General features: G+C 55.5%; 93 protein-coding genes and 1 pseudogene (1 of these 94 running past the window's edge). 49 read left to right on the top strand and 45 right to left on the bottom strand.

The annotated features are described in order from the left end of the window. Positions 1-993, bottom strand: partial view of a formate--tetrahydrofolate ligase gene (locus tag RDV48_06160; protein MDQ7822361.1) — the 5' portion only. It extends 723 nt beyond the left edge of the window; only the first 993 of its 1,716 coding nucleotides appear in the window; its start codon is at positions 991-993; its stop codon lies beyond the left edge, outside the window. Positions 994-1,016: 23 nt separating this feature from the next. Next, positions 1,017-1,586 (bottom strand): folate family ECF transporter S component, encoded by a 570-nt coding sequence (locus RDV48_06155; protein ID MDQ7822360.1) that lies wholly within the window; start codon positions 1,584-1,586, stop codon positions 1,017-1,019. Positions 1,587-1,781: 195 nt separating this feature from the next. On the opposite strand from RDV48_06155, the gene RDV48_06150 reads away from it, so the two are divergent. Next, complete coding sequence (locus RDV48_06150; protein MDQ7822359.1) at positions 1,782-2,684, top strand: YiiX/YebB-like N1pC/P60 family cysteine hydrolase; 903 nt, start codon at positions 1,782-1,784, stop codon at positions 2,682-2,684. Positions 2,685-2,931: 247 nt separating this feature from the next. Then, positions 2,932-4,035 (top strand): histidine kinase dimerization/phosphoacceptor domain -containing protein, encoded by a 1,104-nt coding sequence (locus RDV48_06145; GenBank protein ID MDQ7822358.1) that lies wholly within the window; start codon positions 2,932-2,934, stop codon positions 4,033-4,035. Between the two features lie 7 nt (positions 4,036-4,042). Here the strand turns inward: RDV48_06145 and RDV48_06140 are convergent, their stop codons facing one another. The 3 genes from RDV48_06140 to RDV48_06130 all read right to left on the bottom strand — a co-directional run bounded on the left by RDV48_06140 (position 4,043) and on the right by RDV48_06130 (position 6,298). Beyond that, positions 4,043-5,011 carry a protein kinase gene (locus RDV48_06140; GenBank protein MDQ7822357.1) on the bottom strand — a complete coding sequence of 323 codons (969 nt, stop codon included), beginning with the start codon at positions 5,009-5,011 and terminating at the stop codon, positions 4,043-4,045. A gap of 11 nt (positions 5,012-5,022) precedes the next feature. After that, positions 5,023-5,418 carry an HIT family protein gene (locus RDV48_06135; protein MDQ7822356.1) on the bottom strand — a complete coding sequence of 132 codons (396 nt, stop codon included), beginning with the start codon at positions 5,416-5,418 and terminating at the stop codon, positions 5,023-5,025. Positions 5,419-5,497: 79 nt separating this feature from the next. Further along, positions 5,498-6,298, bottom strand: a complete 801-nt coding sequence (locus RDV48_06130) for a hypothetical protein (protein ID MDQ7822355.1) — start codon at positions 6,296-6,298, stop codon at positions 5,498-5,500. A gap of 153 nt (positions 6,299-6,451) precedes the next feature. On the opposite strand from RDV48_06130, the gene RDV48_06125 reads away from it, so the two are divergent. The 6 genes from RDV48_06125 to RDV48_06100 all read left to right on the top strand — a co-directional run bounded on the left by RDV48_06125 (position 6,452) and on the right by RDV48_06100 (position 13,083). Continuing rightward, positions 6,452-7,972 (top strand): protein kinase, encoded by a 1,521-nt coding sequence (locus RDV48_06125; GenBank protein ID MDQ7822354.1) that lies wholly within the window; start codon positions 6,452-6,454, stop codon positions 7,970-7,972. Between the two features lie 252 nt (positions 7,973-8,224). After that, a complete protein-coding gene (groES, locus tag RDV48_06120) occupies positions 8,225-8,512 on the top strand; it encodes a co-chaperone GroES (GenBank protein MDQ7822353.1) in 288 nt (95 codons plus the stop codon). Between the two features lie 35 nt (positions 8,513-8,547). Further along, the gene (gene groL, locus RDV48_06115; GenBank protein MDQ7822352.1) at positions 8,548-10,200 is read left to right on the top strand and encodes a chaperonin GroEL; all 1,653 of its coding nucleotides are present in this window, start codon (positions 8,548-8,550) and stop codon (positions 10,198-10,200) included. Between the two features lie 100 nt (positions 10,201-10,300). Continuing rightward, positions 10,301-12,148 carry a bifunctional serine/threonine-protein kinase/formylglycine-generating enzyme family protein gene (locus RDV48_06110; GenBank protein MDQ7822351.1) on the top strand — a complete coding sequence of 616 codons (1,848 nt, stop codon included), beginning with the start codon at positions 10,301-10,303 and terminating at the stop codon, positions 12,146-12,148. Between the two features lie 38 nt (positions 12,149-12,186). Next, on the top strand, positions 12,187-12,525 hold the full coding sequence (locus RDV48_06105; protein ID MDQ7822350.1) for a hypothetical protein: 339 nt from the start codon (positions 12,187-12,189) through the stop codon (positions 12,523-12,525). 216 nt (positions 12,526-12,741) lie between these two features. After that, positions 12,742-13,083: a hypothetical protein gene (locus RDV48_06100; GenBank protein ID MDQ7822349.1), complete on the top strand. Its 342-nt coding sequence runs from the start codon at positions 12,742-12,744 to the stop codon at positions 13,081-13,083. 3 nt (positions 13,084-13,086) lie between these two features. Here the strand turns inward: RDV48_06100 and RDV48_06095 are convergent, their stop codons facing one another. Continuing rightward, complete coding sequence (locus RDV48_06095) at positions 13,087-13,707, bottom strand: hypothetical protein (GenBank protein ID MDQ7822348.1); 621 nt, start codon at positions 13,705-13,707, stop codon at positions 13,087-13,089. A gap of 21 nt (positions 13,708-13,728) precedes the next feature. Next, entirely contained in the window at positions 13,729-14,394 is a 666-nt protein-coding gene (locus RDV48_06090) for a Crp/Fnr family transcriptional regulator (GenBank protein ID MDQ7822347.1), read from the bottom strand. Between the two features lie 211 nt (positions 14,395-14,605). Between RDV48_06090 and RDV48_06085 the strand changes: the two genes are divergently transcribed. From RDV48_06085 to RDV48_06055, 7 genes are all read left to right on the top strand, one after another. Next, a complete protein-coding gene (locus RDV48_06085) occupies positions 14,606-15,904 on the top strand; it encodes a clostripain-related cysteine peptidase (GenBank protein ID MDQ7822346.1) in 1,299 nt (432 codons plus the stop codon). Positions 15,905-16,110: 206 nt separating this feature from the next. Continuing rightward, positions 16,111-17,058 carry an RNA polymerase sigma factor RpoD/SigA gene (locus tag RDV48_06080; protein ID MDQ7822345.1) on the top strand — a complete coding sequence of 316 codons (948 nt, stop codon included), beginning with the start codon at positions 16,111-16,113 and terminating at the stop codon, positions 17,056-17,058. 147 nt (positions 17,059-17,205) lie between these two features. Beyond that, positions 17,206-20,874, top strand: a complete 3,669-nt coding sequence (locus RDV48_06075) for a protein kinase (protein ID MDQ7822344.1) — start codon at positions 17,206-17,208, stop codon at positions 20,872-20,874. A 204-nt stretch (positions 20,875-21,078) separates the two neighbouring features. Continuing rightward, positions 21,079-22,266 (top strand): DUF4032 domain-containing protein, encoded by a 1,188-nt coding sequence (locus tag RDV48_06070; GenBank protein ID MDQ7822343.1) that lies wholly within the window; start codon positions 21,079-21,081, stop codon positions 22,264-22,266. Between the two features lie 108 nt (positions 22,267-22,374). Beyond that, a complete protein-coding gene (locus RDV48_06065; GenBank protein MDQ7822342.1) occupies positions 22,375-23,178 on the top strand; it encodes an XdhC/CoxI family protein in 804 nt (267 codons plus the stop codon). A gap of 28 nt (positions 23,179-23,206) precedes the next feature. Further along, complete coding sequence (locus tag RDV48_06060; GenBank protein ID MDQ7822341.1) at positions 23,207-24,436, top strand: SpoIIE family protein phosphatase; 1,230 nt, start codon at positions 23,207-23,209, stop codon at positions 24,434-24,436. A gap of 12 nt (positions 24,437-24,448) precedes the next feature. Beyond that, positions 24,449-24,985, top strand: a complete 537-nt coding sequence (locus tag RDV48_06055; protein ID MDQ7822340.1) for a hypothetical protein — start codon at positions 24,449-24,451, stop codon at positions 24,983-24,985. Here RDV48_06055 and RDV48_06050 read toward each other — a convergent pair. Beyond that, positions 24,982-25,812: a metallophosphoesterase gene (locus RDV48_06050; protein MDQ7822339.1), complete on the bottom strand. Its 831-nt coding sequence runs from the start codon at positions 25,810-25,812 to the stop codon at positions 24,982-24,984. The two genes, RDV48_06055 and RDV48_06050, sit on opposite strands and share 4 nt — an antisense overlap. Before the next feature lie 187 nt (positions 25,813-25,999). Between RDV48_06050 and RDV48_06045 the strand changes: the two genes are divergently transcribed. Next, the gene (locus RDV48_06045; protein ID MDQ7822338.1) at positions 26,000-28,234 is read left to right on the top strand and encodes a hypothetical protein; all 2,235 of its coding nucleotides are present in this window, start codon (positions 26,000-26,002) and stop codon (positions 28,232-28,234) included. Here RDV48_06045 and RDV48_06040 read toward each other — a convergent pair. From RDV48_06040 to RDV48_06020, 5 genes are all read right to left on the bottom strand, one after another. Then, positions 28,231-28,854, bottom strand: coding sequence for a hypothetical protein (locus RDV48_06040; GenBank protein MDQ7822337.1), 624 nt, complete (start codon positions 28,852-28,854; stop codon positions 28,231-28,233). The genes RDV48_06045 and RDV48_06040 overlap by 4 nt on opposite strands. Positions 28,855-28,868: 14 nt before the next feature. Beyond that, the gene (locus RDV48_06035) at positions 28,869-29,348 is read right to left on the bottom strand and encodes a prepilin-type N-terminal cleavage/methylation domain-containing protein (protein ID MDQ7822336.1); all 480 of its coding nucleotides are present in this window, start codon (positions 29,346-29,348) and stop codon (positions 28,869-28,871) included. 43 nt (positions 29,349-29,391) lie between these two features. Next, on the bottom strand, positions 29,392-30,684 hold the full coding sequence (locus RDV48_06030; GenBank protein ID MDQ7822335.1) for a hypothetical protein: 1,293 nt from the start codon (positions 30,682-30,684) through the stop codon (positions 29,392-29,394). Beyond that, positions 30,671-30,859: a hypothetical protein gene (locus tag RDV48_06025; GenBank protein ID MDQ7822334.1), complete on the bottom strand. Its 189-nt coding sequence runs from the start codon at positions 30,857-30,859 to the stop codon at positions 30,671-30,673. The genes RDV48_06030 and RDV48_06025 overlap by 14 nt, the downstream gene beginning before the upstream one ends. 85 nt (positions 30,860-30,944) lie before the next feature. Next, positions 30,945-32,252: a hypothetical protein gene (locus RDV48_06020; GenBank protein ID MDQ7822333.1), complete on the bottom strand. Its 1,308-nt coding sequence runs from the start codon at positions 32,250-32,252 to the stop codon at positions 30,945-30,947. A gap of 218 nt (positions 32,253-32,470) precedes the next feature. Here RDV48_06020 and RDV48_06015 point away from each other — a divergent pair, with 218 nt between their 5' ends. Then, complete coding sequence (locus RDV48_06015) at positions 32,471-34,318, top strand: protein kinase (GenBank protein MDQ7822332.1); 1,848 nt, start codon at positions 32,471-32,473, stop codon at positions 34,316-34,318. On the opposite strand, the gene RDV48_06010 is transcribed toward RDV48_06015, so the two are convergent. After that, positions 34,311-36,356: an SUMF1/EgtB/PvdO family nonheme iron enzyme gene (locus RDV48_06010; protein ID MDQ7822331.1), complete on the bottom strand. Its 2,046-nt coding sequence runs from the start codon at positions 36,354-36,356 to the stop codon at positions 34,311-34,313. The two genes, RDV48_06015 and RDV48_06010, sit on opposite strands and share 8 nt — an antisense overlap. A 167-nt stretch (positions 36,357-36,523) precedes the next feature. Here RDV48_06010 and RDV48_06005 point away from each other — a divergent pair, with 167 nt between their 5' ends. Beyond that, entirely contained in the window at positions 36,524-39,805 is a 3,282-nt protein-coding gene (locus RDV48_06005) for a DUF2339 domain-containing protein (protein ID MDQ7822330.1), read from the top strand. A gap of 57 nt (positions 39,806-39,862) precedes the next feature. On the opposite strand, the gene RDV48_06000 is transcribed toward RDV48_06005, so the two are convergent. Together RDV48_06000 and RDV48_05995 are read right to left on the bottom strand one after the other, a co-directional pair. Continuing rightward, positions 39,863-40,897: a GDSL-type esterase/lipase family protein gene (locus tag RDV48_06000; GenBank protein ID MDQ7822329.1), complete on the bottom strand. Its 1,035-nt coding sequence runs from the start codon at positions 40,895-40,897 to the stop codon at positions 39,863-39,865. A 90-nt stretch (positions 40,898-40,987) separates the two neighbouring features. Then, positions 40,988-41,362, bottom strand: coding sequence for a response regulator (locus tag RDV48_05995; GenBank protein MDQ7822328.1), 375 nt, complete (start codon positions 41,360-41,362; stop codon positions 40,988-40,990). A gap of 161 nt (positions 41,363-41,523) precedes the next feature. Between RDV48_05995 and RDV48_05990 the strand changes: the two genes are divergently transcribed. Then, on the top strand, positions 41,524-41,886 hold the full coding sequence (locus RDV48_05990; GenBank protein ID MDQ7822327.1) for a zf-TFIIB domain-containing protein: 363 nt from the start codon (positions 41,524-41,526) through the stop codon (positions 41,884-41,886). A gap of 17 nt (positions 41,887-41,903) precedes the next feature. Here the strand turns inward: RDV48_05990 and RDV48_05985 are convergent, their stop codons facing one another. Further along, the gene (locus RDV48_05985; protein ID MDQ7822326.1) at positions 41,904-42,386 is read right to left on the bottom strand and encodes a metallophosphoesterase; all 483 of its coding nucleotides are present in this window, start codon (positions 42,384-42,386) and stop codon (positions 41,904-41,906) included. 30 nt (positions 42,387-42,416) lie between these two features. Further along, positions 42,417-42,863, bottom strand: coding sequence for a hypothetical protein (locus tag RDV48_05980; protein MDQ7822325.1), 447 nt, complete (start codon positions 42,861-42,863; stop codon positions 42,417-42,419). 220 nt (positions 42,864-43,083) lie between these two features. Between RDV48_05980 and RDV48_05975 the strand changes: the two genes are divergently transcribed. From RDV48_05975 to RDV48_05960, 4 genes are all read left to right on the top strand, one after another. Continuing rightward, positions 43,084-44,058: an ABC transporter ATP-binding protein gene (locus RDV48_05975; protein ID MDQ7822324.1), complete on the top strand. Its 975-nt coding sequence runs from the start codon at positions 43,084-43,086 to the stop codon at positions 44,056-44,058. Further along, complete coding sequence (locus RDV48_05970) at positions 44,055-44,888, top strand: ABC transporter permease (protein MDQ7822323.1); 834 nt, start codon at positions 44,055-44,057, stop codon at positions 44,886-44,888. The genes RDV48_05975 and RDV48_05970 overlap by 4 nt, the downstream gene beginning before the upstream one ends. Then, positions 44,879-45,730 (top strand): ABC transporter permease, encoded by an 852-nt coding sequence (locus RDV48_05965; GenBank protein ID MDQ7822322.1) that lies wholly within the window; start codon positions 44,879-44,881, stop codon positions 45,728-45,730. Before RDV48_05970 ends, RDV48_05965 begins: the two co-directional genes overlap by 10 nt. Positions 45,731-45,892: 162 nt before the next feature. After that, positions 45,893-46,321: a hypothetical protein gene (locus RDV48_05960; protein MDQ7822321.1), complete on the top strand. Its 429-nt coding sequence runs from the start codon at positions 45,893-45,895 to the stop codon at positions 46,319-46,321. 8 nt (positions 46,322-46,329) lie between these two features. Here RDV48_05960 and RDV48_05955 read toward each other — a convergent pair whose 3' ends face one another. From RDV48_05955 to nuoE, 6 genes are read right to left on the bottom strand one after another with little or no spacing between them, the layout of a single operon-like run. Then, on the bottom strand, positions 46,330-46,929 hold the full coding sequence (locus RDV48_05955; GenBank protein MDQ7822320.1) for a hypothetical protein: 600 nt from the start codon (positions 46,927-46,929) through the stop codon (positions 46,330-46,332). A 2-nt stretch (positions 46,930-46,931) separates the two neighbouring features. Then, entirely contained in the window at positions 46,932-48,320 is a 1,389-nt protein-coding gene (gene gatD, locus RDV48_05950) for a Glu-tRNA(Gln) amidotransferase subunit GatD (protein ID MDQ7822319.1), read from the bottom strand. After that, on the bottom strand, positions 48,317-50,293 hold the full coding sequence (gene gatE, locus RDV48_05945; GenBank protein MDQ7822318.1) for a Glu-tRNA(Gln) amidotransferase subunit GatE: 1,977 nt from the start codon (positions 50,291-50,293) through the stop codon (positions 48,317-48,319). The genes gatD and gatE overlap by 4 nt, the downstream gene beginning before the upstream one ends. Positions 50,294-50,309: 16 nt before the next feature. Beyond that, positions 50,310-51,080 (bottom strand): DUF4349 domain-containing protein, encoded by a 771-nt coding sequence (locus tag RDV48_05940; GenBank protein ID MDQ7822317.1) that lies wholly within the window; start codon positions 51,078-51,080, stop codon positions 50,310-50,312. Between the two features lie 56 nt (positions 51,081-51,136). Next, positions 51,137-52,366, bottom strand: a complete 1,230-nt coding sequence (gene nuoF / locus RDV48_05935; GenBank protein ID MDQ7822316.1) for an NADH-quinone oxidoreductase subunit NuoF — start codon at positions 52,364-52,366, stop codon at positions 51,137-51,139. Beyond that, positions 52,359-52,844: an NADH-quinone oxidoreductase subunit NuoE gene (nuoE, locus tag RDV48_05930; GenBank protein MDQ7822315.1), complete on the bottom strand. Its 486-nt coding sequence runs from the start codon at positions 52,842-52,844 to the stop codon at positions 52,359-52,361. Before nuoE ends, nuoF begins: the two co-directional genes overlap by 8 nt. A gap of 337 nt (positions 52,845-53,181) precedes the next feature. Between nuoE and RDV48_05925 the strand changes: the two genes are divergently transcribed. Then, complete coding sequence (locus RDV48_05925; GenBank protein MDQ7822314.1) at positions 53,182-55,176, top strand: PQQ-binding-like beta-propeller repeat protein; 1,995 nt, start codon at positions 53,182-53,184, stop codon at positions 55,174-55,176. Here RDV48_05925 and fdhF read toward each other — a convergent pair. From fdhF to RDV48_05895, 6 genes are all read right to left on the bottom strand, one after another. Then, positions 55,173-57,872 carry a formate dehydrogenase subunit alpha gene (gene fdhF, locus RDV48_05920; GenBank protein ID MDQ7822313.1) on the bottom strand — a complete coding sequence of 900 codons (2,700 nt, stop codon included), beginning with the start codon at positions 57,870-57,872 and terminating at the stop codon, positions 55,173-55,175. The genes RDV48_05925 and fdhF overlap by 4 nt on opposite strands. A 22-nt stretch (positions 57,873-57,894) precedes the next feature. Continuing rightward, positions 57,895-59,394 carry a serine/threonine-protein kinase gene (locus tag RDV48_05915; protein MDQ7822312.1) on the bottom strand — a complete coding sequence of 500 codons (1,500 nt, stop codon included), beginning with the start codon at positions 59,392-59,394 and terminating at the stop codon, positions 57,895-57,897. Then, positions 59,391-60,839: a serine/threonine-protein kinase gene (locus RDV48_05910; GenBank protein MDQ7822311.1), complete on the bottom strand. Its 1,449-nt coding sequence runs from the start codon at positions 60,837-60,839 to the stop codon at positions 59,391-59,393. Before RDV48_05910 ends, RDV48_05915 begins: the two co-directional genes overlap by 4 nt. Positions 60,840-60,887: 48 nt before the next feature. Continuing rightward, entirely contained in the window at positions 60,888-61,991 is a 1,104-nt protein-coding gene (locus tag RDV48_05905; GenBank protein MDQ7822310.1) for a two-component system response regulator, read from the bottom strand. 1 nt (position 61,992) lies between these two features. Next, complete coding sequence (locus RDV48_05900) at positions 61,993-65,955, bottom strand: response regulator (protein MDQ7822309.1); 3,963 nt, start codon at positions 65,953-65,955, stop codon at positions 61,993-61,995. A 190-nt stretch (positions 65,956-66,145) separates the two neighbouring features. Further along, the gene (locus RDV48_05895) at positions 66,146-67,018 is read right to left on the bottom strand and encodes an NlpC/P60 family protein (GenBank protein ID MDQ7822308.1); all 873 of its coding nucleotides are present in this window, start codon (positions 67,016-67,018) and stop codon (positions 66,146-66,148) included. A 254-nt stretch (positions 67,019-67,272) separates the two neighbouring features. Here RDV48_05895 and RDV48_05890 point away from each other — a divergent pair, with 254 nt between their 5' ends. From RDV48_05890 to RDV48_05880, 3 genes are read left to right on the top strand one after another with little or no spacing between them, the layout of a single operon-like run. Then, positions 67,273-68,292 carry an alcohol dehydrogenase catalytic domain-containing protein gene (locus RDV48_05890; protein MDQ7822307.1) on the top strand — a complete coding sequence of 340 codons (1,020 nt, stop codon included), beginning with the start codon at positions 67,273-67,275 and terminating at the stop codon, positions 68,290-68,292. Between the two features lie 4 nt (positions 68,293-68,296). Further along, positions 68,297-69,781: an FGGY-family carbohydrate kinase gene (locus tag RDV48_05885; protein ID MDQ7822306.1), complete on the top strand. Its 1,485-nt coding sequence runs from the start codon at positions 68,297-68,299 to the stop codon at positions 69,779-69,781. After that, positions 69,756-70,556 carry a 2-amino-3,7-dideoxy-D-threo-hept-6-ulosonate synthase gene (locus RDV48_05880; GenBank protein ID MDQ7822305.1) on the top strand — a complete coding sequence of 267 codons (801 nt, stop codon included), beginning with the start codon at positions 69,756-69,758 and terminating at the stop codon, positions 70,554-70,556. The genes RDV48_05885 and RDV48_05880 overlap by 26 nt, the downstream gene beginning before the upstream one ends. Here the strand turns inward: RDV48_05880 and RDV48_05875 are convergent. Together RDV48_05875 and RDV48_05870 are read right to left on the bottom strand one after the other, a co-directional pair. After that, positions 70,553-71,650, bottom strand: a complete 1,098-nt coding sequence (locus RDV48_05875) for a family 10 glycosylhydrolase (GenBank protein ID MDQ7822304.1) — start codon at positions 71,648-71,650, stop codon at positions 70,553-70,555. The genes RDV48_05880 and RDV48_05875 overlap by 4 nt on opposite strands. A 158-nt stretch (positions 71,651-71,808) precedes the next feature. Continuing rightward, on the bottom strand, positions 71,809-72,324 hold the full coding sequence (locus tag RDV48_05870; protein MDQ7822303.1) for a DUF1269 domain-containing protein: 516 nt from the start codon (positions 72,322-72,324) through the stop codon (positions 71,809-71,811). A gap of 276 nt (positions 72,325-72,600) precedes the next feature. Here RDV48_05870 and RDV48_05865 point away from each other — a divergent pair, with 276 nt between their 5' ends. The 4 genes from RDV48_05865 (at position 72,601) to RDV48_05850 (ending at position 76,224) form a co-directional block, all read left to right on the top strand. After that, on the top strand, positions 72,601-73,374 hold the full coding sequence (locus RDV48_05865) for a DUF169 domain-containing protein (GenBank protein MDQ7822302.1): 774 nt from the start codon (positions 72,601-72,603) through the stop codon (positions 73,372-73,374). Then, positions 73,371-74,372, top strand: a complete 1,002-nt coding sequence (locus RDV48_05860) for an alcohol dehydrogenase catalytic domain-containing protein (GenBank protein ID MDQ7822301.1) — start codon at positions 73,371-73,373, stop codon at positions 74,370-74,372. The genes RDV48_05865 and RDV48_05860 overlap by 4 nt, the downstream gene beginning before the upstream one ends. A gap of 135 nt (positions 74,373-74,507) precedes the next feature. Then, positions 74,508-75,257 (top strand): tyrosine-protein phosphatase, encoded by a 750-nt coding sequence (locus RDV48_05855; protein ID MDQ7822300.1) that lies wholly within the window; start codon positions 74,508-74,510, stop codon positions 75,255-75,257. Positions 75,258-75,405: 148 nt separating this feature from the next. Then, positions 75,406-76,224 (top strand): alpha/beta fold hydrolase, encoded by an 819-nt coding sequence (locus RDV48_05850; GenBank protein ID MDQ7822299.1) that lies wholly within the window; start codon positions 75,406-75,408, stop codon positions 76,222-76,224. A 9-nt stretch (positions 76,225-76,233) separates the two neighbouring features. Here the strand turns inward: RDV48_05850 and RDV48_05845 are convergent, their stop codons facing one another. From RDV48_05845 to RDV48_05830, 4 genes are all read right to left on the bottom strand, one after another. Further along, complete coding sequence (locus RDV48_05845; protein ID MDQ7822298.1) at positions 76,234-77,445, bottom strand: AMP-binding protein; 1,212 nt, start codon at positions 77,443-77,445, stop codon at positions 76,234-76,236. Positions 77,446-77,449: 4 nt separating this feature from the next. After that, entirely contained in the window at positions 77,450-78,970 is a 1,521-nt protein-coding gene (locus tag RDV48_05840; GenBank protein MDQ7822297.1) for a PQQ-binding-like beta-propeller repeat protein, read from the bottom strand. A gap of 317 nt (positions 78,971-79,287) precedes the next feature. Further along, positions 79,288-79,932 (bottom strand): hypothetical protein, encoded by a 645-nt coding sequence (locus RDV48_05835; protein ID MDQ7822296.1) that lies wholly within the window; start codon positions 79,930-79,932, stop codon positions 79,288-79,290. Between the two features lie 87 nt (positions 79,933-80,019). Beyond that, positions 80,020-81,582, bottom strand: coding sequence for a hypothetical protein (locus RDV48_05830; GenBank protein ID MDQ7822295.1), 1,563 nt, complete (start codon positions 81,580-81,582; stop codon positions 80,020-80,022). 174 nt (positions 81,583-81,756) lie between these two features. Between RDV48_05830 and RDV48_05825 the strand changes: the two genes are divergently transcribed. Further along, positions 81,757-83,436 carry a thiamine pyrophosphate-binding protein gene (locus RDV48_05825; protein ID MDQ7822294.1) on the top strand — a complete coding sequence of 560 codons (1,680 nt, stop codon included), beginning with the start codon at positions 81,757-81,759 and terminating at the stop codon, positions 83,434-83,436. A 396-nt stretch (positions 83,437-83,832) separates the two neighbouring features. On the opposite strand, the gene RDV48_05820 is transcribed toward RDV48_05825, so the two are convergent. Next, positions 83,833-85,026: an ATP-binding protein gene (locus RDV48_05820; protein ID MDQ7822293.1), complete on the bottom strand. Its 1,194-nt coding sequence runs from the start codon at positions 85,024-85,026 to the stop codon at positions 83,833-83,835. Between the two features lie 178 nt (positions 85,027-85,204). After that, positions 85,205-85,576 (bottom strand): hypothetical protein, encoded by a 372-nt coding sequence (locus tag RDV48_05815; protein ID MDQ7822292.1) that lies wholly within the window; start codon positions 85,574-85,576, stop codon positions 85,205-85,207. A gap of 433 nt (positions 85,577-86,009) precedes the next feature. Here RDV48_05815 and RDV48_05810 point away from each other — a divergent pair, with 433 nt between their 5' ends. The 7 genes and pseudogenes from RDV48_05810 (at position 86,010) to RDV48_05780 (ending at position 90,308) form a co-directional block, all read left to right on the top strand. Continuing rightward, the gene (locus RDV48_05810) at positions 86,010-86,693 is read left to right on the top strand and encodes a DUF2490 domain-containing protein (GenBank protein MDQ7822291.1); all 684 of its coding nucleotides are present in this window, start codon (positions 86,010-86,012) and stop codon (positions 86,691-86,693) included. A 192-nt stretch (positions 86,694-86,885) separates the two neighbouring features. Next, complete coding sequence (locus RDV48_05805; protein MDQ7822290.1) at positions 86,886-87,512, top strand: response regulator; 627 nt, start codon at positions 86,886-86,888, stop codon at positions 87,510-87,512. A 65-nt stretch (positions 87,513-87,577) separates the two neighbouring features. Then, the gene (locus RDV48_05800; protein ID MDQ7822289.1) at positions 87,578-87,967 is read left to right on the top strand and encodes a response regulator; all 390 of its coding nucleotides are present in this window, start codon (positions 87,578-87,580) and stop codon (positions 87,965-87,967) included. Further along, positions 87,963-88,217 (top strand): annotated as a pseudogene (locus RDV48_05795) (hypothetical protein). The gene RDV48_05800 and the pseudogene RDV48_05795 overlap by 5 nt, the downstream one beginning before the upstream one ends. After that, positions 88,210-88,884 carry a hypothetical protein gene (locus RDV48_05790; GenBank protein ID MDQ7822288.1) on the top strand — a complete coding sequence of 225 codons (675 nt, stop codon included), beginning with the start codon at positions 88,210-88,212 and terminating at the stop codon, positions 88,882-88,884. Before RDV48_05795 ends, RDV48_05790 begins: the two are co-directional and overlap by 8 nt. Positions 88,885-89,234: 350 nt before the next feature. Continuing rightward, on the top strand, positions 89,235-89,870 hold the full coding sequence (locus tag RDV48_05785; GenBank protein ID MDQ7822287.1) for a cyclase family protein: 636 nt from the start codon (positions 89,235-89,237) through the stop codon (positions 89,868-89,870). A gap of 183 nt (positions 89,871-90,053) precedes the next feature. Beyond that, a complete protein-coding gene (locus RDV48_05780; GenBank protein MDQ7822286.1) occupies positions 90,054-90,308 on the top strand; it encodes a hypothetical protein in 255 nt (84 codons plus the stop codon). 52 nt (positions 90,309-90,360) lie between these two features. Here RDV48_05780 and RDV48_05775 read toward each other — a convergent pair whose 3' ends face one another. Then, positions 90,361-90,711 carry a CopG family antitoxin gene (locus tag RDV48_05775; GenBank protein MDQ7822285.1) on the bottom strand — a complete coding sequence of 117 codons (351 nt, stop codon included), beginning with the start codon at positions 90,709-90,711 and terminating at the stop codon, positions 90,361-90,363. Positions 90,712-90,715: 4 nt separating this feature from the next. Next, positions 90,716-91,018 (bottom strand): BrnT family toxin, encoded by a 303-nt coding sequence (locus RDV48_05770; protein ID MDQ7822284.1) that lies wholly within the window; start codon positions 91,016-91,018, stop codon positions 90,716-90,718. A 138-nt stretch (positions 91,019-91,156) separates the two neighbouring features. Between RDV48_05770 and RDV48_05765 the strand changes: the two genes are divergently transcribed. Continuing rightward, positions 91,157-91,453 (top strand): hypothetical protein, encoded by a 297-nt coding sequence (locus RDV48_05765; protein ID MDQ7822283.1) that lies wholly within the window; start codon positions 91,157-91,159, stop codon positions 91,451-91,453. A gap of 106 nt (positions 91,454-91,559) precedes the next feature. Here RDV48_05765 and RDV48_05760 read toward each other — a convergent pair whose 3' ends face one another. Next, a complete protein-coding gene (locus RDV48_05760; GenBank protein MDQ7822282.1) occupies positions 91,560-91,859 on the bottom strand; it encodes a hypothetical protein in 300 nt (99 codons plus the stop codon). Positions 91,860-92,217: 358 nt separating this feature from the next. Here RDV48_05760 and RDV48_05755 point away from each other — a divergent pair, with 358 nt between their 5' ends. Beyond that, entirely contained in the window at positions 92,218-92,361 is a 144-nt protein-coding gene (locus RDV48_05755; protein MDQ7822281.1) for a hypothetical protein, read from the top strand. A gap of 88 nt (positions 92,362-92,449) precedes the next feature. Here the strand turns inward: RDV48_05755 and RDV48_05750 are convergent, their stop codons facing one another. Beyond that, complete coding sequence (locus RDV48_05750) at positions 92,450-94,582, bottom strand: hypothetical protein (GenBank protein MDQ7822280.1); 2,133 nt, start codon at positions 94,580-94,582, stop codon at positions 92,450-92,452. A 558-nt stretch (positions 94,583-95,140) separates the two neighbouring features. Between RDV48_05750 and RDV48_05745 the strand changes: the two genes are divergently transcribed. The 5 genes from RDV48_05745 to RDV48_05725 all read left to right on the top strand — a co-directional run bounded on the left by RDV48_05745 (position 95,141) and on the right by RDV48_05725 (position 105,742). Continuing rightward, positions 95,141-97,540: an HNH endonuclease signature motif containing protein gene (locus RDV48_05745; protein MDQ7822279.1), complete on the top strand. Its 2,400-nt coding sequence runs from the start codon at positions 95,141-95,143 to the stop codon at positions 97,538-97,540. A gap of 214 nt (positions 97,541-97,754) precedes the next feature. Then, complete coding sequence (locus RDV48_05740) at positions 97,755-99,638, top strand: hypothetical protein (protein MDQ7822278.1); 1,884 nt, start codon at positions 97,755-97,757, stop codon at positions 99,636-99,638. A gap of 170 nt (positions 99,639-99,808) precedes the next feature. Beyond that, complete coding sequence (locus tag RDV48_05735) at positions 99,809-101,602, top strand: hypothetical protein (protein MDQ7822277.1); 1,794 nt, start codon at positions 99,809-99,811, stop codon at positions 101,600-101,602. A 226-nt stretch (positions 101,603-101,828) separates the two neighbouring features. Beyond that, positions 101,829-103,250, top strand: a complete 1,422-nt coding sequence (locus RDV48_05730) for a hypothetical protein (GenBank protein ID MDQ7822276.1) — start codon at positions 101,829-101,831, stop codon at positions 103,248-103,250. A 320-nt stretch (positions 103,251-103,570) separates the two neighbouring features. Beyond that, positions 103,571-105,742 (top strand): cation:dicarboxylase symporter family transporter, encoded by a 2,172-nt coding sequence (locus tag RDV48_05725; protein MDQ7822275.1) that lies wholly within the window; start codon positions 103,571-103,573, stop codon positions 105,740-105,742. A gap of 20 nt (positions 105,743-105,762) precedes the next feature. Here RDV48_05725 and RDV48_05720 read toward each other — a convergent pair whose 3' ends face one another. Then, positions 105,763-106,557, bottom strand: coding sequence for a hypothetical protein (locus RDV48_05720; protein ID MDQ7822274.1), 795 nt, complete (start codon positions 106,555-106,557; stop codon positions 105,763-105,765). 244 nt (positions 106,558-106,801) lie between these two features. Between RDV48_05720 and RDV48_05715 the strand changes: the two genes are divergently transcribed. Continuing rightward, the gene (locus tag RDV48_05715; GenBank protein ID MDQ7822273.1) at positions 106,802-107,569 is read left to right on the top strand and encodes a PilZ domain-containing protein; all 768 of its coding nucleotides are present in this window, start codon (positions 106,802-106,804) and stop codon (positions 107,567-107,569) included. A 58-nt stretch (positions 107,570-107,627) separates the two neighbouring features. Here RDV48_05715 and RDV48_05710 read toward each other — a convergent pair whose 3' ends face one another. Next, positions 107,628-109,541 carry a glycoside hydrolase family 18 protein gene (locus tag RDV48_05710; protein MDQ7822272.1) on the bottom strand — a complete coding sequence of 638 codons (1,914 nt, stop codon included), beginning with the start codon at positions 109,539-109,541 and terminating at the stop codon, positions 107,628-107,630. 444 nt (positions 109,542-109,985) lie between these two features. Between RDV48_05710 and RDV48_05705 the strand changes: the two genes are divergently transcribed. After that, positions 109,986-111,674, top strand: a complete 1,689-nt coding sequence (locus tag RDV48_05705) for an FAD-binding protein (protein MDQ7822271.1) — start codon at positions 109,986-109,988, stop codon at positions 111,672-111,674. A 286-nt stretch (positions 111,675-111,960) separates the two neighbouring features. Next, positions 111,961-113,172, top strand: coding sequence for a hypothetical protein (locus RDV48_05700; protein MDQ7822270.1), 1,212 nt, complete (start codon positions 111,961-111,963; stop codon positions 113,170-113,172). Positions 113,173-113,213: 41 nt separating this feature from the next. On the opposite strand, the gene RDV48_05695 is transcribed toward RDV48_05700, so the two are convergent. Beyond that, positions 113,214-115,037 carry a phosphatidylserine/phosphatidylglycerophosphate/cardiolipin synthase family protein gene (locus RDV48_05695; protein MDQ7822269.1) on the bottom strand — a complete coding sequence of 608 codons (1,824 nt, stop codon included), beginning with the start codon at positions 115,035-115,037 and terminating at the stop codon, positions 113,214-113,216. Positions 115,038-115,343 lie beyond the last annotated feature (306 nt).

Genomic DNA, 115,343 nt, shown 5'->3' with positions numbered 1-115,343 from the left:
CGCGTCAGGCACGAGGCCGCTTACCCTGCACTTGATGTCCATGAACTTCTCGGCGCCGCAGTCGGCACCGAAACCGCTCTCCGTCACGAGGTACCCGGCGCTCTTGATAGCGATGAGATCGGCCACAATGGAGCTGTTCCCGTGGGCGATATTCGCGAAGGGACCTGCATGGACAAAGCAGGGAGTGTGCTCGATGGTCTGGATGAGGTTGGGCTTAAGGGCGTCACGGAGGAGCACCGCCATGGCGCCGGCGCATTTCAGGTCCTCGGCGGTTACAGGTTTCTTGTCTTTCGTAAAGCCGACCACCACCCTGCCGAGGCGGCTCCGGAGATCCTTCAGATTCTTCGCAAGGGCGAGAATCGCCATCACTTCTGAAGCCACGGTGATGTCAAAGCCTGTCTCGCGGGGGGAGCCGTTCTCCTTGCCCCCGAGCCCCACAATTATCTGCCTGAGGGCCCTGTCGCTCACGTCCACGACCCGGGGCCAGAGGATAGAGTGAGGATCAATGCCGAGCGGGTTCCCGTGGAGGAGCGAGGCGTCGATGAATGCCGAGAGCAGGTTGTGGGCAAGGCCTACGGCATGGACATCGCCGGTGAAATGGAGGTTAAAGTCCTCCATGGGGAGGACCTGTGAATAGCCGCCTCCTGCGGCGCCACCCTTGATCCCGAAAACGGGCCCCAGCGAGGGCTGTCGTATCGCGGTACAGACCTTTTTCCCTATCCTGGCCAGCCCCATGGAGAGCCCTATGGTGGTAACGGTTTTCCCCTCGCCAAGGGGAGTGGGAGTGATGGCCGTGATGACCACGTATTTCCCTGAAGGCCTGTCTTTCAACCTTGCGATGAGATCGAGGGAGACCTTGGCCTTGTATCTGCCGTAAAGCTCAATATCATCGCAAGGGATACCCAGCTTTTCCGCTATCTTTTCGATAGGCTCCATTTTTGACGACTGGGCGATTTCCAGGTCAGAGGGCACATGCAACGATGCTCCAGACATATGTATCTCCTTTCTTTTCCCCTTCAGGGCAGCTTTGCGCAGCCTATCGAGCCTGTGGCGGGAAACTCCTTTGCCGCGGTGCGCTCAGGCCCGCTCATCGCTCCGTACAGCATGAGGACTGGCTGGGCAAGCATGGCATAGAGCGGCGTATGGATGATCTCCACAGCGAAGTTCGCTGCTGCCTTCAGGACAAAGGGCACGCCAAAGTAAACTGAAAAAATATAAGGCACCAGCAGGACCTTGGTGATGCACTGGCCGGTAAAAATTGCCAGGATGAGAAGCCACAGGGGGATCTGCCCCCTGATGCCTGAAAATTTAACTGTTAAAGCCGGGATTATGCCTGTAAGGGCCGAAGTGAGGGTGAAAAAAGGCAGATAGGGCCCCTCGGGGAAAAGGGGGTAGCCGAGGATATCGCTGATGGCTCCCACGAGGCCTCCTTCAAGGGGGCCGAAGAGAAACCCCGCCAGGATTATGGGAAAGCCTGCAAAGTTGACAATTCCAACGGGAAGGTGGATCGTGAGAATCCGCCTCAGCAGGATGGAAATGGCAATAAAGAGCGCCATCATTACGAGAGTTCTTGGCTTGTACCTCATTGGGCTCAATCCTGTATGGTTATTTGATGAGGCTTTCTATCCAGAATTCTTCACCGGCGCTCTTATACCTCCTGGAGGCGAAGATCTTGCCTTTCCTGAAGATTCAGTATATAATGTCATTAGGCTGCCGCGGGCAGCCAATCAAAGCCTTCACAGGCGTGCAGGTTTCCGCCTGGCGGCAAAAGGAGATGGCCCATGCAGATTGGTGATCGCTCATCGTTCATCCCCCCCGAAAAACCTCTGGCTCCCCGTGAGGAGACCCCCAGAAACCAGGAAGCCGTGGACAGTTTCACGCACCAGGTTCCTTCCGATACTCCCCTCGCAATGAAGCAACAGGAGGGAAAGAGCGGCGCAGGGAACTGGTTCACCAAGATCCTTGATATCCGGGTGCCCACCACGACACCTTCCATCACCGACGAGCGCCGGGAGGAGATATTGAAGCTCATTGAGCCCGGTGACGTCATCCTGGAGACCAATAATGCCTACCCCGGCTGGCAGCGCTTTGAAAAGCTCACGATGAATTCGGATTACACCCACGCGGCAATGTATGTCGGCGACGGGAAGTTCATAGAGGCCACCACGGGCGATCCCAGCGGCAAGGGCGTCGTGGAGAATGACCTGCGTGAATACCTCGAAGGGCGCATTCTGGTGGAGATCATCCGCCCTCCCTACAAGACACCGGAAGATCGGGAAGCTGCCGTCACCTACTGCAGGAGCCAGCTTGGAAAGCCTTATGACTCCGATTTCAGCCTGAAGGACGACAAGTCAATCTACTGCGCAGAGCTGGTGCAGCGAGCTCTCCAGAGCGTCCCGAACAAGATTGACACCCCCCTGATCAACGTGTTCGGCAAGCAGGCTGTGGCGCCCGACAGCTTCGAGGGAATCAAGGATGCCAAGGTTGTCTATACAGATCACAGCAATTTCTGGAAGAACATGGCATCCCATTACCCTGTAGCCCTCGGAGCAGCGGCCACAGCCGCGGCGACAGGTGCGGTGCTGGGGCCTCTTGGCGCGATGGGAGGCTTCGTGGGAGGCCTGCTCCTCTCCATTCTGGTGGGAAACAAAATGCAGACCGGCCAGTTCGGCCTGGGCTGGTAGGGAGCTTCAATCCTCTGATCATGACGCCGTCCTCTGCCCCGCAGGCAGGGTGCGGCGTTTTTGTTACCTGAAAGTCCCGATGTGGAGAATCCTTGCCGCAGATGACCTGCAGTCACTAAGACTATTGACCTATTCACTTTTAGCCTATCGACCTATTCATTTTTAGCCAATCGACCTATTGCCATTTAACGCAAATGACCGATATACCATAGGCCTTTCAGCTGTTATACTAGAGAAGGCCGCTCTTTTGTTCCGGGAGGTGGTTCTTATTCTCAAGGCACGCGTTGCCATAGTTGATGATGATGATGAGTTTGTGGATATGCTCACTATCATGCTCTCAACGCTGGGACACGAGGTGGTTTTCAGCGTTTCAAATGGCAAGGAAGCCCTTGACAAGATGCTTGATCACAACCCTGACATCGTGCTGATGGACATCGTGCTCTCCAACTCCCTCGACGGCATTGAGACGGCAGGCCTCATCAATTCCATCTACAAGATCCCGGTCATTTACATGACAGGGCACACGGAAGATAAATTCCTGGAAAAGGCCAAGCTGACGGAGCCCTTCGGCTATATGCTGAAGCCAATCCGCTCGAATGACCTCAAGCATGCCCTGGAAATGGGCCTCTACCGCTCAAAGGTTGAGAAGGAGCTCAAGAAATACCGGGAGCACCTGGAAGACCTGGTGAATCTCCGGACCCACGAGCTCCAGGAGGCCAACGAAAAGCTCGTGCTTGCCCTTGAGGAGAAGCACCTGCTTCTGCGCGAGCTCAACCACCGTGTAAAAAATAATATGCAGGCCATCTCGGGCCTTCTCAGAATCCAGGCGGCATCGTCGGGGAACAAGGAAGTGGCGCAGGTTCTCCTGGATTTTGAGAAGCGCATCCAGGCCATTGGCCTCATTCACGGGAAGCTCCAGGATTCAGGGGACTATATGAAGGTGCGCCTCAAGCCCTACCTCACCGATCTCGCGAAGAACATCGTCAGTACTTTTGAGAATTGGGCCGAGGTGACTCTGAACATTGATATAAGCGAAGTGCAGATATGTTCAGAGAAGGCAATGACGTGCGGTCTTGTGTTGAACGAGCTTATCTCAAACTCCCTGAAGCACGCTTTCAACGGTACGAAGAAAGGCACCATCACCATCACCGTCAAAGCGAACAGCGACATAAAAATTATCTTCAGCGACAACGGGAAGGGCCTCCCCGGTGATTTCTCTCTTGACATGCTGAAGACCACGGGGCTTCACCTTGTAAAGCTCTTTGTGGAAGATCAGCTCCATGGGACCCTGAAGATGGAGTCAAAAAAGGGCCTCACCTGCACCATCGCCTTTCCGCCCGAGGAATCCTGACAGGCCCTCAGGCCCGGGCGCCGCACCTGTTGCAGAAACGGCTTTTCGCCCTTATCTGAGCCCCGCACTTGTCGCAGTATTTCACCGCCTCTTTTGGTGAGGACCGTTCTATCATATACGATGTCTTGTCCGTGGATGTGGAAGAAGGAGCGGCCATGGCGATGGCCGGGCGCCTCCTGTCAGGGGAGATGCCGCAGGCTTTTTCCAGGGCAATCCTCATCTCCTTTGCAGAGGAGAAGCGGTCATCAGGGTCAAGGTCCGTTGCTTTCCTGAGGATTGCCGCAATGTCGGGCGAGAGGTCCCGCAGGTGCGGAAATTGGAAAAGAGGCGACTGTCCCGTTGCCAGGTGATAGAGCGTTGCACCGAGGGCGTAAATATCAGTCCTGCCGTCGCTCTGGCGGTTTTCCAGATACTGCTCGGGAGCCGCATAGCCCTCAGTGCCCATATGGAAAGTGTCGCCCCGCTTATGGGCCTTGAATATGCGGGCAATGCCGAAGTCAACGAGCACCAGGGTCCCCCGGGCGGAGAGAATGATGTTGCTGGGCTTGAGATCTCTGAAAATGACGGGCGGCTTCTGGATGTGCAGGTAGAACAGGACCCTGCACAGCTCAATGCCCCACTGCATGATGGTTTTCTCGGGAAAGGGGGCACCCCTCTCTTTGAGAAGCTTGTCCAGGTCCTTGCCCTCGATGAAGTCCATGACCATGAAATAGCTTGCTTGATGGGAAAAGTAATCGGTGACTCTCGGGATGTTTGGATGGGAGAGGCCCAAGAGCAGGGTGATCTCCCCTCTGAACTGCGTAATGGCGCATGCCCTCAGCTCCTCGTCCTGGAAGCTGTCTTCCATCTCCTTGATGGCACAGCGCCGTGCTGACGAGAGATCCTGCGCTTCATATACCCGGGCCATTCCTCCCTCGCCAAGGACTCTCATCACCTGGTAGCGCCCGTTCAATACCGAACCTGGTTGTACTGCCATAACCTGTGACCTTACTTATGATGGGTGCAATTCTCTGGATATTCAACAAGATTGTGCTTTAATTTCCTCACGCCCCCTCTCGGGTCGTCAATATCCCCGCGGTAACGGGGGATAAGATGAATATGCATGTGCATGACAGTCTGCCCTGCTGCCCCGCCGCAGTTTATGCCGATGTTGTACCCGTCGGGGCTGAATTTTTCGTTGATTAAGGACTGCACTCTCAGGAGCAGGGCGTGCATATCGCCCACCTCGTCAGCGAGGGCGTCAAAATAACTGGAAAAATGCCTTGAGGGGATAATCAGGGCATGGCCTTTGTTGACGGGATAGAGGTCATACAGGGCGAAGCAGAGTCCGCTCCTTGCTATGATCCGGCTCTCGTCAGGCGAGCAGAAGGGGCATTCATGCATGGTGTAACCTGCCTCATGGCCTGTATCCCTGAGAAGGAATTATGCAGGATCAATCAAGTCTCCTGCAGCGGCGGGATTCTTATTTTACCCTGGAAGGGGCTGTTTCCGAGGTGATAAGGTTCCCATCCTGATCTCTCCCCGTCCATACTATCGAAACAGAGCCCTGGGCGCCGGACTTCTTTGATTTCAGCAGAAGATCGCCTATCTCGCTGTCAAAGGAGACCTTTTTCTCCACGGTCTTGTTGGCGGGGACAAGGATCCTCTCCTTGAGAGCCCTCTCCAGGTTTCTCACATTCGAAGCACCGCCTGAAGAGGCAGAATCGTCCTGGTAGGCGATGGTGATAAAGTAGGAAACTATCTCTACATCCCTGCCTCCCAGCTCTGCAAAAGTGCACTGGGCAGAGATGCCGCCGATGCCTCCCAGCATGTTCCGGGAGATATCGATGATGAATGATGATTTCATCATCGTCTTTGAGGGAGATGCCTCCATGGACTCAGAGGGCTGAGGCGCCGCAGGGGGTGTCTCCTCAGGTGCCGGGCTGGCCGTGGGAGCGGGCTGAGGCTGTGCTTCAGGGGTGATGACGGGACTGCTGGCGGTCGGGGGCGGCGACGGGTTGGGAGGCGCCGCTGCCGTCGTCATTATGATGACGGTGTGGGGGACCTGGGGTGTCATTGCCGGCAGCTTTACCCTGAGCGAATCGGGAATACGGGGCTTGATAACCTGAAGGAAAGCGAAAAAAACCGCAAGGGCCACCACAAGCAGAACAGCTATCTTGAGGTTCCTGGAATCCTGCCCCCGGGCATGGGCAATTATCTGGACCAGGGTCCAGAAGATGGCAAGCGCCCCTGCGAGGACCGTCACTATTTCAGTTATGCTCATAAAGTCTCGCCTTCTTTCCTTTGCGGCCTTTCCGGCTCATTATTATAGCACAAGAGGCAGGCAAGATCAATTTTTCATGGGGGATCTACCGGTTCACTTCATCAATATCAGGTTCCCGCGGAGGATTCATCCCTTTCCTGATGAACATGCTCAGTGGGGAAGATCTCTGAGGGAAGGGAATGCGAGAGCATGGAGCTTGATGCCGGCACAGTGGTATCGGAAAGATACCGAATTGTCAGTGTTCTTGGGAAAGGTGCGATGAGCACTGTCTATCTGGTGGACGATCTGGCGCAGCCTGGCGCGCGGTGGGCCCTCAAGGAGATTCTCAGCACCCTCCTGGATCCCGCGGAGCAGCACGATGCCCTTGCCATGTTTGAGCAGGAGTGCGGGATACTGAAATCTCTCAACCATCCCGGGCTTCCCAAGGTGATTGACCATTTCGCCACTGACCGCGGACACTGTCTGGTCATGGAATATGTGGAGGGCGAAAGCCTCCAGGCCCGTCTTGTAAAAAGGGGGAGGCCCTTTGAGGTTGATGAGGTCCTCCCCTGGATCATTCAGATCAACGATATCCTGCAGTACCTCCACTCCCAGATCCCGCCGGTGATATTCAGGGATCTCAAGCCCTCAAATATAATGATCACCACCAGGGGCAGGGCCAAGCTCATTGATTTCGGGATCGCGAGGCACTTCGCCCCCGAAAAGGTGCGTGATACCTTCGTGATGGGGACACCAGGATTTTCAGCTCCAGAGCAGTATGGGAAGAAGCAGACTGACAGCAGGAGCGATCTTTACTCCCTGGGGGCGACGGCCTATTTCCTCGTGACAGGCGAGGATCTCGAGCAGTTCGTCTTTAACGTGCCGCCCGTCAACGCCTATGCCGCCGGAGCTCCCCCCTGGTTTGCCGGCCTTCTCTCGCGCCTGCTGGAGAATGACGCGGACAAACGCTTCCAGAGCGCCGCATCCCTGAAGCAGTATATAGAAGCCCATAAGGGCAGCACCGTTTCGCCGCCTTCCCCTCAGGCTGCCCCGTCCCCCCAGGCTCCTCTCCCACCGGTCTCAGCGCCTGTGACAACCACGGCGCCGCAGAAGATCATCCCCTTCATCTCAAGTCCATGGACCGCAATGGTAATCTTTATAATGTTCTTGATGATGGGGTGCGTTCCTTACGTGGGGCCCTTTTTCCTGATAGCCGGAGTCATCGGCATCCTGGTTCTGTGGTTTCTCTCTCTTTGCGCCCTGGTTTCCTCGCTGGTGAGAGCTGATTCTGATTCGGCCCGGGAGGCTGCCAAGGTCCTGGTGGGGATCACCCTCATCATAGGCCTTCCCGCCCTTGTAATCATTCCCAATATCATGCGGGCCCGCTCCTCCGGCCAGCTCACGGGCTGCAAGAGCAACGTCAAGAATATAGGGACTGCTCTTGAGATGTACGCCTCTGATAATGACAAGCTGTACCCCCTTACCATTGAAAAGGTCACCCCCATGTACCTTAAAATAATTCCCACCTGCCCCTCTGCCGGGAGGGACACCTACAGGGAGAGCTACATGCTCAACGCCGGAAGAGACGCCTATACCATCTATTGCAGGGGCTCATTTCACAAGGAAATAATGTGCGGCCCGGACTTCCCCCAGTATGATTCGGTGCAGGGTCTCATCGAGCCCGCTTACCGCTGAGCCTCGCGCCGTGTCCTGATTTCCCTTCCTCCCCTCCATGATCAGCCCGGCCGCCGATGGTTTAGCAATTATTTACCATGATTGCTAAAAGCTTCATTAACTGGCAAATGATGCATCTTTAGAGAGATTTCATTAGAAAAAGAGGGAATTCTGAATGTTGCAATTCATGCGAAAATAGATTACAAATGATTTTAGCAATCAAGTGATTTAACTGCTAAAAAGAGAGGAGGATGCTTTATGGCAAAAACGGCACTGAAAATCAGACCCCTGGGTGACAGGGTCATTTTGAGGGCTATCCCGTCGGAGGAAAAGACCAAGGCAGGGATAATAATCCCTGACAGCGCAAAGGAAAAGCCCATGGAAGGCGAAGTGATGGCTGCGGGAAAGGGAAGGATGCTTGAAGACGGCACCATTGTTCCCATGGAGGTCAAGGAAGGCGACAGGGTGCTTTTTTCCAAATGGGGCGGCACTGAGATCAAGATTGACGGCGAGGAGTACCTGATGATCAAGGAGAGCGAGCTTCTGGGCATCATAGGGTAGAGATCTGCGAGCTAAAAAATAAGGAGGATAATGAAATGGCAGTAAAAATGCTTTTGTACGATGAAGAGGCCAGGAAGGCCCTGGAAAAAGGAGCGAATGCCCTCGCTGAGGCGGTAAAGGTGACGCTGGGGCCAAGGGGGCGCAATGTGGTCCTCGACAAGAAATTCGGCTCTCCGACCATCACCAATGACGGCGTGACCATAGCCAAGGAGATAGAGCTCGATGACCCCTTCCAGAACATGGGCGCCCAGCTTCTCCGCGAGGTGGCCTCAAAGACGAACGACATCGCCGGTGACGGCACCACGACCGCCACGGTCCTGGCCCAGGCCATGATCAAGGAAGGAATGAAAAATGTCACGGGAGGCGCCAATCCGCTCTTCATCAAGAAGGGCATAGAGAAGGCCGTGGAAAAGTGCGTGCAGGAGATCAAGAAGCTCGCCAAGCCCGTGGAGAAAAAGTCGGTAATTGCCGAGGTGGCGGCAATCGCGGCAAACAACGATAGCGAGATAGGCAACATCATCGCCGACGCGATGGAAAAGGTCGGCAAGGACGGCGTCATCACCGTCGAGGAGTCCAAGACCATCACGACGACACTTGAGCACGTGGAAGGAATGCAGTTTGACAAGGGTTATATCTCACCCTATTTCGTCACAGACTCGGAAAAGATGATTGCCGAGCTCAAGGATCCCCTCATTCTGATTACCGAGAAAAAGATCAGCGCCATTGCAGATTTGCTGCCGATCCTGGAAAAAGTGGTGCAGCTCCAGAAGCCTCTTGTGATTATTGCCGAGGACCTGGAAGGCGAGGCTCTTGCCACCCTCGTGGTGAACAGGCTCAGGGGAACATTCCAGGCAGTGGCCGTCAAGGCCCCTGGCTTCGGTGACAGGAGAAAGGAGATGCTCAAGGACATCGCCGTGCTCACGGGCGGGCAGGTCATTGCCGATGAGCTGGGCCTCAAGCTTGACAAGGTGACTCCCGATCTCCTCGGGAAGGCAAACCTTGTGAAAGTCACCAAGGAGGATACGACAATCGTTGAGGGCCGCGGCTCAGAGAAGGAGATCAAGGCCAGGATCGAGCAGATCCGGAAACAGATAGAAGAGACCGATTCCGATTTTGACAGGGAAAAGCTCCAGGAGCGCCTCGCGAAGCTCGTGGGCGGCGTAGCCGTGATAAAGGTGGGCGCAGCTACCGAGACAGAGCTCAAGGAGAAGAAGCACAGGATGGAGGATGCCCTCTCAGCCACAAGGGCTGCCGTGGAAGAGGGAATTGTGGCGGGCGGAGGCGTGACCTTCATCAACATCCTCCACCATCTTGATCACATGAAGCTTGAAGGCGATGAGCTCATAGGAGCCAATATCGTGAAAAAGGCCCTTGAGGAGCCCCTCAGGCAGATTGCCTTCAACGCAGGCAAAGAAGGCTCAGTAGTCGTGGAGAAAGTGAAAGGCCTCGAGAAAAACCACGGCTATGATGCCCTGAGAGATGAATACACCGACATGTTCAAGGCGGGCGTCGTGGACCCCGTGAAGGTGACAAGGTCGGCTCTCCAGAATGCGGCAAGCATCGTGGCTATGATGCTCACCACCGAGACGCTTGTGTGTGAGAAGCCTGAGAGGGATAAGATGCCCCCCATGGGACATGGGATGCCCCCGGGAGGAATGGGCGGCATGGGCGGAATGGACATGTACTAGGATCCTCTTTAAGGAGGGGGCCAGTCCCCCTCCTTTTTTAATTCCCGCCAAAGGGAAGTTCGGCTTTGCTGCAGAAAGAAGATTCCACAGGCGCCACACCATGAGCAAGCTCTGTCCCTTCTGCCAGAAAACCAACAGGACCGCGGCAAACTTCTGCCACAACTGCGGAGGCGTGCTTGATTCACTCTGCCAGGCCGTCAACACCGTCCTGGACCGGCGTTACAGGATCGTCTCCCATATCAAGAAGGGAGGCATGGCGAATGTCTACAAGGCCGAGGACCAGAGGCTGGGAAAAAGGATCTGCGCAGTGAAGGAGATGATCGAGCCTTACGACAACGAGGAGATGCAGGAGAAATTCTCCGAGTGGTTTGAGAGGGAGATGCAGATACTTTCGAGCCTCCGCCACCCCGGCATCCCCGTGGTCTGGGACTACTTCATCCACTCGGGCAGATATTACCTGGTGCTAGAATACATCGAGGGAAAGAACCTGGAGGATCTCCTCGGTGAGCAGCCCGGAGGACTCTTCCCTGAGAGCACCGTCATGAAATGGGGTTGCGAGATAGCCGACATACTCGAGCACCTCCACATCCAGAATCCTCCCGTGATCCACCGCGATATCAAGCCTTCAAACATAATCTTCAAAACCGACGGGAAGCTCATGCTGATTGACTTTGGTATTGCCAAGCTCTTTTCCCCAGTGGGAACGGGCACGAGAATAGGCACACTGGGATTTATCGCCCCTGAGCACTACAAGGGGCACCCGGAGCCCCGGTCTGATCTTTTCTCCCTGGGCGTCACCCTTTACCAGCTCCTTACAGGAATCGATCCCTCCAAGGAAGTTCCTTATAACTTCACCCCGATGAGGAAGAAAAAGCCCGATATCTCCGACAAGGCCGTCACCATGGTGAACAGGCTCATTGCCCTGAATATGGACGAGAGATTCGGGAGCGCCAGGGAGCTGAAGGATTACCTCACCATCGGCGGCCAGGGCGGAGCCCAGTCCATCGCCCTCCAGATTATCAGCTCCGCCACGAGCATGTTCCCAGGCGCCCCTTCCCCGCCCTCTTCCCCACCTCAGCCTGCGTCCGCTCTTTCCTCAGAGCCCCCCCCCTCTCAGGGAGCCTCCCCGAGAATTGAGCTGAAAAGCACCATGTCTGACAACGAGGCGCGAAAAAAGATTGAAATTGACGAAGCTCCTCCCGCAATCTCTGAAGGGTCGTCGAGGCATATTTTCACCACGGGCCCCAAGACTCAGCAGAAATCAGTGGAATGCACCCTCGGCCGTGATCAGTCCCGGATGGTCCTCATACCCGGGGGAGCCTTCATGATGGGAGCGGCTCTTGACGATGAGTCTTATTTCTATGAAAGGCCGAGCCATTCGGTCACCGTGGGGACCTACTATATTGACAAGTTTCCCGTCACGGTGAAGCAGTTTCTTCTATTCCTGGAGGAGACCCGTTACCCCTTCAAGAACAGGGATATCATGAGTGAGCGCCTCTCCAATCACCCGGTGGTGAACGTCTCATGGCATGATGCCTGCGCCTATGCCGCCTGGGCAGGGAAGAGGCTCCCCACAGAGGCCGAATGGGAAAAGGCGGCAAGGGGTGTTGACGGCAGAAAATATCCATGGGGAGACGAGTGGCGTTACAACAGGCTCAATTGTACCCTTTCGGGAGCCAGGGGAACCACAGCTGTGGGTTCATATCTCCGTGGTGTCTCTCCTTTCGGCTGCCACGACATGCTGGGCAATGTGTGGGAGCTGACGCTTGATAATATCTCCGGCTACCCGTACAAGGGGCCTTCGCCGCAAAAAGCCGAGATAATCGCCATAAGGGGGGGGAGCTGGAAAAGTGCCAAGAGGGAGTGCCGCTGCACGTCGCGGGAGAGGATTCTCCCGAGCTTCTCCAATATATATACGGGCTTTCGCTGCGCCATCTCGGTATTATAGGGGACATTCCGTGTCCCCACAAAGCAAAGGAGGACACTATGAAAAAACTTGCCATCCTGCTCCTGATCACCATCGCCCTTACGGGGTTGATGGCCTTGAAAAGCCTGCCCTGCAGGGCTCAGCTCATCATGGTGAACCTGCGCGTAAAGATTGTGAAAGTGGAGAGGCAAAACAACCGCCTCCAGGTGAGAGTCCATGAAGGCGGCAACAAGGACATACAATATATCGACATTGATGGAAACACGAAGTTTTCGATCGACCACAGGGAAGTGAGCTTTGACGCGGCCTGGAAATATTTCCGCAAGGATATGATAATAAGGGTAAAAGGCGGCTACACCATGGGGCTCCACGTGAAGGCCAAGCAGATATGGATGTAGCACCGGCTTCAGATAATTTTTAACAACTGTTACAGAAAATTCCGCTATAATTGAATCAAATTCAATAAAGGCAACAACTTAGTAACAAAGTTCAGAAGTTGTTCATAAATGTTACTTTCTGTTCATCTTTAGTTTACATCCTGTTAACATCAGGGAAATCATTTATCTATCTTCCGGCGGTATCATGAGAATAGAAGAGAGTGAAAGGAAGGGCATATGGCAGCGAAGGACAGGCTTTCAGAACTGATGGAGTCCGTTCAGAAGATCACCGATCGGAAGAATGACAGTGCCTCTTCCCTTTCGAACGTGTCGCTGAAGCCTTCAAGAGAGCTGGTCCGCGGCAATGCCCCCAGCGCCGGCTCAATCGGGCAGCGCGGCGATGACGGAGGGAGCGCCGGCTCCTTCATGAACATGGATTCCCCTGAGAAAAAAACAAAGATCGAAATGGTTTCCAATACCGGAGACGGGTATGACGGAGTTACGCGGTCAAGGAGAGTAGATGGCATTTATGACTATGCCATGATGCTCCAGCTCTTCGCGAATCCCCAGGTTGCCTGAGCCTCAGAGTCCTTCCTGATGCTGCCTGAAGATACTGCGCTCCACAAAAGATGTCAGCGAGCCGATAAGGCCCCCCAGGAAAGCCCCCCCCAAAACCAGCACAAGTTCGCCCCCTCCGGTGAGCCATAGCAATATCGTGGCAATGCCGCCAGTGATTGAGCCGAATTTCATGCACTCTATCTGGATGCACAGCACGTTAAGGACTCCCACAAGCATGCCCAGCAGGGCGCCGTAGATGACACAGCCAAGGAAAACAGCGACGAAGATGGCAGCGCCTGCCATACCGGCACCGGCAAGACTCGATATGAAGGATGCGGTATAGGTCCCACCATAAAAAGTAAAGAAAAGACCGCTGAGCACCCCGATCACCGCTCCTGCGATGGCGCCGCTCCTGATGCCCTGGAACCAGGTCGAACTGGTATCCTTCTTGGGAACAGGGGACTCTTCATACTCGTAGCGCGGTATCTTTGTGTCAGACTTGGGAGGTATGGGCACTCCCAGAGATGCAGGAGCCTCGCCGGAAGGCGCCGCTCCCTGTGCAAGCGGAGCCTCGCATTGATAGCATTTCTCATCGATATCCCTGTTCATCGCACCGCACCGGGGGCATGTCACAAATCTGGTCATAAGGCTTCTCCCCTCCCCGTTTCACTCGCAGACAAAAGCATCAAGTATGAATATCCTGTTCCGCTCTACACGGATGAGCCCTTTGTTCTGCATCTCGTTAAGGGCCCTTGTGACATTGGCCCGGGTGGCGCCTATGAGGTTGCCGATCTCCTCATGGGTAAGGGTGACACACCGATCGGGGAGCTTATACCGCAGAAGCAGATGAGACAGGAGCTTGCAGACCCTCCCGTACACATCGGTATATTTGAGGACGCTCGCCCTCTCTGAAAGGGCTCTCAGGCGCTCCGACACGTTGTGAATGAAAGCCTGGATGAGCTCCGGGTGCCTCCTGGTCACGCTGTGGAAAGCTGCGGGGGGTATGATGAGGAACTCGCATTCCTCCATGGAGACAAGGTCTGCCGAGTGGGGCTTCTTGTCGATGAGGGACATCTCGCCCATCGAATCTGAAGGCACCATGATGTTCAGGATGAACTCCTTGCCGTCCTTGGTATATTCAACGACTTTCACCATCCCAGAGAGCAGCAGATAGAGGCCCGCGTTCTCATCACCCTTCTGCCAGATGGTGCTGTTCTTCTTGAAGCCGCGCCTTATGGAATCCCTGCAGAGGTCCTTGAGGACCTCCTCATCAACCTCTGCAAAAATGGGAATGGCCTTCAAGAGCTTCGCCGTATCCTGAACTGTCTTCATCGCAATCACTCCCCGAACCAGATTCCTCGTTTTATATAATATTAGAGAAGCATCATCTTTCCCCTTTCATTTTGAGATGAATTCCCCTCCTGAGGGATGAACAGCTGTTAACAAAAAATTAACACTTGCGCCGGCCCGACCTATAGATTTCCCCACTCATTTAGTGTATGATAAATAAAGAGCAAAATAGAGGAAAGGAAGGTTCTTGAATATGGACATCAGACCAACAGGCGGAGCGCTAGAGCACATACAATTCGAGAAGCCCGGCAAACCGGCACAGAATGAGACAGCCCCTCAGCCGGCAGGCGACCAGGTATCCCTCGGCACGGGCCAGGACCAGGTGGTCAAGAAGAAGTGGACATTCCTCCACTACGGAGCAGGAGACAACAACCTGTCGCAATATATCATGAGGGACGCTGACGAGGCGGAGTCGATAGGCTCCGATGCCAACACCCACCTCGTTTCACAGCTTGATATGTCAAGCGGCACCTGCAAGCGCTATCACCTGCAGAAGGATCCCGCGGGAGTGAACGGCAAAATGACGTCGCCGGTGCTCCAGGATATGGGTTCCAAGGTGGACATGTCCGATCCCAAGACCCTCACCGATTTCCTTGTGTGGGGCCAGAAAAACTTCCCCTCCGATTTCGTGGGAGTGAGCATAGGCGATCATGGCGGCGGCACGGCGGGAGCCATATCCGACGACAGGGATGGCGGCTATGGCATGATGAGCCCGGCTGACCTGAAGAAAGCTTTCGCCGATGCAGAGGCCATTACAGGCAAGAAGATTGACGTGCTGGGCTTTGACTGCTGCCTGATGGCAAACACCGAGGTGGCCTATGAGCTCAAGGATGTGACCAATTACATGGTGGCTTCGGAAGAGACTGAAGGCGGACTCGGCTGGCCTTACAACAACGTGCTCAACGACAAGGTCCTCTCGTCATTGCAGGAAGCCTTGAGGCACAAAATTAATGTCGATCCCAAGGAGTTTGCCACCAAGATCGTGGCCGATGCCGAGCAGGTCCAGGGCGACCTCCCCACCATGTCCACCATCGACATGAGCAAGATGGGCGACGTGGCAGCGAAAGTTGACGGCTTTGCAAAGGCCATCATTGCCTCAGAGGGCTCCGCGGGCGAGCTCAAGAGCCTTGCGGGCAGAACGCAGTCCTTTGGCGAGTTCAAGGATGTCTATGATTTCTGCCAGAAGGTGGCAGGCTCCCAGAACCTCAAGGACGAGAGCCTCAAAACAGCGGCGAAGGATGTCATGGCGAGCCTTGACAAGGCCATACTGGCCAACCAGCACTCCAATGCTTACCCCGGCGCCCATGGCCTCCAGATAGAGCTCCCCTCCTGGGGCGGCCTGAGCGGCAAATACCAGGATCTCCAGTTTGCCAAGGACACCAGCTGGGACGAGGCAATGGGCAAGATCTCGAAGACCGAGGTGCCCGCTGAGCCTTCAGCGCCCTCCGCACCTCCTTCAGGCGGTTATGAGTTCGGCTTTGACGAATACTAGAATTACCCGGTAAATAGCCACGAAGGGCGGCAGCAATGCCGCCCTTCGTTTTTTCAGACTTCCCCCTCCTTGAGTATGCCTGGTGATCATGGTATAATAAAGAAGAAATAATTTCATAGGGTTTACTTTTTTTCTCCTTGAGAGTATAACGTGAAAAGGACGCCCTGAAAAGAAGCAGAAAAAACAGCCAGGGAGGAGAACCTCAAGTGAGCGATACCTTGCTTGCCAGGGTAGAGGAACAAGATCCCTACAGAAGCAGAAGATACGCCGAGACCTATACGCCCCCCCCTCATGAGCTTCCCGAAGAAGAGCAAGAGGACAAGATTGAGCGTGACAGGCTCATCACCGAGAACCAGAAACTGGTCTATTCTTTTGCCCGCAAGCACATGGGCCAGGGGATCGAGCTCTCGGACCTCATCCAGATAGGCAACCTGGGCCTCCTGAAAGCGGTGCAGAAATTCGATCCCACCAAGGGAGTGCAGTTCTCTTCCTACGCGTTCTATTGGATCCAGCAGACCATAATGCTCGCCCTCAAGAACCAGAGCCGGATCATCAGGATACCCACCCATATCCTTGACCAGATAAAGCGTTATTATCACGCCCATGAGAGGCTTTCCCACAAGCTGGGCCGCGATCCCTCAAGCCACGAGATTGCCCAGGAGCTTTACAGCTTTGAAGATGAAATTCACCAGGACCGCACCAGGCTCAAGGAAGGGACCCTTACCCTCGACGACCTCGTGACAAGGGAAGATGAGAGGGAAAAGAAGCGGAAATTCTTCCATGAGCTGGAAGAAGTCCTGCAGATCGCCCAGGTGCCCCTCTCCCTCGATGAGCCCTGCGGTGAAGACGAGAGCTGCGTGTTCGTGGAAGCCATCGCGGCCAAGGAAGTGGAGACGCCGGAAGAGACCTGCATGAAGAAGTATATGAAGCAGGAGCTCCACTGGCTCCTCAGCTACCTCTCCGAGAGGGAGAGAAACGTGGTGAAGTGGCGCTTCGGCATAGACGATGATGAGCCTCTCTCGTTCCAGGACATTGCGGGAAGGCTCTCCATCACCAAGCAGGGCGCAAGGAAGATCCTGATGACGACTCTGGCGAAATTAAGGCGCCTCAGCGAATCGATTCCCAGAGCGCCCCTCAGGGCAATGGCCCGCTGAGGGCCTCAGTCCGGACATTGAAAGCAATCACAGGGGTCCTTATAAGGACCTTTGTGTTATTTCACTGGCGACATAGAGGATCCTTGGAGCAAAGGGCTCCTGTTCATTGCAGCGAGGGCAAAAGAGCATATTCAGGGGTGAGATGCATTGAATGAGAGTGCAAATGGAGATGGCGTCTCCGATGAAGGGACTGTCCTTCAGAGTGAAGAGTCTGCAAGGCTGGCCAGGCAGGCATCAAAGGATGCGGTTCAGGGAGCCGCATTCCGTATTCCGCGCTATGAGCTTGAAGAAAAGATAGGCCAGGGAACTTTCGGCGAAGTCTGGAAGGCGACCCAGTCGAGCACCAGCCAGGCGGTGGCGGTAAAAATCTTTACCAGGCACCACTCTTCCGAAAGGCTCAATCTGGGCCATGAAATAGACAGGCTCAGGCGCATCACCGCGCATCCCTTTGTGCTCACCCTGCTGGATGCAGAAACAGAAATTGATACCCCTTTTCTGGTCATGCAGCTCCTGCCCGCGTCTCTCAAAGGATTCTGTGAGGGAATATCTTATAAGAAGGGGGAGCATGTCAAGGGGGACTTCGTTTCCAGGGCAGAGCGCTGGATGAGCCAATGCGCCGAGGCTCTCGCCTATATGCAGAACAAGGGTATGATCCACTGCGATCTGAAACCGGCCAACATCCTGATAGATGAGAATGAGAACGTGCGCATCGCGGACTTCGGCCAGGCACAGGTAAGCGGCGAGCGCTCCGGCGCTCTGGGGACCCTGGGTTATATGCCCCCTGAGCAGGCAATGCAGGGGCATCCCGACTCTTCATGGGATATCTATGCCCTCGGCGCCACTATTTACTTCATGCTCACCGGGACGATTCCCTACCTGTCCCGGGGGAGTCTGGTGGTCCTGAATGCCTTCCCCACCATTGAAGAAAAGCTCGAAAAATATAAAAACCTTATATTCTCGTCGCCACTTGAGCCCCTTCAGAAGCTCAACCCCCTTGTGGACAGGGATCTTGCCTCCATAGTTGAGTGCTGCCTCTCTATGGATACTCAGAAGAGATATGGAAATGCAACGCAGGTGCTCAGGGATCTCCAGAACAGGAAGGAAAAGAGGTCTCTGTCATGCGTAAAACACACTCCCCTTTACCTGGCGGAACGCTTCTTCTCAAGGTACAGGCTTACTCTCTCTCTCATACTCCTTACTATTGTCATCGCCTCTCTAGCCGCCGTCTTCATATTCTTCACGACGCGCCAGGCTGATGAAGCCCGCCAGAAAGAAGATCAGGCCCGCCGTGAGGCGAAGGTTATCGCGGTAAAGGAAAAGACCTTAAGAGAGATGGCGAGCAACCGCCAGGCCAGCAATGTTTACAGGAAAGGGCTGGAGCAGTCAGAAAAATGGAAAATTTTCTCTGCCGGACTGCCATGGTATGCAGGATCTCTCAGGATCAGCCCGGGAAACAGGGCATTTGGGCTTGCAGTGGTATACAGCCTGAAGGACCTCTGGGAGATCAGTTCATTTCATGGAGTCCAGGGGGAAATCTCCTGCATGGACCTGAACCCCAGTGGAACGAAAGCAGCCTATGGCATGCAGGATGGCTCTGTCTTGATTATTGACACCCTTACCGGGAAACCGCTCCTTAAGCCTTTGCAGGGCACTGACAGGCAATGCTCGGCAGATAGTGACAGTGAGGGGGTAAAGGAGCTCCTTGCGCTCAAAATGAATCCCGATGAGGTGATTTTCAGCAGCGGTGATATCGCTGCGGTAAAGATTTACAATGCCCTCAGGCTCTGGGACCTCGGGAGCGGAACTCCTCAGAGCCCTCTGCTTGTACATAGTGGACCGCTCACCCATGTGGAATTCTCGAGTGATGGCTCGAAGCTCCTTGCCGTCAATACTATAGCTGTTTCCCTTAAAAGGAAGGCCGTCCATATCCGCCGTTCTGTTGATGGAAAGCTTCTTGCGTCCCTTCTTCACCCGGAAGGTGACTTTGTGAACTGGGCGACTTTCAGCCCCGATGGGAAAAGGGTCCTCACATGCTGCAGCAGGAATGCGAGAATATGGGATGCCGAGAAGGGAGTTGAGCTTATCCCACCGGTTGTTCACGGCGAAGGAGTTCAGGTTTTCTGGGGAGCTTTCGACAGGAGCGGCGAAAGAGTCCTTACCCGGGCAGGCAACTCCCTTGTGGTGTTTCTCGAAAAAACCGGCAAAGCGGACCTTGGCCCGCTCAATTTTGAATCTGGCCTGACTGGCGCAAGCTTTTCTCCTGATGGCCGTTCCATCGCAGTAACCACAATTGAGGACCGTTCTGTCCGGATTATTGATTCCCATTCAGGCAAGGAAGCAGGCGCTCCCATAGTCTTTGATCAGCCGGTGCAAAGCGCGAACTTTGCACCTGACGGCAAATCAGTGACAGTGATATGCAGCGATGGAACGGTGAGCCTATTCAGCTCCGATCTGGGCAGGAGGCTTACCCCTCCTCTCCTGCACAGCGCTCAGGTTGAGGTATCTCTCCTTCTTCCTTCAGAAACCATAGTCTCAGCGGCTAAAGACAGAACATTGAAAACCTGGAAAAGGGAGAGGCACCTCACCCCGCCCATGGTAATACCTCACAAGAAAGCCCTTCAATATGCCGTGTTCAGCCCTGATGGAACAATGCTTCTCACTATATCTACAAAGACAGGCGAGGTAAGGAATATGGGAGTGACCTGCGAGGCAAGCCCCAACCCTCCGGCAGAGGCAAGAGTGTGGGACTCAAAGAGCGGGCTGCCCATATCGCTCACGATGAGGCATACTGATGCCATTACATCGGCTGAATTCAGCAATGACGGCAAAAAAGTAGTCACTTCGTCTTATGACCGCACGGCAATAGTATGGAATGTCAGGACAGGGAAACCCCTCTGCAGAAAGATGGTCCATGACGGGTTTGTGGGATCGGCCTCCTTCAACTCTGCAGGCACCCTTGTGGTGACCACCTGCATCACCGATTACGGGAAATTCTCTCAGCGCAGCTATGCCAGAATATGGGATGCCAGAAATGGCAGGGCCCTGTCACCTGAGCTCGCCTGTGACCAGAGATTGAGGACCTGTGCACTATTCAGCCCTGACGGGAAAAAAGTCGCCTGCGGTGGGGGAACGGCGGTTTTTCTCTGGGACGTGAAAGATACCGGGGGGGCACCGGCCATCTTAAAGCATAGCGCCGAAGTAGTCGGCATCACTTTCAGCCCCGAGGGGAGCAGGATTCTGACTGCAGGGCTTGATGGCACGATACGCCAGTGGGATGGCAGGACGTATGCCTCCATTGCGCCGTCACTGCACCATGGCCAGAGAGTTGAAAAGGTCTTTTTCACCAGCGACGGAAACCATATAATTACCTGCTCACGGAAGGATTTCAAGACCTGGGACATTACCAGTGGTGAGATCATAGCCTCCTCGGAAGAGGTGGACTCTATAAGATTTGTTGACTTTGATCCCTGCAATTCCTGGGTGATGACCTCGGTATCGGGTAAAAAAGGCAGTGAGGTACGGCTCTGGGATGCATGGACAGCCCTGCCCATGGCACTACCCATGGAGCCTCATGGGGACATTCACTGCGTTTCCTTCAGTGGCGATGGGAAAAGGTTCGTGGCAGCATCGAAGAACGAGTATGCGGCGCTCTATAACATCCCTCCTGAGGTGGACCTCCCGGAAAAGGTTCTTTCCCTTCGCTCTCTTGTGTCCACGGGCGTCACTGTTGATACTGCAGGCAACATCCAGCCGGCAGGCCTCAACAAATGGGAAGAGAGTAAAAAACAGCTTGAGGAGCAGGGGGGAAAACCATGATGACCACTGCAGACAACAGGGACACTGCATCAGGCCTGAAGTCTCCGCTGACTGCTTCATCGCTTGTCACGGGGACTCAGAGGCATTGGATATTGCCCCTTTTTCTCTCTGGTCATGCCCGCCGATATCTCCAGGAAGGGCCTCCAGCTGACTGGAACGGCATTATAAAGCTCTCACATAAATAATTTCCTGCGGTCTTTCACTATGAGCGAACATCTTTACGAGTTTAATGAAGAATATACCCGGGTGAAGCCTGAGGCAAGCTACGAACTTGGCTTTGTCGATGTCCCCCTGGAGGAAATCGTGGGGACTGTGGGCCGGTACAGGGATTTTGACGGCACTTACCTCATGTCGAATATAGATTCGAAAAGGCGTCTTGAAGACCTTATCGCTCTTTATAAGAAAAAGGGCGAGTTCCCGCCTCTTGATCTTTACAAGATCAAAGATCATTACTTTATCCTTGATGGCCATCACCGATTGATTGCGGCCCGGCAGATGGGACTGGAAGCGGTGAGAGCGAGGGTCGTCGAGTTTCTCCCCCCAAGAGACTCAGTGGAAAACATGCTCTCGAGGGAAAAATCGGAGTTTGAGCTTGCCACGGGCCTCATGGATATCCATCTCACTGAGCTTTCTCAGTACCGCAAGCTGAAAAGCCAGATCAGGGAGCATAAGTATTACCTCAGCGAGAAGGAAAAAAAGGAAATTCCCTTCAGAGACGCGGCAAAGGACTGGCATGCGAAGGTATTCAGCCCTCTCATCTCAAGGATCGAGCATGAAGGGATTCTCAATGACTTCCATGGCAGGACCTGTGACGATCTCTATGTGTACATCTCCGACCACAAGTGGATGGAGAGCCAGAGGAGAGGCTATGATATCGGCTTTTCCACCGCCATAAGGGATTTTCACAGGGAAGATGAGGAAAAAACCTTTTCCGGCCTTGTAAAGGACCTCTTTGCAGGCTTTCGAGTCATCCCGCCAAGAAGAAAAGCATTTGAGAAGAGAACAGGTCTCCATTCGATAAGCCTCTCAAAGGATCACTCCTATGGGGCCCTCCTGAAGCAGATCAAGGAGCATAAGTATCTCCTCTCGGAGAAAAAAGGCAGGGAACTATCTCTTGACGAAGCGGCGCTTGACTGGTACTACGAGATATATTACCCCATAAGGCACCTCATTGAGGAGGAGCGGCATATGAGCGGCTTTCCAAGAAAAACGCCGGGCGATCTCTACCTCATGCTCTCAGAGCTGAAATGGCTCGAAAGCGAAAAACGGGGATACGACATAGGGTTTCCCGAAGCGCTCCGGCAGCTGAGGAAGGAGGGCCTGGATCTCCCGGGATCAAGGGCGACGATAAAAAAGCTTCTCTCGACGCTGAAGAGCCTTATAGAGCCCTGAATTGTTACCAGTCCCCGGGAAGAGGTATTCTTTCCTCTTTCCTGAATAGTATTCTTGGAGAAAGAGAGGGGCTCGAAGCTCTCAATATTATGAAGGCAGGGAGAAACAATGGACATTTACAGGAAAATCGCTGCTCTTATTGATGAGCAGAAGGAGATGGTCATCGTCACCGTAGTGGAGACCCTGGGCAGCACACCGGCGCGCAAGGCCTTCAAGATGATAGTCCTCGCTGACGGGACGACTGCCGGGACGGTGGGAGGAGGGGCACTTGAGTACGAGGCCGTGAAAAAGGCAAAAGAGTGCCTCAATGCCGGCAGAAATGCCCTCCAGGAGCTGAACCTCGAGAAAATCGGCATGGCCTGCGGCGGCGCCGTGAAGATATTTCATGAATATATCGCTCCCCTGAAATCCCTCTATATCTTCGGCGGTGGCCACATCTGCCAGGCGGTGGCCCCTATGGCGGCAGCGCTGGGATTTTCCATCACGGTTATTGACAACAGAGAGGAAATCGCCCGGCAGGCCCTCCACCCTGCGGCAAAGAAGGTAATCCTTGGTGAGTACACGGAAGTCATCGGGGCTCTTCCCATTCACCACCCTGCCTATTGCCTCATCGTCTCCCATAAGCATGGCCACGACGCGGAGATACTGAAGGCTCTTCTCATGCGCGACGACTCCTTTGCCTACATCGGGATGATAGGCTCAAGGAAAAAGGTCAAAGTGACCTTTGAGAACCTTCTCAGGGAAGGGATTGACAGGCAGAAGCTGGAGCACGTTTACAGCCCTGTGGGCCTTGCAATCGGCGCCGATACACCCGCGGAGATAGCGGTGAGCATACTTGCAGAGATGATCGCCCTGGGGCAGGGTGCTGAAGCCCCCCACATGAGGTGTGCCCCCGAGGCGGCAAAGCTCTGAGTGAAGAGATCCGCAAGAGGAGCAGATAATGGAAAACCGGCTTATGTGTGATGCGTGTGCCCGCAGGATGACTGCAGGTCATGAAGACCTTATCGCGAGGTGCAGAAAGGCTCTTGCCTCATTTTCCAAGCAGCTCCCCCCCAAGATCCAGGATGAGATTCTCTCGACAATACTGGAAAAGATCATTGAGACTTTCCAGGCAGAGGAGATACCCGGCAAGGTATGCACGCTCCAGGGCACTTCCTGTGACAGTCTCCACGAGTCAGGCCACGTCATGGCCCGGCAGGGGTACACCATTGACGAGGTCCTCGAGAGGTTCGCCATGCTCCAGGATATCTTCTGGGAGTATCTGTCGGAAAGCCTCAGGCAGGAAAAGCTTTATGACCGCGACATGCGCGTCCGCGAGGAGTTTTTCCAGGAGCATGCAAGCTGCCACTACAAGCTGAAGCTTTTTTTCAACGAGATCACGGCCTCTATAGCCCGCGCCTATGTAGAGGAGCTCCAGAAGATAGTGCTTGAGAAGGAGGAGGAGCTCCTTCTCAAGGAGCGCCTTATCAGCTCCAGGATAATGGGGGCGCTGCTCCCGGCTGAGCTTCCCCCCATTCATGGAATCGATATCGCGGGAAAAATCGTGACTACTGACGCAGTGGGCGGCGACTTCTGGGATATTTCCCGGAGCAGCAGCGATTCCCTCGAGGTCATCCTTGCCGATGTCATGGGCCATGGAGCGTCGGCAGCCCTCCTTGTCTCAATGATCAAGTACCTCCTCATGGCATTCAGCTCCCAGAGCGCGCCGATGGCCAGGACCATGGAAAAAATCAACGCCATTATCTCCAGGGACACCCCCGAGGAGATCTTTATCACGGCCCTTTACCTCCGCTACATGCACAAGAACAGGAGGCTCAGTTACGTGAGCGCCGGCCACCCGCCCCCGGTGCTTGTGAGGGGAGGAAGAACGAGGGAGCTGAGGGGGACCGACATTCCCCTGGGCCTCCTTCGTGACGCCTCTTTCAATGCACACTCCGTCTCGCTGAAGGCCGGCGACGTGCTCTACTGCCTGAGCGACGGAGTTGCGGGCGCAAGAAATCCTGGAGGCGAGTTCTTCCCCCCCCGGGACCTCCATAAGGCCATGAGAGAGCTTACCTCTCTCCCTGCCGCCGCGGTGTGCGATGAAATCGTCAGCAGGACCCTCGATTTCTGCGGCAAGGAGAAGTGCAGCGACGATATCACCGTCGTGGTCCTGAAGATACTGGAGTGATGAGGAGGCGTCATGGAGACTTACAGGGAGCTCTGGAATCATGAGCCCGTCATGGCCTTTTTTATGACTGTTCTCGCGCTTGCTGCGGGCGGGGCGGTGGTCTACTGGATAGTGCGCGCTTATGCGGCAAACGCCATAAACCCCAGGATCACTCTCTCCCCGGAGAAGGTGAAGCGGGGCCAGGAGCTGTCGGCAGTCATAGAGTTCAGCCCGCGGATGAGCCTTGAGCTGGACATGATCGAGGTGACGATTACATGCGAGCGCACTTTCCGTGAGCATCGTGCTGGCGACCGCCATCACCATTACGAAAAGGACACCCTCTGCAAGGAAACCACCTATATTCCCGTGGGGAAAATGGTGAAGGCCGGTGAAACCTGCTCTTACTCATCAAATATTGCCGTTCCCCGCGACGGCCTTCCCACGAAGAGGAAGAGCTTTGGGTGGGACGAAGAGCAGGCCATCTCCATCGAGTGGTATGTCACGGTCCGCTTTGACATCAAGCAGTTCCCCGACGCCATAAACAGGTACAGCATCATAGTGGAGGGTTAGCGGGAAGAGGCGGTCTTCGCCTCCCAGGTCACCTTCTGCCCCTTGACCGTGAACACCAGGTAGTAATAAGGCGGCGTCTCCCCTGCCGAGCCGCATGTCAGGTGGATCATTTTCCCCAGCTTGTCAACGGAATAACTGTGCTGATGGCCCGAGAGAAAATAGTCCACCCCTTTCTTCTCAAGAAACCATGAGAGATTGCCCTGCATGAAGTCACCTGGGTGCCTCCCCCCCCCGAGAAGGCCCACGTGGGAGATAACAAAAACCCTGCCATATGCGGGCTTCGCCTTTGCAAGCACCTTTGCAAGCCATTGCTGCTGTGCCGCGGGGATCGAGATGCCACTCCCGTCAAGCATGATGAAGAAGCAGCGGCCGTAATGAAAGGAGTAATAGCTCCCATAGGAGCCGCTGTCCAGGGCGATGCCCTTGTTCCTGAAGGAAGCCCATTCCTTCCCGTAGAGAGCCCTTCCCATGCCGTAGACATCGTGGTTCCCCGGGGAAGGGAAAAAGGCAATGCCTGCCGCCGTGAGAGGAGCCCTCACCCCGGCGTTGAAGGTGTCCCACATGGAGAGAATAGCGGCCTCATAGGCTGAATGGCTGTTGATGCTGATCATGTCGCCGCAGTGCAGCACGAAGGAAGGCTTCACTTCATTGACGAGCGACGATACGATTATGTCCGTGGCGTGGTGGAGGCGCCATGAGCCCGGTGCCGGCGCCAGGTGGGTGTCGGAGATCACCGCGAAGGTGAAGGATTCCTCGCCGGCTGCGAAGGCCGGGGCGGCATGCATGATAAGCAGTAAAAGGCATACAATGAGCTGTCTGGCGGTCACGTCTTGCTCCTCCTGTGCTTCATCAGCGATGGATCTTTCTTCTGCCTGCCTCTCCCTTCTCCCTGCCTCTCCGGTGAAGGCTTTTTGCGGTCTCACTTCAGAGTGCGCTCCAGGATTCACCGCGGAATCTGCCATGCGCCGGGAGAGGGCCGGAGAGCGGCTGAGAAAAATCATGAGATCCTGAACCATGGAAAAAACCAGCAAAGGCGGGGCGGGTCCGCATGGGAAAGGCGAACGCGCTCCCGGGGCATCAGTGACGGCAGAGAAGGTTGTTTTCAACGGGAAGAGAATTGTAGTATACGGAAAACCCGCCTGCCTGAACAGGCTTGAAACAAAACCTCTGGAGGACATAATGAAAAAAGAAACAAGGACCATATGGGAGCGTTTTATCGCCCACACGGAAGAGAAAGCAAAAAAGAGCGGCGCCGATCCTTCAAAGCTCAGGGCAAAAGCATCGGCCCTTGCCGAGAAATACCGCTCCAAAGGCTATCTCCCCTTCACGCCCAGCGAGGCCGTCAACGACGATCCCCTCCTCTACCCCTTCTTTTACGAAGAGCTTGGGAAAGGGCAGTTCCGGGACGGGGCGATCCCCTCTCCCGTCGAAGGGCAGAGCGACTCCGCATGGATGCTCGGCACCGATTTCTGTTTCATCAACATCAGGGCCCTCTCACCGAAGAAAAGCAAGACAGGAACCATTTCGGACGCCTTCAGGCTTCTTCCCATAGTGAGGGCCGGCTCGTTCCACCTTGCCCCTTTCTTTGACTGCACCATGCACAACCTTTACGCCATCGACAGCCTCAGGATCCTCACCGAGGACATTGTGGATCATGAGCTCCTCGAGGCGGGCATCGCCCCCGATGACCAGATGAGGCTTCTCATCGACGCCATCCATATCCTTGGAAAGACCGTGGGATTTGACCTGGAGCCCCACACGAGCCAGTTCTCCAGGGTGGTCCTCGAGAACCCCCAGCACTTCCGGTGGCTCCACCTCGACAAGAGCAGGAAGGGCCTCCAGGGAGGCTTCACCCATGAAAAGATGTTCAGCCCCGCCGAGCAGGCGAAAATAGTCAAGGAAGTGAAGGAACTTATCGGGCAGGAACTGAAAAAGCACGGCCTCACCCGCATGGAAGACCTCTCGCAGGGCGTGACGGAACTCCGCGAGGCCCACTGTGATATCCTCGAGATGCTCATCGCAAAGGGGTACTGGACTCTCCCGAGCCATACATGGAACGGCGTGGGGCTCCCTAAGTTCAACAAGTACAGCAAGGAGGGAGGCTATCCCGATTTCACCTACCTGGACATCGAAGGGGAGGACCAGCATGATCAATCCTTCGGGATGCTCACGCCCTTCTCTCTCTACACCAATCTGCCCTTCAACGAGGTGCCCACCCCTGAAGACCCTCCTGTGTATAAAGAGGACACTTTCAAGTTTCTTACGGGAATATTCCCGAAGATCCTGGAAAAATATGATTTTGACTTCCTGAGAATTGACTATGTGGACCACATTTTTGATAGCACCGTCGATGAATCGTGGGACATCCCCCTCTCGGACCGCATGACGCCCAAGGTGCTTGCCGCTGTCATAGAGAAAGCCCGCGAAGCAAAGCCCTGGCTCGGCACCATGGCCGAGCGCATGGGCCAGGACATCTGGGATTATCAGAAAGTGGGCTTTGACCTGGTCCTGGGCCAGGACATCCTCACGACGATGCACCCAGGCTATCTCACATGGTGCCTTGAGACCCATGAGAAAATAAAGAGCCAGGCGCCTTCATGGAAGCGCCCTGCATCGGTGCTCTTTGCCGTGGACACCCACGATTCGGGCCACCCCCTCTTCTGGACCACCCCTGTCTCGCAGGTCATCGGGGCCCGCGGGATGGCGCTCAGGCACTTTATCTCCCGGTTCCTCTACGCAGGCGGCCTCAGGAGGCCCAAATACGAGTGCATCGGGAACCAGGACCTGAGCTACGGCCTCTATGAGACCAATAACAACGCAAAAAGCCTTACCTGGGTGGGCGACAAGGAGTACTGCCGCCGTTATCACGCCCTTGAGAATGTCTACGAGGAGCTGAAGCCCTTAATCGCCTCTTCGGTGCAGGGCCCCCTTCATATCGACAGGGGCGCCATGTGGTGGTTCCTGGACTGCCGGGGTGAGAAGCCCTCAAGGATTCTCTGTTACGCAAACCTGGAGAGGGAAGTGAAAAAAGTGAAGGTCCTCGCGGAGAAAAAGCCCGTCTACGAGGCCGTGAAGGACGTGTACCTTTATCTTTACGAGAACTCGCCTGTGCGCAATGCCGCCGTGACAGAGATTGATGTGACCACGGGGAAGAAGAAGCACATTGAACCCGACAGGAACGGGTGCATCTTCCTCAAGGAAGTGGAGCCCCTGGGAGTGCGCCTTTACGTCATCTCCGAGGCGGGCTAGTTCCTGGTCCTTATCTGGCTTGTGATCTGGAGGGTGTTCCGCTTGTCGGTGCTCGGCGAGTTCTCCAGGCTGTAAGTCGCCGTCACTATGTCGGTGTATATCTCGAAGTTGACGGAATCCACATACTTGGCCACGGTGGTGGCGGTGAGCGAGTTGTCGTTTATCCATCCTGAGATGGTGTCCTTGCCGGCCGGAATTGCAGGGATGGTGGCGGTGCCGGCGTCATTGATCACCTCTTTTCTATAGAGGTAGCTCACGCCTTTGTTTGAGCCTATGTAATAGCATACCCATCTTTTCCAGAGAAGCTCGTTGTAAGCATTGTAGGTGTATTTTTTCTGGGAGTTCCTGGGGCTTGCAAAGATTATGCCCTTGGGGGTGGAGGCGTCAAGGTCATAAACGCTCATCGACGTGGTCTCGCTCAGGTCCTGCGTGAGAGTTGCCATGCCCCGCATCGCCTGGCTCTGGAGATCCACCGAGGCATCGGCCACGTTGTAATAGCGCATGCTGGTGATGAGCACCCAGTACACGCAGGAGAGCACGCAGGAGAAAAGGGTCATATAGACCATGAGCTCCACGAGGGTTGTGCCTGTGCTCTTTTTAGACGATAATTCCCCTGACATGATGCCCTCCTTGCTCACTTGAGCTTGGCAACTTCGGTATAGAGGTCCACGGAGTGAACCTTGTTGATCGTCGCGGCTTCATTGCTGTTCTCATACCACCATACAGTAACCCTCACGCCGCAGAGCTCGCACGGATTCGCAGCCGCATCCGGCAGCTTGTTTACCTGGATATTCCAGTTATAGGAGAGGGTCTGCGTCACGCCGTTCACCATCGAGGTGACGGTAAAGCTGCCATTCAACGGGACAGGTGGCGGGGCAGGAGGATTATATTCTGACATGGCGAGAATGCTGGCAAACTCCATGCCCTTCACGTATTCAATGCGCTCCTCGGCAAAATGGGTGGCCAGCATCTGGTTCTTAGCCATCTGGATGGAGCGGAACGTGACGGGAAAGACGCCTATTATCATGCAGAAGCTCGTGAGAAAGATGGCAATGGCTATCAGGAGCTCTATAAGGCTGAATCCTCTGCGGTCCCTCACATATTGTCTTTTCATGGTCATACTCCCTTGCAAAACGGCCTCTCTCTTTAACAACCCGTTACTGTCTCTGCCACGAGACGATGTCCACGCGCGCAGTCCCCGGCCCCATGTTCCAGGCTTCAAAGCCTGGGCAGAACACGGGCATCGGGAAAAACTCGAAGTCGGCCTGCCCGCCCGTGCCGACCATCCCATTGTAAGCTATGGTAGTACCCCTTGTCTTGAATTCAGCCTGCATATCGATCTTGCCATGGGCGAACACAAGGCCGTTGGTGATGCAATGACAGCCATGATCAAAGCTTATGTTTCCCCCGACGTATTTTGATCCATCCCATTCACCAAGGGCGATGAGGTTCACCGGGTAGTATTTGTCAGGCTTCGCGCCGATACTGGTCTGAAAAGTCATATTCTTGCCGTTTCCTGTGACGATGCTCCCTGTGCCCTTGAAAGAGGCCTTGTTCCCGAAAGTGATGCCGTTGGGGAAGTAATGAACCTTGCTGCCAAGGTCTAACTCGCCGTTTATACTGGTTTCCATATGGCTCTGGCAACCGGCAAGAAGCACGCTCAGGTCGGGATTGGGCATCGTTTCGGTGCCGGGAGCCGGTGATACCGTGGTGTCGCCGGAAAGGTCAAAAGGAGTAACCAAACCCGGCCCGGACTGCACATTGGCATTTTCTATATTGGTCGGATTGATGATAATTCCATTTGCCCAGGCATTCTGGCCGGTTTCCATCACGAGCCTTGCCTTCACGTCGATATTTTCTGCCGATAACAGATTCCCTGAGCCCTTTACGCTCACAATAGAGCATGCCGAGCTGAAGGTGATGGTCTTGTTGCTCTTTATATTTCCGTAGACGGTGGTATTGGACTGGAAATTGATGGCGTCGCCGGCAGCGAGGGCATAGTCAAAGTTCCCCAGGAACGAGTACTTCACCATGACGCCCACTTTCTTGGTGATGGGGTAATTGGCGATAGACCCTGTGGAGAGGAAGTAGCAGAGGCCCGGCGGCACCTGCACACCGTCAGGCGCCGTTATTGAGGGTGACCCCTGCAGCGCCATCTGGTTGTTCGTTATCGTCACCTCGTACTGGACAGTCTCGCCTCCATTCTGCCAGCACGTCTTAAGAGGAATGCCTGCCGACCATGTCGGAATGTTCTTCTTGTAGTTCAGGAGGGCTTCCTGAACCCCTGCCTCGGCGGCATTGAAGAGCACCTTGTCCCTTCGCTCCATGGTGGTGTCCCTGAGGCCGTTGATTCCCCTTGCGCCGATGGCGAAGACGACTACTACAAGGATAGTGAGTATAATGAGCGTGATGGCGATTGACAATCCCCGCTGTCTTTTATTGGTTCTCATTATGAACCATCCCCCCTCCTGTGTTCCTGATCCCATTATACTCCGCTTGTGTGCCCTGTTCTGTAAGTTTTCTTACAGAACAGCCATTCCCCTTTCTTCGGGGTTCTTCTTTCCTGGTGCCCCCTCCTTCATTATAAGGGGCAGCAGGCTCACTTGCAAGAGTATTGTCCATCATGAAAAAATCCCCTTCTTGCTCCCCGGCAAAATGAAAGCGACAGAGCCTTTGTTCCCTCTATCGCTCGATCTGCTCAAAACTCTCTTTATTTTCTCTGCCACGAAATAATATCAACACGTTCTGTCCCCGGCCCTATGCTCCATGCCTCAAAGCCCGGGCAGAATACAGGGATAGGGTAAAAAATAAAGTCCGCCTGTGAACTGGTGCTCACCATGCCACTGTATGCGATAACAGTGCCCTGGACCGCGAAGGTCGAGTTTGTGGTGATAGAGCCATGGGCAAAGACAAGGCCGTTGACAAAGCAGTGTGAGCCTCCTGTAAAAGAAATGTTACCCCCGCTGTATTTTTTTGTGAGGGCGTCCCAGTTCCCCAGGGCGACCAGATTTACCGGGTAATAGCTCTTCGAGTCACCGAGGGAGCGCTCAAAAACCATGTTGGTGCCGTTTCCCGTCACAATGCTCCCTGTCCCCTTATAGCTGCTCTTATTTCCAAAAGTGACGCCGTTGGGGAAATAATGGACCTTGCTGTCCAGGTTCAGTTCTTTGTCCCACGTGGTCTCTGTGTGCTCAACCAGAGTCGCCGATGCTAAGAGTTTGCTTATGTCGGGGTTGGGCATTGATTCAATCCCTGTGCTATCAGCCATAGTTGTGGCAGCTTCGCATGAAAAGGGCAACGTATCCGCAGAGGTATCATAGGCCACCACGGTGGCATTTAAAATCTTGGAAGCGCCCGTGATGTCGGCTCTTGCCCTGCAGAACTGGCTTGTCTCCATCTCCAGCTTTGCGTTGACATTGATATCTTTCGAGCAGAACACGTTTCCCTGGCCCTTGACGCTTATCACTTCGCATGCCGCCTCGAAGTTGATGGTATTGTTGCTCTTTATGTTCCCATATATCTTGCTACTGGCATTAAAACTGATTTTGTCACCGGCGGCAAGGGCATAGTTGAAGGTCCCCAGGAAGGAGTACTTCACCATGACGCCCACTTTCTTGGTAATGGGGTAATTGGCGAAAGACCCCGTGGAGAGAAAGTAGCAGAGGCCCGGAGGCACTATGGTCCCGTCGGGGGCCGTGAGACTGGCGGCGCCCTGAAGGGCCTGCTGGTTATTGGTGACGCTCACCTGGCACCGGGCGATTTCACTGCCATTCCGCCAGATCTCCTTGAGAGGGATACCGCTGCTCCAGTCAGAAGAGTTTCTTTTGTAATTGAGCAGGGCTTCCTGCATCCCCGCCTCGGCGGCATAGAAGAGAATCCTGTCCCTCTTCTCCAGCGTGGAGGCCCTCAGGCCGTATATGCCTCTTGCGGCTATGGCGAAGACTATTACTACAAGAATGGTGAGAATGATGAGCGTCATTGCGATGGATAATCCGCGCTCTTTTCTTTTCAGGGACATAGGCAAACCTCCGCTGGTGTCTCCCACCTATATATTATAGCACTAAAGCATGGAATAGTTCATCCTACCATGTGCGTAATTCAGGAGTACTTCGTTAGACCTATTTTCTGCTCTCCTCCCCCGGGAGAATCTTCTGCGGCAGGCACGCCAGGGTGAAAAAAGGTAATTTACGACTGAGGGAGAATGAGAATTGAGCATCAATCTCAAGCAGGTGGGCAATGGCTGAAGCGCTTCTTCCCGATCTTGTGCTCAACAACCGTTACAAGATAAGAAAAGTTCTCTCTTTCGACGGAAACCGCGGCGTCTATCTCGCCAAGGACATCAAGATCACCGAGAAGACCTGGATTCTGAAGGAGTTCATCTTCGCTGACGATGCGGGATTCGGCGAGGAGGAGCTCAAGATCCGCGAGCAGGCATATTACGAGACTCTCGAGGTGATCTCCAACTTTGAGCATCAAAGCCTTCCCAGGATACTGGACCACTTCAAGGATGCCCAGCGCCATTACCTGGTAATGGAGAACGTCGAGGGCGTCACCCTCAAGGGCTTGAGCGAGATGAGCGTCGCTGCCCTCGAAGAGCTGCAGATTGCCGAATGGGCCCTAGGCATCGTGGAGGCCCTCAACTATCTTCATACAAGGCCCAAGCCCTTTATTCACAGCGAGCTTGACCCTGCCCACGTCATGCTTGACGCCCAGAACCGGGTGCAGCTTGTGAACCTGGGACTCAACAGGTTTTTCGACCCGAAGCAGGATTTCAAGGCTTTCACGACGAGCTTTATCGATGTCGCCGACGATTACTTTGAGCTGGGCAAAACGCTCTATTTCCTCTTTGCGAAAAAGGAGTATGATCCCCGCCAGATAAGCATTGAACTCCCGAACTGCTCCGAGCAGATGAGCAAGATAATCTACCGCTGCCTCTCCGATGACCCCGCCCGCAACTACCGCGATGCCCAGGATTTCATCGTGGAGATCAACAAGCTGATCCACCCTAAGACCGAAGAGAAGGAAGAGGTCAAGGTAAAGGAGAAGACTCCCCCTTTTTACATCAATATCCTTCCCACGAGAAGGAATCTGGATAACCTCATCTATGCAATCTTCTCGCAGAAGCTGTCTTATTTCATTGCCGAGATCATAGCCCTTATCATCATTACCATCATAATATGGGCCCTCATGCACCCCGGCTGGAACTACACAAAGCCGGGGCCTGTCGTGATGATTGCCTGCAGGCGCGAGCTGATAACCCTTGACGCCGCTACGAGAAAACTGCTGGACAGGAAGGTTCTCGACTATGATATCGGCGATATCTGCGAAGGACGGAGCGTGGCTTACCTCTCGAACACCTCCCGTTCAACGATTGACCTGATGGATACGCTCCATAACCACATTACCATGTCGCTGGCGGTGGACAGGAACCCCACAAGGATGCTCCTCGCAGGCCCCATGCTTTTCTGCGTCAATGAGACCACGAACAATATATCCGTCGTCTCCACCGACAGGAATGAAATGGTCTCAATCATCCCCACGGGCGGGAAGCCCACGGACCTGGCCTATTCAATGAGTGACAACCTGCTCTTCATCTCCAACACTTCGGTTGACTCCATCCATATAGTGGATCCCATCGGCAACATCAACAAGGCCATTATTATAATGCCGGGAGGAGCGGGCCCCATCGCCCTCGACGCCGCAGAGGAGAATCTCTACATCGCCTGCACGAAGTGGGACGGCATCCAGTGCTTCAACACCAGGAAAAGCAAGGTTGTCGAGGAGTATTCCAACATCGGCCTCAAGAAAGCCTCATGCATGGCCCTCGATCCCCTGAAGGAAAACCTCTATATCTGTGACAGTGAGCGGTTCAAGGTGATGGTCTTCAATCTTGCCGAAAAGAAAGTGACCCACGAGATAAAAGTGGGAAAAAATCCTTCATCAATGGCCTTTGAAAGCTCAAAGAAGCTCTGGGTGGCGAATTACGGCTCTCACAACATATCGATTGTCAACACGGTTTCCCGTTACGTGGAGACGACGATAGAGACAGGGAGAAATCCCTGTGCCATAAAGTATTTCAGGTAGCATAATTCATCACGGCCCGGAAGCCCCTCTCCTTGGCGGCGCTTACCGCCTCGACTTTCAGCCTCCTTGCGATCCTGCAGTTCCGGGGAAGCTCGTTCCAGGCCCCTCCTTTTGCCACTTTGTAAGGGGTCTTCGGCGATTCATGGAAGGGGTTCACGCGGGGCGCCGCCTTGTAGAATCCCTCGTTGAAGCTGTCCAGGCACCACTCCCATACATTCCCCGCCATGTCAAGGCATCCCCAGGGTGATGCCCCTCCCGGGTAGGCCCCCGGGGGGGAGGGCCCTTTCTCCTCGAAGAAATGAGCTTTCCACGGGGCTTTGGGGCTGTCCCAGCAGTTGAGGCGGCAGACGTCAAAAAAGCTCCCCCAGGGATAGACTCTTTCATCGGTGCCGCGGGCTCCCCTTTCCCACTGGGCCTCTGTCGGGAGTTCCGCGCGGGCCCACCCGCAGTAAGCCCTGGCATCGTTCCAGGAGACCTGAACCACGGGGTACTCGTCACCGGATTTCTCCCAGTATTCCTCCCATTCCCCCTCGGGCTCATACCCCGTGAGGGAGACAAAGCGGGCGAACTGCCTGTTGGTGACGGGTTGCTCATAGGCCCAGTATGGAGAAAGCACTGCCATGTGAAGGGGCCTCTCCTCGGGGCGCCCCTCCCTGTCATCATGATGGGCTCCCAGGAGAGCCTCACCCTGCGGTATCCATATCATCGGGGCCCTGTCTCTCAGGTTCTGGTAGAGCTCAAAGCCCTGGGCGTTGATGCCGGTGAAGGTGAGGCCTTCAGGAACGACTGCCGGCGAGTCCTTGCCCCGGGGCCTTTCCGGTGCTTTTGCCGGGCTTTCGCCTGGTTCTCTGATGCATGCCACAGGAGCTTTCTTTTCCTGCTGCGGCTGAGTGGCGGATGGTATAGAAGCCGCTATGGATGGCATCAAAGGCGCTGCGGGAGGCTGAGGAGCAGGAGAGACCGCCTGGCGCTCCGCGGGAGCGGGCCGAGGTGACGGGATAACAGCTGCAGGAGGCAGCGCAGATGAGGCATCCGGGGCTGGTGGTTGTGACATCGCGGCGGGAAGGACACCTGCGGGTGCTGCTTTCGCCTGTTGAGAGAATGAACCCGACGATGACTCACGGTCGAAGAATTCCCTTATCTCCCCGACGCTCTGGAATCTCTCCTTTGCCTTGAGGGCTACCATCCTGTCCACGGTGTCGGCAAAGGCCCTCTGGATGTCCCGCCTTACTGTGCCCAATGGCTCAAAATCAAAGGGGTGCCCTGCGGGATCTACCCCTGAAAGGAGATGGTGGAGCGTGGCTCCTGCCGAGTAGATGTCCATCGAGGGATGGGCCAGGCCTTGCGCCTGCTCCGGTGGCGCATAGCCCGGCGTGCCGTACGAGAGGGTCTTTGTGGCGCAGCCGACCCTCACGATGCCGAAATCCACGAGGTAAAGGGCTTTTCTCCCCGCCTGCCAGATGAGGTTGTCGGGCTTGATGTCCCGGTGAATGATGGGAGGCTCCTGGCCATGGAGATATTCCATGATGTCCAGCAGCAGGAAGAACCATTCCAGGACCTCCTCTTCAGGGACGGGGTTCCCTGCCCTCCCTTCGATGAGGCTTCTGAGGCTCTCTCCCATGATGAAATCCATTACCAGGAAGAACCGGTCCTGCTCGCTGAAATAGTCAATCACCCTGGGAAGAGAGGGGTGCTTGAGGCTCCTGAGCACCTGGGCTTCCTGCCTGAAATAGCGCTGGAAGACGGACTGCTCTTCATCGGAGCCCGCCTGGCCCGTCATCTCCTTGAGGGCCACTTCCGATGAGAACCGAGTGTCCTTTGCCCGGTACACCTTGCCGAATCCCCCGCTCGAGACGAGGGACTCGATGACATAGCGCCCGTCAAGCAGGGTGCCTGTCGAGAGAGTACCCGTCGAGAGAGTGCCCGATGCGGAGGAGGCTGCAGGCGGGGCCGATGCGGCACTGGTCATTTTCATGCCGCAATGGGTGCAGAACCTGGCCCCTTCAATGTTGTTACCCCCGCAGGACGGACAGAACATATGATACCTCGCTTGATTTATATATTCTCGCCGCCACCCTGCAGCCCTCCTTTGCCATCCCCCCATTACTCATCAGCCCAAGGGGTTCAAAATATTTTTTCTCCCCCTGTCTAAAATTCCATTCCCGGGGAATATACCTGTCAGAATAGAAAAAGGAGGTATGTGGAATGGAGATTCTCGTCTTTATCGTCATCATCCTGATAATCGCCGCGGTCCTCTCCGACCAGAGCAGGAAAAACCAGGAGCAGGCGCGGCGCGACTCCGTGGAAAACCGGCTCATGTTCCTGGAGATGGCCGGAAAAAGGTATGACGCCGTCGAGCAGCGCGTCCTTGTCCTGGAAATGACGGCCACCAAGCATTCCAGGGATATTGCAATGCTTACGGCAGCCAGGAAGCCCGAGGCTGTCGAGGCAGCCGATGCTTCCGAGGCGGAAAAGAAACCGGCGGCATCCCTCTCAGCCCGCAGGCTTTCGCCGCTCTCAGGGGTTTTGTCACAGGCCCGGGCAGAGAACATAATGCCTGCAGCCTCAGCGAAACCGGCGCCCCTGTCACCGGCTGAACCGGCCAGGGAAAAGGCCCCTGTCCTTTCCCTCGTGGCGGAAAAGGCAGAGCCAGCAGCGCCTCAGGCTTCCGCGGCTCCAAAGACTGAATCAGAGCCGGCCAGAACTATCACGCCGGCAGGCGAGATAACTGTTGAAGCGAAGCCCCTTGCTCTCGTGGAAAGCAATGACCGCATCTGGGATGAGATCCTTGATCACGGGACGACCGACACGGAGAAGACTTCCACAACCAAGGCCTCAACGGCCAAGACTTACACCGAGAAAGCCTCGAGGATGGAGATGGAGTTTGCAGGGACCTGGCTTAATTTCACCGGCATCATATTCCTTATCATCGGGATTATCACCTATCTCACCATCACCCTCAGGTCGGCAGGCCTCCTCCAGGCCATCGGCGGCATCGGTCTCGGTCTTCTCCTGGTCTTCATCGGCCACTACCTCTATCAGAAGAACATGCAGAAGTTCGCCCACCCCCTTATCGGCGGCGGATTCTGCATCCTCTTCTTCACCGTGTGCGCCTCCTATTTCTATTACCATATAATAGGGAGCTACGTGCTCTTCTGCTCAATATTCGCCATTGTAGCCTGGTCGGGCATATCGATCTTCAAGTACGACTCAAAGCTTATCGGAAACGGGATGCTGATCGCGGCATTCCTGGCTCCCTTCTTCATGCAGTTCAGCTTCTCAGGCACCGGCATCATAACGTTCTACCTTATCGCCATCAACTGCGGCGTGGCCTACGTGGCCTACTACAAGAAATGGGACTACTTCACGACGGTGGCCTTCCTTGCCACCTACCTCCTCTACTTCTATAATTTCCACATGACCCAGCCGGTCCACGCCCTCTTCTTCCTCATCGCGATCTATCTTCTCTTCCTTCTTTCCAACAACATCCTCCACTTCACGAGAAAGTCATCGAGCGACTACCACCTGTTCCTCTCCTACCTCTCGCCCACCGTGTTCGCCATCACCTCCTACTTCGTGCTCCTCAAGATGGCCAACATCTGGGCCACCTCGGTCTATGTGCTCCTTGGCGTGATTCACCTGGGCCTCACCTGGCAGGCCAGGAAGATGGAGGAAAAGGACCCCATGTTCTCGGAGATCGTGAGGAACAACCTGGTCCTGGGAATCCTCTTCCTCACGGCGTCGGTGAGCTTCATCACCTACTTCTCGAAGGGAACGACCTGCTTCTCCATCGTGACGGCCCTCTGGTTCGCCGAGGCCCTCGGCCTCCTCAAGCTGAGCTTCCTGGCCGGCGAGTATGGGAAGATCCTCAGGAGATACTCCTACTTCGCGATGCTTCTTGCCTCGGCGCAGCTTCTCTACGTGATTCCCACTATGGAAGGCAATCTGAACCTTGCGATTTCGAGATTCGTTATTTACCTCCTCTCGGCAGGCGTATATCTTGCCTACTTCCTCACCCTCTACGGCAGGCGTGACAGCCTTGGCGAGGAAGAGCGCGCCGCAATGACGACAGCCCTCACGGCATCAATGGCAGTAGTGACTTACATGGTTGGCAGCTTCTCACCCGCTCCTCTTCTTCTGCCCGTCGCCTACGGCATTCTCTCCTTCAGCACTCTTCTTGCCGCCGGGCGCATCCTTCCTGAATACGAGCGCTTCATGAGAAGAGCCTCTGTGATTTATCTCGTGATGGCCTCCTACCAGGTCTTTGCGGTACTTCCTGATCTTGCTGCTCCCGCGACCGCCGCGATCAACAACGAGCGCTGGATGTGGCTTGTCATGGCATGTGCCTATTTCGGGTACTTCAGCACCCTTTACCGGGGAATGGGCAATGCCGGCAAGGAAGAGAGAGCCTATATGACCATGAGCCTTCTCGCCTCCCTGTGCCTTGGCTCATACCTGGTGATGACCATGGCATCAGGGCTCCTTTACCTCCAGGTTGCCGCGACGCTCGTGAGCGCCCTCTTCATCTATATGAGCTTCAGGTACTACGAGCTCCTCAAGGGCTGGCAGAACCTGGGCCATATCGGCCTCATGCTCACCGTCCTCTCCATACTCGGATCAGGGCTCTTCATCAACAGGGCACCCTTCACTCCCTTCCTGAACCTCCAGTTCGGCGCCATGCTCCTTATCGCTGCGGTGCTCTATCTCACGGGCACAGTGCTCAGGAAGAACGAGGACCTTATCGTGAAAGAGGAGAAATGGACCATCGCGGCCATCCCCTACATGATAGGGATCGTGCTGATGAAAAGCGTGCTTGCCGAGACTACCGGCTCAGCATCAACGCTGATATGGGCTCTTACGGCCCTGGGGCTCCTTGTCAAGGGGCAGAAGGATCCCAAGGGCAGCCATTACCTCACCCTCGCCCAGTTCACCTTCCTCGTGAGCTTCATAAAGTCCGTTCTCTTCGACGCCAACTTCGTGTGCGTGTCGGGGGGGATTGACATTGCCGCCACGGGCGCCGCGTCGCTCAGGCTCTTTGACGTGGCAGCTATAATCGGCATCATCGCCATCTACGTGGTGGCTGCCAGGATGGTATGGGCCAACTTCGATCTCAGGAATTTCCTCATCGCCCTTGCGCTCTTCATCTTCTGCTTCCAGTCATCATTCATACTCTACAAGTTCTACGGCATCCTGGATTACTTCCAGGTCATCCTCTCGGGCTTCTGGAGCATCTTCGCCTTCCTCTTCATCACCTACGGCATCTACCAGGAGCTCAAGATATCACGGCAGTTCGGCCTTATGCTCCTCGTGGCATCTATCCTCAAGATATGCTTCGTTGACCTCTGGGTCCTCAACGCCTACAACAAGGTGACGACCTTCATCATCATCGGCGTGCTGCTGCTGATAACCTCGTTCCTCTACCAGAAGCACAGGAACATCCTTGCCGAGAAATACCAGGCCAAGAAGCTTGCCATCGAAGCCGCATAACCTCCACCTGGAGTTTGGTACAGAAGCCGGGGCGGTATCACCGCCCCTCTTTTTTTGTTAAAACAGGTTCCCAATGACCTGCCAGAAGCGGTCTGTGTAGGCATCGTGGCCCTTGTTGTTGGGATGGATGCCGTCGGCATGCCTGTATTCAGGATGCTCCTTGAACATGTCGGGGAAGTCCACGAGCTTGACGTTATAGCGGGGTGCAAGCTCTTCGATAATCCTCTTGAGCTCAAGGCTGTTCGAGGCCCCGGGCACGTAAAAATTCCCGAAAACTATCACTGCCTTTGTTCCCGAGGTGAGAGACTGGAAGATCTGCGTCCAGTTCTTCCTGAAGAGGCCCTGTTCCATCCCGTAGCCGTTGTGGTCGATAAGCGACAGTATCACCACCAGGTGAGGCTGCTCCTGGACGGCCTGCTGGATAAGGCCCATGGAGATGAAGTCCGAGCTTGATTTGCCTCCCCTTGCCAGGTTCTTCATCACCAGGTCGGGGAACCGGGCCCTTAGCCTGTCGCCGATCTGGCAGGCAAACCCCTTGGACGCGGGATCGGCGCCGCTTCCCTCGGCGCTGCTGCTGCCCAGGACCACGTATTTGAAAGTGGATATGGTGCCGAGCTTCTTCTGTGTCTCCAGCCTCTGGAGCTTCATATCGTTTATGGACTTCTGGATCTCCTGGGCGGAGATGTTCTTCCTGAGCGTGATGTCCATTATGTCTGTTTCTTTTGTATAGAGCACCGAGGCGCCCAGCTTTTCTGCAAACTCCCTGAGGGGCACGTAAGCCCTCCCCTCCCTGATGACCATGGGAATCTCCAGGGGAGCGCCTTCGCAGGTGAGGGTGAAGGTCCCCTGGGGAAGGGAGCACTCTCCGGCTTTTTTCACGATGGCGGCAGTGCCTTCACCAGCTTCGGCAGAGAAGCCCAGGAGCTTTATAAGGGAATCGAGAGGAGCATAGACGGTGCCCTTGACCTCGATAAGCCTCTCATTCAGGGGTTTGTTCCTTACATAGACCTCCAGGGCCCCGGCCTCATGGCCACCGATAAGGGTAAAGGCCAGAAGCACAAGCAGTGCGGATCTCATGAGGGTGTGTATCATAGCTGCTCCTCCCTGTAAAATAATGTGCTGGCTGTTACAATGTCTATTATACTATAAACAGGGGGGCAGATAAACGGGGACTGGCACTTTTTAAAGGCACTCCATCCCGAGGGCCTTGTAAACACTCTGCAGGAGCGTGAGGGGGCTGAAGGGCTTTGTCACGTAATCGACCACGCCAAGCTGCCTGGCCTGCAGGATACGGTCCTCTTCCCTGTATCCCGAGAGCATGATTACGGGAATATTTCCCGTAATCTCGTTGCTTTTCAGCTCTTCCAGCATTTCTATGCCATTCTTGCGGGGCATCACCATATCGAGGAGCACCAGGTCGGGGAGCTCTTTCACGGCTCTCTCCATTCCGCTCTCACCATCGTGGGCCTTCATAAGGCTGAAGCCGCACCCTTTCAGCGTGTAGTGCACAAGCTCGCTGAAATCCTCGTCGTCGTCAATAATCAGAATTTTTTTCATATCTTCCATGAAGGAAATGGCAAGAAAAATGATAAAATATACCTTATTCCATTATAGATATCCATGAGGCATTGCGCAATCACCCGAAAGGGCCATTTCGAATCTTGAAGAGCTGACCCGCCCGGTGGGGGGCACCATGGAGACAGAAGGAAGGTGCAGAAATGAAGAACAACGGAAATCAGGAAGATGAACAGTTCGTCCTCAGGAAAAAGCACACTGCAGAGGATTCCTACTTTGCGGAGCGCGACAAGGAGCTCATTGAAAAGCACAAGCATGAGCTGGAGCAGAAGAAGCTCGAGGAACAGAAAAAGCTCCACCATATGAAATGCCCCAAGTGCGGCTCTGACCTGATGGAAATAGAGTTCATGGATATCATGCTCGACAAGTGCAAAAAGTGCGGCGGCGTATGGTTCGACAAGGGCGAGGTTCAGACTCTCATGAAGAAGGAAGCCTCGTTCCTGGGCTCCATCTATAAGAACCTCTTCGGCCAGCCTGATGTCAAGGAAGATCTGGACAAGCTGTGAGCCTCCCTGGCTCAGGCTCAGAGGCTGATGACCTGCACATCCCCTGAAGGCAGGTCAACGACGGCCACCGTCGGCTCCTCACTGAGCCAGCCGCCGCATTCACCGGGGTTTACCACGAGGCTCTTTCCTTTTCTTATGTCTTTTCTGTGGGTGTGACCGTAGATGACAAGGTCAAAAGCCCCGCTCTCCCCCAGCCTGTCGATTGCGAAAGGCTCATGCATGAGGGCGATGTGGAACCCCTCACAGGCAAGAAAATGGGGAGCGGCATGAATCTCCCCGATTTCCTCATAACGCTTTGCAAGCAGTATTTTTTCGCCGTCATTGTTGCCGAAAACGCCGATGACCCTGCACCCCGTATCCTTGAGGGGCGCAAGGGAAAAGGGGGAGATATGGTCGCCGGCATGAAGCACAAGCGCGACACCTTCCCTTCGGAAAGCTGCCGCGGCTTTTTTGATGGTATTCAGGTTATCATGGCTGTCAGCAATAACGCCTATCCGCATCTTTCAGCCTCGTCGCGGTGATTCGTTTTCTCAGTCCTGGATGAGGTCCCTTCCTCCGTCAATTGTCTGGTCCTCGTCGGTATCGGTGTCGAGCCCGCCGCCGTCATCAGGTATGTCGTTGCCGCCGTCATTTCCGCCTGAGCTGCCGGCGCTCTGTGCGCCGCCGCCGCCTTGCTGGCCTCCGCCGCCGAAAATGCTCTTGATAAGGTTGCCTATAGCATTTAAAAGCATGCTCGTGCCCATCATCTTCATCAAATCATTGGAGCCGTTGTTCATCTGAGGCATCGGTGTCGGAGAAGGCATCCCGCCTGAGAGGCCCCCCAGGGTCTCCTTGCTGGGTCTGAAGCTGTCAAGGCCACTCGAGCCGAGAGGGTTTGTATTCATAGTCGTCGTGGGAAGGCCCATAAGGGATGTAGGCGCGACGCCGCCTGAATTCATTCCGCCGAGTCTTGGCATCTGTCCGAGTGATCCGATCATATTGAACACCTCGCTTTTTTCTTCTGCCTCTCTATACCGACAGCTCCTGAAAAATAGGTGATTAACCCTTGAAAAAAGTATGAAAAAGAAGCTGCTCATGTTAACTTTTGCGAGCGATCAAAAACTCGCCAGCTGTCCCCTGGCCTCACGATTCTTGTGCTGTGGTTTTCTTGCCGGTTTCCGAAGGAAATAATGGTGCCGGAAAGAAACCATTGTACTTATGGAGTATGCACTTCTGACAGAAAAACTCACAAGAATCTTCAGGGAGCCGAAGAAGGATATCACCATAACGGCCCTCGATGAGGTGAGCCTCCAGGTGAGGCGCGGCGAGCTCTTCGGGCTCCTGGGCCCCAACGGCGCCGGGAAAACGACGCTCATCAAGATCCTCTCGACGCTCCTCCTCCCTTCAAGCGGGAAGGCATACGTGGCAGGCCACGATGTCGAGGGCGACCCTCTCCCCATAAGAAAGATCATCAACCTGATCGCCGGCGGCGAGTATTCAGGGTACGGTATCCTGAGCGTCAGGGAGAACCTCTGGATGTTCTCGCAGTTTTACAACGTGGAGAGGAAGACAGCGGAAAAGCGCATCGACGAGCTCATAGACATCGTGGAGCTCCGCGAAAAGGCTTCCACGAGAGTCCACAAGCTCTCGACAGGCATGCGCCAGAAGCTCAATTTTGCCCGGGGGTTTGTCAACGATCCCCAGATTATCTTTCTGGATGAGCCTACGCTGGGGCTTGACGTGGCCACGTCCAAAAAGCTCAGGACCTATATAAAGTCATGGCTCTCGGAAAAGAAGGAGAGAACTGTGCTCCTCACGACTCATTACATGGCCGAGGCCGATGAGCTCTGCGACCGCGTGGCCATCATAAACGGAGGGAAGATCGTGGCATGCGACTCCCCGGGAAGCCTGAAAAAGCTGGTGGCGCAGCAGTCCAGCTTCCACATCACCGTGAGGAACGGCAGGGGAGATTTTCACGACCTCGGGAGCCTTCCTCATGTGAAAGCCCTCACGGTGAGCGACGGCCCCGACGGCTCCACCAGGGACCTCCACTTCATACTGGAGAATGACCTCCCCCTCGAGGTCATCTTCCAGAAGCTCACCGAGCAGGATGCAAAGGTGGTCTCTGTGAAGCGATCGGATACCACCCTTGAGGACGTGTTCCTCTCGCTCTGCGGGAGGAGCCTGGAATGACAGCCCGGGAGAGGTTCCGCGACACCGTGGAGAGAAACAGTCGCGCTGCATTCGCAAGGGCATGGGCCCGCGTGAAGGGCATGAACAGGGAGCCCTCTTGGATGATCTTTGAGGTGGTGCTTCCGCTCCTCACCGTTGCCTCCTATGTCTATGTCTATAAAGCCCTCGATTCCCCCGTGGCTTTCATCGGCTATGTGATACTTGGAGGCTCCATGATAGGCTTCTGGATGAACGTGCTCTGGGGGATGATGTCGCAGCTTTACTGGGAAAAGGAGAGGGGCCTGCTGGACCACCTTCTTATCGCCCCTTTCTCCCTCGAGGCACTTCTCCTTGGCATGGCCCTCGGCGGGATGTACAACACGGGCCTGAGAGCTCTCACGACATTTTTCCTTGGCATATGGATTTTCAAAGTGCCCCTGGTGGTCTCGTCATGGGGGGCTTTTGCCCTTACCTTCATGGTGACGCTCTTTGCGCTCTACAGCCTCGGGATGCTGGGAAGCTCATTATTTCTCATGTATGGCAGGGACGCCTGGCATTTCTCGAACCTTCTCCAGGAGCCCATATTTCTCGTGACAGGCTTTTATTTCCCTGTGGCCAGGCTCGGTTACGGCATTGCAGCCGTTGCTTCACTGATACCTGTCACCCTGGGGCTCGATGCCATGCGGCAGGTTCTTTTCGGCGAAGGCACCTTCATCTTTCTGCCCCTTGCCCTCGAGATAGCTCTCATCATCCTGCTGGGGATCATTTACTTTGTCCTGGCTTTGAAAGCCCTCCGCTTCATGGAGAGAAGGGCGCGCCGCGAAGGGAGGCTTACCCTCAGGTGGCAGTGAAAAAGCATCTCTCCACGTTTCTCTCGGCATTCTGGCTTGGCTGGCAGATAGAGGCCAACTGGGCCCATCCGCTCCTCTTTACGCTGTACTCCATCATCAAGCCTATCTCCTCTTGCCTTATCCTGGTGGTGATGTACTTTGTCGTCACGGGAGGCCGCTCCAGGGCCGACCTCTTCGCTTTCATGTACGTGGGGAACGCTTTTTTTATGCTGGTCCTCGGATCGCTCCAGGGCCTTTCAATGGTGCTCCATATCGAGCGTGAGCACTACCAGACCCTCAAATACGTCTACATAGCCACGTCGAGCCTCCATGTCTATCTTTTCGGGAGGGCCGCGGCGCGGATTGTCATAACCGCCCTGTCGGTGCTTATCACTCTGGTCTTCGGCATCGCCGTCTTTCACCTCCCCATAGGCCTCGGTACCATCGACTATCCTCTTCTTCTTATGTCACTTTTCCTGGGGCTCGTGGCGATTGCCTCTTTTGGGCTCATCCTTGCGGCAATCTCCATGGTGACGGCAATGCATAACTTTTTCTTCTCGGCGGCGGCAGGCTCCCTTTTCTACTTTCTCTCGGGCGTTCTTTACCCTTTAAGCGTCCTCCCGCCAGTCCTTCAGAAAGTCGCCCTCTACCTCCCCTTCACCTACTGGATGGAAGCCGTGCGGCGTGCCGTCATTCCCTCCCTTCCCCCCGATCCCCTCATGGCCGGCATCTCCACGGCAGGCCTCATTGGCATCTTCTCTGCAATCACCGCCCTCTTCCTGGTCCTGTCCCTCGTGGTGTTCAATTCCCTCGAGAAGGTGACGCGGCGCGCGGGAACCATAGACATGACGACGGCGTACTGAGAGCCTCTGGCCTCTTGATGCACCGCAGAGCTTGATGGTATTGACCTTCAGCCACTTTTCCTGTAAGATAGTCCTGCAGGCCTGTAAAAAAAGCACCCTTCCCGGAAAGGGAGCGGGCCTGCCTTGTGAGATGACTCATCGGAACTGAAAGGAGCCAGACTTATGAAAAGACTCTTTGCCTCAATGCTGATTTCATTTGCATTGATGCTCCTGTGCGCTCTCCCCTCGCTTGCCGGCTGGGGCGGCGAGTTCGTCTGCAAAAGCTGCGGCTACAAAAGCGATACGGTGAGAACAGGCCAGGGGATGCAGTCAGAAAGCACCGTGATATACTGCCCCGCATGCAAGGCTTTCCACTCTGTCAGGCCGTCCAAGACCGGAGGCAAGGGCCTCAATCCCCTCACGGGGACCATTGAAGCCATCTATCCATGCCCGAAATGCAAAAAGAGCGCCTTCGAGATCAGGGAGGAGACTCTCAGCTCGCTGAGGGAGATGCCAGGGGTGCAGGGCGCCCCGAAGGCGAAGGACTGTATCACATGCCCGATGTGCGGTAAAAAGACCTTGTATTTCTATCCCTCGCTCAAGTGGGATTAGAAGCGCGCTCATGGTGACGGGTTCTCGAGGGCCGCCTTCAGCACCGCAGCGATAAAGCTGTTTTCACCGTCACCGGGTGCAGGGGGAAAAGGGACCGTGACTTTCCCCGGCACTTTCTCGCTCATCCCCTCTGTCACCACGATGAGGTGAGCTGCCTGGAAGGCATCAAGGGCCCGGGGCTTTATCAGGTCGAGGGAGCGGCTCACCACGAAAAGCTTTGACGCGTGAGGAAGAGCCACGAGGGGCCTGTTCCCCTCTATCACTACACCCTCACAGGGGGCGAGACTCCCGAGGGCTTCATCCAGGCCGCCTTTCAGCCCTTCAGGCGACGCCCTGAGCCAGAGAGCTCTGGAAGCCCCTGCCGCTTTCATCCGGGCCGTATCTTTTCCATCAGTGGAAAGGCGCTCTTCATCATCAATTATCTCGTACCCCTCCACGGAAGGCTCGCAGGCGCCGCAGGGATTTTGCCTGGGACAGTGCCCGATGCCGTGATCGTGAAAGGGTGTCACCTTCAGTGCCAAAAAGCCCGGGAGCCTCCTGAGAAGGTACTCGATGACAACGGTTTTCCCTGCGCCGCTTTGGGCGCCTCCCACGCAGATGAGCTTCATCGCTATTTCCTGTACCTTGAGATGTACTCCTCAACCTCGGGGATGCCGCCCTGCAGGATCAGGTAGCCGTTGCTGGGCTCGCGCTCCGTTATCTCGCCGGCTACAGGCCTGTACATGATCTCCTTTACCTCCTGGAGATCGCCCGTCTGCCCCAGGGCCCAGCCGAGCTTCACGTAGGCCACCTCGGGGAGCATGTTGGCCATGGGAACCACACCCAGCTCCATCATATCGCGGCCCGTGTCATAGACATACATCTGCACGTACCCCCAGAGGGTCTGCACCGTCATGTAGACGGCCAGGCCCTTCTCCTGGGCGCGCTTCAGGGCGGGATAGAGGGGCTTGTTCACGTGGCCCAGGCCTGTCCCCGCGATGACGATGCCGCGGTAGCCGTTGTCGATGAGGGAGTCGATGATGTCGGGCTTCATGTTGGGGTAATAATAGACGATGCTCACCTTTTCTTCAAAGGCCGTGTTGATGCGCACATGCCTGTCGTGGCGTCTCTTTGCATAGTCCTGCCTGAGGGGCGTAATCGTGTCGCGGCTCACCATGGCGATGGGGATATCGCCTATGGTGCGGAAGGTGGAGCGGTAGCTCGAGTGCATCTTCCTCACCCTTGTGCCCCTGTGGAGAAGGCCATACTCATCGGAAGTGGGGCCGAACATGCACACGAGGACCTCGGCGATGTCGCTCTCGGCGGCCGCCTTCACGCTGTGCATGAGGTTGAGAGCGGCGTCAGACGAGGGCCTGTCGCTTGAGCGCTGCGAGCCCACCATTACGATGGGCACCGGCGACTCCTGGACCATGAAGGAGAGGATTGCCGCCGTGTGGTGCATTGTGTCGGTGCCGTGGCCTATGACAATGCCATGGACGCCCCTGGCAATCTCCCTGCCGATGGCCTCTGCCGTCCCTATCCACTGCTCGGGCCCCATGTTCTCGCTGAAGACGCCGTAGAGCTTCTCGGTCTCGAGGTTGCAGATGTCGGCGAGCTCAGGAACGGAGCCGTAAAGCTCTCCCGGGGAAAAGGCGGGGATTACTGCCCCGGTGCGGTAGTCGAGGCGGCTCGCGATGGTGCCCCCTGTGCCCAGGAGCTTCACCTTGGGCTTGTGGGGGTCAAAGGGAAAGTCCTTTTCCGGGATTTTATAGTGGGCTTCCTTTCTCCCGGCTATCTCCACGGCTTCGATGCTGGACGCCGCTATGCCAATGTTGTAGCCCGTGCGGAGCTTCATCACGATATGGTAGGGATCGGCCGTCTCGGAGCGCGGGAGAATGATGCCCGTGAAGGAGCCACGGGCTGTCTTCACGACGACATCGCTCCAGACTTCGGCCTTGAAATTCCTGAGGGCAGCCAGGGCCTCTCCCCTGTATCCTTTGTAATTCTCGCTGCTCGTCATGGCTTTACCTCCGGGAAAAGCTGCCTTACAAAGTCCGCCACCCTTCTCCCCTCTATCGAGCCGCTTATTTTCCTCATCACGATGCCCATGATGATCCTGAACCTCTTTTCCGGCGCGGTGAATTTCATCTCGCGGGTATCATCAAAAGCGGCCCTCACAGCCGCCGCCATGTCGTCCTCGGTGCAGCGCAGCGGTATCTCGAGCCTCCCCTCGCGGGTATAATGCTCAAGGGAGCGGTAGATGCCCTCCCGGGGGATGATGCCGCGGCTGCAGGCGTCAAGTATGAGCTCCATGACTGATCCGTCTATGGTGACGGCGGGAAAGCCTTTTTTCCTGAGGCGCTTGGGGTACTGGATCAGCGCCACGGCAGCGGCGGTGGGGTTTATCCTCTTCTCCCTGACGAGCCTCTCGAAGAGGCCGGCATAGGGCGATATAGCCAGGGGCCTTATGACATCAGCGGGAATCCCCAGGCTGCGGTACCACTCCTCGCGCTCCCAGAAGGGCGGCGGCAGGGTAGCCCTTATCCCCTCGAGGCGCTCACCCTTTATCCGCTTCGGGGGAAGGTCCGTGTCGGGGTACATCCTGTCAGGGCCCGGGAGAATGCGCTCAAATCCGTTGGTGCCGTCGCTCAGGGCCTGGCGGGTCTCCGAGGGAATGCCTGTGGCGGCTTCATGGGCCCTGATGGCGATCTCCTTTGCCCCGGTCTCAGCATCAGCCACGTCCCCCCACACAAGGACCACCGTGTCATCTTCGCCGGCGCCGGCAGCCTTCTTCACGTTCCGCCACTCGGCCGTCGAGAGGGTCTCTGCAAGGGCGTCGGAATGGATGATATTGGGAAGGGTCGTCAGGCATGCCACCACTCTCACCCTGTCGGAGATCTCCCGGGAGAAATAGGTGTCTGTCTGCGTCTGCCACCTGAGAAGGCCCCCGAATCCATAGAGAGTGACGCACTTTACCACCTTTCCCCCGCTGATTGCATTGTGGATGGGCTCATAGCGCGTCTTCCGGAGTATCCTTGAAAGGTCTTCGGTCCTGGACCGGAAGGTATCAGGCGTGATGCCTCGCTTCCTGAGCTCCTCCCTGAGACCCAGCAGGTTCCACTGGCGCATGGCCTCGTTATAAGTGAGAAGGGGGATGTAAGGGATCCGGGAGACTCCCTTGATCTCGACGCGCGTGCCGCCCGTCACGCTCACGTTGACGTCCTGCCTCGCGGCGCCGATGCCGGTCCGCACTTTTCCGGTACTGCGCGCAAGACGCCTTATGATCTCCCCCACTTCGGCGACCTCCTGGGGCGTTATCATCTCGGCAGCCGTCACCGTCTCGATGAGGGGCATGCCCAGGCGATCTGTGAGGTAATAGCGGCGGTGGCCCACGTCGGCTACCTCGCGGCAGGCATCCTCCTCGAGGCCGAGCTGCACGACGCCAATCGTGCGACCCTTGTAAGGGATCCGGCCATTTACGCCCACTATGGTCGTGCGCTGGAATCCCGTGGGAATGCTCCCGTCGAGATACTGCTTCCGGGCGATATGGATCTCGTCAACCATTGAGCACCCGTAAAGAAGCCCGATGCTGAGGGCAATCTCGAGAGCCTCCTCGTTCAGCTCAAAGGGAGGCGTGTCGTCCATCTCATAGGTGCATACCGTGTCCCTGTTGATGTGGTAGATGATCTCCTTCCTGGTCTTGAACTCCATCAGGGCCGTGCCGTCGTATTCACCGAGCTCCGAGAGGGTAGGGCGCATGTGGCGCATTATCTCGGCGTCATAGTGATCGCTGTACTGCCCTGCGGGGCAGCGGCAGAAAAGCTTTTTCCCCGTAAGGAGCTGCTGGTGCACCTCAAGCCCCGACTTGAAGCCCACCAGCCGGTAATCTTCAGGGGTCATCTCCTGGAAAGGCTTGAACCTGTAAGAATAATCAGGCTCCGGAGCGGTCCCGGCGGCTTCTTCAACATATTCCTGCGATGATGGCATAGGCATGCTCAATCCCTCGGTATTACCCTGTCTTTCGGCTGTCTTTCATCTGCTGCACCTTCCGGTAAAGGACGACCAGATAGAGAAGGGCTGCCACAAGCATGACGCAGAGAGCGATGACAATCGCAGAGCTTGCAGGCATATCGCTCGGGGCCTTTTCCCTCACGATCTCCTTCACTTCCGTCACATTGATCCGGTCCTGCTGGACCGCGTGGCCCTGGCCGGTCCCCTTGAGGGCTATGCTCACATTGGCATTGTCGCCGTAGTTGTCGTAGTTTCTCAGGCTGCTCCTGCAGCTTGTTATCTGGTCTTTGAGCAGGTTCGCGAACTCAGCCTCAAGGATGGGGCGCTCCACGTCGGAGATTTCAATTCTGGAAAAAAGGCCCTCCCTCGAAGCCTTGGCGAGGAGCTCATAGGCCTTGAGCTTCCTGGAATACTCATCGTAGGACTGCGAATAGTCCGACGTGGACATGCTCTGGCTCTGCAGTCTTCCCACCTGTTTCAGGTCGGAGAGGAACGAAGAGACGGCCGCCGTGGGGATCTGGATCGACGCGTTGCCGCTTGCGGAATTGTCATCGATGTTGAGATTCGAGAGGATCCCCTTGTGCTGCTTCACCATATCGGTGAGCCTCCCCGCTGCCGTGGGGAGGTCGCTGGCGATCACAGTGGCGTTGATATAGGTCTGGACCACCCGCTTCCTGGGCTTTGAAGCCTCTGCTTCAAGAGCGGCCGGCACTTGGCATGCCGAGATGCAGAAGAAAAAGAGCATGATCCACAATGATACCTTTTTCATACTATCCCCCCTCCAGATTATTTAATGCAGCCATTATAGTAGCTCCTACTGTCTTTTTATTCCCGCGGGAAAAATCCTCTTCGGGCGAACTCGCTTCTGAATTTTCTTGCCATTGTACCGATGGCCAGGGCCGCGGCGTCGCCAAGGGGGCAGAGACAGGCTCCCCTCATATAAGTGCAGAGGCGCTCAATGCTCTGAAGAGGCGGGGCCTCAGTTTCCTCCAGGAGGCGGGCGAGCATCGCCGTGCCTTCGCGGCAGGGCCCGCACTGGCCGCATGACTCATCCCTGAAGAAAAGGGCCGCCGTGAGGGCAATGCCCGGGATTGACGCCCCCGAGCCCAGGACAATCACTCCTCCCGAGCCAAGTGAAGAGCCTCGGGCCTCGAGAGATTCATAGTCCATTGTCACATCGCACTCCGCTGCCAGGAGCACCGGCGTCGAGATACCGCCGGGGATGACGCCCTTGAGGATCATCCCCTCCCCGATGCCCCCTGCCCCTTCATTAATGAGAGTGTGGAGGGGTGTTCCCATGGGATACTCGTAGCAGCCTGGTCTTTTCACATCGCCGCTCACCGAGAAGAGCTTCGTGCCCCTGCTTCTGCCGCTGCCGATGGCCGCAAACATGCCGGCGCCTTCCCTTATGATGAAGGGGATGCAGGCGAGGGTCTCCACGTTGTTCACCACGGTGGGGCAGCCATAGAGGCCGGCCTGCACCGGGTAGGGAGGCTTCATCCTTGGCTGGCCGCGCTTTCCCTCGAGGGATTCTATGAGGGCTGTCTCATCACCGCAGATGTAAGACCCGGCGCCCCTGAAAATGCTTATATCAAAGGGAAGCTCTTTATCATGTCCCAGGATACCGGCGTGCCGTGCCTCCTCGAGGGCTTCCCCGATGGCCCGGGCTGCCCTGGCAAACTCCCCCCTCAGGTAGATGAAGCCCCGCTCCGCCCCGATGGCCCGGGCGGCGCAGAGCATCCCCTCTATGACAAGGTGGGGATCGCTCTCCATGAGGACCCTGTCCTTGAAGGTTCCCGGCTCGCCCTCGTCGGCGTTGCATACCAGGTAGACAGGCTTACCTGAGCCGCGGGGCACATAGCCCCACTTGTCGCCCGTGGGGAAGGCGGCGCCTCCCCTGCCGCGCAGGCCCGAGCGCTTTACCTCGTCAATGATCAGGGAAGGCTCCATCGTGAGGGCTTTCCTGAAGGCGGCATATCCCCCGCCGTCCAGGTATTCCTCAAGGGCGACGGGCTTTTCAGGGAGGGGGCGGCGGAGCAGTATGGGCTCACTCATGGGGGGTGCCCCGCTTCTTCAAATAACCGATGATCCCGCTGATTTTTTCCTCGTCAAGGCGCTCGTGAAGCTCATCATTCACCATCATCACCGGCGCGCTCCCGCATGCGCCAAGGCACTGCACGCACTCAAGGGAAAACAGGCCGTCCGGTGTCACCTCCCCTTCACTGATGGCGAGGAGGCTCTTGAGATGCTCAAGGATGCGGGGAGCGCCGGCAAGAGAGCAGGAGACATTGGTGCAGAACTGGATATGCCAGGTGCCCACGGGCTCCTGCCTGATCATCTGATAAAAGCTCGCCACGCCATAGACTTCAGCGGGAGAGAGGGAGAAGAGGTCAGCGATCTCGACAAGGGAATCATTATCGACGTATCCCTTTTCACTCTGGGCAATGCGGAGGGCCCCGAGAAGGGCCGACTGCGCATCAGGAAAGCGGCCCATCTCCTCGCGGATCTCTTTTCTCTGCTCTTCTGTGAGCATGGCGCTCACTCTCCCCTCTCCATCGGCTGACAGGGATTCTCTCTCTCATGGAGTTCTTCACAAAAGGCACTCTCCCTTTCACCGTCCTGGGAAGGCAAAAGAGGAAACACCGGGGAAATAATCATCAAAAGAGGCACAGGAAACCTATTGAAAATCATTACATTCCCATGCTATGATATGCTGAAGAATGATGAGCAGCTCCACTCATTCTGCCAGGTCGTTCCACTGATCTTCCCATGCTCATCAGAGGTAATCGGACTATCAGGGAGTATTCGGCCGCTTCATCAAGCTGAATACCGGACTCTGTCCAGATGTGATGAAGCCTGGAGGATATTCAATGAGAAACAGTCTCACCAGGGTAACGATTCTTTCCGTGCTTGCTCTTTATCTCTCACTTCTCTTCGCCTTCTCCGGCTGCAGCACGGGGACGGGAGGCGGCTTTTCCGGCGGAGTGCCCGGGATGGCGGGGAGTGCCAGGCTCATTATCACCCTCCCCTTTCCGAAGAAGGGATCTTCAGGGATGGTGACCCTCAGGGGAGCCATTCCCAGTAAAAAAGATGAGTTCCTGCTGAGAGAGATCCCCCAGGGCACCACCTATTTCGCCATCTATATCTATGAGCGCGGCACGACGCAGGATGCCGTTCCCCCCGTGCGCGTTGACCGACCCGCAACGGGCGACAGCGCAACCGCGGTAATCAATAACGTCCCCATAGGATGGAAGACCATAAGGATCCTCGCGAGCAACGCGGCGAACGAGGCACTCGCAGAGGCCCTCTACGATGTCCAGGTCATGGCCGGAGACAATCCGGAGGTAACGATGGTGCTGACCCCTACCCTGTCGCCTCTCCCGTCTCCATCGCCGATGCCGACACCCACCCTTTCCCCTTCACCGACGCCGGAGCCCTCACCTTCTCCCTCGCCTTCCCCTCAGGAGCCCTCTCCCACTCCCGTACCCCCCGGCCCCGGCCCCTCACCCACACTAGAATCTATCATTATCACTCCCTCCTCTGCTACCATGGCATCAGGAGGAACGCAGCAATACAGCGCCACGGGATATTACAGCGACTCTTCATCAAGCGACCTGACAGCCTCCGCTTCGTGGACCAGCAGCGATGAAAGCGTCGGCACCATTAGCTCCTCAGGGCTTTTCACCGCGCTCGTGGCAGGCACCTGCACCATTACGGCCACCTCGGGAAGCGTTACCAGCAATTCGTCTTCAGTCACCGTCGTCGCCGCGGGGTCGCTGAAGTGGAGCAACGCATCCCTTGGCTATGTCTATTCGGCGCCCGCCATAGGGAGCGACGGCACCCTTTACGTGGGCGCCGGTTCGCCGGGAAAGCTCTATGCCGTGAGCAGCTCAGGCTCCCTCAAGTGGAGCTATCCTGCGGGAAACCTTATAACAGGGGCACCAGCCATAGGGAGCGATGGTACTGTGTATTTCGGCTCCCGTGATTCACGCTTTTATGCCGTTGACAGCTCAGGCTCTCTCAAGTGGTCCATCTCCCCCGGCGGCTGGACGGAATATGCGACGGCTGCCTTCGGAAGTGACGGTACGGTATACATAGGCACCGTCCAGGATGCGAGGCTCCATGCCCTGAATCCCTCTGACGGAAGCGAGAAATGGAACTACTCGCTGGGTGATCAGTGCTATTCCTCGGCGTCAATAGGGAGCGACGGCACCATCTATATTAAATCTAACTATGGGTATGTTTTTGCAGTGAGCGACGGCACCACGGCGGCAATTCCGCTGTGGTCAAAGGCAGTCGGCTCATCCTTCTATCAGCAGAACGGCTCGCCTGCCATAGGCAGCGACGGCACCGTCTATATAGCTTTCGGCTCATGGTCAGGCGCCCCTTACAACAGCACGCTCTATGCCCTCGATCCCTCGGCCTCGGGCTCATTCAAATGGAGCTATAACTTCACCGGCTGGGCTACCGGCGAGCCTGCCGTGGGAAGCGACGGCACCATTTACTTTGGAAACTACTATTATAATACTTTCTATGCCCTTGATGCCTCGGGGACTCTGAAGTGGAGCTTCAATACCGGCGGAGCTTACTCAAACGAGAATTCCCCCTGCATTGCAAATGACGGCACCATCTATGTCTCAGGGGTATCAGCAACGGGAAGGGTTAATGCCCTTAACAGCTCAGGGAGCCTGAAATGGAGCTACAGCGGATATGTTTCCACCGCGCCGGCTCTGAGTCCTGACGGGACTGTCTATTTCGGATACGATAGTGGTCTGAAGGCCCTCTATGGGACAGGATTGCTCGACACCGCGAGTCCCTGGCCCAAATTCCACCATGACATCCCCAATAACGGGAGGCAGCCTTAAGACTTTCCCTTTGCCTGCGGCTTCTCCACCCTCACGGCGCAGGCCTTGTACTCTGCGGTGTCGGTGACCGGGTCGAAGGCGTCGATGGTGAGCACGTTGCCGCAGGCCTCATGAAAGTGAAATGAAGTATAGACGGTCCCCTCGGGGGAGCGCTCCGTGAGGCGGGCCTTCATCCTCAGGGAGCCCCGGCGCGAGGTTACCGTCACATACTCGCCGTCGGTGATATCCAGCTTCATGCCGTCGGCAGGGTTGATCTCTATGATCTCCTCGGGGCATATGGCCTCGAAGCCGGCGCTCCTCCTGGTCTGCGTGCCCGTGTGATAGTGCCAGAGGCGCCTTCCCGTCGTGAGCACCAGCGGATACTCATCGTCGGGAACTTCGGCAGGAGGGCGCCAGTCCACCGCGGAAAAGCGGGCAAGCCCGCAGGCGCACTCGCCGCCGGCATGGAGGAACTGCGTGCCGGGGTGATCGCATGAGGGGCAGGGCCATTGGATTCCCTCGGTCACGATGCGGTCGTAAGTGATTCCCCTGTAAGAAGGGGTGAGGGCCGTAATCTCTTTCCAGATGTCACCGCTCTCATTGAATCCCATGTCATAGCCAAGGCGCTTTGCAAGCTCCCTGTGAATCCACCAGTCAGGCCGCGCCATGCCCGGCGGCTCCACGGCCTTTCTCACGCGCTGCACCCTGCGCTCCGTGTTGGTGTAAGTCCCCTCATCCTCGGCAAAACAGGCCCCGGGAAACACTATGTGGGCAAGGGCAGCGGTCTCGTTGAGGAAGAGATCCTGCACGATCAGCAGCTCCAGGCTCTTCAGGCACTCAAGGGTGTGGGCCTGGTGGGGCTCAGACATCACCAGGTTCTCGCCGTAGCAGTAAAGGGCCTTCAGGGAGCCTTCCTTCATCGCGGTGAACATCTTCGGGATGGTGAGGCCGGGCTTTTCGGGGAGCCTCACGTGCCAGGCGTCCTCGAAGCGCGTTCTCGTTTCGGCATCGGCCACCTTCTGATAGCCGGAAAAGACGTTGGGGAGCGCTCCCATGTCGCAGGCGCCCTGCACGTTGTTCTGTCCCCTCAGGGGATTGATGCCGCTCGAGGGCTTCCCGAGGTTGCCGAGCAGGAGCTGGAGGTTCACGCAGCTCTTCACGTTATCGACGCCGCAGGTGTGCTCAGTGATGCCCAGGGTGTAAAAGAGGGCCACGCGCTCTGCTCGGGCGAGCACGCGGGCAATCTCCCTTATCTGTGCTTCAGGCACTCCCGAGATTTCCGAGGCCCTCGCAGGGGGGTACTCCTCGATCTTTTTGCTGAACGACTCAAATCCATAGGTGTGGCTGTCGATGAACTCCCTGTTTTCAAGTCCCTCTGTAATGATCACGTGCATGATGCCGTTGATGAGGGCCACGTCGGTCCCCACCTTCGGCTTCACCCAGTGGGTGGCAAACTGGACAAGGCCGATCTTTCTTGGATCTATGACAATAAGGAGGGCGCCCCGCCTCGCAGCGCGCTTCATCCTGTAGGAGATCACGGGATGAGCCTCTGTGGTGTTGGAACCAATAACAAGGAGGCAGGGCGCGTCCTCTATCTCCCCTATCGAGTTGGTCATTGCCCCGGAGCCGAGTGTTTCTGCCAGACCGGCAACAGTGGGGGCGTGTCAGGTCCTGGCGCAGTGATCGATGTTGTGGGTGCCCGTCACCGCCCTCGTGAACTTCATCATCGAATAGTTGTTCTCGTTGGTGGAGCGGGCGCAGCTCACGGCGCCGAAGGCATCGGCGCCATATTTTTCCCTTATCCTGCTGAGGCTTCTCGATGCCTCGCCAAGGGCGTCATCCCACGTGACGGGCACAAGAGCGCCATTGTGCCGAACCATCGGCTCCCTGAGCCTCTGGGGGTGGCTCACGAAATCATAGGCGAACCTGCCCTTGAGGCAGAGGCTCCCGTAATTGGGCTCCACGTCCTCGGCGCCGGTCACCTTGAGAATCTCGTTCTCCTTCACATGAAGGTCCATCTGGCATCCCACGCCGCAGTAAGGACAGGTGGTCCTCACGGTTCTGGCTTCCCACAGGCGGCCTTTGCCCTTCGCCTTCTTCTCGGTGAGGGCTCCCACGGGGCAGAGCTGGACACACTCTCCGCAATGGACGCACGATGATTCGGCGAAGGTTCTGTCATTGTCGTTCACCACCACTGAGTCGCTGCCCCGGTATCCCATGGCCAGCACGCCATTCACCGTGATGTCCTGGCAGGCCTTGATGCAGCGGAAGCATTGCACGCAGCGGTTCATGTTCTTCACTATAAACTGGCTTGAGTCATCAGCAGGGATGTTTTTAGGCCTGCGGGGAAAGCCTGTGGCCTCCACGCCAAGGTAATAGGCCGCCTTCTGGAGCTCGCACTCTCCGCAGGCCTCACAGCTCAGGCATTCGTGGCTTCCCTCGGCAAGGTAGAGCTCCACTATCATTTTCTGAGTCTCTTTCACCCTCTCCGAGGCAGTATTGATCCTCATTCCCTCGCGGAGCTCAGTGGAACATGAGACAGAAAGCCCCGTCGTCCCGTCGATCTCAACCACACAGAGCCGGCAGTATCCCGCGCGCTCTGTCCTCGGGTGGTAGCAGAGCGTAGGGATGAAGAGACCGGCCTTGCGGGCCGCCTGCAGTATGGTGATACCCTTTTCAAAAGGGTATTCTGTCCCGTTGATATGATAAGTGCTCATGTAGTGGTCCTTTCTCCGGCAGCTATTTCCCGTCCCTCAGGCCCCGCACGCTGGAGTACTGGGGGAAGCCCGGCTTCACGCCTGCTGCCTCATGGGCGCTCCCGGAGCACCATATCGTATATGCCGCCGGCCCCCTTCCCACCTCGTAGGCGTATTCCTTCGACCCCGCCGAAGGGCATGCGGGAAGGCCCTCTTTGAAGCGCCCTTTCAGTTTTGAGAGATCATCGGGGTAGCGCCCTTTGGTATCGGCAGCATATAATTCAATGGCTGCAGCAAGATTCCTCAGGTTCTCCTCGCAGGCCGCCGAGCCCGCAGAGGCCTTTTTCGAGAGCAGGTCCGCCGTCCCGGGAAACTGGGACATGAAGAACAGGTATATGAAAAACAGGCTTGCCAGCATTATTGCGGCATGAAGGAATTTATTTCTTTTCGCGAGGTGGTAAATGCCTGCCAGCGTGGCGACAAGAAGAGCCGCCAGGAAAGCCATGAACACCAGGGAGAACGTGAGGTTTTCATGGTGGGTCGAGAGCATCAGAAAGGCGGTGAAACCCGCCCAGAGATACACTGCTGCAGGGATTTCCTTCAGGAACTCAAGAAACGGATGAGGCGGCTTCCGGGGAGAAACCAGGGATCCCCCCGCCTGCCCCTGGAGGGGCTGCGTGGCAAATCCGCCAGGTGAGGGAGCGGGAGATGCCGCTGAGGTGATCCTGTTCTCCGCAAGCTTGAGTGCCCGCCTGAACTCGGCGATGGTCTGGAAGCGCTTCTCGGGAAGGCGCTCAAGGCACCGCGCCAGGATCATCTCCAGATCCTTGGGGGCGCCGGGGTAAAACCTCGAAAGGGGCGGGAACACAAAGTGAAACTGGGCAAGATCCTCCCCGGTGAGTATATGGTAGAAAGTGGCGCCAAGGGAGTAGATGTCGCTTCGTGGGTCTGACTGCTGTGAGCCGTACTGCTCGGGAGGTGAAAAGCCGGGTGTTCCAAGGATATGAGTGTCCTTGGGCTTCTGGGGGCAGAAGTACCGCGCGATGCCGAAGTCAATGAGCAGCACTCTCCCCCGCGGTGTGACCATGATGTTGGAAGGCTTGAGATCCCTGAAGATCACGGGGGAAGGCTTGAACTGGTGGAGGTACTCCAGGATGTCGCAGAGCCTGTAGAGCCAGGCCATCATCCTTTTCGGATCGCAGGGCTCCTGCTGGCAGATCTCTTCTATAGTCGTGCCCTCCACGTATTCCATCACGAGGTAATGGCAGTTCCCTTCGGAGAAGGACTCATAGACCTTGGGGACACCTGTGTGGTTGAGGGTCTTGAGGATCTCCACCTCTTTCCTGTAAAGGTGCACTGCCTCGAGGCGCTCCTCCTGGCTCAGGGTCCCCTCCCTTATCTCCTTGATGGCCCACATGGCGCCGTCAACAGTCAGGTCGGAAGCCCGGTATACCTTGCCGAATGAGCCTTTCCCGATGACATTAAGGAGCCTGTAGCGCTCTCTCAGGATTCTTCCCTCGCAGCCGTAAATCTCTTCGCTCATGGCGTCACGAAGCCTTGTGATGAGTCATAGCGGGGGAAGCCCTCGCGATCCTCATAGGGCCTGTGGAACATGCCGCCGCACCACATGGTATAGGTCTTGGAGTCATCGGATACCTGGTATTCATAGGGCTTTCCCCTTGAGGCGGGACACGTGGGAATGGTCCTCAGATAGGCGGGGGTAAGCTTTTCCTGGGTGTCCGGGTAAAAGCCGTTGTTATCATTTGCGTAGAGGTCCATCGAGCCGGCGATTTTTTTCAGGCTGTCCTGGCACCCGTTGAAGGACTCCCTTCCGGCAGTGGTGGTGAGCATCTTGACTCCGAAAGAGCTTATCATCTGGAAGACCAGGACTCCCAGAACCAGAAGGCTCAGGATTGAGGCGGCAGTGTGGCCATGCATCTTTCTGCCGATGTAGAAAGGAAGGGGTACGATGGAGATGATGGGGATAAAGCAGAGCACGAGCCCTGAGAAAATGAGAAGGGGCTCAAAGGCCAGACCTCCAAGAAAAAACGCCAGGAAAACAGCCCAGAGGTAAATGACTGCCGGGATCCTGGAGAGAATGCTGCCCCGGGGGCGCCCCGGTATGAGCTGCGGCCTGGGCGGGGCCGAAGGGCCGTAAAGGCCGGAGATCTGCCTGGAGAGGCGCAGAAGGTCCTCCCTGAGGCTCTTCACGCTCTGGTACCTTTTGGAGGGATCAGGCTCGAGGCACCGGGACATGAGCTTCTCAAGCCCCGGCGGCACCGCGGAGTTTAATGTCGTGACAGGCGGAATGGCAAAGTTGAACTGCGCCAGGTCTTCCTCGGTAAGGAGGTGGTAGAGCGTCGCCCCGAGGGCATAGATATCGCTCCTCGCATCGGACTGGCTTTTCCCGTACTGCTCCGGGGGGCAGAACCCCGGCGTGCCGAGGACATTGGTGTCCTTCAGCTTCTGGGGGTTGAAAAACCTCGATATGCCGAAATCGATAAGGAGGAGTCTTCCCCGGGGGGTCACCATGACGTTGGAAGGCTTGAGATCCCTGTAGATAAGGGGTGCGGGCTTCAGGGAGTGGAGGTGCTCCAGGATATCGCAGAGCCTGAGGGCCCAGGTGACGGCGCGCTCAGCGTCTATTGTCTCCTGCTCAAGGACCGCGTTGAGGGTTCTGCCCTCAATATACTCCATGACGAAGTAGTGCCTTCCCTCGCCGTCGGAGAAAAAATCGAGGACCTTGGGAACGCCAGTGTGGTTGAGTGTCCGCAGGATGGCCACCTCCCTGGTGTAGAGGTCAATGGCCTCCAGGCGCTCCTCGTCCGTCATGTTGCTGTCCCAGATCTCCTTCACGGCCCAGAGGGCGCCCTGGACCTCCCTGTCCTCGGCAAGATACACTTTCCCGAATGACCCCTCGCCGATGACTTCCTTGATGAGAAAGCGGCCGCGGAGCACGTCGCCTGGAGTGAGGGCACCTTGTTTCATAGCAAGAAGATTATACCATAAAATTGGGACAGACTCCACTATTTTCCTTTACACGCTGACGGCCTCGGCAAGGGCATGGCGCTCCTCTTCGAAATCGGCGAACTCAATGGCCACTTTTCTGAACTCTTCCTGGAGCTCCAGGAAGGCGTCAACCATCCCGGGATCGAAGTGGGTGCCCCGCCCCTCCCTGATAATACCTACTGCCTTGGAATGGGTGAAGGGCATCTTGTACACACGCTTGCTGATCAGGGCGTCATAGACGTCGGCGATTGCCATGAGCCTCCCTGACACGGGGATATCCTCGCCTTTGAGGCCGTTGGGATAGCCCGAGCCGTCCCACTTTTCCTGATGAGATTCAGCTATTTCACGGGCGAAGCGCAGGAAAGAGTTCTCGCCAAGGCGCTTCAGGGCCGTCATTATGGCGTCGCGGCCGTAGATGGTATGCTTCTTCATCTCGGCAAACTCCTCGTCGGTGAGCTTTCCCGGCTTCATGAGGATGCTGTCGGGAACGCCCACCTTGCCGATGTCATGGAGCGGCGCCGACATGTAAAGGAGTTCAACAGTCTCCCTGTTGAGGACGTCAAGATACTTGTTGTGCTCCATAAGGTGCTTTGCAAGGAGCAGCACGTAATTCTTCGTGCGCCTTATGTGGCCGCCGGTTTCGGGGTCCCGGTACTCGGCGAGGCCTGCAAGGCTCTCGATGATCACCTCCTGCATAAGGGTGATCTCCTTGGTGCGCTCCGCCACAAGGTCTTCAAGATGATCGCGGTACCGCTTCAGCTCCAGGTGGTTGCGGACCCTGGCCTTGACGAGGCCGGGATTGAATGGCTTGGTGATGTAGTCCACGGCGCCGAGGTCAAGCCCTTTCTTCTCGTCCTGGGCTTCAGTCATTGCCGTGAGAAAGATGACGGGCACCAGCCGTGTCCTGTGGGCAGCCTTGAGCTTCTCGCAGACCTCGTAGCCGTCCATCCCCGGCATCATGATGTCCAGCAGGATGATATCGGGCACCTCTTCAGCCACCTGGTCCAGGGCGCTCTGCCCGTCCATGGCGACGCGGAGCTCGAAGTCATCTCCCAGGCTCTCTACCAGGATATCGATGTTGGCCTCAGTGTCATCAACGATAAGTACCGTGCCTCTTGGTTTTTCGCTCATGTCATACTCCTTTCTCGTTCAGCTCGCCAAGGAGCTTTTCCAGCAAGTCTTTAGCATCCTTGAATTTGTAGCTTCCCAGCATGCGCCCGAGCTGGGCAATGGTTCCGCTGTATTCGGCAGGCCAGCGGTAAGCCGATATTTTCTCCATGGCCTCCTTGCAGAGCTTGGGTTTCTGCTTCTGCACATGGGCCTGGAGCTCCAGCAGAAGCCCGCGGAGCTTCGCCCCGTCGCCCAGGGCGCTCCCTTTCTTCTCCTCTTTCTCTTCCTTCAGGGCAGGCCTGATTGTCTCTATCACCTCAATGAGGCGATCCTTGAGTTTCTCCAGGGCGCCGGGAAGCTTCTCTTTTTCATCATGGGCCAGGGCGCTCTCCACTGCCGCCGCGGCATCATATACTTCGGAAGCTCCTATGTTTCCCGAAGTTCCCTTGATGGTGTGGGCGATGCGCCGGGCAAGCACAAGGTCGTTTTTACCCAGTGCATCAAGAATCTCCTGGTGGCTTCCTGCCGCATCCCTCACAAATTTCCTCAGCAGATCAAGGTAAAGCTTCACGTTGCCGCCCACCCGGGCGATGCCAGCCTTGCATTCGATGCCTTTCAGCTCTGGCACTGTCAGCTCCTGCGCTGCCAGATCGGGCTTCTCCCCTTCCCCGCCCTGCCCGTGGAAGCTTTGAGGGGCTTGCCTTTCGCCGGGCTTTATCCAGCGCAGCAGGGCCGAGAAAAGCTCGTCAGGATCAATTGGCTTGGTGACATGATCGTTCATCCCTGCTTCAATGCTCCGCTCCCTGTCGCCTGCCATGGCGTTGGCCGTCATTGCTACAACGGGGATGTCAGTCCTCCCGCCCGCCCTGATCTGCCGCGTTGCCTCAAAGCCATCCATCTCAGGCATCTGAATGTCCATCAACACGATGTCGTAATCATCCTTTGCCACGGCCTCGACTCCCTTAAGGCCGTTGCCTGCGACAGTCACCACAAGCCCCGCCTTCTCCAGGAGCTCCGTGGCCACCTGTTGATTTATCTCGTTGTCTTCCACGAGGAGCACTTTCGCTCCCCTTATGGGCTTGAGGAACTCGCCGTCAAAGCCGCCCTTTCTGTCCTTCCTGGGTGCCCTGTGGACTTCCTGTCCCAGCACTCCCATGATGGTGTCGAAAAGGATGGAGCTGCTCACGGGCTTGATAAGGAAGCCGCTTATCCCCGCCTCCTCGGCCTCTTTCAGAACTTCTTCCCTCCCGTAGGCTGTCACCATGATAAAATGGGGAGGATGGGCTATTTTGCCGCTTTTCTTTGCCGCCTTGATGGTCTCTGTCCCCGTCATGCCGGGCATCTTCCAGTCTATGAGGACCACCTTGTAAGGCTTGCCGCCGTCATCCCTTTCAAGCTCCGCCAGGGCTTCCCTTCCCGATGCGACGGCCGTCACGTCAAAATCAATGGAGGTGAGGGCATTGACAAGGATCTCCCTGGCGATCCTGCTGTCGTCAGCAATGAGGACTCTTGTGCCCCTGAGGTCGGGGACAGGCAGCAGGCGCGGCACCCGCGGGGAGGTGGAGCGGCCGAAGACTATGGTGAAAAGGAATGTGCTCCCTTTCCCCGGCTCGCTCTCGACCCATATCTTCCCGCCCATCAGCTCCGCGAGCTTCTTGCAGATGGCAAGCCCCAGGCCAGTGCCACCGTACTTCCTCGTCGTCGAGCCGTCGGCCTGCGAGAAGGACTGGAAGAGCCGTCCAATCTGGTCCTTGGTGAGGCCTATGCCGGTATCGCGGACAGAGAACTGCAGGGTCACTTCCTTTTCATCGCTCTCGACGACCTCGGTGCCGATGACCACCTCGCCCTTCTCGGTGAATTTCAGGGCATTGTTGGTGAGGTTGATAAGGATCTGCCCCAGGCGGAGGGGGTCCCCCACGAGGGCGTCAGGCACGCCTGCTCCGCGGGTGAAGAGGAGCTCAAGCTCCTTCTCCTCGGCTTTCAGGGCCGTGAGGTTTGTCACCTTCTCGAAGACATCCTCAAGGTCGAACTCCACGGACTCGATGTCCAGTTTTCCCGCCTCTATCTTGGAGAAGTCCAGGATGTCATTGATGATGCCCAGCAGAGCAAGGGCCGACTGGTGGACCTTGGTCACGTAGTCATGCTGCTTCTTTGTGAGCTCCGTCTGGAGGGCCAGGTGGCTCATCCCTATAATGGCGTTCATGGGAGTGCGGATCTCGTGGCTCATCCTTGCAAGGAACTCGCTCTTTGCGCGGTTGGCATCGTCGGCGGCCTCCTTGGCCTTTATGATCTCCTGCTCGGCCTTCTTACGCTCCGTCACATCATTGAAAGTGATAACAGCCCCGACAATTTTGCCGGCAATATAGACGGGAACACTCGTATAATCGACAGGCACACTCGTCCCGTCCTTCCGCCACAGCACTTCATCAGTAATATGATTGCTGACTCCCCTGGTAAATGCCAGATACATCTGGCATTCCTCGACGGGGTACAGGCTTCCATCGGCACGGGAATGATGGATTTTGTCATGAAAATCATTTCCTATGAGCTCGTTGGCGGAATAGCCCAGTATTTTCTGAGCGGCAGGATTCACAAAGGTGACCTTGCCCCCGCCGTCCACACCGCAGATTCCCTCGCCTGCAGATTCCAGGAGCAGGCGGCTCCGCTCCTCGGCGATGGCGAGCGCCTTGGTTCTCTCAGCGACGCGCTCCTCGAGGGTGGTCACCTGGGAATGGATTTCCGCGCTCATTGCCCTGAAAGCCTTTGTCAATGCACCGATCTCGTCAGGGCTGTCGGCCGGAAGCGGTGCGTCCCACTTCCCCTGGCCAATCTGTCCTGCCGCTCCGGCAAGATCCGCGACGCGCTCAATGACGGTTCTCCTGAAGGCAAAGCGTACGATGAGGCCGATCACTATCGAGAAAAGGATCATCGCATAGAGGATTCTGTGCTTTATGATATTAAGCTCTTTCTTTGCCGTAGCGCCATCAGTGTAAATAATAAGACGCCAGCCGTCAGGTGATGGCTCGAGGGTCCTTCCGCATGCGAAATGCTCCCTCCCTTTATAGCGGAAAGTGATCATCTGGCCCTCAATTTTTTTTTCATTGAGGTACCTGTCAATCAAGGCCCTGAGATCCGGATCTTTGATATCCTCCTTATTAAGCTCGGCATTCATTGATTTTTCATTGTCAAGAAAGGAGCTTAAATAGTCCGGGTGGATCACAATGACTCCTTCCTTGTTGAATATGAAGGCCTTGATTCTTCCCTCGATACGATCCATTTCGGTGATCGTCCTGAAGATATCGTCAAGCACGTAGTCGCTCCCCGTGACGCCGGCAAAGTGCCCGTCAATATAGAGAGGCACTACGAGGCTTGTCATCCACTTTTTAAAGATCGAGTCATAGTAAACAGGGGTCCACACGGGATCATGGTCGGGGTTCTTTGCAGGGTCAGCACTGTGGTAAAAGATGTCTCTGTTGAAGTCATGGTCGGCTTCCACCGTGAGGGGCCATTCCTTAGGTGTCTCGTATATGAAATAACTTTTCAGTATCACGTAAAAGTTGAGAAACTCCATTTCCATGAATGGGTACACCGAGGGCCACATGGCCTGGAGGGCTCCGGCATATTTTTCCATCTCAGGGGTCATGGACGTCCTGTTTGACAGAAAGGCGCCGCCAAGCTCATCGGAAAAGCGGTAAGCCCCGTCGGCGCCTTTTTTGAAGGCTACTCTGCCTGCAGGGGCGGCAGGCCCCGTGAGGGACTGCATGACGGCGCGGTTTGCCCTCTCGGCGGTCTTTTCCTTTTCTTTGAAAATATCCTCGAAGAACAAGTCATAACGTTCGCTTGCTTTTATCAGGCGGTCTTCATAATCTTTCACTATGCGGCTCTCCTCCATGAAGCCGAACCAGAGCCCCGAGATAACGCCGACGGTAATGCATGTGGCAAGAACAAGAATGAGTATCTTGAAGTCCAGGCTGTTTACATTCATTCTGTGGCCTCTCCTGTGGGTATGTCGTAGCGTGCGCCGGTAATTAAATATTATACACAAAAGGGAGAGTGCCTTCTTTTTCCCGCCCGCCTGTGGCCGTTTCCTGCCGGACCCTTATGTGGAATCACATGAATAATAAAAGGGGCCTCTCGATCAAGAGGCCCCTTTGCGTACGCCCGGCATCTGCTCCCTATTGGAGCCTTCGTGCTCCGCTGTAGTGCTGCTGATAATAGCTGCTGTTCAGGTTGTCCACCTTGCATGGCGCATTGGCCGTGGGGCGGTGCACGAACTTGCCGTTGCCGATATAGATTCCCACGTGGGTGTAGTTGCCCGTGGTATACGTGTTCTTGAAATAGACGACGTCGCCTGGCTTGAGCTCATCCTTGTTGACGTGCTGGCCGTATTTCTGCAGTTGCTCACAGCTCACCTGGTGGTTGAAGCCCTTGGGCGCCACGCCTGACTGCTCGATCATGGTGCTCACGAAATCAGCGCAGCGCTTGGTCTGCCCAGGCTTGAAATTTTTGCCGTCCCACTGGGCGGCGTAATCTGCAAGCCTGTTGCCTGTCTGGCTGTTCCAGGGGAGGTTCTTGATGCCGCCGGTATCGCCGGCGCCGCCGGTCCAGCACCCGGAGCCCTGGCCGTTTCCGCCGAGCAGACTGCCGATGGTGTCAGGCCCGAACTGGCTCCCCTGCTGCATGAGAAGCATCATCAGGAGCATCTGCTGCATCTGCATCTGCTGGTACATCATCATGAACATCATCATTGAATACTGGTTCTGCTGCTGCATCTGGAGCATATTCATCATCATGGGGTCCATCCCCGCCTGGGACAGGAAGCCGAAAGAAGGCGGCATGGGAAAGCCGTAGCGGAGCTGCTCGATGGAGCCCAGGCAGTTGTTGTAAAACCCCGTAAGCCCCAGCATCTGCGGCGGCGTGGGGCACTGCACGGGCATGAAGGCATTGGCCTGGAGCATCATTTCCCGGTTGGCCATGCGGGAATGGATGGGACCCATGTCCATGCCGAATGATATGCCGAAGCCACCGTAAATCGGATTGAAGGTCATGAGCTTCCTCCCCCTTCTTTCTCCGGAGAGTTATTCAGTTAATACTGTCAACACTTTTTAAGGCTACTTTTATTATACCTGATCATGGTTCTTTTGGCAATATTTTTACGAAATATTACAAAAAATTTACAATCTTGCGGGCTGATGGCTGCCATGTTATAATATGAGAAACCCGTTCCTTTTCCCGACTCTCCCTTGCACCGGATCCATCGAAACTTTGTCTGAGCACAGAAGCCCTCTGAGAGGAGAAGCCTGTGAAAACCTGCAAAGCCGCTTCATTGACTGAGCCCGGCCATATCGAGATAATCGATAAGGAGCTCCCGTCGCTCCATGAGGGCGAGGTGCTGGTGAAGATCAAAGCCTGCGGTATCTGCACATTGGAAAAACGCCTATACACCGGAGCCCTCAAGATTCATTACCCCCTTATAGGAGGCCACGAAGCATCGGGTGTGGTAGAGGAATCCAGGAGCAGCACTCTGAAGCCGGGCGACAGGGTGGTCCTTGACCTCCTCCACAGGTGCGGGGAATGCCATTTCTGCCGCAGGGGCCACAGCAACCACTGTGTCAACCGCTTCAAAGGAAAGGCGGGAATTCTGGGAGGCTTTTCGGAATCTATCGTGCTCCCCTCCAAGGAGGTCTACCGTATTGAAGACGCCGTTCCCTTCGACGTGGCAACGCTCACTGAGCCTCTCTCTGACTGTATTCACAGCTGCATGCAGACCCACCTCTCGCCGGAGCATCGAGTGTGTATCGTTGGCGCCGGTACAATGGGACTTCTCCACCTCCTCATCCTGAAAAAATACGGCATCCACGTCATTGTAAGCGATATTGACGGGAAGAAGCTCAAAGCTGCAAAGGAATGCGGCGCCAATGCAGTCATTGATGCCGGGGTGGAGGATATGCCCGAAAAAATAAAGGAGCTTACCGAAGGAGCAGGGTGCAACGTGGTAATTGTCACCACCCCCGGCAGCAAGCCTCACCAGCAGGCCCTTGAGGCCGTTGCAGTGAGGGGATGCGTCTGTTTTTACGCAGCCAACTATCCTCCCATTGAGATCACCATCGATCCCAACATGATTCATTACAGGGAGATAACCATCACCGGGAGCGAGAGCAAGACAGAGAAAGACTTCTTCAAAGCCGTGAGCTTCCAGAATTCAGGGGCCTTCAGCATGAAGCCTCTCATATCGGCGAAGTTCAGGCTTCATGATATTGAGAAAGCCATTGCGGCATCGCTTGACCCTTCAATGTACCGAGTAATTGTGGAGATGGACTGATCCCATGGAATACCTTGCAGGCCTGGACCTTGGCACCACAGAAGTCAAAGGCGGGTTTTTCTCTCTGAGCGGCGACCTGCTTGCCTGCTCCATGGCTTCGTACGGCCTCTCCACAGAAGAGTGCCCCGGAGCGGCCACATCTGACCCGGGGGAATGGTGGCGCGCCTTTTGCAGAGTCCTCACCGTCTGCACTTCCAAGGCACCCCCGGGAATACTGAAGGGAATCGCCGTGGGAAGCCACGGGCCCTCCCTGGTGGCCCTCGACCGCAGGGGGAGACCTGTGCGGTCATCACTGATCTGGATGGACCGCCGCGCTGTCGAGGAAGCCCTTTATATTCAAGGGAAAACAGGCCGCAGGACCGATGCCGCCTGGTACATCCCCAAGGCACTCTGGCTGAAAAACAAGGAGCCCGATACCTTCAGGGAAATCCGCTGGCTCATGCAGCCCCTTGATTACCTCACCTACAGGCTCACAGGCACAATCAAGGCTTCGCTCTGCTCGGAACACCTCAGGCCCTGGGATGAAATTACCATAGAGGCTGCAGGGCTCGACAGGTCCCTGTTCCCACCCTATGCCCTGATGAGTGAGCTTCTGGGCCATGTGAGCGCCTCTGCATCAAGAGCTACAGGCCTTCCCGAGGGAACACCCGTCTTTTCAGGCACGGGAGGCGCTGATTTCGTGGAAGTGCTCCTTGGCGCCTCTACGCTTGAGGAGGGAGCCATCTGTGACAAGGGGGGGACCACTCAGGGAGTCAACCTGTGCTGGAGAGCTCCCATAAGAGGCCACGGCTTCTTCACCATACCCCATCCTCTTCTCCCCTCTTCCTTCCATATCGGCGCCATGCTCTCGACAACAGGGAAAGCACTCCAATGGTACAAGGACCTCTTTTACCACAGGAGGACTCCCTACGAGAAAGTCCTCCTGGAAGCGGAAAAGTCGCCTCCCGGGGCAAAGGGTCTCTTTTTCCTCCCCTACCTTGCCGGCGCGAGGGCACCCTGGTGGGACCCCCATGCAAGGGGCGTATTTTTCGGTCTCTCGCTGGCCCACCGCAGGGAAGATCTCGCGAGAGCCATCATTGAGGGAGTAGCCTATGAAATAGCAAGCATCACGAAGCTTTTCAAAGGCGAAGGGGCATCACTCGGGGCTGTCACCACCTCCGGGGGCCAGGCACGGAGTTCTTTCTGGAGCCAGATCAAGGCCGACGTCACCGGCCTTCCCGTGAAAGTCCCCCGCATAGTGAACGGGGAAACCCTGGGTATGGCTCTTATCGCCGGGAAAGGGGCCGGCCTGTATCAAAGCCTCATCGAGGCTTCAAGGAGACTCGTCAGGATTGCCGAGGTATTTGAGCCCCGTGAAGGGCTCCATCAGTTTTATCACGAGAAGGTGGCGCTCTTTGAGAAGCTTTACCCCTCGCTCAGGGAGAGCTTTCTTGAGCTGCCGGCGACGGAGAAAGGAGACTGCGGTGACAGGAAAGACACTGAGGCTTAAGAACATTTTCAGGGAGGACGGGAGGGCCCTCATCATAGCCCTCGACCACGCGGCTATCGCGGGAGCAATGGAAGGACTTGCTGACCCTTCGCGGATTGTCGGCGAGGTGACGAAAGCCGGCGCCGACGCCATCCTTGTCACGAAGGGAATGCTCGGGAAGGCCAGGGATTCCGTCGCCAGGGGCGCGGGGGTGATACTTCGCATCTCGGGAGGCTTTACGCTTCTCTCCAACCCGGATTCCTTTGAAGACCGAGTCATCTCGAACGTCGAAACAGCCCTGAAATGGGGCGCAGATGCGGTGGCCATGACTATTAAATTCGGCCATCCCAGGGAAGGGGAGTTTATCGAGGAGGCCTCGAAAATTGCCGATCTCTGCGATTCCTGGGGCATGCCTCTTCTGGTGGAGGTGATGCCCAAGGGCGAGCGGGCTAAGAAAATGGGCAAGGGCGAAGCCTTCTCCGTCTCCTGCCGCTCGGCATTCGAGCTTGGAGCTGATTTCATCAAGACGGCCTACCCGGGAGCCGCTGAAGAATTCAGGAAGATGGCGAAGGAGTGCCCCGCCCCTATTGTGATCCTTGGCGGTGAAAAGGTGGAGAGCCACTATGAGCTCTTCAGGATGGTAAAAGAGTCCCTGGATGCCGGGGGTGCGGGAGTCGCCATGGGCAGAAATGTCTGGGGATACGATTCACCCTCAAGGATGGTTCGTGCGCTGACCCTGCTCATCCATAAGAACGCCACGGTGGAAAAGGCATCCAACGCCCTTTATGAGGATTAGCACTCCCTGAGTATCTTCACGATCTCTTCATTGATGAAGCGCACCTCGAAGATCACTATCCCGCGGGCACCGGCGCGGTAAACCGAGGTGAGCTCCCTTCTGAAGCGCTCCGCATTCTTCGTGCTCCCCATCTTTTCCTCGGCAAGGAGGAGGCCGGGCGTCACGACGCTGTCCCTGAGCCTCCTTTTCACCGCCAGGTGCTTTCTCCCCGCGAGCTCGGGGGGTAGGAGCTCCGATATGTAAATCATGGGAATGAACTCATCGACAAAGCCTGCAATATCCTCGTAGCGAAGGTCGATCCCGTATTCGGTGAAGCCTCCCCTGGGGCCGATGATAGGTGCTGTTGCTGAGATTTTAAGGGAAGGGGCCCCTTTCGATATTTTCCTGGCCAGGGTTTCGAAGAATGCCGCAGTCTTGCAGGATCGCCAGTTTCTCCAGTCAGGGTCTTCCGGCGAGAGATCCCTGGCATCCTTGCCGGACTCCCGCAGGAAGTCCTTGATACAGTAGCGGCAGTAACAGGCAGTGCATTCATAATCGACATGGACCTCATCGACTCCTGCCTCCCTCGCTTTCTCTACGAGCTGGTCTGCCACATACTGCTGGTTTATCGGGTTGTTCGGGCACACCTCGAATCGGTAATAGGGGTGCAGGGGAACCGTGCCATCACGGAGCTTTTTCCTTAATTGAGGGTTGCGCTCCCAGTAGTGCTTGAGGTAGGCCTCCTTGAAGACAAGGTCACCCATGCTCACCTTGATGCCCCTGGTCCGGCATTTCGCGGCACAAGACCTGAGTATGGGGAAATAGCCGCGGTCATCGACGGCAGAGTTGAGGAATATGATCCTGGTGAAGCCGCAGCCGTCAATGACCTCGAACATTCTGGCATCAATCTCCTTTATCTGGTTCCCCACCTGTATCCAGACGGACTTCTCCTGGAATTTCACAGGCTCAAGAGCCATCCTGTATGCCATCACGAGAGGAACAAGACATGCAGAGAGAAACAGGACGGTGCAGAGCGTCAGGGGAAGGAATTTCCCGGGAGCGATCCTGCATGCGTGATGCAGCATCATGAGAAAAGTGCGCGAAGGATTGTTCATTCCACGTAACCAGGCCTGCCTCTGGATAGGATTAGATGCGACAATCAGGCATTCCTGATACAATAGCACATTTTTTTGTTTTCTGCAAGAGATGTGAAAAAAGCAAAAAGCCGGGATGGGCTTCATCCCGGCTATACAGTCACACGGAAGAACCTTTTCTATGCCTGTGCAGGCGCCTGTGCAGGCTCAGGCTTCGCCTTGAGGGCCTCCTGAAGCTTGGCCTCATCTTCCTTGGAAAGCGATGACCTGATGATTTTTCCGTCGAATTTCTGGAGCTCGGGGAGCACCTTGTCGGGCGTTGATTTCCTCACGAGGAGGAAAATCGCCGAGGTGCCCGGCTCGATGGTTTTGCCGATTTGCTTGATGAAATTATCATCTATCCCGTAGTCCGATACCGAACCCGAGAGCGCCCCGGCCGCCGCGCCCGCGAGGAAGCCCAGCAGGGGGTGAAGAAACAACAACCCGAGCAGAAGGCCCCAGAAGCCGCCTCCCGCCGCATCGGCGCCAGTCATGTCAAAGGCCTGCTTGAGCCGCACCTTTCCTTTTTTATCGCGGACCACTATGCATGCGTCATCAAGATCCACGAGATACTCCTTCTCCATCTTCATCAGGGCATGCATTACTTCGTCGGCTTTATACTGGTCATTAAAGGCCAGGACTATCAAATCGCTCATTTTCTTTCCTCCTTTATGGTGTTGTGCCTTGATTCGCTTGGTTCCTCCCTCTTTTCGCCATCATACCCTCCATGGTTTTCTGTTTCAGGCAATGGCTCTCCTTCCTGTTCACGGAGATTATCGAGAACCTCACCTTGCCGGCAGCAGGTACCTGTTGCCGGCTCTCAATGGTATCATCATTTTCATCGCGCTTTTTCTATTTTCTGACAGGTATTCCCCCTCTTACAGGGAAGACATGGCAAGAATAGATATATTCTCCATTAAAGGGAGGTAAAGATGAACAAGGAGCTCCATGAAAAGTTTGTTTCCCTCTGGGACCGTTATTTTCACGGGGCTGAGCTCCCCATAGCCTTTTTTTACACCGACAACCCCAAAAAAGGCGAGCTTGCAAGGAGTGCCAAAGGCCACCGCTGCATGATTGGAGACCTGGCACTCGTGAGAAAAGGAAAGTCGCTTCTTTTCAATGCCGACAACCTCACATGCCCCGGAGGGAAGCGCTACCTGGGCTATTCCCAGGTCCTGGCGCCGAAATTCGAGTATTTTCTCTCCTGTGGTATCCCCGGTGAGCTTGAAGGGGAGCGGTACAAGAAGAGCCCCGAGATAGTGAAGGAATTCATCAAGCATGTGCCTACCTTTGAGGCGCCCGGAAAATACATCGCCTTCGTACGGTGGGACCATCTGGCCGATGAAGACGAGCCTGAGGCGGTGATATTCTTCGCGGGGCCCGACGTGCTCTCGGGGCTTTTCACCCTGGCGAACTTTGACGCGGCGTCGCTGGAAGGCCATGTCGGCACGCCCTTCGGATCGGGCTGCATGAGCATCGTGCATTATCCCCTGCTTGAAAAGAAGAAAGATGAGCCCCGGGCCATACTGGGCATGTTTGATCCCTCGGCAAGGCCTTCGGTGCCCGACTGGAGCATCACCTTCACGGTGCCCCCGAAAAGGTTCCGCACCATGGTGCTCAATATGGAGGAGAGCTTCCTCACCACTCCCTCCTGGAATCTGGTATCCCGGCGCATAGAGAAAAGAAGCGAAGGAGGTTCACTATGAGAGCAATCCAGGTAAGCGGTCCCAGCGCAGACTTTGAGCTTGTCCACAGGGAGATCCCGGAGCCGGGCGATTACGAGGTACTTATCAAGGTCGAGGCATGCGGTGTCTGCCATGGTGACCTCATCCCCATTGAAGGCCACTTCCCCGGCCTCACGTACCCAAGGGTGCCGGGCCACGAGGTGATCGGGATTGTGGAAAAAACGGGCCTCAGGGTCTCAAGCTGGATGCCCGGCCAGAGGGTTGGCGTCGGCTGGCACGGCGGCCACTGCTTTTACTGCAGCGCCTGCCGGAGCGGTGATTTCGGCGCCTGCGAGAATGCCAAGGTGACAGGCCTCTCCATGGACGGAGGCTATGCGGAGTATATGATCGCGCGCCCCGAAGTCCTTATCAGCATACCGGAAGAGCTTGATCCCATAGCGGGTGCGCCCCTTCTCTGCGCCGGCCGTACCGTGTTCGGCGCCCTGAAGGAGAGCAGGGCAAAAGGCGGCGACCTGGTGGCAATCCACGGGCTTGGGGGACTGGGCCATCTCGCCCTGCAGTACGCCGCGAAATTCGGCTTCAGGCCTGTGGTCCTCTCCCGCGGCAAAGAGAAGGAGGAACTGGCCCTCAAGCTGGGAGCCCATTGCTACATAGACACCACGGCTGCCGACGGTGCGAAGGAGCTCAATAAAATGGGAGGCGCCGCGGTGCTTCTCTGCACGGCCCCTGACAGTAAAGCCATATCGTCCCTCATAGGAGGCCTCGCCCGCCGCGGGCAGGCTGTCATTGTCGCCGGCGTCAGTGAAATGATCGAGGTCTCCCCTCTCCAACTGCTGATGGGCGAGCGCTCCATCAGGGGCTTTGCCGGAGGCAGCCTCGAGGAGACCATAGATTTCAGCCTCCGCTTCAAGATCATGCCCATGGTGGAGATCTTCTCCCTGGAAGAGGCCCCCGCGGCCTTTGGGAAAATGATCTCCTCAAAGGTCCATTTCAGGGCCGTGCTGAAAATGGGGGCCTGAGGAGGAAGCTGGATAAAAGTTTAACATCTTTTTAAAGGAGTTTACTTATTTTTTACACTGAAAAAGCTTGATTAGGAGCATCTCTTTCCTGATATACAAGGTAAGACCCGTCAGGAACAGAGGGGGTGCCCTTCAATGATCGAAAGCCTTGGCATCGGCTCAGAAAAAATAGACACACCGTGGACTCATTACCCTCCAGGCCTCCTGGAGCAAGAAGGGCAGCCGGGGCAGGAATCCTTCAATGAGCCTCTTGACAGCGTGTCTTTTTCCGATACGCTCCTCAAGGAGCGGGCCGCCTCTCCCGGGGAGACTCTCCATCCCGCACGCCAGTTCCCCACCGGGGCGCCCGAGGCGGGACTTGAGACCTCTTCTCCCGCAGGTGAAGAGCCGGCAAAGCCCATAAGCCTCCCGGGCCTTCCAAACGCGGGAAAGCTCTCCGAGGGACTCTACCGCGGCGCCCAGCCCACGAAAGAAGGCTATAAGACCCTCAAGGACATGGGGGTAAAGACTGTCATCAACTTCAGGACCACTGCCGGGGAGAGGGAAAAGGAGGCCAAGGAGCTGAAAAAGCTGGGGATAGGGTATGTGGAGCTTCCCATTGAGCCAGGAAAGCGTCCCACTGAAGAGCAGATGGTGCAGTTCCTCAGGACAGTGAAAGACGGCCAGAATCAGCCCGTCTACATGCACTGCAAGGAAGGCAAGGACAGGACTGGTGTCATGGCGGCTGTTTACCGGAGAGTCGAAGAGGGATGGTCAGCGGACGGCGCAAAGAAAGAGATGGACAACTTCGGCTACCACTGGTTCCCTTATGATCTTATAGGCAAGTATAAGGATCTTGTCACCCATCTCGACGTGGAGAAGCTGAAAGAAGCTGCGGGCAACTGAGAAACGGCGCAAAGATCTCACAATTACCGACAAGTAAATTGTCTTGTTTCCTCTATCGACGTGGAGAAGCTGAAAGAAGCTGCAGGCAACTGAGAAGCGAGAGGAAAAAGGGGAAGGGCGGAGAAAACCTCCCTGAAAGGGGTTTTCAATGCCGATTCTTGCCGTAAGCGACACCCTTGGTATCTACTATGAAACCCATGGCGCCGGCACTCCCCTCGTGTTTATAAACGGCCTCACCTCGAGCCTGGAGTGCTGGAGCAATCAGGTCACCGTCTTCAGCGCCCGGTACCGGGTCATTGTCTATGACTGCCGCGGCCAGGGCAGGTCGGGCAAGCCTTCTGAAGGCTACACGGGCTATGAGCACATGACGGACCTCATGGCCATTCTGGATCACCTCTCCATAGATAAAGCCCACCTGGTGGGACACTCCTTTGGGGGGTATATTGCCCTCTACCTGGCAGCCCACTTTCCCGGGCGTGTCCGGTCCCTCGTGGTCTCCGACACAACGACGGAAGCCCATCCTCTCCTGGAGAAAACCATGCTGAGCTGGATAGAGGCCCAGGATAAGGGCGATCTTGACCTGCGTTTTGACGTGGCCCTCCCATGGCTTTATTCCAACAGTTTCATAAAGCACCATGACAGAAAGATAAATATTTTCAAGAAAGTTTTCAGGAGAAACGACAGGGAGGCCCTCAAGAGCAACACCATAGAAAGTCTCAAGTACAATGCCACGGTGAACCTTCAGGAGGTGAAGTCACCCCTTCTGCTCATCGTGGGCGAAGAGGACCTCCTCACGCCGCCGCGCTACGCCCAGAGGATCCACCATGCGGTACAGGGCTCGAAGCTCAAGGTCATTGAGGACTGCGGCCACGTGCCGCCCATCGAAAAGCCGCTGCAGTTCAACGAAGCCCTCCTCTCGTTCCTGAGTCTTCATGACCCTCCCTTGACCGACGACCTTGCACGCTGACACCCTGCCTTATCGGATGGGCGGGCGGAGGGTGAGATAAAAATAACCGCCGCGGCATGCCGCTTTTATGCCCGTCCTGAGCCACCACTTCACAAAGGCCTTCCGGGTTGCCGTGGCCCTGTTCCAATAGCCTGAGAAGAGGTGGTGGCCCCTCAGAAAAAGCTCACCCTCCTCGCCTGCTTCGAGGGCTTTTGCCTCTTCGTCGCCCACTATGGCCTCGACATGGAAGAGAGGTCGTCCCACTGAGCCCGGGTGCCTCTCATGCTCGGAGGCCGTGACAAAAAAGTTCCCCGGGCCAGCCTGGGCGCTCACGAAGCCCGGCGCGACAAAGAGCCCATGGGTGAGGTGGCTCGTGAAAGCCTTGTCATCGAGGGGCCCGTCGGAGGAAAGGAGATGTCTCAGCGGCGAAGCTGCCAGCAATTTCGCGCTCCTGGAAGGGTCGCTCCACTGGGAGGCTCTCATGGCCAGGAGGGAAATGCCGTAGAGCCCGCAGAGGCTCTCGAGAGGCCTTGCTGTGCCTTGGCCGCCTGGAAGCACCGTGGCCCCCCCCGCAAGGAAAAGGGGAAGGGCATGAAGCAGGGCGCCGTCTTTCTCCCCGAAAGGAAGTGCGAGGACTGTCCGGTCTCTGGGAGAGAGGCCGCAGGTAATAATGGTATTTATGGCGTTCCAGGCCACCATCCCCTGCGGAACGATTGAGCCGATCCAGCCCAGGTCTTCTCTTTTTTCATAGACAAGCATGAGGGGATCCTCAAGCAGGAGCTCCACCTCTGCCGGTGAATCGCTTACCCTGCTTCTCTCTATTGCCGGTTCATCAAATTCCCCTTCCCCGCTGAGGATAAAGCAATGGCGGAGCGCCTGCAGCGCGGAAAAACTCTCCACGAGGGCGCGTTTATTCCAGGAGAGGAAGATGACCTCAGGGTCCGCATCGGCAAGCAGGCCAGGAAATGTCTCTTCATCAAGCGAAGCATCGAGGGGCACAAGCACGGCGCCTATTTTCGCCGCGGCAAAAAAGAGCTCGAAATGAAAGGGCAGATTCTCCGAGATTATGGCGATCCGCTTCCCTTTCAGGATTTTCAGATTCCTGAAGAGAAATGAGGAGAGCCTTTTCACCTTCCGGGAGAAGTCCCTGAAGGACATGGCGGCTCCCATCGGGGAATCGATGAGGCAGGGAGAGTCAGGAGTGAAACGCTCCCTCTCGGCAGGCCAGTCTCCTACGAACATGGGCTCATTTCTTCGGTATCTTGACGTTCCCTATATAGACCCAGTCGTCTTCCTCGACAATGGTATCGACGGGCTTCTGGGATTCGCCTGCGTCGCCGGCTTCCTGCAGCTCCTCGAGGTATTTCTTTACCTCCTCGTCCTTGTCGAATTTCACGTGGAAGCGGGAGCACATGTCCTGGAACACGACGGTGCCGTCATCGAGGACTTCCTTCATGTCCATGTTCCCGGCAAGCTCCATGGGAAAGTAAAAGCGCGTGTCATTCTGCACGTCGCAGAATATTATGGTGTCATCGTCAGCACGCCTTATATAAAGGTGGCCCCTGCTGTCCGGGCAGAACTCCGAAAAGCCGCCGGGCACGTTGATCTCCTTTGACCTGTTCCCCCGGGCGTCAATCACCTGGATGGAGTCTTTTCCCTCAAGGGCGTAGAAGACCGAGCCGTCATGAGCCACTTTGTAAAACTCATCGAGTGCCATTCCCCCGGGCCTGTGATCTTCAATGGTCTCTTTCCAGATGAGCTTCCCCTGGGGGTCAATGGCGTAGAGCGCATTGTCGAACCTTCCCTCGACGTAGATCCTGCCGTCAGGTCCCCAGTGAGGCATCTTGAGGCCCCGCTCGGAGTCGAGCGAAAGCTCCCACTTCTGCCCCGTAGTGGTGTCGATGCCGTAGAACTCGCCTTTCTCGCCGCCGTAAAAGATGTGCCCTTTGCCGTCATTTATGGGGAATGTGCCAATGTCGGGGAGATCGATCTCCTCTTTTTTCCCCTTGGAGTTGACGGCATAAAAGCTGTCGTAGCCAAAATTGTTGGAAAAGTTGTCGCAGGCGAAGATGCTGGTACCTCCCGGTGTCATCTCATGGAAATAATCATCGGAGTGGATTCCTATTTCATGCTTCCACTTCATCTTGCCCTTGCTGTCTATGGCATGGAGCTCTTTCTCAATCTTGGCGTAGATGGTGCCGTCGGGGCCGATCTGGATGGACGAGCACTTGCTGTCGGTCTTGGGCTGGTATTTCCATTTCTCGGTGCCGTCAGGGTTCAGGGCTACAACGTAAGGCCTGTCCCAGCGCTCTTCGCCGTTGCATGCGAGATAGCTCGAGCCGTCGGGAAGAAAGATGTGGCTACTTATGGAGTACTTGTTGTCGGTCTTGTAGGTCCAGAGCTCTTTCCCTGAGGGGTCAAAGGCGGCGGTGTAGGACCGCGGCGTGTCGCGGTTCTCCGTGTCGAAGCTTTCGCAGCATATATAGCTGTTGCCGTTGGGCGTCGTAAATACGGCGTCGATGGAGTGCTTGTCCTGGGCCTCGAATTTCCAGTGGGCGGCCTTTTCGAGGGGCACAGGCTCTTTGGAGGGCTTGGAGAGGATTGCGCCGGCCGCTCCCGCCGTAATGTTCTTCATATTTTTCTGAGGCGCCGCCCCATGGGAAAATGAGTCCCGGGGAGCTTTCACTTCTTCGCCGGTCATATCAGGGGCTCCAGCGGGCCTGTTAAGATGAACCGGGGGCGCCGTTATGTCATTTCTTATCTCCATTCCTTTCCTCCTGTCCTGGAATACCTGGGAGCACTTGCAGCGGCAAGCACATGGATTATCTTTTCTCTCCGTATTGTAGCATATTTCCCTTTCTTGATCCAGAGGTTCGTACTGCTGTACCTGCCCCTTGCCCCCCCGCTTTTTCCTGTTGCCGGCCCCGAGTTTCATCATGGCTGCCATTTCGGCGCATCTTCCAACCCCGTCTGCATATCCCTCGAAAGCTTCACCCTCACCGTGGAAGAGATGATCGAACAGGCCAGGCTCTCCTTTTCGGTGAGAAGAGAGAGCCCCCGGCGAGCCCTTCGAAAATATGCCGCTCACTTCGGACGGAGACGGGAAAGAAGCCTCACTATATCTTCTATAGAATAGTGTTCAAAAGAATCGATGTTCAGGTCTGCAACGATTTCTGCGCCCTCCACTCTTAAAATGACCTCTTTAAGGGTATACCGGTACCATTCCCGCTTTGCCTTATCGGGCTCTTCTCTCTGCAGGCGGCTTATTTTCTCCCCGGCGGCCTCCCTTGTGTAGTAGGCCGCTTCCGGATAGAGAAACCTGCCGTCGCCGAAGGAGGTCTCGTAGAAGTCCTCCACGAGCACCAGGTACACCTTCACCGGTCCCGGTGAGCGGCTCTTAAGGTGTTCCCGCACTGCGGGCGGCACCTTGTCGAGCCTGGTCTTTGCATTGAAATTGTCGGCCCAGGTCTTCCCGGGCGAAGGTGCCGGGATCTTTTCAGGGTTTGGCAGGGCGATCCCCCGCTCCTCCAGGTCATGAAGGGTGATGCGGTCAGCCTTGAAATTGCGGAACACCTCCTGGTGGTAGCAGTCCCACGCAAGGCTTTCGGGATCGTGGTATTTCCATTCCCCTTCCCGGCCGTAGGTGAGGAGGCCATTGAATCCCATGGTCCCCAGAAAAATGAGTATGGACTCCCCTATCTCATAGATCTCGTTGAACTCTTCACGCATGTCACCACCTCCGGGATACCCGCACTCTTCAACTCCCTCACTCAACTATTTTTCCAGCGGCCCATTGAATCCTGCATCGTTCATGGGTCACTTCCCCCCGGCCGTGGTAAAGCCTGCAGGGACGTCCATCACCAGGATTCCCCTCGGGGGAGGCAGTGAGCCGGCCTGGGGATCGGAACCGCTCGCGGGCAGCACGGCGCTCATTACAAGAGAAGTGCCTTTCGGTGACCACACGCAATGATTGGCATTAAGGCTGTCTTCAGTGATTTTTGTCGGAATGCCGTTAATGTCGCCTGGCGATCCGGTGAATCTTTTCAGGTATATCGCGTAGATGTCGGGATTAGGACTCCCCCTGTTGGACTCGAAGTTGATGACCGTGCCGTCAGGCGACCATGAGGGCGCCCGGGCCTGGCCGCTGTCGAAGAGCCAGGGCTTTGTCCCCGCCGGGGCCTCGAGATCGATTATGTAGATGCTGTTCGCATTCTGGTTGTAGGGCTCATTGACGCAGCACTGGGCGGCGAAAGCCACATAACGGCCGCCAGGGGACACGCTGGGCATGCCTGCGAGGAGCTGGGTATCGCTCGTGAGATTCACCACGGTGGCCGGGTTTGTGCCGGGCCATACGCGGCGTATGATGCCCTTGTAGTTGGTGATGGGATTGTAGCCGTAATCCACTACCGCAAGGCTCTTGCCGTCGGGGAACCAGTATGGGTAGTCAACTATCGGGCGGAACTCGGGCGAGGTCACCTGCACAAGCCCTGAGCCGTCGGGGTTCACTGTCCAGACTGAATCGCCGGTGCGTGAAGAGCCGGTGAATGCAATCTGGTTGTTGGCGGCAGACCAGTTCGGGCGGGTGCTCTGATAGTCTTTGGTGAAGCTCTGGGGAAGGAAGGGGGTGCCCGTGCCTCCTGTCGCAGGAACCTGGTAAAGCTCGTAGTCCACGGCCCCTCTCGCGGTGCGCTCGAAAACGATGGTGCTGCTGTCAGGCGAAAAGCCGCAGCGGTAGTCAATATTCGAGGGATTATCTGTTACATAGTAAAAGGCGGCGGTTGCCGTCGGCACAGGTGACGGAGATGGTGTCGGCGGGCACGTGCACGAAGGCGAAGGGGAGGGGCTTCCTGTCGGGGATGGTGCAGGAGTCGCCGCGGGTGGCGTTTCCTGGGGGCTCGAGTTGGGCGTCGCGTCGGTTGCTATCGCGAGCACATTGCTGCCGCTGCCCGATGAGTGCACGATGGCTATCTGCGCCTGAGAGAAAGCCTTTGTGGTCTCGCCGGGGCTTTTAAGGTCGTCGGGCGTGCGAAAGGTTATCTCGCCGTCAGCCCATGCGTGGTATCGGGCTGCTTTGCTGCTCTGAGCGCCTTGAACGAAGTGCACATAGCCCTGTCCCTGCGTGTCGCCGAAGCCGCTCCCCCGGATCCTGCTCCAGTCACCGGCCCGCAGCGGCTCTCCCGGCTTATCAAGGTTCTCGACGGTGTCAAGCCGGGGATTTGCTGCGCCGCTCCAGGCGGTGCCCAGAAAGCTTTGCCCTTCGGAGCCTCCTCCAGTACAGCCTGCCATGGAGAGGAATAAAAAAATAAGTGCCACAAATAATGCTGCAGAGTTTTCCACAGGGTTTCTTTTGACTGATCCTTCATCTACTACTGTCTTCATTGAAATCACCACTTTTTCTGCTGTATTTCTCCATACCAAGATGCCGATGATGCAGGGGAAGACAAGGATGCAAGGAAAGCTGCACCCGGGGAAGGAATTTCTAAAAACCATGAGAAGATGCAGGACGGATCAAGAAAAAGACATCGCCGGCACCGCCGGGAAAGGGGTATCAGAATGAACAAGCAGCTCACCGTAGCAGAGTATGTGATAGAGCGCCTCGCCGCCCTGGGAATAACCCATGCCTTCGGAGTGCCCGGCGACTATGCCTTTCCCTTTGATGATGCAATCGAGGCCTCACCTCATATGAAGTGGACAGGCTCCTCCAACGAGCTGAATGCAGGCTATGCCGCCGACGGCTATGCCCGTATCAGGGGAGCCGCAGTCCTCTCAACGACCTATGGCGTGGGTGAGCTCAGCGCCCTCAATGCGGTGATGGGCTCCAAGGCAGAGCGGCTGCCGGTCTTTCACCTCGTGGGTGCCCCGAGCACGCGCCTGCAGCATGATCGCCTGGTTACCCATCACAGCCTCGGTGACGGGGCCTTTGGCTCCTTCAGGGCTCTTTCGGAGGCAGCGGCATGCGCAGGCACTTCCCTGACGCCCGACAACGTCACGGGCGAGATGGAAAGGGTCATCAGGGCAGCCCTCATCAACAACCAGCCCGCTTATATCACCGTTCCGGCGGACTTCGCCCTTATGCCGGTGACAGGAGAGCCCCCGGCCTGGCGGACTCTCGATGAAATGAAATATATGGTCTCGAATGATGCCGAGCTCGAGGCCGCCGTCAAGGCGGTGCTCGCAAGGCTTGCAGATGCAAAAGCGCCGGTGGTACTGGCGGCTTGTACCGTGGCCCGATACAGGCTCCAGGACCGGCTTGCCGCTTTCCTGGAGAAATCACGGATCGGTTATGCCACCGCTCCCATGGACAAGGCGACTCTTTCAGAGAAGCACCCGAATTTTCTCGGAATGTACAGCGGGGCGGGGTCGGCGCCGCACGTGCGCGCCGCTGTCGAGGAAGCCGACTGCGTGATTGACGTCGGCGGCGTGGTCATGTCGGATATCAACACGGGGATGTGGAGCCACCGCATCAACCCCGCGCGGCTGGTTCACCTGCTTCCTGACCGTGTAAAGGTGGGAGAGAAACTCTATGGCCCCGTCAGCCTTGCAGACATGCTGACCAGGCTTGCCGCAGCCGTGCCGGCCTTCACTCCTGCAGCGAGTCCCGCCGGGATCCCTCTTCTTCCCATGACAGGCGCGCCCGGGGACCGTATCACTTCCGCGGCACTCTACCCGAGGCTTCAGCGCTTCCTTTCGGAGGGAGACATTGTCTTTGCAGAGACAGGGAGCTGCGTGCTCACCATGGGCGCCATGGGGCTTCCCGACAGGGCGGTCTATCACAACCAGACGCTCTGGGGCTCTATCGGTTGGGCGACGCCGGCCGCCTTCGGCGCATCGCTCGCCGCGCCTGACAGGCGCACTGTCCTCGTGACCGGTGACGGCTCTCACCAGCTCACGGCAAACGAGATAGGCACCATGGGCCGCTACGGAGCAAAGCCGGTGATTATTGTGCTCAACAACGGCCTCTTCGGAGTGGAGGAGGTTATCAACAGGACCGTGGGGCATGCGTACGACGACCTTGCCCTCTGGAGCTATCATAAGCTTCCCGAAGCAATGGGCTGCACCGGCTGGTACAGCGCCCGCGTTGAGACGGTGGGGCAGTTCGAGGAAGCCCTTGCGAAAGCGGCGGCCCATGATAATGCGTCATATATCGAGGTAGTCCTGGGCGCCGATGATCTGCCTGCGCAGTTCCCTGCCGCCGTCATCGATCAGCTCTACAGGATGGACACGCCTAAATGAAAGACTGGTGGATCCTATGAAGTGGCCGAATCAATCTTCCACTGGCCGCCCTCCTTTATGAGGGAGAACCTGCATCTCCTCTTTTCGCCGAGGGGATCGTAAGGACCGGCCTTTCCCCGATCCTTCAGGGGAGGGTAAACGCTTATTTTGATCGATATGCCACAGGTTTAGATGGGTGAGGATTTCTTGCTCCTACTCACAGAGCATTACTGACGGCATCATCATACCTGGGGGTATGATGTGCGTCAGTTAACCGGAAAGTCGTCGATAATGGAGATTATTTCCATCGAGCCTCCGCAGGCTCGGCAGATAAGAGGATCTGCCCTGTCGCCATGGCAGATCCCCATAGAACCGGGAGGAGCCTATGGAGGGGAGTATCTCCGGAACGTGCGCCCGCTACAGGCAGAAACGGTAGCAATTCTCGAAACCTGCGATCAATTTTCGATCAGGATTATAGGCATCGAAGGCCCTGGTAATTTTTCCCTTACCAGAGAATTTTACTTCTATGGCGAAAAGCTCTTTTTTCTCGATGCCTTCAAGAACGCAGTCTACTTCATAGCCTGTGTAGCTCCTCCAGAAAAATTGCTGATAAGGGCGGCCGGAATAGAGATTTCTCCGGGCTATCCCCGCGATGACCAGATTTTCGAGAAGCGCTCCCCTGTCTTCCCTGTTCTGTATTGGGTCAAAGCGGTTGATAATGGAATTCCTGATACCCTGGTCCCAGAAGTAGATCTTGAACCTGGAGCCCACCTCTGTGCGCGGGTTGTGACTGTAAGGGAGCAGCCGGAAGAGCACGAAGAATTTCTCAAGGATCGTGATATATTCATCCACGAGCCGGCGGGAGATGCCGAGCGTTGAAGCGATCTCGTTGACGTTGACCAGTGATCCTGCCTGGTGGGCGAGCAGGGTGAGCAGGTCCGAGAGCGCTCTGGGGTGCCTGATTCCTTCCAGCATGAAGATGTCCTTGAAGAGGGCGCTCTCGACCAGGTCCCGCAATTTTGCCCTTCTCTCCCGTTGATCCTGAAGGAGGACGATTTCCGGATAGGAGCCATATACTATCATTTCCTCAGCTGCGGAGGCGAGCACGGGAAAGTGCAGAGGCTGTTCGGGAAATTGAAAGAAATTCTTACCACTCAGATGGTATAGTTCTCCCAGTGAGAGAGGCAGGAGTTCCAGGAAAAGTTTTCTTCCCGCCAGGCTTTCAGAGAGCGATTTTTTAAGCAGCAGCGATGAGGAGCTGCTGGCAAGAATTTTTACGTGGGGAAAGTTGTCTACGATGAGCTTCAGGAGCAGCTCCACCCTTTCAAAGTAGAGAATCTCATCCAGGAAGAGGTAATTCTTTGATCCTGCAGCAAAGCCCATGCCGTGAAAAAGCGTTTCCAGCCTGGCCAGGGAAAAGTCATTGAAGATGGCCCGTGTCCCGGGATCATCCAGCGAGAAATAAGCGGTGGGGGCGAGGGGTTTTATTGTGTTTTCGAAATGCCGAAGGAGAGACGTTTTGCCGACTCTCCTGGGACCATAGAGAATCAGGGCCTCAGGGGATGGAAGCGATTTTTCAATGGCTTCTTCTATGATCCTGGAATACCACATACGCTCATCATACTAGAAACTGTGAAAATTGTCAAGAAATGTGCAAAATTACTACTAAATTTGCGCAAAGTTGAACAAAATTACTCTCAGCTCTCGCCCTCCTGCCCGCCCAGTTCCCTGCCGCCGTCATCGATCAGCTCTACAGGATGGATACGCCTGAATGAAAGACTGGTGGATCCTACAAAGTAGCCGAATCAATCTTCCACTGGCCGCCCTCCTTTATGAGGGAGAACCTGCATCTCCTCTTTTCGCCGAGGGGATCGTTCTGGATGAGGACTGTCATATCGCCCCTGGGAGAGATGAGCACCTCGGTGCTTATCTCTGCCCTGGTATCTTCTGATTTTATGGTGTCAATAGTCCTCAGGATATAATAAGCTTCTCTCAGTGATCTCCTGAAGCCCTCCAGTGATTTGCGGGCCTTGTAGTCACTGCTGAAAAGATCATAGGCGCCCTCGACGCTTCCGGAGTTCAGCTTCGAGAAATAGGTGGCCACCGTCTCACCACCCTCGCTTTTAGCCCTCAGGTCATTGGTGGTGAGGCCGCCCGGCACTGTCGTGGAGGTTCCCTGTAAACCGGTCCCCGGTCCACAAGAGGTCGTTCCTCAGCCAGCGCAGGCAGGCGGCGAAAAGACGGAGACCAGGAGGGACATTACCAGAAGGGTCACAAAAAGCGCTCTGTTCATCCTTTGCTCACTCTCCTGATGATAACCTTTTCTTGTATAGATGTCGTCCGCAGAGGAGAGGATTTTCATTCTGCTCCTCTTATTTTACTCTGCTGGAGAGAAGTTGAAAAGGGCCGGAAGAACTACCGGGAGCCCCCCTGAAGGCTGAAGCCTGAAGAGAGCTTCCAGTCAGGTTTCCCCTGGACCTTGGTCCATATTGTAAAATTATAATATTCATGCTATGGTATGGATATTCTTGCAGAAAAGGATACCTTTCCATTTGGCCAGCCGCGGCAATCCTGAAGGAAAGAAACACTTGAAAATGAGAAACCCGGGGAGAAGGATCAAGAACTTTCACCTGGTGGTATTCTCTTTCCTCTGCCTGGTGATGGCGCCCGCACCGGCATTTTCTGAGACCGAGGGCTCAGGGGAGACCTGGGTCAAGGGCGCTTTTGAAATCCCCCTTGCACCGCAGCTGAAAACCATCCTTTCCCTTGAATCTCATTATGATAGAGATGGCCTCTATTTCCAGAGCAGGGAGATGACCCTGTTCCGGAGCATATCCCGCACAATCGACCTGGAACTGGTGGGGTACAGGAGTGTCGAAAAACTGGACCAGAAGGTGTGGCAGGGGGAAAATGATTTTTTCGGGGGCATCATTTTCAACGGCAGGCTGGGTCCTTTTACCCTTTCAAACCGGAACCGCTTTGAATTCCTGACATTCTGCTATGACAATCCCTCCTATGTCCGTTACAGGAACAAGCTTACCCTCTCGCTCCCCGGGAAAATCACCCCCTATCTGGCCGATGAGTTCTTTTATGACATAGGAGACAATCACCCGGGATGGAACAAGAACCGTGTCTCTCTTGGTCTGAAAGGCGATATAGGGCAAGAGGTGAATCTCGATGTTTATTTCATGAGGCAGACTGATGCAAATTATCTCGATGAAGGCGAGCCACGCCCGCGCTTCAACATCACGGGAGGGAACCTCACCATAAGGTTCTGAAGCCCCTGCTCTGTGATTCCTCTCCTTAATGAAAAGGGAGAATTCTTTTCACGTCGAATTTTATCACGGCAGAACATCATAGAATATAAGGTTCTTCATAAGTGCTGCCTCCCGGATTCTTTTTCTCAGGGCCGCAGTCCAGTGCCTGCAATGAAAATATCATTACTTTTCATTAGTCTGTAAAGAAACACCATGAATGAAAAACAAAGAGTCTTTCTAGTCGATGATGATCCTTCGGTGCGCAGAGCGGTAGATCGCCTTCTTCGTTCCGAAGGCTACGTGGCCGAGGTCTTTTCCTCAGCGGGAGAGTTCCTCGAGAAAGGAACCTGGAGCGGGCCTGCCTGCCTGGTCCTCGATGTGAACATGCCTGACCTTTCGGGTCTTGACCTCCAGCATGAAATGAATGAAAAGGGCATGGCCCTTCCCATAATATTTATCACCGGTTTTGGCGACATCCCTATGACGGTGAAAGCCATGAAGGGCGGAGCCGCAGACTTTCTCACCAAGCCTTTCAACGATGAGGAGCTGCTTGAAGCCGTAAGAGATGCGCTTGAGAAGCAGAATGGCGAGCACCAGGAGCAGCGGGCTCTCAAAGAGTCCCGCCTGCTGGTTCAGTCCCTCACTACCCGGCAGGAGCAGGTATTCAGGCGGATTATCGGGGGAATGCTCAACAAGCAGATTGCCTTTGAGCTCGGCATATCGGAAAAGACAGTGAAATTCCACCGGGGAGAGCTGATGAAAAAACTCGGAGCGACTTCTGTCGCAGGGCTTGTCCGCCTGGCAGAGCAGGCAGGAATCAAGCCCTTGCCAGGAAGCTGAAACGCTTTACCTGGACCAAGGTCCCACTATACAAGGCCATTGCATTTCGCTATACTGTGATTACTATGTCTGAAAAAGATCCCTTCTCACCATCCATTTTCATTGTCGATGACGATGATTCTGTGCGCCGTTCACTCTCGCGGCTTATACGCTCAGAAGGGCTTACTCCAAGAGTATTCCCCTCAGCCGAGGCTTTTCTTGAAATAGTCCCGCTTGAGAGCAAAGGATGCCTTATCCTGGACGTCCGCATGCCGGGGATGAACGGCTTTGAGCTCCAGGAAAAGCTCTGTTCCGCAGGATCGCCCCTGCAGATCATTTTCATAAGCGCGTTGCAGAAGCCGGGTGAAAGGGAGCATGTGCTGAAATGCGGAGCCCTGGGCTTACTGGACAAGCCCTTCTCAGAAGAGGAACTCATGAGCCTTGTGAAGGCAGCAATCGCCGCCAGGCAGTCTTGACAGGAAGGCCGTCGCCACCCGGAAGATGGAGCGCACGATACCCTTCATACTTCAATGGGATGAAGCTCTCGACGTGGGAAGCGACACGCTCACCGGTGTCTGAGACAGGGACTACCAGCCGCCCTTCACTTTTACCAACACCCTCAAAAGAGTCACTCTCACCATCGACAGGCCCACGCTCTCGCCCGAGGACATAAAGAAGCACCAGGAGGCAGAGCATATTAACAGGATGAGGGAACAGCATGAATAATGAAGACCAGGAAGAGAGGCTCCCCGGGGAGCTGACGATAGTCCGGGCCGCACTGAAGACACCACGGGCTGCCGCCATTGCCGGTATTGTATTTTCAATAGTGTATATCACCATTCTTTTCTTGATAAGGATTTCTGTTCCTCCGAGCCCCCTTGATGCCGGAGCATGGCTTTCGGGCCGCTGGAAGTATGTCGATCTTGCCTTGCAGCTGATGCCTTTTGCAGGCATCGCATTCCTGTGGTTCATGGGAGTTATCCGTGATCGAATAGGGCACCGCGAGGACCGCTTCTTTTCCACGGTATTCCTCGGAAGCGGTTATCTTTTCGTCGGCATGCTCTTCAGCGCTTCCGCCGTCGCCGGCACCACAATAATGCTATATGGCGCCGCTCCTGAAAAGGTCATAGAATCAGGCATGTATTCCTTCGCGCGCGCTCTGTCATACCAGTTCATGAATATCTTCGGGATAAAGATGGCAGCGGTATTCATGGCGATGACAAGCACGCTCCTTCTGCGCACCGGGGTTGTCCCGCGCTGGATCGCGATCCTGGGCTACCCTCTCGCACTCGCGCTGCTGCTGTGCAGCGGCATATTCCATTGGTTTCCGTTATTCCTGCCGCTGTGGGTGCTCATGGTAAGCCTTTACATACTCATCTCAAACCTTGCCTGAAAAGCAGCACAGGAAATGATTCCATTCCTGCACTCTCACATGAGCTGCACAAGATCTTTAAAGAAAAGCACAAAGCCACATGCTGCAGGGTACTGTCAAAGAATGTGCAACAGGGGACGCCTGAGCAGAAGCAGCAGTGCTCGCAGCTCGCCGGAGAAGTGACGGAGGAGACGGCCAGAATATTCATCAGGAAGTTGGGAGCCGATATCCTGAAGGGGTAAAACCCTCCTTCCATGTTCCCTATGTGAAAAAGCAAAGTGTATGGTGGTGAGACCATGCACTTTTTCCACGCTACAGAGCCGGAAAAGCCCAGCGATATCCCCCCACGGATTCTCTTAAAGGAGGGCGGCATGGCACGAAAATGGATCGATGTCACCGTGATGATAAAGAACGGCATGGTCGGCTGGCCCGGCGATCCGGAGGCCCGTATCAGCCATGCGATGGAGATAGAAAGGGGCGACCCCTGCACGGTATCGCTCCTTGAACTGGGTGCCCACGCGGGCACGCACATGGACGCGCCTGCCCATTTTGTCCGGGGGGGCGCCGGGATTGACAGGATGCCGGTGGAGGCCGCCATCAGCGCGGCGCGGGTAATCCCCATCAAGGATCACGTATCGATAAGGCCCGAAGAGCTTGAAGGCCATCATATAAGGCGCGGGGAGCGGATCCTCTTCAGGACCCGCAACTCCGAGCATTGCTGGGATAGCGGCAGATTCTTCGAGGACTTCGTCTATATCTCAGCAGCGGCGGCCTGTTATCTTGCCGGGAGAAAAGTGAAGCTTGTCGGCGTGGACTATCTCTCAGTCGGGGGATTCCGCGCCGACGGAGTGGAGACTCACCAGGCCCTTCTCAAGACCGGCATCTGGCTTATCGAGGGCCTCAACCTGAAGAAGGTGAAGCCCGGGCGTGTGCAGCTTCTCTGCCTTCCTCTCAGGATTGCCGGGAGCGACGGAGCGCCGGCGAGGGCTCTCATACGACCTGCATAATGATGAGCAACCATGCCGAGTAATGCAAGGAGAGATGAGCATGCAGCCTGAAGTTTCTGAATCCCCGGTGAAACAGGATGCCCCGGCTGTCCGCACCGCCCTGAAGACGCCACGGGCTGCCGCTGTTGCAGGCATCATATTTTCCCTGCTTTTCTCATTATTCTTGTGCTCATGAGGCTTTCCGTGCCCGCCGATCCTCTTGAAACGGGAGCATGGCTTCTTCATCACTGGAAGCATGTCAATATTGCGATGCAGCTCATGCCCGTCGCAGGCATCGCCTTCCTGTGGTTCATAGGGGTGATCCGCAACCGTATGGGGGCGCATGAAGACCGCTTCTTCGCCACCGTGTTTTTCGGAAGCGGGCTGCTCTTTGTGGCCATGATCTTCAGCATCTCCGCCAGCGTGACGCCCTGGTGCCCCGCCGCAGAGAGAGTTTAGTGCACGTTCGCAAAAACTTTACGGACATTGTTTCTGCGGAGTATGTGCTTAACTATCTCCTTTTGCTTGTTGCGATATTGACAAGCGCTCTCTCTTCTTCTTCAAATTTTTCCTTTATCCACTTCTGTATCAGTGTTTGATACCGTATTTTCTTTATGTGAGCCATTTTTTTGACCCCTTCTTTTAATACCGGGTCTAACCTGATTGAGATAGGAAGCTTTTTCTGTCTCATGTCGTTGACATGAAGGTCAACATCTTCAAATTCGTCGGGAAAATCCAGAGGACTGTGGTTGCCCCAGAACTCTGCTTCTTCCTCTTCGTTATGAAATTCAGGAATCTTTCCGTCTTTACAGAGTATACAGCCCTGGCATAATTCAGGATCGCGAATCGAAGCTTTTTTCATATCACTAACCTTCTTTCTCACTGTAAAATTTTCTATGGACCTTTGTCATCTCCCGGGCACTTATAATCCTTATTACGTCATAACTTCCTTTTGATACTCTGCCCTTATATTGAAACACCACAAACAGGTATTTACCTTCCTCTGTTCTTCCGAATAGAGCATACCGTTCATTTCTTGTTCTTTTCAGTCTGGCAGAGGGATCAAAGAAAACTTGCTCTGCTTCCTCATCAGTAACATCATGTTTAAGATTTTTCCCCGCATTGCCCTTGTCCCATTCAAAACTTTTATCTGTTAATTGGAGATTCACTCATCACCTCCACTTGATGTATGTTTGATTTGTATATACATTATAGCATTACAATTGGCTGCCTGTCAATCCCAACACAGGCATTTACTCTCGTCAATCCCCTCAAATTTCGCCCGATTTGGAAGGTCGCCCTTGCCCATGAAAATCTCTCCAGACCCCCTGCCATGCTCTGAAAAACTCTTCATGCACAAGGTCTTCAAGATGCTTTTAGAAGAAGACAAAATCAACGAATCAGTCATCGAGAACCTTATGAGCAGGCATAACTGCGGGTTTGTACTGATGCCAAATCTGCGATTTGTGCATCAGTACATCTGCGCACCAAAGACCCCTATGCCGATTCCTCTCTCCTCGATGTGGTTCTCGGACGCAACTGAAGATATAAGGGGCAGTAAGGGCTCTGGTTCTGCGCTTACAGCATCAGGGCTTTTAGCCTGATATCCCGCCTTTTTCCTCTCACCGACACCCCGCTTCCCGAAATTTCTTATATAATTCCTGGGGAGGCCGGGGGGCTCAGAAATCAAGCTTCCTATCCTCTGTTGTCTCACTGCGGCTTTGCCGGTGATGAAGCAGCGCTCCGGCCGAAGGCCTCGTCGATGATTGAGCGCAGACGGGCGAGCATGTCCTGTGTCGGCTCCAGGAAGTCCTGCATTTCGTACACCTTCCCGAGAAATCCGTACTTGCTCTCCCCGAAGCGCATATAGGGAAGCAGCTCGTAATCGATCACGTTCTTGTATGGTTTGATGAACGCCAGAGTTGCCCGGATGTGCTCTTCATCATCATTGACTCCCGGGATGAATCCCCCGCCGAAATTTATCGCGATTCGTTTTATCTTGTCAGCCATAGTTGAACTCCTTTTCAGTGCCCCCTGCATATCCCTTTTGGTACGGGTTGTTTACAACCCGACATTATTTTATCATTAACAACAGGTATATGCTATTGAGACCTTGGTCCAGGTATGACTGACTGCCCTGCCGCGCGCTTGTTCCCTGATTCCATAGCATCAAAGCGCCTTATGCCAAAAGCGATGCTTATCTCGAGCGCTCCCGGACTCTTTCTTCCTGCCGCACCTGCGGATTCTGTTCCATTTACCGCTTTTTGTCAAATCATTTGACAAAAAGGCTCAGGGGCGTGAATTATTTTATCTCAAGTCAACGCGCGGGCAGAAGACGCCTGATTATCTGGTGAGGGATTCAGAGGATGTGGTCTTTGAAGCAGGCGGTAAAGGCAAAGGGAGAAGCCAGTTCAAAGGGATTGAGGTGGAGAAAAAGATACTCCTTGCAGACAGCTATGACACCACGGGGGGCAGGCGACCTCTGTTTCTTGCGGGGATGATTAACCGGTGAGTCTGCCTGGATATGAGTCTCCATCCCACATTGCTGCAATAGTCCCCGTCGGTCCAATCCCCCGCGGTAAGCCTGCCAGCGTCGGCCTTCAAATATGGTTTTTGAGCTTTTCGTGGAACAAAGGGCCATGGACCTGCCTGTACCGGTATCTCAGGAACAGGGGAATCTCCTCAGTGCTCCCCTTTTCGTCAGTCAGCAGCAGATCCACCGACCCCGACCTCTCCCCCGGGCCCCTGATATCGGTGTATTCCCCCGGTCCCGCTTTCAGGTAGGAGTATTCACCCATCACGGGCTCGAGGCGATAATGATAGACAATGAGCGTTGGCCTGCGGAAGAAGAAGACTTTTCTCAGCGCATTGATGAGCCTGTGGATGGGGATTTCCTTCCCTTTCAGGAATATCTTGTCGCCGATGGTGACACTGACCTGGTCCACTCTTTCATTGCAGCCCTTCAGGATAAGGCTCTCGGGCAGCTCCTGTGAGTTGAATTCTGCGCTGCCACTCAGTTTCCAGCTTCCATCGGGCCAGGAATAAGTGCGGGAATCCATGAGGGCTCTCCCTATGACGCCTCCCTTCGCGCGGACTTTTCCTATAGGCATATTTTCAGTGTAGTCTCCCGATCTTATCCTGAATGAGAGAGGCTCGTCATTTTTCACTATGAAGGGGAGAGGCACAAACCTCACTGTGGTACCGTCGGTCTGGAGAACCAGGCTGCAGATCCCCATCTTCTGAAAATCCAGCAATCTTTTGCACCGGGGCTCGTTGTAGGCGGAATTGGTCTCCGTGGGGAGACCGAAATGGGCCACGGGGCTCCCTTCTATGGCTACCATGATTTTTTGGTATTCATGAAGGGGCCGGGCCTGCCATTGACCCGGGGCCTCCTGTTCATCCCTTTCTATCTTGAGGTGATCAAAAGTGGGCTTTTCTCCGCCTGTCAGAAAATCGAAGAGCTCGTCGGCCTGGAGCCTGTGGCCGAGGGCGCTGTGATGGCCTATCGGGGCATGATAGAGAAAAGAGTCCCTCACATGAGGAGCCCATCCCCGGAGAAAAGTGAGATGAGGTGACGATACCTGCTTTTCAAGCCCTCTCATATCCTCCTCCTCCGCTATGATTATTGCATTGCGGGCTTCGCTGCCGAGCCTGTTGAATATGAGGGCGTAAGTATCAAGGATCTCCTTCTTCCTTTCCTTTTTGTCCCTATAATAGAAAGGATTTTCAAGCTCGCCGCTTTTTGCGGAATCGAGGGCATAGAGTGACACGGGAGCTTTCTCGTCGTAGCGGAGATACCTCCAGGGGGGGAAGAACCGGAAATATCTCATCGTCGCATCAAGAAGCGAGTCTCCCGCCACCCCGACCAGTTTCAGGTCTCCCCTCTCGGCGATGAATCTCCCATGAAGGGGGAGGTACTCGCGGTTGTTGAATATAAAGGTCCTGTCACGGCTCTCGTGTATCTCGAGGGGGAGAAAGACTGCATAGTCAAGATCATATCTGATCCCCGCCGCTTTCCACAGAAGGTATGACTGGTGCATGCCATAGCCGCTCACGCCGAAGTTGATCACCTCGACATTGCTGAAGCCCCCCTCTTTGAATTTCCTTTGCAGAAATGTTGGGAATTCATTACCTTTTGCCGTTTCCATGCCAAAGACAAAGGAGCAGCCGAAAATCCCCACCCTGATGGTTCCAGGCTTCTTCTCCCGGGGAAAGAGAATGTATGAGTATTCAGGATGGATCTCTTTAGTATGAGCCCAGCCAAGGTTCAGAAGATCTGCCGGTGCTACCGAGGGAGTGTCGGGCTCCCTGTATGAGGGAGCGTTTCTCTGCTTGTAGCCGTCCAGGCTTCTCACGTAGCCGTGAAACCTGGCATACCAGACTAGGAAAAAAACCATGAGGCACAGCAGGACGGTGAGGATGATGAAGGCGGCAATTCTGCCCTTTGTGTTTCCCCTCGCGGGCAGGGTCTGCGGAGCTTCCTTCCTTGAGGCGCGAAGGGACTTCAGGGAGACGAATATCGCCGATAAAAGCAGGGTGAGAAGGGCAGAGAATATGACGAAGGTGAGGACCGCGGCATCAGTGAGCTCGAGGGACTGCTCCACAGGGAGGCGTGTATCGCAGAGGGCTCTTACCAGGTATTCACTGAAAATGACATAGGGGAGCCACAGGAGCACAAAAAACGTGCCCGCAATTGATACTGCTGGCGATAACGGTTTTTTGAAGCCAGGCATGAAGGTCCCTTTGAGAAACATAACAGGCTGTTGAGAGACTATACCAGATTTCTGCTTCTTTTCCTCCTCAGAGCCATCCCTGAGGTTCTGCCTCTTTCTCTGCTTCAATGGACAAAAAATACAAGATATGGGATCTGAGGCACAGGCCTGTCGATGAGTTTCACCGCTGTGACGGCTTTGAGCCGAAGCCTGAAAATGGGATTCCGCGGGTAAAGACAGTATCAGCCCAGGCACATTGCCTCCAGGGGTATCCCTCCCCGATGGCGCAGATTGTGCCATGTCATAATAATTTTTCGAGAGGTTCACGATGTTCTTCATCCTCACCAGAGGAGGCTTTAACTCTTCACCAGGCAGCTTTTTAGAGAGTTTTTGCAGAAAAAATGCAAAACAGGCTCTTCCGGGCGTGCAGAGGCCATCCAGTGATTGCCATAAAACCCAATGTACATCTTGTATTCTGCAGACAGACCTTTTGACATGCCATCTATTATAAGGTATAATTGAATATAGGATACATAAGACACCTATGAGCGGTAAGAATTCAATGAAAGGAGAAACGCTGTGAATACCGCGGCCGGAGTTCACCTCAGAGAGGTCCCGCACCGGGAGGCCCCATCGGCCACCCAGGCTCTTCAGGCTGCCCCGGCTGGGAAGCCTTCTCCCGCGGTGATCCGCGAGTATCCCGGCTACGAGGCAACCATGGAGGGCGGGCAGGTCTTCCAGGCCGGCCCCGGCCTTCCCCTGGTGACCTACGGCGCCGACGAGGTGCTCTCGCGCTCGAACTGCCGGCACATCTTTCGCGATCTCACCGCGGAGGTCCTGGACTGGAACCTCTGGTGCCTCTCCCATGCCGGGGTCAGGCTCGACCTTCTCATAGGGGAAGCGCTTCTCTCACTCAATGGGAAACTCGAGAAGCTCGGCTATGTGCGTATCGGCGACTTTGTGCGCGAGGAGCTGGGCATCTCATCCAGGAGCGGCTATGAGCTGATGAGGAATGCGAAGGCCCTTCAGAAGCTCCCCCTCATCAGGGAGGCTCTTGAACAGGGGCTTCTTCGTAAAAGCGCGCTACGGTATCTGTTCCAGGTCGTCACTCCTGAGACACAGCTTGAGTGGCTCTCAAAAGCTCTGCATTCCACCATAAGACAAATTGAAGAGGAGGTGAAGAGTTTAAAAGCCGGCGCCGGGGGGAGCGGCATCAGCGCCTTCGTCGCCGACGATGACGACGAAGAGGAGGAAAAGAGCCTCGCGGTAACCATGCGGGTTCCTTTTTCTGTTGCCGCAAAGTGGGACAGGGGCCTTGAGGTCTTCCAAAGGTCCGAAGAGGCAGAGCTCCCTTCAGAGAGCTTTGTGGAGGCCCTTCTTGCGGAGTTCGCCGCATCGGCGCCGCTCGAGGGCCTCGTGCATCCTGCCGCATCGGTGCAGGCACCAGAGGATTCCGGGACAGGGAAGCCGGTGGCTAGGGAGGCCGCGGGAGCTTCTCTCTGCCGTCAGCAGGGGAATAGCTCCCAGGTCCGTGAGGCCTCCCAGGGCGCCTGCGTAACCCACGGCGTTGGAGCACACTCTCGGGATGGGCTTGATGCTTCCGGCACAAGGGAGACCGGCGCCGATCCCGCCTTAGATGAGAAAGCACTTCTCCTTGGCGCCCTGGCGGGTGCCATCGCTTCCCTCGATGACGAGGCCCCCTTCGCCGAGCGGGACAAGGAACTCGCCCGGCAGGTCCACAAGGACCTCGAAGAGGTGTCGCGCCTCTGGGAGTTTCTCCCCTGGAAGCCCGTCACGGTGGAGCTTCCCCCGGAGTTTCAGGCTCCCGGGAGTCACTGCTCCGATGCCGATACCTCCGTCACCCTAGACGGGATACTCATGCGCCCTCCCGCCGATCCCTTCGAAACGGTCGCAAGGCTGAGGTCGATGGCAGCCTTCCGCCACTCCCTCTCCTTCTACCAGGGGAGGCTCCTTCGGACCCTCAACAATTTCGGCCTCTACAAAGACATGCTCTTCCTCTCCCTCGGGCACTACACCAGGGAGCGCCTCGGGATGTCCCGCAGCACCTCCTATTCCTTAATCTCATTAGAAAGGAGTTATTTAGAGTATCCCGATCTGCAGGACCTGGTCCTTGAGGGGAGGCTCACCCCCGAGCAGGCGCGGCATCTTGCAAAAGTCTTCAATGAGGGGACCCGCGTCAAGGGGGTGTGGCTCTCCTACGCCCAGGAGGTTCCAGTCGCTACCCTCATGGCTTCGGTCGAGGGGTTTCTCCGCTTTGCAAAGAGGGCGGTCCACAAAAAGTGGGACATCACTCCCGAGGCCTTCGAGGTGGCCGTCACGGGGAGGTCCGTCAAAAGAGTTTCCCCGGCAGGCTTGAATGCCACGGAACCCAGTGGGGATATGGGTTTGGATGCCGCAGTCCAGATTTCCGCACAGCAAAAAACAAGGGAAGGGGGATATAGTTCCGGGGGAGCCGTCATCTGGGAGGTCACCCAGGGCAGGGAGCACCTTGAGCTCCTCTCAATCCTCTCGGGAGAGGGGCCCCATCAAGAGGGGACCTTCGGGTTGAGCCTCTCGGACAGGGGCGCCCTCATCCGCTTCTTTTTGAAACTGGACCTCATCCCCCTCTGGAATCACGTGGTGAGGCTCTGGGGCGGAGAGAACCTCCCCCTCTTCATCGAGGCACTTCTTGATGCCTTCCTCGCCGCCTGGGACCTCCCCGAGAAAAAGGACATTCACCACCGCACCCTGGCCAGGGACCACTTCCAGTGCCAGGTTCCCGGATGCAGGTGCCGCCGCAACCTTCATTCCCACCATATTGTATTCCGTTCCCACGGGGGAAGCGACAAGCTTCACAATAGAATCACCCTCTGCATGGCTCACCACCTGAGGTGCCTCCACGAGGGCCATCTCATCATCAGGGGTACGGCGCCTCATAACCTCACCTTCATCTTCCCCCGCGGGGGTCCCAGGTCTTGAAAAGTATTACATTTTCGTAATATTTTAACATCCAGGCAACAAGTTGTTAATGAGTCTCCTTTATAATAAGCATTGAGGGATGAATTTGCCGGGTGCATTTTTTTTTCTCTTTTCCCCCTGAGGCAGCGCAGCTCCGCGGCATCTCGTTCCTGATCGGATACTGCACCGTCCTGCAGAAAACAAGGTCCCGGGACAGCGAAAGAGTAATGGAGGGATGAAATTGCCAGGGTGCACTGCCGGGGAAAAGCCTCATTTCTATGCCCGCCTGAAAAAAGCCCTCTCCTCATTGACCTCATCGTTTTCTCATCTTGGGAAATCCTTTGCAGGATCTATTTTCTACCGGCTTGCCTCTTACCTGGGGTCCAGGATGCCGCGGAAGGTAGAGCTCAATGACGGCACCTCTCTTACCCCTTCACAGAAAGCCGCCATTCTCCTTGTTTCAAATCCTCCCGATATATCAGCGCATATATTCAAGCAGTTCGATCCAGAAGATGTTCAGGCGATAAGTCTGGAAATATCGAAGCTTCCCCAGATAAAGAAAGAAATCCGCCTGACCTGCGCGAAGGAGTTCCTCAGGATTTATCCTGCCGGAGGGGGGGAAGACCCCCTCGCGTCCGTTGAATCACTCGGCACGAATTATCCAAACGCCATGGCTTATCTGCTTGAGAGGCGCTATATAAATGCAGCCCCCGGCGAGGGAGCCGGCCGGACGGGAAGCGCCGCCGGAGGATCTTTGTTAAGCCACCTGTCCTCTGCCGGGGCCAGAGTGCTCTGCAGGCTCCGTTTCGTGAATCCTCTGACCCCATCCCAGAAAGGGGTGGCTCTTCTTCTCTCCCTGCCTCCCGATATAATGTCGCAGGTCTTCAACGAAATGGAGCCTCCCGCACGGGAGGCAGTCGGCCACATCATCCTGAAGATTCCCTGCTTGACGCCGGCGATGATGTCAGCCTGTGCAAAAGAACTTCTCAGGCTTCACGGTGAGGAAAATCCCCTCATGTGCCTGGAATCGCTCTTCAGGGAGAGCCCCGCTGGCGTGGCAGGCATTCTCAGAGAATTCTATCTGAATGGAGGCACTGCCAGGCAGATCTCCCGAGACGGCACCGGGCCGCACAGCGCGGGAAAGGCCCCGGCTGAAAGCAGCGGCCCTCTTTCAGACGATCAGCAGCAACAGAACGACGGGAGCATATCATACTTTATTCCCCTGGAGGCTCTCGCCGCTTTCATTCTTACGCGCTATCAATTTCAAGACTGGTTTGTCGAGCGCATCCTGAGCCTCCTTTCACCCTCAGACAAGAAGGCCCTGGGCCTGGGCATCGGTATGATAAAGGACCTGGAGGAAAGCAGGCAGGGAGCCGTCATAGCACTCCTTCTTGAGAAGTTTACCGGTGACTGGCAGAGTGAAGATGACGTTGCCGCCTTCATAAGGGGGATTCTCCATGATGGCGATGATTTCAGACAGATCACCCGGTGGCATCACCGCCTCACGGCCGTGCTTCTCACCCTCCCGGAAGAACATTACAGGCGCCTCTTCCCTCATATATGCCGCCTGCTCCCCCAGTATTCCATCGATGCCCTCATTGCTGAGCTCAATAACAGGCAGTTCCTGCAGAAAGGAAAGGACATTCAGCCTCTCGTGGATGAATTTCTCGCCTTCAAGAGGGATTCCGCAGAACGCCAGCCCATAAGCCTGCAGTCAATCGATATAACCCGTCTCCGGAGCCTCTATGAAGCCGCGCCAGTGAAGTTCCGCGAGGCACTGGTGGCGATGATGGGCAAAAGGCTCGAGGCCGGGAGGCTCATCGAAATGGTCTGCCGGTCGCAGCCGCATCTTCTGGGCGAAGCTCTCGTGAGATGGGCATACCACGCCCCGCAGAAGCCGTTCCTCAGGGGAGAAGAGGCTGCTTCCCGGATACTGTCACATCTTGATGCCAGTGCTCAGGACGCGGTAAGGGAAACGCTGGGGAAAAGGGGCATCACCTTCCCTGATTCCGGGCCCGCCGTCCCTGAGGGACTTGAAACTGCAGTGTCAAGGTTCCTGGGCCATTTCTGCAGGCTGAGCCCCGCGGTGTTCCGGGAGCACTTTCTCAGGATGAGCTAGGGCTCTCGCATGGAGCTTTCTTCCCCCCGGCACTGATAGGATTCCCGGCTTTTTCCCGCGAAGTTACCCTTTCTCAGTTGTTCAGAAAGCACAGGAGAAGAAAAGAAATATTCTCCCTCGGAGCTTTGTTCTCTCGGAAATCAGCAATCTCCAGGAAAGTGAGGCCTGTGATGAAGAAGATATCAGTGTTTCTGTGCCTCTGTATTCTCCTCTCCATGATTTCTGGCTGCAGCGGCGATTCATCTCCATATTCCCTGCCGGCGCTTTCGGAGGAGGCCCAGTCAACCCCTGTGGACGACGGGCGCTCCTACACCAACGTTGCTTCAGGGCTGAACGGCCGCCTTGTCGCCGTGGGAAGCGATGGAAAGCTCGAGACTTCCGCCGACGGGATTACATGGAAGCCCGTCTCTGCGCCTCTTAATGTGAACCTCCGGGGCGTGGCTTGCGGTGGCGGCAGCACATGGGTGGCCGCAGGAGATCAGAGCGCGCTTGTTTACTCCGATGACGACGGGATTACATGGAATAAGGCCGAATCCCCCGTGCCCCTTGTCGGATTCCGGGCCATCGCCTGGGGCAACGGCGCTTTCATTGCCGGCGGGACCGGCGGCGTCATGCTGCGCTCCACAGACGGCCATACGTGGGATTCAGTGCAGAGCGGCACGCAGAGCGCCATCTGGGGAGGCACCTTTGCGCGCGGACAGTTCGTCATGTGCGGCCAGTATGGGACCATACTCACTTCCACTGATGGAATCCGCTGGACGCCGCAGGTAAGCGGCACCAGCGACTTCCTCTGGCAGGTGGGATACGGAGACCAGGAGGGCGGCCGCTTCGTGGCCGTGGGTGACCGGGGCGTGGCGATCACATCACCGGACAGTGTCAGCTGGACTCCCTCTGCTTCGGCATCGAGCCAGACGCAGCGGGGCGTGGTCTATGGACGGGGCATGTTCGTTGCCGCCGGCAGCGGGGGAAGCCTCATGGCCCTTCAGGCAGGAAGCAGCACATGGCAGGCCCTCGACTCCCCCACCACCCAGACCCTTCGCGGCATTGCCTTCAACGGCTCTCTCTTCACCGCCGTGGGAGACTCCGGCACCATCGTGACCTCTTATGACGGCGTTACCTGGACCATAAGCCTCACTGGCGCCCCTGGCGAGCTCTGGGGCGTGGCGGGCGGCAATGGACGGCTCCTTGCCTGCGGGGCGGGCGGCCTTGTCCTTTCCTCTGCCGATGGGATTACCTGGTCACCACTTGCACCGCCTTCAACAGATGTCGATCTTTATGGCATAGCCTGCAGCCGGGATCGTTTCGTCCTCGTGGGCTCTCTCGGAAGAATATACACATGGTCCGAGACCGAGGGCTTCGTTCTGCGCACTTCGGGCACCACCAACAATCTCTTCTGTGTCACCTGGGCGAATGGTCTCTTCGTGGCAGGGGGCCTCGAGGGAACCCTCCTCACTTCGCCCGACGGGATTACCTGGACGGCTCCTTCTTCCCCGGCCTGGCACGTAGTGAGGGCCATCGCCTATGGCAACGGCAAGTGGGTCGCAGCAGGTGCCGGTACCGTAGCTGTTTCTTCAGATGCCGTGAACTGGACGCTCGAGTCAATAGGCCTGCTCCACTTCCAGACCGGCGCATCCTTCGGCAACGGGATCTTCGTGCTGCCGGGGCACGCGGGCCGTGTGCTTTCCAGCCCTGATGGCATCACCTGGCAGGCCGCCTCGGCGCCCTCTCCCGAGAACCTTGATTGCGCGGCCTTCGGGAATGGCCTCTTTGCCATGGGAAGCTTCGGCCTCATCGAGACAACCACCGACGGTGCCACCTTCGGGAGCGTCACGCCGCCCACCTCCAGGAGCCTCAGGGCAATAACGTTCTTCGAGGGGCAGTTTGTGGCCACCGGAGGCGCTGAGACAATCCTCACCTCGCCTGATGGAAAAACCTGGACCCTGCGCCACGAGGTGAATCTATGACTGCGAGCCCATGCGCTCTGCAAGGCCGACAGGTTTCTCACGAGGGACAGGGGATTTTACCGCTCCTGTTTCAAAGAGCTGACCCTCCTGGCATGAGGGCAGGAGCCATAAAAAAATCCTGCTCAATATATGGAATTTTTACAAATAATTAACAATTTTTCATTGACAGGACGGCCCCGGAAAGTGATAGAGAGAATATAAATCTGTCTGTCACAGGGGGAGTCCCATGGATTCAATCTCCGGATATTCGTCCTATAACTACCAGCCCGCAATGGAAAGCGGGAATATTGACAGCGAAATCGACCCCGGTGAGAGCAGCCCCTCTGAAGATACCTCGGAAGGCGCTCCGGCATCAACGGCAGACAATGCAGGGATTTCAGAGGAGGCCCGCGAGGAGAAATCAAAGCCGTCGGGGCAATCCGGCGCAAAAGACATACTCTCATGGTTCGGCGACAGTGGCGACAAAAAGGACATGGCAGATGAGAAGAGTAATCCCGCCGAGGGCAAAGCCCCTGCAGCAAAGAAAGAAGATGGCGCGACAGCGAAGAAAGACATGGAATTTTACGAGAAAATGGCTTCCGAGCTCGGCCATTCAGTGGGCGGCGACGGAAAACAGAAGCCACTCTCCGATGATCAGAAGCGCATACTGGCGGAAGGTCTCTCCCGCTATGACAGCGGCGTGCTCGATAAGCTCAAGCAGATCGGCATGAAATTCGACATCTTTGACACCAAGAACCCTCCGCCCGGCGGTTTCCCAAAGGGCTCCGTCCTCGACGACACCAGCAAGTGGGAAGACAACAAGGCCGGATATTATTCAAAGGACTCAAAGACCATCTGCCTCAGGCAGGACAGCTTTGAAGGGGGGATGAAGGAAGATACCCTCAACACCATAACCCACGAAACTGCCCACGCCGTTGATGATCTCCTCGAAGCCGACTACCCTTCCAAAGAATCTCCGACCTCCGAGTTCATGTCCTTCAAGGATGAGACATTGAAGTCGCTATACAACAGCTACAATGAACGGTGCGATAATTACAGCAGGGAAGGCATCTCCAGGATTGGATTCCCCTCAGCCACAGCAGGAGATGCGCAGGGCGGCAGCCTCGCCGGTGAGCAGAAGGAGAATCCCCAGTGGAGCGGCTACGCGAGAACCAATGAGTCCGAATATTTTGCCGAGGGCATGATGAAATACACGGCGGGAGGCGAGGCCAAAGAAGGCTTCAAGAAGGCCGATCCCGACCTCTATGCCTTCGTTGAGAAGAAGATGGACCAGGCCAAGGGCCCCCTGCCGGAATACAAGGCGCCTCCTCCCCCCACACCTGAACAGGCAAGGAAAATGCGGGAAGCCTTCAGCCTGCCGTCAGAGGTTTCCGGCGCCCTCCTCACAGGAAACATGGAAGAAACAAAAAAGATACTGGGCGAGTTCCCCGATTACCTGAAGCAGGGCTCCTTCGGGGGCATTCATCCCCTCTATGCGGCGGCCTTCGGGGAAAAGCCGAAAGAGATGCTCGCCTTCCTCGCGGGGCAGGGTATGGATATCAACGCGAAAGCCATGGGCGGCAGGACAGTTCTTGAAATGGCCCAGGAGGCGGGGCGCAAGGAGGTTGTGGAGATTCTGCGCTCCCTCGGCGCCAAGGATAAGCAATAAAAGCAGATAATGCTGACCACCAGGTCGCCTTTCCAGAATCCGCATGGGAGTCCCGGGTCTCGCACACGGCCCGGGGATTCATGATCCAGCCCGTGGCGTCGTCAAAGCGGCGCGGATCAATTTGATTTCTTGATGTTCTAGGAATCTTCAGAGCTCATAGTAATCCTCCTGTGGGCAAATATGCCAGGCTATATGACGCTGGCCGGATCGGGCATTAAATACTCATTATTGATAAGGCAGATGGTGCGTCCCCGGCAGGTTCATGTATGATCATGGAGAACTATCAAAGACGGGCACCAATTGCATGCAGAGGTTCCACCGTGAAAGACAAACCAAAATCCACCGAGCGGCTTGCCTCATTCACCATCATGGGAATGGTGGCAGGGATAGCTGCCGGTCTTTTTCTTGGAGAAACGGCGGGAAAACTGACCTTTTTCAGCACCCTTTACATTAATCTTCTCCAGATGACGGCCCTCCCCTATATCCTCTTCTCTCTCATCGGCGGCATTGCGAAACTGAAGGCCGATGAGGCGAAAACCCTTGCCAAGAAGGGGGGATTCATCGTGCTTGCCCTGTGGGTGATCGGCATTGTGATTCTTATTGCCATGCCCATGGCCTTTCCCGCGCAGCAGACCTCGTCATTTTTCAGCACCTCGGTGCTGGAGGCGCCAAAAAAAGTTGACCTGATAAAGATATTCATTCCCTCGAACATTTTCAAGGCCCTGGCTGATAATATCGTCGCCTCAGTGGTGGTTTTCTGCGTCATTGTGGGTCTTGCGCTCATGGAGATGGAAAAGAAGGATGAGGTGCTGAGGCTTCTTGATACCTTATCACAGCTCATGGTGAGCATCACCAAGTGGCTTGCCAATTTCGCCCCTTACGGCGTATTCTCAATAATGGCCGTGACGGCGGGCACGATGACTTTCAATGAGTTCGGGCGCCTCCAGGCCTTTCTTCTCATCTATGTCATCGCCTTTTTTCTTCTCACTTTCCTGATTCTCCCGGGACTTGCTTCACTGCTCACGCCATTTGGAAGCCGCGAGGTGGTCGAAGCCTCCCGGACAGCCCTCGTGCTCTCATTCAGCACGGGAAAAGTGCTCATTGTGCTGCCGCTCATTATCGAGAGCATCAAGACTCTCTTTGAGTCCCATGATCTCGAGAAAGACAAGGCTGCGGCCACATCGGAGTTTATCCTGCCCATGGCCTACGCTTTTCCCACTTTGGGCACGATTCTCACGATGCTGTTCATCCCCTTTGCGGCGTGGTACTCGGGAAAGCCCATGACAGCGCCCGATTACGGGCTCTATATTTTCGCAGGCCTGCCCTCATTTTTCAGTGATGTATCGGTGGCAATACCCTTTTGCCTTGACCTCCTCAAACTCCCGTCCGATCTCTTCAGCCTCTTTCTCGCCACGGGCACGGTGACCAAGTGCATGAGCGCGGCGCTGAAAGTGATGTACCTGCTTGTGCTTGGCCTTCTTGTTGCCTGCGCCCTGGAAGATTCAATAAGGTTTCAATGGAGGCGCTTTGGCACATTTTTTGCCTCTTCCATAGTCCTTACGGGGCTTCTCATCTTTGGGGCCCATTCCTACCTCTCATGGACCTGCAAAGGAAACTACCACTATGACAAGGTGATAAAGAGCATGAGGCTCCAGGGGGTGACAGTCCCCTCGGTCATCGCCAGGACGGGACCCAATCCCGAAGCCTTCAGGGCGGGAGAGTCGAATATCGAAAGGATAAAGAGGCGGGGCGTCATAAGGATCGGCTTCATACCGGATAATCTGCCATGGTCCTATTACAACAACGAGGGAGAGCTCGTGGGATTCGATGTGGAGCTGGCGCACCGCCTCGCCCATGACCTGGAGGTGACCATAGAATTCGTTCCTTTTACTTACATCTCCCTCTCGCAGGAAATGGAAAAAGACTATTTCGACATTGCCATGTCGGGGATCCCCGGCACCTATGAAAGGTCGGAAAGGATGCGGTTCACCGACCCCTACCTCTATATCCACAATGCCCTTGTCATCCCTGACTACCGCGACAGGGAGTTCCTCACCATCAGTTCAATCAGGACCATAAAGAACCTGAAAATAGCGGCCACCCCTCTCTGCTCCCCCACCGACCGGCTCAAAAGCAGTATCACCGGTGCGAGCTTCATCCCGATAAAGTCCGACAGCGATTTCTTCAAAGGCAATCAAGGTGGTGCAGATGCCTTATTCACAAGCGCTGAAGGAGGATCCGCCTGGACGCTTCTCTATCCTGACTACCAGGTTGCCATGCCCTTCCCCTCCTATTACACAACGCCGCTTGTATACCCCTTCTTCGGGGGAGACAACAGCCGCATGAACGAATACCTCAATCACTGGATCCTGCTTGAGAGTCATGACGGCACGATCCAGGACACCTATGACTACTGGATACTGGGGAAGGGAAGCGAAAAAAAGGAGCCCCGCTGGAGCATCATGAGGAATGTGCTGCACTGGGTAAAGTAGGATTCACCTTGCTGCCACGGCTATTTTGGCAGGTTCCTGACTGTGTCGAGGAGCAACTGGTAGGCATCGGGTGTGAGGCCCATGCCGCCGGTGAAGGGCCTGTCGTTTGCCGCTATGATAAAGACCACGATTCCGAGAAAAGCCCCCATCATGCCTATGAGAGCCGCGTGGAGCCTGAAATCCTCTATGTAAAAGAGATAGCCGATGGCGATGCTTATGGCCGCGCCGATCCAGATGACGAACCACATGATGGACGAAAGCTTGCCTCCAACGGCGGCAAGCCTCATCCTCCGGCACTGAATAAGCTGATTGAATGCCCTGAGCGACTCACTCAGCAAAACCTCCTGCCCTTTCGTCAATGGCTCGAAGGTCATAAGGGTGTCCTGGAAGTCATTCAGGAATGAAATGCCGTCATTTGGAATCATACCTTTCCTCTGAGCAGGCCATTCTTTTTCGATGACGGTAACGGTATAGTTATAGATACTGGCTTTGAGAGGGGTCCTCAGGGGCTCTGGAAATGCGCTGGCATCGCGATAAAGGCCGGCGATCTGCGCGGCTTCCATCGATGTCAGATCCTCGGCATTTGAGTGGGAATTCCAGACTGCGACGGCAATCAGGCCGACAGTGATTCCATAGAATACCCCGATGGCCTGCACTGATCCGCTGATCGCGTCATTCACGCCGTCATGATAATGAATACGGGGCACAATATACCGTCGTATGATGATGAGTCCCGCGAGCGACAGAGTCACAAAGCCTGCCACCATGATAAGAGCAAGAAGCCATGGAGGAATAGAGTAAGCCCAAATCGGCATAAGTCGGTTCTCCTTTTTTGCAGCATGCTTCACTTCAAAAACGAAAAATCCTCTGTCCCCGCTCGGCTTCAATCTGGTTTGAAGCCTTCCATCACTTTCACGGGTACATGCACAGGCATGCATGGCACCTGCCTTCACCCGTGACTCTCACGAGGCTGACATTCCTTCAAGATTCTTGTTATGATGGCATATTTCTGGTAAAATTGTGGTGATGTCGAATAGAAAGAGGTAAAGGGGTGGTGGTATGGATTTAATCTCTGCAGTCACTGCAATAACCCTTGGTCCTGATTTCTTAAAGTCCAGGCTCTCTGAAAAGCGGGTGGTTCCCAGAATCTCATGCGAGTTGAAGGGAAGCACCATCATAAAAGGCATCAAGATCAATTTCCGGATAACCGACGTGAGTATGGAAGGCCTGAAGACCGAATGTTATGAGGAGTTTCCCAGGGATTACAGTTTTCTGCTCATCGTTGAGCCTCCCTCACTGCTGCTTGAGCACCGCCACGAAAAGGTTCTGGATTCACTTCTGGTAAAGGTCGCCTGGCGAAGGAAAAGGAAAGGCAAGCTTGGATTCCACATGGGTCTTGTGATTGTCGATCCTCAGGAAAATAAAAAGAAATCATGGGTTGCCAGGATTTTTGAAGAATTGGGAGTAATCGATGAGCTCGCCCTGCAGAAGCGTGAAGATATGAGAATAGCTGCCGATTTTCCCGTGATCTGCAAGGAAAGCACAGGGAAGACTGCCCGCGGAGTAATTAAGAACATAAGTCTCGGAGGAGTATTTGTCGTCTCCGATACCATGATCCCTGAAGGACAGATTGTTGCATTGGCATTGGAAAATGACAGGCGGTTCAGGAAAATATTTTTTAGGGGGAAAGTGGTGCGGGCAGGCTATCATGAGCTTTCAGACAAGTGGCTCCTGGGCATTCAATTTGATGGGCTCTCACAAAAGGAATTCAAGGCCCTGGGGAGCCTTATCCTTGAGATTCAGAGGAGTATAAGCAAGACCTTCTAGCCGGAAGACTCCGTGCCCGGAACAGGCACACCGGGCGCCGCTGCCCGGCGAGATAATTTTAATTCACCTGGGTGATGTCGCTGTCTCCCGTTGCTGGATTTATCATGATATTGTAGCTGTGGCCGGCTTCAAATTTATAATTGACGCCCTTGGTGCAGGCAGTCTGCTTGTCCGGTGAATAGATATTGGTGGTACCGCTCTTATAGGCGTTCAGTAGTATCGATGAAGTGGTGAAAGATGTCGCATTGGAGAAAATCGTGTCCAGATTGGAGCTGTCAATGACATTGGCGGTACTTTGAGATGATGCAAGGGTACCCCACATCTGGTTTGAGTTCGGTGCCAGGGGCACGTCGGCTGCCGCGCCGAAGACATAGGTTGCTCCGTTGATGACCAGGGAGGCCGATGCATAAGGATAAGTACCTGACGCGGAAGTGCTGGTGTTGGTAATCTGCAGGATGAAATAAGTGGCGGGGCTCGGGCCTCCCGCCTTGTAGATGGTGGTGCTGAACCCGCCGACGGCAGCGTAGCTGTCGCCCCATCCCGACGGCATATAATCGTTGTTCAATGACCACATCATCACCCCGCCATAGTAGGGATAGGTGGCAGGGTCCGCGATCAATTCATCAATGCTGGTTTTCAGGCTGCTTAGAATCGAGCTCTGGCTGTAGCTCGTGGAACCGTTTGAGGCAAAGATGTTACTTACCGTTCCCGACGCCCCCGCATTTGACGGCTCTCCGACCACTACGTAGGTGCCCACGGGGATGCATGCTGAGGCAGTGCTGCCGGTATAGGCGGAGGTATCTGATTTCACGCAGTTGTTCAGAGCCTTGGCCGCCGCCTTGAAGAACCCTGCGGAATTTTCCTGTATGGTATCTATTGTCCAGCCACCGCTGTTGTAAGTCTGGGCAAAGACGTAATCCACATAGCCGCTGGCTATGGCCGGTGTATAGGTGCTCTGGGCCGCCATGGCGCCGCCCGAGGTGAGGACAAGGTTGGTGGGATTGCTGCTGTCAACATTAGCGCCATTGCCCGTATAAACCTGCGGCGCCACCGATACCAGCAGGCCCTTGGTCTTGAAGCCCTTGGCCAGTGCGGTGATGGTTGCCGCGGGGATGCTGTTTTCAAGGTCAAGATCCACCCCGCTTATGATGCCGTTGGTCAGGCTGCTGTTGTAGGACGAAATCTGTGAAGAGATATTATTGACAGCCGATGAGGTGTCGCTGATAGTTGCCACCGTCTGCCCTCCTATGCTCAGCAGATTGATTGTCCCCGGGGCCTCCTGGTTGATGATGCTCTTCATGCTGCTCAGGTAGCCGGTATTTATTGACGATGATGTGGGATCGGCAAAGCAGAAAATAATGATAGTGGAGGCTTTCACCCCTTCACCGGTGATTGAGCTTAATGATCCTGTCGCATCCAATTGCACATAGGAGGCTTTTATCATTGATTTGCTGCTTACGCTTGTTTTCAGGCTGCCTACGATGGGAGAGCCTGGCAAGGCTGTTGCAATGAGATTTGTGGTAAAGGTGCCCTGGTCGGCTCCCGTGGCATTCATCACCAGGCGGCCCACATTAGGCGCCGGGGTGCTCAGCGAAGCTTCCGGTGCTCCCCCGGCTCTCACCCATGATGAGGCATTTGAATTCCTGGCTGACTGCACCTGGATTCCCAGCTGGTCCAGTGAAGTGGGACCGCTCACCGTCATCATCACCGAGCCGCGGCGATCTTTATCAACGGTGAGAGTCTGCGAAGAAATCCTGATCTGTGTCCCGTCGGGCAGAACGGCAGTGCCGTTTGGCAGAAAAGTGACCTGCGTCGTCTGTGATGAGCCATTACCGCCGCTTTCGCCGTAATAGGCGTAATCCTGGGAGCCTCCGCCGCTGCAGCCCTGCAGGGCCATCATCAGGAACAGCACCACGGCAATGACACCATAGAAAATAACAGATTCTGATGAAAAGATTTTTTTTCTGCTCACAGCCTTCTCACCTTTCTTTTTAAACTGTATTGCACATGATTTGCCGGTGACTCTTTCACTATTCTGTCTATTGATAATGTATTGATTATTCTACCATGCTTTTCACTGCTTTTCAAGATTTGTGAGGGACACGAAGGCCTTTATGAAGCTGAAATTCCTTCAGGATTCTTGTTATGATCGTACATTTTTGCTATACTAAAACCCCAAATGGACACCATGCCAACTCGGCTGGAAATTAAGATTTGATGGGCCATTCCTTGTCCATTTGGATGGTTTTAGTTATGCTGGTGAGTATAAAATTGAGGTGATGTCAAGGGGGCAGGTCTCGACCATAAGGGACATCTGGTGACCCTGACAGAATATGACGGGCAAAAAACAGTCCAGGGCGAAAGAGTGCCGAAGGAATGCACCACTTCCACGGACCGCAGGTAAAGGAGAAAAGGGATGATATCAAAAGGGAAAATTCAAATATGCGAGCTTGAAAGTGACATACTGGTCATCGGCGGAGGTATGGCCGGATTTTTTGCCGCTGTCCGCGCAACAGAAAAGGGACAAAAGGTAATAATGGTTGATAAAGGCACTGTCGGCCGCTCGGGTTTCACTCCCTGGGCAAACACTTTCAGCATATATGACGAATCTCTTGGTGACCGCAAAGAAGAGTGGATAAAAGGCGCACAGTCCAAGGGCGAATATCTCGTGAATCTGGACTATTTTGCCATGCAGATTGAAGATTCACTCAAGCGCTATAATCAGCTTATGGAATGGGGTATCGTAGATTCACGTCCTGAATGGAAAAGAGAAAGCCAGGAGCCTGCACGCAAATATCTTTCCGGCCATGATCGCCGCATGCTGCTCCCGAAAATTTTGAAAGAAGCCGGTGTCACCATGGTGCAGAGGGTAATGATAACGGCGCTTCTGAAAAGTGCAGGCCTTATTGCAGGTGCAGTGGGATTTCATGGTGAAACGGGTGAAGCCTTTCTATTTAAAGCAAAAGCGACTATTCTATGCACCGGCGCAGGCGGTTATAAGGCGCCCGGCTACCCCATACATTCCTGCACTTTTGACGGCGATGCGATGGCTTACCGCGTGGGCGCACGCATAGCCGGCAAGGACTTCATGGACTTTCATTTTACAGGGGACAGCTCTCCCTGGGATGTTTTTGAGATGGAAGAAGAAGTCTTTGTGAACCGCATTTATCCCACAAAGGGGCCCACGGTCGAAGGGATCGGCGCAAGCATTGCTCCTGTCTTTGAAGTACATAAGGAAGCTCCGCCTCTTAAAGGTTTTATGCCTGAAGATGAGCTTTCGGCGGACTCCGATGACCCCAGGGGCAAGGGATACAGTATCATGCCGAGGATGCCCAAAGGCAATATCGTCATGAATGCGGCGACCGGCCTGGGGGTTCACAAATCCGAGGGTATCTGGCCTGCAGACGACAGATGCTTTTCGGGAGTTACGGGACTGTATGCCGCCGGCGACGCGCTTGCCTCAATGATTTGCGGCGCTGCCTATCCTTCAACAGGTCTGGGCCTGTCCGGCTCTGCCGTTCAGGGTTACCGTGCAGGAGAAGAGGCCGCGAAATTCGCTGCCCAGGTTGATATGCCTGATGTTCCAGGCGAAATCACTGACTCTGAAATAGAACTCATGGTCATGCCCTTACACACAGCACATGGTTTTAATCCAAGATGGGTCAGCCAGGTGCTTCTAAATACCATGGCGCCCTATTATATTCTGCTTTTCATGAAAGAAGACCGTCTCAAAAGCGCGCTCTCGCAGATTGAATTTCTGCAGGAGCACATTGTTCCGAGAATGAGAGCGGGGGATAATCACGAACTTCGTCTTGTGCATGAAACCTGCAACATGGTATTAAACGCCGAGATGAAGCTCCGCGCATGCATGATGCGGACGGAAAGCCGCGGAAATCACTACCGCGAGGATTATCCTGCCCGCAATGACAAGGATTGGCTTGCCTGGATCCTGATAAGCAAAGGAAGCGGCGGCGGGATGCTCTTGAAGAAAGAAGCGGTCCCTGAGGCGTGGAAAGGGAACTTGAGCGAGCCTTACACGGAGCGCTATCCGCGGCGCTTTCCCGGCGAACTGGAATTTCTTGGCATCAGTGAAAAGGGGAGGTAAGAACTATGGCCGTCTTGCTGCAGAACTATGAACTGTGCACTGGCTGCGGGAATTGTGTCAATACCTGTCCATGCGATGTCTTCAGAGTTGACAGGGAACATAAGAAAACCAGAATAGCTTATCCTCTGGAATGTCAGGTCTGCAGCATGTGCACGATTTACTGCCCGACGGGCGCGCTTGCCGTTACTCCGGAAAAAGTGATTAACCCGTTAACGGCGTATATGTAGGAAAGAGGATTCCGTCTCCGCAGAAAGAAATCACCTGAAAAAATAATGAGGAGGCTCCTATGAAAAGGTATTGCATTTCAGCGCTTCTGTTATGTATGATCCTTCTGTTGATCGGCATCTGTTATGCAGAGGGAGGCCGGGCCGTTCCTGGCGGCGTGAGCTATGAGCACATCGGCGACTACAGCATCGAGCGCCTTAATAAAATATTGACCGGCGAGCTTGCCGAATTCAGCACTTTCCCGATCAAGTATCCTCCCGCCAGGAATGCGGTGAGCCTCTACCGTGTCACCTATAATACGGTCATCCCTGAGAAGGACAATCGTCCTGTCACCGTGACAGGCCTGGCAGCCCTGCCAAAGGTTCAGGAGAAAAAGCTGCCCATGGTATCGTACCAGCACGGCACCGTATTTTCCAGGACCGAGGTGCCCTCCAGTCCCGAGGAATCAATGGAGACACGGCTGATGATTGCGCGTTTTGCAGGGCAGGGCTACATGGTGATCGCCGCTGACTATATAGGGAAAGGCAAATCCAATGAGCCTGACAGCTATATGGTGAAGGAAAGCACCATGCAGGCCTGTCTTGATATGCTCATGGCGTCGAAGATCCTGTGCGCTGACCTGAAAATCGAGCAGGGCGACCTCTTCCTGAGCGGATGGTCCCAGGGCGCCTGGAGCACGATGATGTTCCGCAACAGGCTCGAGAGCCTGGGCATACCGGTAAAAGCGGCGGCAACTGCCGCCACGCCCTGTGATCTGTACGCGGCGATGACGCGGTGGATCAACAATCGTTCAGAGTATGATGCCACCTGGATCGTCGGGACCGTCGCCCTGTTGATCAACTCTTACGAGGACTATTACGGATTGCAGGGTCTGAGCCAGGCAGCCATAAAGCCGAAATACTGGCAGACCGCGAAAGACTTCTATCACAACAAGATTGGCTGGGCACAGGCAGGGAAGGTCTTCCCCCCGACCGCGAAGGAGTTCCTCAATGATGATTTTGCCGCCGAGAGCTCCCTCGCCTCCAACAGGTTTTTCGCCAGGCTGCAGGAAAACCAGGCATACCGGTGGCGTTACGCCACCCCCACCCGCTATTATTACGGTAAAATCGACGAATGCATAGCGCCGTATATCGCCACGCTGCCAGTCGAATATGAGAGCGCCATAGGGGGGGCTCCGGCCAAGGCGGTATATGCCGGTGATAACGCCACTCACCGCGGGGCATTCATGTTCGGCGTGCTTGACCAGAAAGAGTGGTTTGACAGCCTGCGGTGACAGGTGCCGGCCATGTTACCCGGGAATCCGGAATTTCACCTTTACAGGAGATCCTTGATTATCTCCGAGGCGAACCATTGCTCCAGGCGATCCGCCGGCGTCTCGTTGTTCAGGTCCTCAAGGGTGATTTCATTGGACATCTGGAGATCGTCGCGGAACATCTCGTGCATCCCTTTACCAAAATCTTTATCCTGGATCTCAATGGTGTCCTCGGAGTTCAGATTGAAGCTCCGGGGATCGAGGTTGTGGGAGCCTATGGTTGCCACCTCTCCGTCAAAAACAGATGCCTTGGTGTGGAGGGTGGTGAACTTGCCGCCGTTGTCTTTCCTCAGCTCATAGAGCCTGACCCCGCCTTCCAGCAGCTCCCGGTAAAACTTCCGCCCTCCCTGGGAGAGAATGGGGAGATCGTTTGTATCTACTGAATTAGTCAGGATCCTTACATCGACGCCGCGCTTCGCGGCTTCAATCAGGGCCTTTCTGAATTCCTTCGTGGGGAGAAAATAGGCATTGGTGATATACGCCGTCTTCTCGGCATTCTTCAGCATCTGGTAGTACCAGTTCTCAATATTCCTGTCTTTTTTCTCCCTGGGCTGATGGCTCACGAACCTTGTCTTCGTCGATCCGGCTGCTGTAACAGCGGGATTTTCCGCGGTGATTGCCGCGGTGTCTTCACCGCCGGCATATCCCCAGTTTTCCGCAAAGGCCTCATTCACTTTTCCGACTACGGGGCCCTCCACTTTCACATCGGTATCGCGGAAGGCGCCCGCTGAAAAGGCCTTCTCGCCCAGCGAGGTGTCGCGGTGCCCGGAGCCTCCATTTGCATATTCCGATCCTATGTTCATCCCTCCCAGCATCGCCTCTTTCCCGTCAACGGTCAGAATTTTCATATGCCAGCGGTTGTTCAGCTTGTGGAGAAGGGGAGGGTATTCCTTGAGCCTTTCCAGCACCTTTTCATTGTTGCCTATCCAGAACTTGAACTCTTTTTCGCCCTTCTCGGCGATCCATTTATCGGGCTCAGCAAGCCCTTCCTCGCCCACTCCCTTGATAAAATCCTGGAAAGCCCCATGCATGTGCCTGACGATCTCATCCTTATTCTCTTCATGCCACTTGTAGTCAACGGGTGTATTAAAGGCCTGGAGCTCCACGCCTGCTTCCTTCATCATCTTGAATATTTTCGGATCGCTGTCGGCCGATGAGATCCAGTCGTAAATGACCCGGCACTTCACGCCTTCCTTTGCCTTTTTTGCGAGCAGCTCCGCCGTTTTCCACCCTGTCTCGTCGCTGTGGAAGATAAGGGTCTGAAGGTTGATGCTGTGCTTCGCCTCCTCCATCATGCGGTACCGCTCGGGAAATGAATTGACACCGTTTTTCTCTAGGGTGACCCTGTTTCCCGGGACGGCGAGAGAATCGGTGACCCTGTCGGTCTCCTTCTCGACGGATGGCTTAAGAAGTGAAGATTCCTTCAGAGCGGGATTCAGGTTCACGTCGGAGCCTGGCGGAACTCTTTCGCTGCTTGTGCGGCTCCACTTGAAAAACGAGAGCGGGGAGCTTATCAGGGCGCCTGCGGCTATGCCGCCGCAGAGGCCTGCAGCAGCGCCTATCACCGCCCCGGGGAGACCGAAAACGAAGGCGCCCAGGGTGGCAAGTCCGACCCCGCCGAGCCCGAGGCTGGTGATGTAAGTGCGCCCTTTCTGGCTGAGCGCCGCACTTTTCAGTTTCCCGAGCTTTTCCTTGAATGTGGATTCGTGGGGAGACTGGATATCCAGCTTTTCTCCCGCGGCCTCAGGTGCTGGTTCGCCTGAGGGAGGCTCTTTGGAAACGAGCTTATTTCCTGGAATGACGGGTCTTGTTCCTATTGGATCCATTGCGCTTCCCCACCTTTCAACTCATCTGGCGCCGATTCAATATCTCTTTCACTCCGCTTAAAATTATACCACACTCGCTTTAGACTTACAACAGAATCACTTTTCTCTCAGCTGCCCGGGAAGATTCCTGACCGCATCAAGCAGTGAGCACACAACGGCATATGTGATTCTGCTTTCTCTGCCGCTCACTGCCGGTTTTGCCTCCCTGCTTCACTTCAAAAGGAAAAATCTTCTCCTTAAGGTGAAAGTTCCTGAGACCCCTGCACAATGAAATGCAATCTGTCAGCTTTGCTCCAAGCGCCTACT

It is taken from the genome of Candidatus Eremiobacterota bacterium, assembly GCA_031082125.1.
In the GTDB taxonomy this organism is placed as follows: Bacteria; Vulcanimicrobiota; CADAWZ01; order CADAWZ01; family Ess09-12; genus Ess09-12.
This window is presented reverse-complemented; position numbering and strand designations above follow the sequence as displayed.

Excerpts from the sequence above, each read along its gene's own strand:
- RDV48_06150 (MDQ7822359.1), top strand. The coding sequence starts at position 1,782 with ATGCAGATTGGTGATCGCTCATCGTTCATCCCCCCCGAAAAACCTCTG.
- RDV48_05715 (MDQ7822273.1), top strand. The coding sequence starts at position 106,802 with ATGGATTTAATCTCTGCAGTCACTGCAATAACCCTTGGTCCTGATTTC.
- RDV48_05750 (MDQ7822280.1), bottom strand. The coding sequence starts at position 94,582 with ATGCCTGGCTTCAAAAAACCGTTATCGCCAGCAGTATCAATTGCGGGC.
- RDV48_05790 (MDQ7822288.1), top strand. The coding sequence starts at position 88,210 with ATGAATAATGAAGACCAGGAAGAGAGGCTCCCCGGGGAGCTGACGATA.
- RDV48_06015 (MDQ7822332.1), top strand. The coding sequence starts at position 32,471 with ATGGCTGAAGCGCTTCTTCCCGATCTTGTGCTCAACAACCGTTACAAG.
- RDV48_06000 (MDQ7822329.1), bottom strand. The coding sequence starts at position 40,897 with ATGATACACACCCTCATGAGATCCGCACTGCTTGTGCTTCTGGCCTTT.
- RDV48_05830 (MDQ7822295.1), bottom strand. The coding sequence starts at position 81,582 with ATGAAGACAGTAGTAGATGAAGGATCAGTCAAAAGAAACCCTGTGGAA.
- RDV48_06035 (MDQ7822336.1), bottom strand. The coding sequence starts at position 29,348 with ATGAAAAGACAATATGTGAGGGACCGCAGAGGATTCAGCCTTATAGAG.
- gatE (MDQ7822318.1), bottom strand. The coding sequence starts at position 50,293 with ATGCCTATGCCATCATCGCAGGAATATGTTGAAGAAGCCGCCGGGACC.
- RDV48_05805 (MDQ7822290.1), top strand. The coding sequence starts at position 86,886 with ATGAATGAAAAACAAAGAGTCTTTCTAGTCGATGATGATCCTTCGGTG.
- RDV48_05730 (MDQ7822276.1), top strand. The coding sequence starts at position 101,829 with ATGGATTCAATCTCCGGATATTCGTCCTATAACTACCAGCCCGCAATG.
- RDV48_05735 (MDQ7822277.1), top strand. The coding sequence starts at position 99,809 with ATGAAGAAGATATCAGTGTTTCTGTGCCTCTGTATTCTCCTCTCCATG.
- RDV48_06065 (MDQ7822342.1), top strand. The coding sequence starts at position 22,375 with ATGGACATTTACAGGAAAATCGCTGCTCTTATTGATGAGCAGAAGGAG.
- RDV48_05910 (MDQ7822311.1), bottom strand. The coding sequence starts at position 60,839 with ATGAAACAAGGTGCCCTCACTCCAGGCGACGTGCTCCGCGGCCGCTTT.
- RDV48_05895 (MDQ7822308.1), bottom strand. The coding sequence starts at position 67,018 with ATGACCTTCAATCCGATTTACGGTGGCTTCGGCATATCATTCGGCATG.
- RDV48_05960 (MDQ7822321.1), top strand. The coding sequence starts at position 45,893 with ATGAAAAGACTCTTTGCCTCAATGCTGATTTCATTTGCATTGATGCTC.
- RDV48_05885 (MDQ7822306.1), top strand. The coding sequence starts at position 68,297 with ATGGAATACCTTGCAGGCCTGGACCTTGGCACCACAGAAGTCAAAGGC.
- RDV48_05840 (MDQ7822297.1), bottom strand. The coding sequence starts at position 78,970 with ATGGAGATAAGAAATGACATAACGGCGCCCCCGGTTCATCTTAACAGG.
- RDV48_05955 (MDQ7822320.1), bottom strand. The coding sequence starts at position 46,929 with ATGAAGCTCATCTGCGTGGGAGGCGCCCAAAGCGGCGCAGGGAAAACC.
- RDV48_06105 (MDQ7822350.1), top strand. The coding sequence starts at position 12,187 with ATGAAAAAACTTGCCATCCTGCTCCTGATCACCATCGCCCTTACGGGG.
- RDV48_05850 (MDQ7822299.1), top strand. The coding sequence starts at position 75,406 with ATGCCGATTCTTGCCGTAAGCGACACCCTTGGTATCTACTATGAAACC.
- groL (MDQ7822352.1), top strand. The coding sequence starts at position 8,548 with ATGGCAGTAAAAATGCTTTTGTACGATGAAGAGGCCAGGAAGGCCCTG.
- RDV48_05845 (MDQ7822298.1), bottom strand. The coding sequence starts at position 77,445 with ATGTTCGTAGGAGACTGGCCTGCCGAGAGGGAGCGTTTCACTCCTGAC.
- RDV48_05995 (MDQ7822328.1), bottom strand. The coding sequence starts at position 41,362 with ATGAAAAAAATTCTGATTATTGACGACGACGAGGATTTCAGCGAGCTT.
- RDV48_06090 (MDQ7822347.1), bottom strand. The coding sequence starts at position 14,394 with ATGAAGACAGTTCAGGATACGGCGAAGCTCTTGAAGGCCATTCCCATT.
- RDV48_05810 (MDQ7822291.1), top strand. The coding sequence starts at position 86,010 with ATGAGAAACCCGGGGAGAAGGATCAAGAACTTTCACCTGGTGGTATTC.
- RDV48_06100 (MDQ7822349.1), top strand. The coding sequence starts at position 12,742 with ATGGCAGCGAAGGACAGGCTTTCAGAACTGATGGAGTCCGTTCAGAAG.
- RDV48_05975 (MDQ7822324.1), top strand. The coding sequence starts at position 43,084 with ATGGAGTATGCACTTCTGACAGAAAAACTCACAAGAATCTTCAGGGAG.
- RDV48_05905 (MDQ7822310.1), bottom strand. The coding sequence starts at position 61,991 with ATGAGCGAAAAACCAAGAGGCACGGTACTTATCGTTGATGACACTGAG.
- RDV48_05825 (MDQ7822294.1), top strand. The coding sequence starts at position 81,757 with ATGAACAAGCAGCTCACCGTAGCAGAGTATGTGATAGAGCGCCTCGCC.
- RDV48_06060 (MDQ7822341.1), top strand. The coding sequence starts at position 23,207 with ATGGAAAACCGGCTTATGTGTGATGCGTGTGCCCGCAGGATGACTGCA.
- RDV48_06130 (MDQ7822355.1), bottom strand. The coding sequence starts at position 6,298 with ATGAGCATAACTGAAATAGTGACGGTCCTCGCAGGGGCGCTTGCCATC.
- RDV48_05705 (MDQ7822271.1), top strand. The coding sequence starts at position 109,986 with ATGATATCAAAAGGGAAAATTCAAATATGCGAGCTTGAAAGTGACATA.
- RDV48_06095 (MDQ7822348.1), bottom strand. The coding sequence starts at position 13,707 with ATGACCAGATTTGTGACATGCCCCCGGTGCGGTGCGATGAACAGGGAT.
- RDV48_05875 (MDQ7822304.1), bottom strand. The coding sequence starts at position 71,650 with ATGAACAATCCTTCGCGCACTTTTCTCATGATGCTGCATCACGCATGC.
- RDV48_06085 (MDQ7822346.1), top strand. The coding sequence starts at position 14,606 with ATGGACATCAGACCAACAGGCGGAGCGCTAGAGCACATACAATTCGAG.
- RDV48_05870 (MDQ7822303.1), bottom strand. The coding sequence starts at position 72,324 with ATGAGCGATTTGATAGTCCTGGCCTTTAATGACCAGTATAAAGCCGAC.
- RDV48_06045 (MDQ7822338.1), top strand. The coding sequence starts at position 26,000 with ATGGAAAAAACCAGCAAAGGCGGGGCGGGTCCGCATGGGAAAGGCGAA.
- RDV48_05855 (MDQ7822300.1), top strand. The coding sequence starts at position 74,508 with ATGATCGAAAGCCTTGGCATCGGCTCAGAAAAAATAGACACACCGTGG.
- RDV48_06010 (MDQ7822331.1), bottom strand. The coding sequence starts at position 36,356 with ATGTTCTGTCCGTCCTGCGGGGGTAACAACATTGAAGGGGCCAGGTTC.
- RDV48_06055 (MDQ7822340.1), top strand. The coding sequence starts at position 24,449 with ATGGAGACTTACAGGGAGCTCTGGAATCATGAGCCCGTCATGGCCTTT.
- RDV48_05765 (MDQ7822283.1), top strand. The coding sequence starts at position 91,157 with ATGAAAATCTCTCCAGACCCCCTGCCATGCTCTGAAAAACTCTTCATG.
- RDV48_05760 (MDQ7822282.1), bottom strand. The coding sequence starts at position 91,859 with ATGGCTGACAAGATAAAACGAATCGCGATAAATTTCGGCGGGGGATTC.
- RDV48_05835 (MDQ7822296.1), bottom strand. The coding sequence starts at position 79,932 with ATGCGTGAAGAGTTCAACGAGATCTATGAGATAGGGGAGTCCATACTC.
- RDV48_05940 (MDQ7822317.1), bottom strand. The coding sequence starts at position 51,080 with ATGAAAAAGGTATCATTGTGGATCATGCTCTTTTTCTTCTGCATCTCG.
- RDV48_05820 (MDQ7822293.1), bottom strand. The coding sequence starts at position 85,026 with ATGTGGTATTCCAGGATCATAGAAGAAGCCATTGAAAAATCGCTTCCA.
- RDV48_06155 (MDQ7822360.1), bottom strand. The coding sequence starts at position 1,586 with ATGAGGTACAAGCCAAGAACTCTCGTAATGATGGCGCTCTTTATTGCC.
- RDV48_05985 (MDQ7822326.1), bottom strand. The coding sequence starts at position 42,386 with ATGCGGATAGGCGTTATTGCTGACAGCCATGATAACCTGAATACCATC.
- RDV48_05915 (MDQ7822312.1), bottom strand. The coding sequence starts at position 59,394 with ATGAGCGAAGAGATTTACGGCTGCGAGGGAAGAATCCTGAGAGAGCGC.
- RDV48_05775 (MDQ7822285.1), bottom strand. The coding sequence starts at position 90,711 with ATGAAAAAAGCTTCGATTCGCGATCCTGAATTATGCCAGGGCTGTATA.
- RDV48_05900 (MDQ7822309.1), bottom strand. The coding sequence starts at position 65,955 with ATGAATGTAAACAGCCTGGACTTCAAGATACTCATTCTTGTTCTTGCC.
- RDV48_06140 (MDQ7822357.1), bottom strand. The coding sequence starts at position 5,011 with ATGGCAGTACAACCAGGTTCGGTATTGAACGGGCGCTACCAGGTGATG.
- RDV48_05990 (MDQ7822327.1), top strand. The coding sequence starts at position 41,524 with ATGAAGAACAACGGAAATCAGGAAGATGAACAGTTCGTCCTCAGGAAA.
- RDV48_05980 (MDQ7822325.1), bottom strand. The coding sequence starts at position 42,863 with ATGATCGGATCACTCGGACAGATGCCAAGACTCGGCGGAATGAATTCA.
- RDV48_05800 (MDQ7822289.1), top strand. The coding sequence starts at position 87,578 with ATGTCTGAAAAAGATCCCTTCTCACCATCCATTTTCATTGTCGATGAC.
- RDV48_05865 (MDQ7822302.1), top strand. The coding sequence starts at position 72,601 with ATGAACAAGGAGCTCCATGAAAAGTTTGTTTCCCTCTGGGACCGTTAT.
- RDV48_05720 (MDQ7822274.1), bottom strand. The coding sequence starts at position 106,557 with ATGCCGATTTGGGCTTACTCTATTCCTCCATGGCTTCTTGCTCTTATC.
- RDV48_06040 (MDQ7822337.1), bottom strand. The coding sequence starts at position 28,854 with ATGTCAGGGGAATTATCGTCTAAAAAGAGCACAGGCACAACCCTCGTG.
- RDV48_06020 (MDQ7822333.1), bottom strand. The coding sequence starts at position 32,252 with ATGTCCCTGAAAAGAAAAGAGCGCGGATTATCCATCGCAATGACGCTC.
- RDV48_06030 (MDQ7822335.1), bottom strand. The coding sequence starts at position 30,684 with ATGAGAACCAATAAAAGACAGCGGGGATTGTCAATCGCCATCACGCTC.
- RDV48_05925 (MDQ7822314.1), top strand. The coding sequence starts at position 53,182 with ATGAGAAACAGTCTCACCAGGGTAACGATTCTTTCCGTGCTTGCTCTT.
- RDV48_06110 (MDQ7822351.1), top strand. The coding sequence starts at position 10,301 with ATGAGCAAGCTCTGTCCCTTCTGCCAGAAAACCAACAGGACCGCGGCA.
- RDV48_06025 (MDQ7822334.1), bottom strand. The coding sequence starts at position 30,859 with ATGATGGACAATACTCTTGCAAGTGAGCCTGCTGCCCCTTATAATGAA.
- nuoE (MDQ7822315.1), bottom strand. The coding sequence starts at position 52,844 with ATGCTCACAGAAGAGCAGAGAAAAGAGATCCGCGAGGAGATGGGCCGC.
- RDV48_05970 (MDQ7822323.1), top strand. The coding sequence starts at position 44,055 with ATGACAGCCCGGGAGAGGTTCCGCGACACCGTGGAGAGAAACAGTCGC.
- nuoF (MDQ7822316.1), bottom strand. The coding sequence starts at position 52,366 with ATGAGTGAGCCCATACTGCTCCGCCGCCCCCTCCCTGAAAAGCCCGTC.
- RDV48_05785 (MDQ7822287.1), top strand. The coding sequence starts at position 89,235 with ATGGCACGAAAATGGATCGATGTCACCGTGATGATAAAGAACGGCATG.
- RDV48_05860 (MDQ7822301.1), top strand. The coding sequence starts at position 73,371 with ATGAGAGCAATCCAGGTAAGCGGTCCCAGCGCAGACTTTGAGCTTGTC.
- RDV48_06005 (MDQ7822330.1), top strand. The coding sequence starts at position 36,524 with ATGGAGATTCTCGTCTTTATCGTCATCATCCTGATAATCGCCGCGGTC.
- gatD (MDQ7822319.1), bottom strand. The coding sequence starts at position 48,320 with ATGACGAGCAGCGAGAATTACAAAGGATACAGGGGAGAGGCCCTGGCT.
- RDV48_05700 (MDQ7822270.1), top strand. The coding sequence starts at position 111,961 with ATGAAAAGGTATTGCATTTCAGCGCTTCTGTTATGTATGATCCTTCTG.
- RDV48_05740 (MDQ7822278.1), top strand. The coding sequence starts at position 97,755 with ATGAAATTGCCAGGGTGCACTGCCGGGGAAAAGCCTCATTTCTATGCC.
- RDV48_06070 (MDQ7822343.1), top strand. The coding sequence starts at position 21,079 with ATGAGCGAACATCTTTACGAGTTTAATGAAGAATATACCCGGGTGAAG.
- RDV48_06135 (MDQ7822356.1), bottom strand. The coding sequence starts at position 5,418 with ATGCATGAATGCCCCTTCTGCTCGCCTGACGAGAGCCGGATCATAGCA.
- RDV48_05695 (MDQ7822269.1), bottom strand. The coding sequence starts at position 115,037 with ATGGATCCAATAGGAACAAGACCCGTCATTCCAGGAAATAAGCTCGTT.